The following is a 100561-nucleotide window of genomic DNA, read 5'->3' as shown; positions in this document are numbered from 1 at the left end:
TAAAACAGCTCGAAACTTCCTGGGAGCCATACATTTGGTTGCTGCGGCTATTTGGCTTAATTGATGACACGCCCTAATATGTCTTAAAAAGAAATTTAATGTTTTTCTTCCCGGCTTTGTGTTTTTCAATGGCAGTGAATTCAGCCATAGCGGCAACTGGCCCTACAGTTGAAGAAGTAGATGATTCTGACACTGGAACGTTTCATGGGACAAGCACTTCATCTCAACCAACATCACAAGAAACTCAAGCATTAGAAGATATGGGGCGTTCACCCGTACGTGAGAGTGATACAGTGGATGAGTTTCTAAGAGTTGTTGGATTATTGAACAGCGCCACCGGGTTTAATGTGATGGATCTGTTGTCTTTCGAAGGCGATATGTCTTTGAACATGATCAATATTACTGACAGTCTTGGAAAAGATAATTTGAATAGGGAAAGAGGAACTCTGGGGCACTTGCTTGTCGCAAGAAATGATGCCAATTCTGCCAGGCTTTTTAACCGTTTTATCGACTTAGCCTTGCAAAATTATTATTACATCTGGACGCAAGAACAAGCGGGTGGCATTGCAGATGCGACTTATCAAAATGCTGTACCTAAATCTTGTGTTGAATCATTTTGGCAAGAGTTTTTGCAAAAAAAGAATCCATATGGCAACACAATTTGCCATGTGGCGGCAGAAAACGGGAGTCGTTGGTTTTTTTGGGAGGCAAAAAAATGGGGTATGCCAGATTCTGCTTTAGTCATCAATGGCCCTTCCAATAATACCCTGCTTCACGCGGCTATAGCCTCGAACATGCATGCTGAACTGAAAGTTACCACGGTTCGTTATCTAGCACGTCTTTTAAAGAAGAATAATTATCTGAAGAGTGTTTTAGAGACGAAAACGTCATCAAACTTAACACCTAGTGATATAGCTGGTCAGCTAAGGCTGAGACATATTGCGGCATATCTCAATGATCTGAAAGCAAAGGAAGATAGCGCAGCTGCGGCATCGTCTTAGCTTGGCTCCCATTGCACCCCCGCGAAGGCGGGGGGCAGTTATATTGTTTTCTGGATTCCCGCCCTCAATGGAATGACACCCCAAAGCGCCAAAATGACAAGAATAAACCACAAAATCATTTGAATGGGGAATATACCTTTTTGAATGATTTCGCATAGTCTAAAAGTCCCCATGGACGGGAACTTTTAGACTATGATAACACATAAACAAGAAACATTTTATGCAGAACAAAAAATGAAATTTAAGAAATTATTGCTGTCAGCCCTGTCGTTGGTTTTGGTAACAGGGAGTTTATTTGCCTCAAGTACCACGGAACAACCTATCTACCTGCCTAATGAAAAAGCCCCTCAGCAATTGAGCCTGGCGCACTTCGAGGCACTTGAAAGAAATGTTATAGATTTTCCGAATTCTTTAAATCCAGCCCCTGTAAAATTTGATGAATTCCCCAATGTCGTCTTCATTTTTCGAGGGCTAAACTCTCAAGAAATAAATACTGGCCTTAAATACCAAAAACATAAAGATTCAATAACACATTTCGAGCTTGAAACTTTTAAGAACCAACCTGGTTTTCTTCTGCAAAAAGATAGTGCTGGAGCCGAACATTCTTTCAAATGCTATTTTAGGGCGATTTTAGAGGGAAATCCGACGCCAACATATGAGAATTATATCCTGCTTAAAGTTAAATGCCTCATAACCGACCTCGATTCTGTCTTGAAGGAGGTTAAAAGCTAGGTTTTTTAACCATAAAGTTTGTATTCCAAAGTCATTTGGTTATAATTTGCAATAAATTAATATTAATTATGAGTTGACAGAGGCTTGTGGCCATGATAAGGCACTAGTTGGTCTTTGTTATTATTAATCCCTAATTTTTCTGGCTAACGTGCTCTCTGTCCATAAACCTGTATTATTGAGTGAAATGCTCAAGGCCCTTAACCCTGAGTCAGGTGGCGTGTACGTTGACGCGACTTTTGGGGGTGGAGGGTATACGTGCGCCATTCTTGACGTGACATCGTGTACAGTGGTGGGCCTTGACCGTGATCCTGCTGCGCTTATTAGAGCACAGGCTTTTAAAACAAATTACCCAGACAATTTTCGTTTCGTTCAAGGTTGCTTCAGCGACATTGATACCCTATTGCTCCCCTATGCGCCGGTCGATGGCATTGTCTTTGACTTTGGCGTGTCCTCTTATCAACTAGACGAGGCGGATCGAGGATTTTCCTTTCGCTTTGATGGCCCTTTAGATATGCGCATGTCGCAAACGGGCATAACGGCCGCCGATGTCGTTAACACCTACAGCGCTGAAAATATTGCGCAAATTTTGTGGTCTTATGGGGAAGAACCTCGGTCCCGAAAAATCGCCCAAGCCATTGTCGAAGCGCGCCGCATTAAGCCCATCACCACAACCTTGCAGCTTGCCAATATTGTTCGCCAAATTGTCAAACGAACCGATAGCCTTGACCCTGCAACTTTAACTTTTCAGGGCTTGCGAATCTTTGTTAATAATGAGTTAATAGAGATAGATAAAGTTTTACGAAAATGTTTACCATTGTTGCGAGTCGGCGGGAAAATTGTAACGGTCACCTTCCAGGGGTTAGAGGATCGTGTGGTAAAAGACTGGTATCAAAGCCATCGTCAGCCCAATGCCACGCATCCATCATTAATGGTAGAATCTGTCTTTAAAAAACCCCTTTCCCCCAGTTTTGAGGAGGTTAAAAATAATCCACGCGCTCGGTCAGGAAAATTACGAGCTTTCCGTGTCTGTTCAACCCAAAGGACTGACATACCATGATACGACGCTCAACATTATTAGTCTTGTGCACATCTTTAATTATTTGCCTATCCCTTTTTCGTCTGAAATATGAAGTCGTGTCTTTGGAAAGCCACCATAATCAAATTAAAAAGTCAATTCTGGAAAACAATGAAACGCTGCATGTTTTGCGCGCAGAATGGGCCCATCTGAATGACCCCAAACGCCTGCAGGAGCTGTCAGCAAAGTATTTGGATATTCATGTCCTTCAAAGAACACAGTTGGTTTCGTTTAATGATGTTGCTTCATCACCTGGGACTTCCTATGACAGACAGGCTCTTGATCAACTGATTGCCGATGCTACGGCTGATCAGAAGCCAGACCAGGACTAATGCCATGAAACAACTCATGAAGCGTCCCCTGATACGATTAGCCAAACACCTAAGCAAATGGCAAGATGTCATTCACCAACATTCTGTCTTAGAGACGGCTCGCCAACGGTTAGCTTTGGCCATGGGTTTAGTGGTAATTGGTTTTGTAGTCATTGGAGGCCGCCTAGTCGACGTTATGGTGATACGGTCTGGGGCTAATCAACAGACCGATCTTGAAACAGCGTCTGATGGATTGTCTATTCCGCGTGCAGATATTCTTGATCGTAATGGCGAGGTTTTGGCAACGCATTTGGTGACAGCCTCGGTCTATGCAAATCCAAAAGTTATTTTGAATCCCCGTGAAGCGGCTTTGAAATTATCAAAGTTGTTGCCTCATGTAGGTTACACCGTCTTATTGCAACGCCTGACGTCTCAAAAAGGATTCATCTGGCTGGCTCGCCATGTTCCACCTAAGCTACAGCAGGAAATTAATCATCTTGGCGTGCCTGGTGTTTATTTGAAGAAAGATTACAAACGCGTTTATCCATATGGGCAACTGGTCAGTCATGTGTTGGGCTATTGCGGCATTGACAATAATGGATTGTCAGGCGTTGAGAAATTTTTTGATGTTAAATTGCAAAACGATAAGTCAGCTTTAAAACTGTCAGTTGATGTCCGCATTCAGCATATTGTTCATGACGAATTAACAAAGGCTATTTCTGAATTCAGGGCAGTGGGTGGAAACGCCATGGTTATGGATTTAAAAACGGGGGAAGTTGTGGCTATGGTGTCATTGCCTGATTTTGATCCGAATCTGCCCAACCAAAATGATCAAAAAGCAACTTTCAATCGAAACACCCTGGGTGTTTATGAACCCGGCTCAATCTTTAAAGTTTTGAATGTTGCTATTGCTTTGGAAAGTGGAACGGCATCGTTGAGAAGTGTTTACGATGCCACAAGTGGTGTAAAAATTGGCCGTTTTACGGTGACTGATTTCAGAGGGAAAAATCGCGAATTAAGCCTGGCAGAGGCGTTTATTTATTCGTCAAACATTGCTGCCATCAAAATGGCCCAACAATTTGGCACCCAAACTCAAAAAATGTACATGGATAAGTTTGGCATCTTTAAACCCACAACGGTTGAGGTTCCTGAGATTGGACAACCGCTTGTTCCCGTTGCGTGGTCGTCGGCAACCACCATGACAGTTTCTTATGGTTATGGTGTTTCAGTCACCCCCCTGCAGGCCTTAACCACGATCGCTGGCGTTATTAATAATGGTCACCGGCCCAAGCCTACGTTGATTTATAAGGACAAACTTTCAGAAATCCCGCCATCGTCTGATCCTATCGTTTCAGAAAAAACATCCCAGACCATTCGCACGTTTATGCGTATCAATGCCAAGGAAGGGCCCGGGAAAAGGGCTGACCAAGGCAAGTTTAAAGTTTTTGCCAAAACAGGAACAGCCTATCAAGCAAAGCATGGAAATTATGGCGCTGTTAAAACCCGCACGAACTCGTGCGTTGGTGGATTCCCGTATGATAACCCCCGTTATGTGTTTTTGGTTGTACTGGATGACCCTCAACCCACCAAAACAACCTATGGTTTTGCCGCCGCCGGTTGGAATGCAGCACCCACAGCGGGCAAAATGGTCGCAAGAATGGCGCCAATTTTGGGTGTTCAACCAGCTGAGGAGGACGAAGAAGAAACCACAGCGCCAGGCTGGACATCAGTCAAACATACAAATGGTGGAAACGATTGACAGCTGAAGAAATTGCCCAATTAGGAAATGGCGTCGCCTGCGATTCCCGCCAGGTTCAACCGGGCAATATATTCGTGGCCATCCCCTGTGCAAGCGTAGACGATCATATCCAGCAAGCCATTGACAAAGGCGCCAGCGCTGTTGTTGTAGCGAATGATAGGGGGCACAATTCCAATGTCATCAAAATCATCCCCACCCTCAACCCACGACTAATGTTGGCCAAGTTAGCCAAGGCGTTCTATCCCCTTCAACCCGAAAATACCGTTGCCGTGACGGGGACTAATGGAAAAAGTTCCGTGGTGCATTTAATACGTCAGCTGTGGGAGGGGTGCGGCCATAAGGCGGCCAGTTTAGGCACGCTTGGTCTGATTTCCAATCAGGCGATTGATTTACAGGTGCCCTCTTTAACGACCCTTGACTCCATTTCCCTTCATAAAACGCTTGATCGTTTGGGCGGCGTGCATGTTAGTCATTTGGCGTTCGAGGCATCTAGCCATGGTCTTGATCAATATCGCCTTCATGCGGTTGATTTAAAGGCAGCTGGTTTTACAAACCTGACTCAAGATCATCTTGATTACCATCACACGATGGAAAATTACTTTTTGGCCAAGGCCAAATTATTTACTGAAGTCTTGCCCCAAGGGGCGATAGCAGTGCTTAACAAAGATTGTGCATTTTTCGAGCAATTGCAAACGCTGTGTCACCAACGATCGCAAAAAATCATAACGTACAGTCTGACTCAGCCAGCCGATTTGGCAATACAGCGAATTACTCAACACCCGGGTTTTCTTGAATTTGATTTGAACCTTATGGGTCAGGTTTATCACAATCAACGTGTCAACTTAGTCGGTCGCTTCCAATTGGAAAACTTGCTGTGTGCGTTGGGATTGGCATTGTCAACCTGTGCCCCCGTTGATGATTTAATTAATGCTTTGCCTTCGTTACAAGCAGTCAAAGGTCGCATGCAATGGGTTGGCGACCATAACAATGGTTCTGTCTTCGTGGATTATGCCCACACCCCCGATGCCTTGAAAACAGTGTTACAAAACCTGCGTCCGCACGTTAAAGGGCGGCTGTGGGTTGTGTTTGGTTGCGGAGGAAACCGCGATGCCTTGAAACGACCACAAATGGGGGCAATCGCCTGTGAATATGCTGATCAGGTGATAGTCACCGATGATAATCCCCGTTATGAAGACCCGACGTTTATCCGCCAACAAATTTTAGCAGCCTGTCCTATTGCCACGGAAATTGCCGATCGACGCCAAGCTATTCGTTCAGCAATTGCGCAATTAAAGGAAGGTGATATAGTATTAATTGCGGGCAAGGGGCATGAAACCGGCCAAATCGTCGGTAATGTAACGTATCCGTTTGATGACCAAATTGAAGTAGAAACCTTTTTAAAGGAATGTGTGAATGTCTAAGTGGGGCGTTACAGATATAATGCAAGCTCTTGACCTTGTTAGCACAGGGCAGATTGAGTTTGAAGCAACAGGAATATCGATTGATAGCCGAACTTTAAAACCAGGTGAAATTTTTGTTGCTGTTCAAGGTGACAGTTTTGATGGACACGAGTTTTTGCAAGCCGCCCTTAACAAGGGAGCCGCCGCCTTTATCATCAGCCAATCACCCCCTGATTTTTTAAAAAACCATACCTATTTTGTGGTGCCCGATACATTGCAAGCTTTAAGGCAATTGGCCGCATATAGTCGTGCGCGATCAAAAGCCAAGGTTGTCGCCATTACGGGCAGCGCTGGCAAAACCACAACCAAGGAATGGTTGGCCCAAATCTTAGGATCATTTGGATCAACGGTTTATTCGCCGGCAAGCTATAATAATCACTTTGGCGTTCCGTTAAGCTTAGCTTCCTTAAACGAAGATACGGCCTTTGGTGTTTTTGAAATAGGCATGAATCATGAGGGTGAAATTAAGCCGCTTGCGTGCCTTGTACAACCAGATATTGCGATCATTACGACCATAGCCGAATCTCACATCGGGCATTTAAAGACCCTGGATAAAATTGCGGCCGAAAAGGCGACAATTTTTGCGGGATTAAAACAGGGTGGTACGGCCATTTTGAATTATGACGATGCGTATTTTGGTTTTTTGTCACAGGCAGCAACTAACCTTGGTGCTGGCAAAATTGTTAAAGTGGGTCAAAAACAAGGTTCTGACGTTCATCTGGTTCGCCATGAGTATGACTCTAAAACAGACACAACCCTTGTTGAAGCCCATGTTAATGGAAACCCTGTTCAATACAAATTATCTTTGGTTGGCGATCACTACGTTATGAACAGCCTTATGGTGTTGGCAACAGCCAATTGTTTGGGGCTTGATTTAAATAAAGTGGTGAAGGAAGTTGAGAGCTTGAAACCAATTGGGGGCAGGGGACAAAAGCATACGGTTTGCATAGCACCAGAGAAAACAATTACTCTGATTGACGATGCCTATAACGCTCAACCCAGTTCCATGCAAGCAGGGTTAACGGCTTTAACGCAGTTGCCGGGTGGCAGACGTATTGCGGTTTTAGGGGAAATGCGGGAATTAGGCGATGAAAGTGCAAACTTTCATAAAGATCTTTTACCTTTCTTGCAAAAAGCAAATATAGACCTGTTATTTGCGTGCGCGGGCGATATGAAACTGTTGTTGGATGCATTGCCGCCTGAACAGCAAGCCGGATTCAGTGAGCAAGCCGCAGACCTTTGGCAACCATTGTTAGATTCATTGCAAGATGGAGACGTTGTTTTTATCAAAGGATCTAAAAGCACCAAAGTATCGATCTTGGTTCATCGATTGTTGGCGCTTCATCAAGATATTTTGTCAGCGCGGCTTGAGGTTGCTTAAAGGATAAATCAATGCTGTATCACCTGCTTTATCCTCTGGCTGAACGTTTCACATTTTTGAATCTTTTTCGTTATATTACTTTTCGTACCGGCGGCGCGATTGTAACAGCCTTGATCATCAGTTTTGTCTGTGGAAAGCCGATTATTAATTGGTTAAAAAGCAAACAAAAAGAGGGGCAACCGATTCGCGAAAACGGTCCTGAGACCCATCTCATCACAAAAAAAGGCACACCAACCATGGGTGGATGTCTTATTTTGCTGGCCATTGCCCTCAGCACAGTTTTATGGGCCGACTGGTCCAATAGCTTTGTCTGGGTCGCCCTTATGGTGACTCTTGGATTTGGCGCCTTAGGCGCGTATGACGATTTTTTGAAATTGACTAAACGCAGTTCCAAAGGACTGGCAGGAAAGATGAAGTTGCTTGTGCAAATAACTTTGTCATTGATTACCGTTTATTATATTACAAAAGCCACAAACCAGAAATTGGTGCACTGCGTGACATTTCCTTTTGCAAAAGAGTATGTCTTAAACCTGGGGCTTTTGTATTACCCCTGGGCGATTTGTGTGATTGTAGGTTCATCAAATGCAGTCAACCTAACCGATGGCTTAGATGGGCTGGCGATTGTGCCTGTGATGATTGCGGCGGCTTGTTTTGGACTGATCAGCTATTTGGTGGGGAATGCCGTTTTCTCACATTATTTGCAATTGCATCACATTAATCATGCGGGCGAGTTGACTGTTTTCTTAGGCTCTATTATTGGTGCGGGGCTGGGGTTTTTATGGTTCAACGCACCCCCCGCCAAAGTTTTTATGGGGGATACAGGTTCATTAGCAGCCGGGGGGGCCTTAGGTGTGGTGGCTGTTATTACCAAGCACGAAATTGTTTTGGCCATTGTCGGCGGCCTGTTTGTATTAGAGGCGGTGTCGGTTATCTTGCAAGTGGGATATTTTAAATTGACCGGAAAACGCATTTTTTTGATGGCACCCATCCATCATCATTTTGAGAAAAAAGGGTGGGCAGAACCCACTATTGTGATTCGATTTTGGATCATTGCGACCATCTTGGCCCTAGCTGGCTTATCCACGTTAAAGCTACGCTAAACTGTTATTTTGAAAAATTATTTTTGAAACGACGTTCTATAGAGATATTATATTTCTCATTTTATTTCCTAAAATAGGTTAAAGATTTTTAATGAATATGCAAGAAAATAGTCGTATATTGTGGCCATCTAATTCCGTCCTGAAGGACTTTCAAAATGATATATTTGATCCTAATCGCTTTTGTTTTTTTTACGAACAACTCCCTGAAAGCAATGAATGGCCCACAAGCAACCGTGACCAGCGCGTGGGCCCGATTTGCATTCCAGGGTAGGAAAAATTATGCTTCAGTTATGCCTCATATCCCTCTATCACATGAAGAAGGGCGCTTGGGTGCCCCCAGAAGAACAAATAGTACGCCCGCGGACAGTGGTGTTAATAATGGCTTGATAGCTCAGCCGATGGCTATTATTTTAGCTCCTGATCCAGGTGGTGAGGAACTACAGCCGGTTACAACAAGCAGTACCCCATCCTCTACCGTTCATCTGGTTGGTGATGTCTCAATAATCACCGCGACGAGAGGTATACCACCTACACACAATAATCCTTCCTTATTCTTGGTAGCTATTACCAATATACCACCCGGCACTAGACCTCATAATATCGCAGGTCGGTCGAAAAGCCCAAGTCTCCCTGGCAGTCCGATAGTAAGATCCACCAGCCCGAACAGACTAGGACAGTCTGGTGCAGCATCCCCTTCATCTCCTTACTCCTGTGATCCAGCTGTTTATGTAAATGATTCGCGGCCATCAACTCCCTGCGGTCGGGGGACGCCTAATGGATCTTCACAACCACCAACTGGAACAATCTTAGAGTTTCCTCCCTTTGGAAGAACCATATCGTCTGGGGCAGATTCTCCAATGCTTATTGATGAAAAAGAAGAAAAAGAAGATCAAGGACTATAGATAATGACCTTTAATTAAGAAGAAACTTTCTTTAAGGTATGACTATTATGCAAGGTTGTAAAAATCCTTTTGCGATTGTCGTTTTTCTGACATTGCAGCTGATCTGTTTTATGCGGCCCTGTATTGCTGCCGATCAGGTGACTTCTTTAATGACAATCATTGATGCAGCGGAACCACTTCCCCAGCCTTGGGAACGCCTTTTAGAGAACCTAAAATCCCAATTTTCAGAAATACAGGAATGGCAGAATATCTTGGCACGAGCCAAACCTGAGAACCCAATTTCCATATATAATGTTGGATTATCCTATCAAGAATTATGCCAACAAAGAAACGTTGACCTAGACCCCTTAACCCTGAGTGATTTATATAAACACGCCATTATTTGCGGGGCACCCAGAGCCTGGTATTCCCTGGGACTGTATTACAAAGAACAGAAGCAACGTCAAAAAAGCGAAAATTGTTTTTTATTCTTCGCGAAACAAAAGCCCGATAGGTTTTTGGATCTAGAACGAAGATACGGAAAATGGGACAACACGCTCCCCGTTTTTTGGAAGTTATGGAGCGAAAATAATCCTTTTAGTGTAAGACTGTTTGAAGATTTATCCGCCGTTTCTCCTGAACGATTCCACAAAGAGGCTCATTACATAGCAAAATCATACCTCATCAAAAAAGGTGGTTTCCCTTATGATCAAAAGAAGGCAAAGTATTGGCTTAAAATTTCAGCCGCGGCTGGAAATTTAGAAGATGCTTATCTTTTGTGTAGTCTTGGTTATAAGACGCTAGGGAAAGAAAAACACGCCCTTCAAGGGCTTATTCACAAGGTCCGACCTTTAGTCGAAAATCCAGTCGTGCAATCTAAATACGGCGCCAAGGCAAAAATATTTTTAACTCGACTTTTGGTTGAGTATGCCAGTTCTCCAGAAGAAAGCAGGTACCTTCAAGAAGCATTCCCTTGTTTAATAACGGCCCTGGAAGATAACGATACCCCTCAGGTACCCTTGTTTGGAGGAACAAAAAATGGTGTCACAAGGAATTTTATTGAATTAGAAGACTATAGACAATCAGCGATAAACTCTGCACGCGACTCCAAAACAAAATACCTAAGTTTGCAAGAGGCTGGGTTCACTTACTTGGAAGCATATAACCCTCGACAACGAGGTATGCTTGAGAAAGCTCAGGAATATTTCCTTCAATCTTATGAAGTGATCCCTAGTCTTTCCGCGCAGTTTTATGCGACTTTTATTCAATATTGTTTGGGGTTTGATAGTCCTCGTAAGTCGCCTTCAAACTCTGAACTTCTAAAATATTACCAATCTTTATTGCGTGATGTTTTAGTAAAAGGGGATGCTACCCTTATTAGAAAGCTTATTGCAGACTTTTCTACCTCACAGTTTAAAGACCACGTTTCTTTACTGGCGTTTTTTTATCGATGCGGCTTGAACGCCATCAGTCCTTCCACAGAACATGAAATTTACTTTCTAAAAGTGGCCGCCGAAGTGGAGGATAAGATGGGAGAAAGGATGCTTGAAGGACGTTATCCTTTGGCATCGACTCTAAGCCCCCAGCAAAAAAAGAAACTAGTTCATTCCCGCACCCATACCAACGAAAAGCCCAAAATAGCGATCATTGGGGGCGGGATATCTGGAATATTAACGGCCATTCTTTTAGCAAAATTATCTGAAGAAGGGAAACTTGCAGTAGGCGAGATTTGTCTTATAGAAAAAAACAGCCTTCTCCTTCAAGGAGCAAGCGAATTGGCTTCACGATTACATTTGGGTAGCGAATATCCCAAAGATTCTACCACAGCCTCTCAATGTTTGTTTGGCGCGACACTGTTTAGACAGATGTTTCAAACTGACCGTGTTTTAACGCCCGTTGAGTTTAATGACTTCTTACTGGCCACAGAATCACTGAAAAGCGGTGAAACAGATTCAAGACTCAGCGAAGCTGAACTTCTTAATCATTATGAACAGTTAAACCAGATTTATGGGCGGTATGTGGAACAACTTAAAGCTAAAGATTCGTCCAAGGACGCAGAAAAACTTTTATTTGGGACATTGCCGCTCTTTCATAAGCTTGAAGGTGCAGAATGGGAAAAATTGGGCGTCAAGCATCATTTTGCTTCCGGCTTAAGAACCAAGGAAAGGGGACTGCAGGCTGTAGGGTTAGGGGCCATCCTTGAATATCTATTGGATCGTCACAAAATTAAGGTTCATTACGGCTGTGGTGTTGACGATGTACAGGTCTTACCGGAGGGGGGATTTGCCGTTAAAAGTCCCAATCATTCTCCCATTTATGCTCGGTACCTTATAAATGCCGCTTGGGAAAATAATTCCTATCTTGAATGGTTGATCAAAAGGCAAGTTTTCTCCGCTAGTGCTGAGGTTCAAGTAGATATCCCCCGACCCATAAAACATGTCTTTCTAAGAAGCCTTGCGCTGATTGATATCACAAGTGTTAACCTGCCCTCCAATACAAGCTTTTTTGGTTTGGTAGGTAAGGCAGGGGGGATGGTCTCTTGTTTTAATAAAAGCTTTGCTACTATTTTTATTCCCCAAGAGGGGTTTTCTTACCAAGGTCAGTATGACCTTTCACCGGCTGGAAATTATCCACATACTCTTCCGAACCAAGCCGTTAGTAAACGTGCCAGTTTAGAAAATGAAAGGGCACAAGTGGCGCTTTGTAATAAAATTCTGGAAGATGCCCAAGAAAAGTATCCGTTCTTAGAAGGTGCAAAACCGCTTGGGGTTGTTACCCATACAACGTTATCTGATAACAATGAAATCTCTGTACGCAAACACAGCAATGCCTATTGGGTTGAAGGAACGGATGCTCTTCAAGTATGCGCGCAAAAATTGACGTTTGCCCCTTTTGTGGTTTGTCAAGCTCTGGCTCGTTTAATCCACGACAAACAGAGAGAGTTTCAATCGAAGTTTGATGCCGCTGAAACAAAATATTTATCTCAATTCAAAGAAGGATCAACAGTTGCAAATCCAAATGGTCAACCTTGGGATGCTTGTTTGCCGGATAGTTTTACGTTGATTAAAGATGACAGTTTCATGCGTAATGATGAATTTTTGGATAAGATGCGTCTATACGCGTTTCATCGAGGTCTTCCTTTCACTATTTTCGATGAAAGCAAGGAAGCCAGAGCTGCCAAAAGAGATTTTTCTAAGCAATTTTGTCTTATTGTCCAAAATCCCAATCTAAGGAATCTTGATTTAAGTCATCATCCCATGACGTCTTCTTTTGTTGAGCTTCTTGGGGATTTCCTTAAGGATAATAAGACTTTAATAACGATAAAATTGGGGCGACTGCAGAAGATCAACGATGATGACGACGAAAAGGAAAGCGGAAAAATCCTGAAAGCACTGAGCAAGATTCCGACCTTGAAAGAAGTCACTTTAAAAGGTTGGAATTTAAGTTTTTCAAAAAGGTATAAACCCCTAAAGGCTTTAGTAACTGAAAGTAAACTTAAATCAATTTCTTTTGAAGACGGCGTAACTCTGACAGCACGTGCTATCGAACACCTTTTTAAAGAAGCCCCACAGCCTTCCTCTTTAACCCATTTTACGTTTAGAAACGGAACTTTGAATGCAGAAGCCTTAGATGCCTTGCTTAAGTCTACGGCAAAATTATCTAATTTAAGATACCTTAATCTGCCAGGGAACAATATGGGGCAACATCTAAAGCATGACGTAAAGCTATTAGCCAACCTGATTTCAAATCTTTTTCATCTTCAAAAAGTAGATCTGAGTGGAAATCAATTGTTCAGCATTTTTCAATCAGACTCACCCTCTTCTAATGATTTACCCCTATCTTTAGAGGCAAGTCCTTTGCTATCAAGTATCACAAGCCATCAAGCTCTTAAAGCAGCCGACTTAAATAACAATGGCCCAATCTCAGCGACCCTTCAAGATCGGATTGATTATTTTATGTGGAATAAATCGGAAGCTGCTGAAGAAGTCGCTTATTTAACGCCAGCATCCAGCAGCTGTTGAGCCATGGCCAAGGCTGGCCGGGGTTGGTGGCGGTGATAGCCATCAGGATTTTAAGAGCTTAGTGTCAGTGGTGTCCACTCTCATGCGCTGCTTAAGGGCCTCCAATAGGCCACGAGCAGCATGGTTGGTCATGTAGTAAGTGCTTTTGATTGCTTCTGACGCTGCTGCTATGGCTTCTGTGACTCCTTGGTTCTTGTTAACAAGGGCAAGGAATAAAGAAAAACCCATACGTTTATCCTTATTGTCAGTGCTTTTGATTGCTTCTGAGGCTGCTGCCAGGGCTTCTAGAAAGCCTTGGTTCTTGTTAACAAGGTCCAGGAATAATTTTAGAGCAGAAGTTTTAACGTATTCGTCAGTGCTTTTGATTGCTTCCAGTGCTGCATTTTTTAATCTCTCCGAATGGTTTTGAATCATCCATTCAAGTACTTTTGGTGCGTCATCAAATAACGCGATAGGGGGAATAATGTCTGGCAGACCTATACTATCATCCATATAATCCACATTTGCAATAGGTTTAAATAAATCAAAATTTCGATCTTGTGCCAGTATTTGCTTGATGCCATCTAAATTATCGGTTTTCAGAAATTGACCATACTTCGATACAGTCGTTTTTGTTTCATAGGTAATCCCTGATGATTGATGCATATGTCGATGGACTTTCTGTAGGGACGTTAAAGGTCGCGTCGTATCGCTTGAAGATGGGTTTTCTAAAGTATCTGGGGATAACTCATGTTTTGCCTGTAACCACTGGGTAAGATCTTCGCGAACCATTGCCCTTAGTTCTCTTAAATATCCCTCTTTCGGATTAACCCTAAAATAGCGTTTAATTTGCACCTTACCAGAATCGGCCATCATGTCCGGCTTTGAGAAAATACGTGCCTGTAACGTTTGAAAGCCTAAAGAAGAGGGGATGCTGATTAAGGCATTAGCGGCTTTGATTGGGTCCTGACGTAACGTTTCTAAAAAGGCCCTGGGGGCGAGCTTTTGTTTTTGTTCTAGAGGGGTTTCATAAAGACCCCTACCAAATAAGGCAGACAGATAAACCATGTTATTAACAACGTCGGGATTCACAAAAATTTGTAGTAATTGATTTGTATCGGTTTCACCAAAATAACGTTTAAACAACTCAAAATACTTATCCGTATTGGTAAGAGAAAACTGGGAAATCAAATGGCTTAAAAATTTTGTATAATCAGGTGGCGTGATGGTGTAATTTGAATGCAACATACCAAAAGTCGATTCATAATTACAATCCTTACTGCCAAAAAGGTAAATATTGACAGAAAGCCCGTTTTCTTGAAAATTACTTTCATAATTGTCTATTTCTCTAAAGTTCTCAGTGTTCTGCTTTTTCATCTGGTCTTCTATAAACGCATCAACATTCGCAAGATCTTTGAAAAAGGTGTCTAAAACACGCAGGGAATGCATATTGACGCGCGCATCATTGGAAGACCCCATCACCCTTAACGCATTCCTAAATTCAGTGGCAATATCATAAATAAACGCCATTTTCCCTGGCAGAGTGTGATAAAAGACGAACCAGTTCTTCATGTTCCGTTCTTCAGCCACGGCTTCTAAGAGCATACATTTGTAGCTTATTGTGCCCGGTGCACACGTGCCAGAGGCAGGGTTAAATTCTTCACAGTAGCCTTTTGATATAGTACTTACATCTTTTAAGAACAAGTAAATATTTTTCTGGTCATTGCCCTGTGTGTATTTTATTCCTGCTTGCTCTAAACTCCATTTTAAATGCGTATCAGTGGCTGTTTCAGTTCTGCTTAGATCTCCTGCTGAAGTCGATGATCCTGCACTGCCTTGGGCTTCCTCTTCCTTAAAGGTCATTGAAGATGCTGAACTGCTTGAAGCGCGCGCTGAAGTCGTCGAAGGTTCTATCGGCTTTAGGATTTCTCGTATCTTCTCTCCCTTTTGCTTTACCTGCGTCATTAAATCTAGATGTTTGGTCATAAGATTATACAGTTTTTCCCCTTCCTCTGCCCTTGGGTCAAAAAATGGCGGAGAAGGGTACCAGGACGGGCGCCGTGGGTCTTTTAGAACTGTGGACCCGATACTTCCTTGGGTATGGCTGGGCTTAACCTTGACATTGCTCGTCAAGGCTTCCAACCAGGCAACAACCGGTGCTTGACGCAACATATCCATTAATGGGTGATGAATGGAAATATCTCTTCTCTTATCATCCTTTAAAACATACTGATTTTCGTTGTCTGTTTGGTTTGGTGTACTCTGAAACGTTTTCACAAGCGCTAATAAATCGGCCACATCGACCCAGGCAAAATCGGTATATTCTTGGCTATGTTCATCTGTTTGCCCCCTAAGCGCTGTCTTGAATATGGACGGATCTATGTAATCCCGACCCTCCAGCAAATACATACGATGCAAGGCGTCTGGCAGATCCCCGCCTTTAATCAAATCATGGAAGGGCGCCTGCACAAGGTCATCTGTCAAAACGTGATAGAGTCCCATGGATTCTTCGCTAACCTCACGCACGGCGGCATTCAAAAGGGTCTTATCTTCGTCGTCTGCTTTTCCCCCGAAATTCCCCCACCAATCATGCCTAACGCGCTTTCCTAACAATACCTTCTTGCGACCATTATGTTCTGTGACAATCAAAATGCTTGCCGATGACTTATTGGGGATAACAACGGCAAAAGGATGAGCCTGCCTATATTGATTCACAGGAATAGCCTGATCATAATGATACGATTTCAAGGAATTCAAGCGAGTCACTAGGTTTGATATCAGTTTTGGGTAATCTTTAATACTGCCTAGAAGCTGATTGTACTTATCTGCCGTTTTTAAAATAACGTCTTTTAAGGCCACAAGCTTTTCAATTTGCCTTAAAATCTCAGGCTGAGTTAAGGTTCCGTAAAACTGTTGACCGTAGGTATTAATGTCAAGAGTGGGATCAAGAGGATAGCGCTGACCCCGTAAAGTATAAAGGTCACTAAGGGCTGAACTGAAATCATAACCTGTTAATGTCTTAAAAGCCCCCATAGCCCGATACCGAAGGGCGCCGCCATTATCCATGCGGTAAATTTTGCCCCCGCTAAGCCAAAGGTTCTTGCCCTCCACAACTAAATCCCAATTCGCCATAAAGGCATCCACAACAAAGCCTTTGGCAACATCTGCCTGGTTTCGAATGCCAAGTGCTTCTCCAGGCAAATATACCTGCTAACACGACTGATGCCGTCTTTTTTACTGCCTAAAATTTTAAACTCAGGCACATGAATACCAAAGCTTTCGTCAGCTTCTCCAATAGCTTGATAAATAGCATCAGCCAAGACTTCTTCTTTAAATTTATCAGTCGGCGATGTATCTTCTGCGCTTTCTGCTGCACCCGCCGAACCCCCTGCTGCTGCAGGCCCTGTGTCTTGTGCGATTTTCTTCAAAACAAACAGAGGCTGACCTGTTTTTTTGTCCTTTAGAAAAAAGGTCGACTGCGTACCGCCACTTGCAGTGCGTTCCTGGGTAAATTGATCAATTGTATCCGGAAGCTTAGAAGCCCCTGAAGCAGGGGGGTTGCTATTACTGCTGGGTTCATCATTCCCAGCACTGGCATACAAGTACGTACACGACATAATTAACAACAACAAAAAGCGCATAAAAATATATCTCTTTTAAGATTTACGTTTAAATATACAGCTAATTTATTAATATATAATTAACAGCATTAAGGGAATCCAACAGAGGCATCCAACAGCCGTTGAGCCATGGCCAATGCTTCTGGGGTGATAGAGCTTCCAGAAACCATGCGGGCAAGTTCTTCAATGCGTTCCTTGGGGGACAAGAAATCTACGGTCGTTTGGTTACCGTCTTCAGCCGTTTTTTTGTGCACACAATAGTGATTGCTTGCACAGGCTGCCACTTGCGGCAAGTGGGTAATCGCCAAAACTTGAACCTGGCTTGCTAATTTGGCTAAACGCTGACCAATGGCGGCAGCGACCGCTCCCCCCACGCCCGTGTCAACCTCATCAAAGACAATCGTTGCTAATCCGCCTTGTCCGGTCAACACAACCTTTAAGGCCAACATCAGGCGGGATAATTCTCCCCCTGAGGCTACCTTATTTAAACTGGCCGGCGCTTGACCGGGGTTAGTGGCAATCAAGAATTCAATTTTGTCCAGTCCAACAGAGGTGGGGGCGCATGGCTGAATCCCGACCTTAAAAACAGCGCTGGCCAGTTTTAAATCAGGCAACTCGGCCACCACGGCTTTTTCAAGCTGATGGGCAGCCTTTTGACGCGCAACAGTTAACACCTGGCAAGCGCTTTCATAAAGGTGCCAAGTTTGATCAACAGCCATCTGGTAAGTTTTTAAATGATCGGCAGCCTGTTCTTGTTGATCCAAAATTTCTTGGCTGGTTTGCCAAAAAGCATGCAGATCATTCACCGGGGTGGCATAACGGCGCGAAAAACCGCGTAGCAGATGCAGCCGCTCGTCCACCTGTTCCAACATCTGGACGCTGTCTTGATCTTGGCTGTGCAGGGTTTTCAAAAGGGCCTCTGCCTCTTGAATTTCAATAAGGGCCCGATTTAATGCCTGGGTGGTTTCTTTTAACTGAGCAGAATCAATGCTGTTAGCGCGTTCCAGGATTTTTTGAATATTTGTCAAAGATGTCACAAGATCAGCTTGATAAAAACCATCTAACGCCTGCTGCACAGCATTGCTGATTTTTCCATACTGGGCCAGGTTTTGGCGTTTATCCAACAGGCTGTCTTCTTCCTGTGGGATCAATTTTAAGGGGGATAAATCGGCCACCACCTGTGTGTGAAAGGCCTTTTGCTGCAGGCCCTGCTGATGGCCCGTCTGATAAGCCGCAAGGTTTTGTTGTGCCGTTTTCCAATCACCATAGGTGTTCTTAATGGTTTCTAAAAAACCCGCCACCAACGGATCTAGCGCTATACAAAAACGATCCAGCAGCTGTTGATGCAAACCCACATCAAACAAACGGTCAAATTGGTTGTGAATTTCCAACAACACATTGCCAATGTCCCGTAAGGTTCGAATGGCCACGGGTTGATCATTAACAAAGGCCTTACTTCGATCGGTACGATGCAAGATACGGCGCAAGATAAGGGCTGGGGTTTCGCTCTGGAGGCCAGATTCTGCTAACAGATTCCATACGGGGTGATCAGCGGATAAAGACTGTAAGTCAAACTCGGCTGTGACAACCGCCTGCTCAGCGCCGTGTCGAATCAGGCCAAGCTCGCCCCGCATGCCAAGCGCCAGCCCCAAGGAATCCAAAAGAATCGATTTGCCAGCGCCCGTTTCGCCCGTCAAAACACTGAACCCGCCTTGAAAGGACAATTCAAGGCGATCAATCAGCACCACGTCGCGAATGGATAGGCTAGTCAGCATGTATAACCCAATTCAGATGATTCTCCGGGATGATGGCGTCAAACCCCTTTCGGGGGCTCGCCATGACAAAGCATCAGTCATTGGATTCGTCGTGGGCACGATCCGCAGCCAATCGCTTGTCCATCTCATCCCTAGCCTTTTGTGCCAAGTCAGTCCGATTCAATCTATCAAACGCACTCGCCGCCTTATTTAAGGACATACTAGAAGATCCATCAAATTGCAAAAACCTTTCCCAAGCGTCTAATTCTAAATTAGGGTTCACTCCTAATTCTTCCAGAATATCCGCAACATATATTAATGCCCCAGAATCTACATCAGGATGTCTTATGATCTTTTGACAAACGTCTGATGTCCAGCTATTAGACTTCGATAAGTGTTTATCTCTATTCACACGCAAACACGCAACAAGGAGGTCAGGTTCAGGATTAGAACTGTCTACTATTACATCCATAAACTTCAAAACCTCATCCTCTGAATCGCCTTCAAGGGCGGATATGAGGTTCCAGTACTGTTCGGCATTTCCAATTTTTAAACGGGCACGAATCTGAAGAGAAATTTGTCGAGGGTTATAGGAGCTGGAACTTGAGTGGTGCCAACCGGAAGAGAGCCCATAATTGCGCATTGTCAAAAAATAATTAAACGTGTGTCTATTCTCAGCATCTCTAATTTTTGCGAGAACAGGCTCGATCTTGCCTTCAGCCTTCGCAATCTTTTCCAGTTCTTCAATAAGGGTCTTTTTCTGTGGGTCAGGCAGAACAGCCAAACGTTTTAAAATACCAGCTTTATCATAATAAGAAATTTGCTGAAGAGACATCATGTTATCTACCAAAGCTTCAACGCCTAAACTAGAAATGGTTACTGATGGACGCCCCGCAAGTGAAAAACATGCGCAGTCTGCAAAATCTACAGCTACCAGGTGACTTTTAAGGGTTTCCAGTCCTATTTTTAGATGAGCAGCAATTTCCATCAATGAGGAGGAGTTAGAAAGACCTGGGAGTGAGTACCTATAACTTATGTAAATATCACGCCATTGAGGGTTATCAATTTTCAATTGACGCGTTCTGTATATGGATTTTAAGATTTTCTCTCTTTCCGCAGGCGTAGCTTCCCTGTCAGAAAGGCCATACTTGCCACCAATAGTTTGGGAAATCTCCAGGGTAATCTTGGACAATTCATCCCCATCATCATATGGAGCAGCGGCAGCGGCAGCACTGGCTGAACATGGAGCAGCGGCAGCACTGGCTGAATGTGGGTCATATGCCGAGGCACCTGAAGATGCGAAGGCGCTGGCTGATGATTGATCCTTAAGCTTATCAGTTAACTCCTTTAATAGCTCAAACCTTTTTCTTTCAAGTCCTTCAAGGTGGTCCATACACGACATATTATCAGGTTTATCGTAGGGGCCTGCATAAACACCACCCACAGTCCCCACAAGAAGGACCATTATATAAAGAAGATATTTTTTCATGATCAAAAAAAGCCTTTTTATAAATTAAAAACTACCCCCAATATACAATGAAAAATCCTAATGTAAAGTTAATATACAGATTGTATTGAATTTTTTTTATAGAATACATGGATGGCCACGCTGCGCTCGCCATGACGGTTCAGAACATTATCCACGCCCACGTAGCCCCCTATTGTCACCCCCGCGCAGGCGGGGGTCCAGTTGTATTGTTTTCTGGATTCCCGCTTGCGCGGGAATGACATCCGATGTTTTAAAAGAACAAGAAAAGGGGAAGAAGCATGTGAATACTACTTCGCCGGACTTGGGGCCACCACAGGTGCTGTGTGCTGTTTCACCAAAGCGTAGCTGTCTTTATACCAATCACTGTTGGGGAAATTATGCCCCAAAACTGCGGCCACTGCCTGCGCCTCGGCCTTTAGACCCAAAGACAGGTAACATTCAACCAATCTGTGCAGAGCCTCAGGAACATGAGACGTCGTTTGGTAACGGGCAACCACTTCTTTGAACCGGTTAATCGCGGCCAGGTGGGCCCCTTGGCTTTGATAATAACGGCCAACGCTGATTTCTTTACCTGCCAGGTGATCATGAATCAGGTCGATTTTGAATTTCGCATCCTTGGCATAAACGCTGGCGGGAAAGCGGTTGATAACTTCTTGAAAAGCCTTCAGCGAATCCTCAGCCGGTTTTTGATCGCGTTCAATAATGGGAATCTGTTCATAGTGACAAAGACCCAACATGTAATAGGCATACGCAACCTCTGGATGCCCAGGGTGCAACTGGATAAACAAATTGAAGGCTTCGACCGATTCGTCGTACTTTTTAGCCTCGTAATAACAATAGGCCGACATCAGCTGTGCTTTTAACGCCCAATTCGAATAAGGGTGCTGGCGTTCAACTTCGGCAAAGGAACGCGCTGCCTTTGTATAGCTTTTTGCCTCGAAATGATCCATCGCGATGTTATAAAGGTCTTCGACTTTTCTGTCGGTGTACAGTTCTTCTTTATCTCCGCACCCGGTCAGGGCAAAAAGCAAGAGGAGGAAACAGGTTATATTTTTAAGACAGAACAATTGAGCCAACGCAAAAGACCCTGATTTTTATAGACTATGTTCCATTAGTAGCACAGGGGCGGCTTTTTGAACAAATAAATTGGCGCCTCTGATCGGCGACCTTGTTTTGAATAATCTTTTTAAATTTATTCGTAATGACTCCACATCCTTAAGACCCTAATGACCCTTTCTTCTTCATCAACCTGATAGACAAGGCGGTGCTGAATATTAATTCTGCGCGAATAGGTCCCTTTTAGCCGGCCCACTAATTTTTCATAAGGTGGGTTATTCTGATAGGGATTCTCTCTCATAATGTCTAAAAGGTTTTTTGCTTTTTCAGCTAACCCTGCCTGTTTTATTTTTTTGGCATCCTTGACAGCTTCCTTTGCGAAATACAATTGAAAGGTCATTACCAACCTAAATCAGATTCGGTAAGCATTTCTTCCAAAGGTTCATTTTGACCTTCAACAATCGATTCATACATTCCCGGAACCGAAAGTAAATAAAGGGTTTCTTGTATCGACTTCCAATCCTCTTCGCTGACAATAACGGCGTTGTTTCTTTTGCCTTTAATAATCGTCGGCGTATGATTTTGACAAACCTGGTCAACGATTTTGTAAAGATCGGCTCTGGCTTGGGTAATGGTTACTGGGGTAATTAAAGGTGTCATTTCTTAACCCTTTTGTTTTTTTAACAGTATCCCATTGTAGCGTACGCTTTAATGTACGTAAAGGTAAAATAACATTTATAAATTGAGACGCTATGATGTTTTCTCATAAGCTTTCAATCCTATAAAAATTCAGCTAAAGTCCCAACTTAGGTGACAGACACCAGGAGAATACGGGACTTTCATGAAAACATATCTTATTCTTGGCATGGGGAAATCGGGCCAGGCCGCTGCTGAATGGTTAAGCAGGCAGGATGCGAAGGTTCTAACCTTTGATGATCATGGGCCCTGTTCTTTGGACCCAAACAACATTCCCTGGGACCAGATCACTGCTGTTATTCAAAGCCCCGGCGTCCCTTTTTCTTATCCTTCTCCTCACCCCCTGACCGCGTTGGGGATGGCCAAGAACATCCCCATCCTGACAGATATTAATTTGTTGCAGCAAGCCAACCCTAAGGCTCAATTTGTTGGCATTACAGGGACTAATGGAAAATCAACAACAACAGCCTTAATTGGTCATGTTCTAAACCACAGTCAACGTGCGTGCGCCGTGGGCGGGAATATAGGGGTGCCTGCCTTATCGTTACCATCATTGGACGAAAACGGGACTTATGTATTGGAGTTATCATCGTTCCAGCTGGAGGTCTCGACTCCCTTAACCCTGGAAGTTGCTGCCTGGCTTAACATCACGCCCGATCATTTAGATCGCCATGGAACGATTGAGGCTTACGTTGCGGCAAAAGAGAAAATCTTTTTAAGTGCCCGCCATGCCGTTGTGAACATTGATGATACCTATTCTTTAGAGGTTTACAAACGCCTTAAAGAGAAAGGGATGGATGTCGTTGGCGTTTCTTGTGTTCAAAAATCAGATATACACGTTGATCAAGGCGTTCTTTACGACAATTATAAACCGGTCTTCGACCTTCGTCCCTTTGAAACCTTGCAGGGATTGCACAATTATCAAAATGCAGCCACGGCCTATGCCGTTTGTAAGCTTTTCAACATATCTGTCGATCAAATTGCAGAGGCTTTCAAAACATTTGCCGGCCTTGCCCACCGCCAAGAAATTGTTGGACATTTCAAAAATATAACCTTTGTGAATGATAGCAAAGCCACCAATGCCGATGCCGCAGTCCATGCCTTCAACCGGTATGCAGACCAGGCTGTTTATTGGATTGCGGGGGGCAAAGCGAAAAGCGGAGGCATCCATTCTTTGAAAGATTTCTTCCCCACGATTCGTCATGCTTTCCTGATTGGTGAGGCACAGTCGGATTTTGCGGCAACGTTATATGATCATACCCCCTGTACTTTATCAGGAAATCTTGATAAAGCCTTAACAGATGCTATTGATATAATCAGCAAAGAAGCACCTGATGAACCTGCCATCGTTCTTTTATCGCCCGCGTGCGCAAGCTTTGATCAGTTTCAAAGCTTTGAACACCGTGGTGATACATTCCGCCATTTGGTTGCTAAAATGTTAGAGTCCTATACATGAGCCCCACAACTTTTTCCAGACGTAACAACAGTGTTTTGGGCAGCTGGTGGTGGACGGTGGATCGTTGGACCCTGGGCGCTCTTTTGGTGATGATCGGTTTGGGCGTATTGCTTAGCTTTGCAGCAAGCCCCCCAGTGGCTGAACGCTTAAACCTGGGTACCTTTTTCTTCGTGAAGCGCCATATTATCATGGTTATTCCGGCCATTTTGGCGATGATTGGTATTTCTTTGCTCACGCCAAAACAAATCCGCCGTTTGGCAGTTTTTGTTTATTTGTTAGGGATCATGTTGTTAATTTTAACCCTTTTAAGCGGTGCCGAAATCAAAGGGGCCCGCCGGTGGTTAATGGTCGGTGGCATTTCCCTTCAAGCCTCTGAATTTATCAAACCCGCCTTCACTGTCCTTGTGGCTTGGATGTTGGCAGAAAAATACCGCGACCCTCAATTCCCAGGGGTTCTGATGTCTATACTGTTATTAGGACTAGTGATTTCACTTTTGCTTTTGCAACCAGACTTAGGAATGACCCTTATTATTTTGACCACGTGGATCAGCCAATTGTTTATTGCTGGCATCCCGTTGTTATGGATGGGGCTATTGGGGGGCGCTGGTGTTGTCGGGCTTGGGGGGGCTTATTTTTTCTTGCCCCACGTGACGCGCAGAATTGACCAATTCCTTGACCCTAATTCAGGCGACCCCCGGCATGACCTTTATCAAGTTCACAAATCCCTTGAGGCTTTTCAAAATGGGGGCTTTTTTGGTAAAGGGCCAGGGGAGGGGATCATCAAGAAAAACGTTCCCGATGCCCATGCTGACTTTGTCTTTGCCGTAGCTGGTGAAGAATTTGGCCTTATCTTGTGTTTAATACTGGTCTGCCTGTTTGCATTTATCGCTGTTCGATCTTTGTCACGGGTGATGCAAGACTCAAGCCTTTTCATTCTTATGGCGACAGCAGGGATTGCCATTCAATTTGGTCTTCAGGCATTTGTTAACATGGCTTCTGCCTTGCATTTAATTCCAACCAAAGGGATGACGATGCCTTTTATCAGTTATGGCGGTTCGTCTTTATTGGCACTGGGCATTAGTATGGGTATATTATTGGCTTTAACACGACGGCGTCATGGGTCGATGGAGATTTTATGAAGCGTTTTTCCTACAAACCCCTTTATGTATTGGTCAGCGGCGGCACAGGGGGGCATTTGTTTCCTGCCCTTAGTTTGTGTCGGAAATTAAAAAACCATGGCCGACAGGTTTATCTTATTACCGACGAGCGCAGCCAAAATTTCAATCATGCGAAAGATTTTGATAAAATTTACCCACGAACTATCCATCGTACTGCCCCCGTAATTGGCCGTTTGATGTTGTACTTATCAATTTTATTTCATTTTTTTTATTGTTATTTCTTATATCGTAAAATAAACCCGACAATTGTCGTTGGATTCGGTGGATATCCCTCGGTAGCCCCCCTTTTGGCCGCACAATTACGGGGAATCCCGACTGTTATTCACGAACAAAACGCCCTTTTGGGAAAAGCAAACCGTTTGGTGGCCAAACGGGCGTATCGGGTCGCCACATCGTTTGAAAATGTTGAATGGGCCCCTGTAAATACCACCCTAACAGGAAATCCCATACGTCCAGAAATCCTGGCCTTGAAAGATGAACCCTATCATGCCCCAGCATCGACTGATCGTTTTAACATTCTGGTTATTGGAGGAAGCCAAGGCGCCAAGATCTTTTCAGAAATTGTCCCCGACGCCCTGGTTAGTTTGCCCTTGGAGTTGCAAAAAAGATTAAAGGTTGTGCAACAGTGTCGTCCAGAGTTTTTGCCACAAACAAAAGTCATTTACCGTCAATCTTTTTTGGATGTGGAATTAACCACGTTTATTGAAGATATCGCCACTCAATACCGCCAAGCTCATTTAGTGATTTGCCGTGCAGGGGCATCGACAATTGCTGAACTGGCTGTGGTTCGAAGACCTGCAATTTTAGTGCCCTACGCTGCCTCGTTGGAGTCTGACCAATCTTATAACGCGGCGCCAATGGTAAAAGCCAATGCTGCCTGGGTTATTAAAGAAAGTGAGTTTACTCCCGAAGTGTTGAGCAGCCTTTTGGAAAAACTTATGTTGAATCCAGACATTCTCACAGCCGCCTCACAGGCGATGCAGGCCTTTAGCAAACCAGATGCCTCGGAAAAACTTGCAAATACTGTTGCAGATGTGATCGGGGATTTGTTAACCTGATATTAACTTTACATTATCTTGACGCCGTTTATGCATATACCTGCCTTTAAAGTACAACATCTTCATTTTATTGGAATCGGTGGCATTGGGATGAGCGGCATTGCCGAAGTCTTGCACAATTTGGGCTATCGGGTTAAGGGCAGTGACATTGCCGATAACTATAATATCCACCGTTTGCAGTCGATTGGGATTGACGTGGTTATTGGCCACCGGCCTCAAAATATCGAAGGGGCACAAGTTGTGGTTGTGTCCTCTGCGGTGCGGGCGGACAACCCCGAGGTTTTAGCGGCGCGTAAAATTGGCATTCCCGTTATTCAACGGGCTGAGATGCTGGCTGAGTTGATGCGTTTGAAAAAATCAATAGCCATTTCTGGTACCCACGGAAAAACAACAACTACATCCATGGCAGCTGCTTTGCTGGATGCTGCGGGCATCGACCCTACGGTCATTAATGGGGGGATTATTAATGCCTATAACACGAATGCGCGTCTGGGAACTGGGGAATGGGCTGTTGTTGAGGCGGATGAGTCTGATGGCAGTTTTACCAAATTGCCCGCTACAATTGGTGTTGTGACCAATATTGACCCAGAGCATATGGAGTTTTATGGAACGGTTGATGTTTTAAACCAAGCCTTTTTGAAATTCATATCAAACATTCCTTTTTATGGTCTGGCAATTTTATGTGCAGACCATCCTGCCGTTATGGCCTTATTACCCCGTATAAATGATCGTCGCTTTGTGACATATGGCTTTGCTGAAACCGCCATGGTGCGGGCTGTAAACTTGCGCCAAACCGCCAAGGGGACCACCTTTGATGTGGAAATGGCACGACCCTTGCCCCTGCAGGCTGCTTTACAAACAACAGATAAGACAGTAACGCCCCTGCCTCGCAAAATAAAAGACCTGTTTTTGCCCATGGTTGGCCGTCACAATGTTCAAAATATCTTGTCGGTTATTGCCATTGCTGATGAACTGGGCCTTGATGAGGGGGTTATTCGTCAGGCGTTTGACACCTTTAAAGGCGTTAAAAGACGATTCACCCACACAGGTACCGTTAATGGCGTGACCGTTATTGATGACTATGCCCATCACCCTGTTGAAATTAAAACAGTGATTGAGGCTGCCAAACAAGCTACGAAATCAGATCAGGGGCGAATTTGGGTGGTAATGCAACCGCATCGGTATAGCCGTTTGCATCATTTGTTTGAAGAGTTTAGCCAGTGTTTTGATGGGGCCCATCACGTTATGCTGGCCCCGGTTTATACCGCCAATGAGGACCCTATTCCAGGGGCAACCTCGGAACATTTGGCCGAAGCCCTCAAGAAGAATAATGTCTCTACCACGCTGTTTTATAATCCGGACGAATTAGCCCGTCTTTTGCAAATGGTGGTGGCGCCGGGGGATATGGTTTTGTGTTTGGGGGCGGGTAACATCACCCAATGGGCTGCGGCGTTACCGGCGCAGTTGGCTAATTTGAACGGCCCTGTTTTAAAGCAGGAACAAGTTGTTTGATAAAACTGTCTTCTTTACCCAGTCTTCCCGCTGTGCGGGGTCGATACGAATTTGACGTTCCGTTGTCGCAATCCACGTGGTTTCGGGTTGGTGGGCCAGCGGAGGTTATTTTTAAGCCAGCTGACCTTGAGGATTTGTGTCAGTTTTTAAGTCAAAAACCATCCAATCTGTCCTGTTATCCTTTGGGGGCAGGGTCTAATGTTCTGGTCGCAGATGCAGGTCTGCCAGGTTGCGTCATTCGATTGGGTCGGACCTTTGCGACCATTGAACAACAAGGGAATCTGGTTATCTTAGGGGCGGGCTGTCTGGATCGAACCGTGGCCTTGACCACCTGTCAATGGGCCCTGTCGGGGTTAGAGTTTTTGGTGGGGATTCCCGGCACAATCGGAGGGGCCATTGCCATGAACGCCGGTGCCTATGGTCACGAGGTCAAGGACCGCCTGCAATGGGTCGAATGGGTTACCCCTCAGGGTAAGGTGGAGCGCATCGCCGCCCACGCATTAAACATGACCTATCGCGAAGGTCATCTGCCAGAAGGTGTGATCGTCACAAAGGCCGCCTTTTTGTGTGATCCCAAGCCATCGCCTGATATTCAATTAACACTGGATGCCTTTTTGTCAGAACGTGAAAAAAGCCAACCCATTCGGGGTCGAACAGGTGGCAGCACCTTTAAAAATCCCCCTGATGGATTAAAAGCCTGGCAATTGATTGATCAAGCCGGTTGTCGAGGTCTTAAGATTGGGGACGCCCAAGTTTCAGAGAAACATTGTAATTTTCTGCTGAACTTGGATGCGGCCAGTGCGGCTGATTTAGAACAATTGGGGAACACCGTTCAAAAGCGTGTTTATGATCAAACCGGCATTATGTTGGAATGGGAAATCATCCGGCTGGGTTAACAAGAAATATCTTATTTGCCCTCCTCCGGGATGACTGCCTTTAAAACACTTACATAATCAAGATTGTGGGCATCCGCTAGAACGCGGGCGGTAAAGGATTCCCCATTAACGGGCGATTCACTCACGGATGAAATGCGCGCCACTGGTAAGCCGGGCGGATAAACCCCTCCAAACCCAGACGTCACTAATAGATCCCCCACTTTTGGTTGAGTGTTCGGTGTTGCCGAGGCGGCTGTATGCAAGACTTTCAGATCCGAATTGTTTTGCCCGCTTAAAATTACATGCTCGCCTGTTGTGGCTATGCGGGCGGGAATTTTGGAACGACTGTCTGTTATTAATAAAACGCGCGCTGTTGTCGTGCCAATTTGGTAAAGACGACCAACCACCCCCTCGGCCGCTATAACCACCTGATTCTTGACCAAGTGACTGCCCGAGTCCACTTCAATTGCCAACGTTGAGAAAGCATCTGTGGGCATACCGAGAACGCGTGTGGTTATAAACTCTTGTTTGTAGGCGGGTAAAGCATTCACCAATTTCCGCAAAGCCTCATTTTCCCTTTGATAGCTTAAAGCCTGATGCTGAAGCATTCGTAACTGTTGGTTTTCCAGGGTTAAAGTCTGAATCTGGTGCTGCAAACTTGTGTGCGTATGCCAATAATTTTTGATGGATGTAAAGGGAGCCTGCACGTAATACAAACTTGTGACCGTCAAGTCAGAAAGCCATCGTTGGCAATTTTGTAGGTAAGCATTTTGTCTGTTGAACAAAAGCACAACAAACACGACCAAAAGCACAAAGCCGATCATGAAACGATGCAAATTCTTGAAGGAATGCCTGAAAAACTTTCCCAAAAAGATAAAGAAAGCCTGACTTCGCCGAAGACCGCTTGCTTTTAAACCAAGAAAGGAGAGGAGCATTTTTTATGACAGTCTTAATACATACTGATTAACACGTTCTTCAAGGTTTTCATTTCTTCCAAAGTTTTTCCCGTTCCTAACACAACGCACGTTAACGGATTTTCAGCGATAAACACAGGAACACCGGTGGCATCGGCCAAAACGCGATCCAGATTTGTTAATTGCGAAGCACCCCCCGTCATGACGATGCCGCGGTCAACGATGTCGGCTGATAGTTCTGGCGCTGTATTCTCTAGGGCTGTTTTCACCCCTTCGGTTATGGCCGTTACCACTTCAGTTAAAGATTCTGCAACTTGACGCTGGTTAATTTCTATTTCTTTGGGCACCCCGTTGATAAGACTTCGGCCTTTAATCAACATCGTAATGCTCTCGCTTTCAGGTGTAACGATGGCAGAAGCAATTTCTTTTTTAATTCTTTCAGCTGTGGCTTCACCAATCAACAGACTGTGGGTGCGACGGATGTAGTTAATGATGGCATCATCCATTTTGTCCCCGCCAACCCGAACTGAACAGGCATACACAATGCCCCCTAATGACACGACAGCGACCTCGGTTGTGCCACCCCCAATATCAACCACCATCGATCCTGTGGGCTCTGTGACGGGCATACCGGCACCAATGGCAGCTGCCATGGGCTCCTCAATTAAAAACACACGACGACCGCCAGCGCTTTCGGCTGATTCCTGAATCGCGCGACGTTCAACAGCGGTCGAGCCTGAGGGGACGCAAACAATAATCTGGGGGGCTGCAAAACCGCGTCTGTTGTGAACTTTGCGAATGAAATGCTTGATCATCTCCTCTGCCACTTCAAAATCAGCGATAACACCATCACGTAAAGGGCGGATCGCCTGAATGTTCCCCGGTGTACGCCCCACCATCAGCTTGGCCTCTTCACCCACGGCCAAAACTTGGCGTTTGCCTTTGATGGTTGCAATCGCGACCACAGAAGGTTCATTTAGAACGATTCCTCTTCCCTTGACATAAACCAGAGTATTGGCGGTTCCCAAGTCGATGGCCATGTCGGCTGACATAAATCCCAAAAAACGTGATAGCATAAAGGCTCGCGATTCATAAAATATAGTGGGTTTGCTGGCCCAATCTACAAACCCCTGATAAAATGATCAAGCATGTAATAGGAAAATCATAATGACCACAGATGTAATTGACTTACGCGACTTCTATGCATCGTCTTTGGGGACTGTGGTGCAAAAAGATATTAAGAAGACAATCTCAACAATATGGCCAAATTATAAAAATCAAGTCGTTTTGGGATTTGGCTATGCCCCGCCTTTTTTAGAGGCTGAGAATAGCGACCTTAATGATGTCTACTTTTTTATGCCAGCGCAGCAAGGAGTTTTAAAATGGCCACCCTTTAGGCCAACCTTGTCTGCCTTGGTAGATGAAAACCTTCTTCCTCTAGCCGATCAAACCATCGACCGCATTCTATGTGTCCATGGCTTAGAAAATTGTCACAGTGTTGACGATTTTTTACAAGACGCCTGGCGCGTTTTAAAACCAGAGGGGCGAATCCTATTTGTGGCGCCGAACCGACGTGGTTTATGGGCTTGTGCCGATAACAATCCATTTGGATTTGGGCGCCCCTATACCATGACTCAGCTATCAAAACTTTTAAGGAATCACTTATTAACGCCCGTTACCTTCAGACGCAGCCTATATCGACCTCCATCTTGTTCTGGGTTTTTTTCCATGACCATCCCATTATGGGAATACGTTGGACGTCATTGTTTGCAAAAATTCAGTGGTCTTATTTACATCGAGGCCACAAAGCAGATTTATGCGCCCCGTGGTAAAATGGCTTTTGCCAAAAAACTAAAATTAGCCTTTCCATCTCCATTGGCAGGTCAGCATGCTCAGGTAACTTTAAAAGAGTATTGTCATAACTCGGATAATCCCCTCTAGAATTTTTTCTTCATCGAAGTAAGAAATAATAATTATCTTCCGCGCAATTTCATGGCATTACTATAAACATTATAGTAACTATATATTTTGCGTGTACCCCGATAGGGTGGGGTTTCTGAAGGCCTTTGAGGGATAGATGAAAATACATTTGCCAGATAACTCCATCATGCTAAGTGTACAGGACGCTGTCCAGGGGATCTGTCAGTATATGTTTGATCAGCTGAATTTTAATCATTTCTCTTATCGACGACACTATAACGACGGCGCCACAATCCACCTTGTCAATAGCGACGCGAATGATCACGGCAGAACTTATTTAAAGGCTTTATATGGTGAAGGGCTTTATGCGAGAGCCCCGGATGTTGAAGAGGCGGCAAAGACAAGAACAGACAGTCCACGTTTAATGGGTTTTTTAACGCCTCAATTTAGTGTGGCTGATGGCTTAGCTAACGAGCCAATTTACAGAAAACAAATAGAACTGGCCGACCTATGCAACATAGGTTATAGGGTTGGTTTTTACCAACGTTTTAACGACTATATTGAGATCAATTCATTTGGAAGTTCTTCGTATGAAATAGGTGTTTTTTTAAATTTTTGCATCCAGCACTTGGTTGTCTTTCAAAATTTCATTAAGTATTTCAGAACGGAAGCAGAAGGCCTTATCGAAATAATAAAAAAAGACCCCATTATTCTTGCCCCTGGGCTGACTTTGGAATCACAAAAGTCTACCCCTGCGGATTTTGTTGGATATGATTTCAAAAAAAAGAAAAAAATTACTCTGCGGCTTACCGGGCAAGAGGCAGCTACATTGCAGCAGCTATCAAAAGGGCAAACTTTCAAGGGCGCTGCTAAAAATTTGCTAATTTCTCCCCGTACCGTTGAAAATCATATCTACAGTGCAAAGATGAAATCAAAGTGTAACAGCACGAATGAATTGCTAGAGGTTTTCTCAACGTTAACGCCTAGATAATTTATAGCCAAATAAAATGAACAGAAAAAAAATCCATATACCTGCCGATTTCTTTGCTTTGTCTGTCCAGGACGCTGTCCAGGCTATTTGCCAGAATATGTTTGATGAATTGAATTTTGATTATTTCGGTTATCGGCGTCAATATTTTGATGGTACGACGATCCACCTTATGAACTCCGGTAAAGATGGTAATGGTGGATCCTTTCTAAAGGCTTTATATGGTGAGGGGGTTTATTTCTCAGTTGATGAGATTGAACAGGTGATAACCTCCTTTGACAGCTCTTCCCATTTATTTGGTTTCGTGACGCCGAAATTCAGCCTAACTGACGGCTTGACTAATCAACTAATTTATCAAAAACAAATAGAAATTGCCCATATCTTTAATATAGGGAAGAATAAAACTGCCTTTTTTCAGAACTCTCAGGACTTTACAGATATGATTATATTCGGAAGTTCTTTTCATGAGACAGGTACTTTTTGCAACTTTTGTATCCAGAACCTATCCGTCCTTCAAAATTTTGTTAAATATTTCAGAAGGCAAGCAAAAAGTCTTATTGAAGCTGCAAAGGAAGACCCTATTCTGCTTGCCCCCAGCCTAACCTATAAAATACCAAAAACGAACCTTTTGAATTTTACAGGCTACAATTTTAAGGAAAAGAGGAAAATCACCTTGCAGTTTACGGAACAAGAAGCCAATTCCTTAGAGCTGCTGGCTTCTGGGAAAACTGTTGGAGGGATAGCAAGTGATTTACGGATTTCTCTTCATGCCGTTAAAAACCATTTTCATGAAGCGACGAAAAGATCAGATTTTCAAACTATTTACGAGTTGTTGAAAATCTTCCCAACCTTAGCACGTAGGTAGGTATAGCTTCTCTGACATTAAGAAAAAAATTAATCATTTCTAACACAATTTCGTCACACAACTATAGACAATACCGACTATAGGGTTGTTACGAACCTTGATAGGGTAAAGCTCCTGAAGCCCTTTGAGGAATACGTGAAAATACTTCTGCCAGATAAATCCATTATGCTAAGCGCACAGAACGCTGTTCAGGCTATTTGTCAGTACATGTTTGATGAGCTGAATTTTGATTATTTTGACTACCATCATTATTATGATGACGGAAGGTCTCTTATTCTTATAAATGATCAGGGCGATGGCCTTAGAAAAAGCTTTCTTCAAAGGTATTTCGCGGAAGGAATTTATTTGCAACCCGACGATTTAGATGCCTTAAGAAAACTATATCATAGTCAAAAAAAGTTATTTGGTTTCAGGACAGCTGAGTATTCCCTGCTAGATCAATTGCCTACCACACTAAAGCATAGAAAGGCCTTAGAGCTTACCCAATCTTTCCAAATTGGAAATAGAATCTATTTTGTTGAACGCCATAGCGATCATGTCGAACTAGCCGGTTTTGGCAGCAATTTTCATAATAGTAATTTTTGCAACTTTTGTGTTCAGAACATGGTTATTTTGCAAAGCTTCATTAAATATTTTAGAGACGAAGGACACAATCTTATTGAAGCTGCGAAAAAGAATCCCGTTCTGATTGCGCCCCTTTCAACTTACCAATCCCCGAATCAACGCTTTGATCGAATGCAATATGTTGGTTATGATTTTAAAAACAACAAGAAAATCAACTTAAGCTTGACTGGCCAAGAAGCCGCGTCTTTAAAACAGTTGGGCACAGGAAAGACTTTTAAAGAAGCAGCCAAGAATTTGCTGATTTCTCCCCCTACAGTTGAAAACCATATTTACAGTGCAAAGATGAAATCAAAGTGTAAAAGTACGGATGAATTATTGGAACTTTTCTCAACCTTAACGCGTCGATAATTTATAGCTAAATCAGATGAACATAAAAAAGATCCATATAACCGACGATTTCTTTTCCTTCTCTGCCCAGGACGCTGTCCAGGCTATTTGCCAGAATATGTTTGACGGGTTGGACTTTGATCACTTTTCTTATCGTCGTCATTATGATGATGGAAGAACAGTTCACTTTATCAATAACCCTGCGAATGGCTGTGGGAAATCTTTTTTAAAGGCTTTGTATGGTGAAGGGGCTTACGCAACACTTGACCACATTCAAGAGTTGGCGAGATCATATCCAGGCAACACTCTCTACTTTTTTGGTTTCGTAACGCCCCTATTTAGCCATGGCGATTGCACTGAAAATTAGTTTAGTATTCTAAAAATTATTTCCTAATTTTTTATTCGGCTTTTCTGCTGTTCTATCCGTTGTTATTATTCTTTTTTCTCAATAAAGAAAAAGGAAACAGGGATGCAGTTATCAGATACTTTCCTCAAACATTTTGAACCTCTTGCCGATCCTCGTATTGATAACCACAACAAGCTTCACAAATTGCACGATATCTTGGTAATAACAATATTGGCCACAATTTGTGGCGCTGATAACTGGGTTGATATTAGTGAATTTGGCAAAGCCAAATACGATTGGTTATCAACATTTCTCGAGCTGCCTAATGGTGTGCCATCTCATGATACTTTTGGCCGTGTGTTTTCCATACTTGACCCAGAGCAATTTGAATCCTGCTTTTATGCATGGATCAAGTCACTCTCTATCGATGTTAATTCTGAGATTATTGCTATTGATGGAAAAACGCTACGGGGTTCTGGCAACAGAAGAAAAGAGAAAAAAGCCCTACACATTGTAAGTGCCTGGGCAAGCAATCAAAGTCTTCTTTTAGGGCAAGTTAAAACGGATGAAAAATCCAATGAAATTACAGCCATTCCAAAATTACTCAAGATGATTGATGTTACTGGTAGTACAGTCACCATTGACGCCATGGGTTGTCAGCAGTCAATTGCTGAAGAGATCTTAATTCAAGGTGCAGACTACGTATTAGCTCTAAAAGATAATCAACCGAAGCTTCATGAAATGGTCAAGGCAATTTTCCATATAGGAGAATCACGTCAGTACAAGAAGATGCTTAATCGACGGAAAGTAGAGAAGATCCATGATCATGGTCGCATAGAAACACGTCGCTATACATTAGTATCAGCACGCGATCCGGCAGTATTTCAACTTCGTTGGCCTGGGTTAAAGGGTGTTGGCATGCTTGAAACAACACGCACAACTAATAATCAGGTTGAGCGTAGTACCCGCTACTTTCTAACAAGTTTAGCCTATGAAAATATTGATCAGTTTATGGTTGCTGTCAGAAAACACTGGAACATAGAAATTAACCTGCACTGGTCTTTGGATGTAGGTTTTAGGGAAGACCATAACCAGGTGCATGTTGGCCACGCGGCCAAGAATTTGGCTGTCATGAGACGTATTGCTTTGAATCTACTCAAGCAAGAAAAAACGAATAAACGAGGGGTGAGCTGTCGACGGAAGGTAGCAGGCTGGGACAACAAATACTTATTGAAAATTCTAACCGCTGACCACAATTTAAAGCGCGTTTGAGCGGATTGACTGATATAAACGGTAAGTCTTTTAAAGGGGAGGATAGTGTCTAAAAATAAAAAAAACAGGAAGTAGATCTCTCAAAACCTACAAAATCAAATCAATCTACAAAAGTTTGGGAAATAGCAGAAACCGTAATTTTAAAAACTAGGCTGAGGAGATGTCAGTGCAATCGCCATGCCTATTTAGCGCAACTGATACTTTGATGAAACATCCAACTTACCGAAAGCAAATGGAAATTGCCCTGTCCTGTAATATGGAGAATAGAGTGGTTTTTTACCAACGTTTTAAGGACTATTGTGAAATCAGCATATTCGGAAGTTCCTTTCATGATACGGCTGCTTTTTGCAATTTTTGTATCCAGAACCTATCCGTCCTTCAAAATTTTGTTAAATATTTCAGGAGCCAGGCAAAAAGTCTTATTGAAGCTGCAAACGAAGACCCTATCCTACTTGACCCCTGCTCAAGCTATAAAATACTAGAAACCAACCTGTTGAATTTTGTTGGCTACAATTTTAAGGAAAAGAGGAAAATCACCCTGCAGTTAACGGAACAAGAAGCCAATTCCTTAGAGCTTTTGGCTTCTGGGAAAACTGTTGAAGAAGTGGCAAAGAATTTGCAGCTTTCTTCCTACATCGTGAAAAGTCATATTGGCGAGATGATAAAAAAATCAGAGTGTCAAAGTATTTACGGGCTGTTGAAAATCTTCCCAACCTTAGCGCCCAGGTAGGTGCAGTCTCTCTGATTAAGAAGAAAAATTAATTATTTACTACGCAATTGCGTCACGAATCTATTGGCTATCTTATGCCTATACCTGCTATAAAGTTATTAAGTAAGTTTACAAGTTTTTAAAATTTCATGTGAAAATATTCATACCAGATTACTCCATCATGCTAAGTGTACAGGACGCTGTTCAGGCCATTTGCCAATACATGTTTGATCAGCTGGATTTTAATCATTTTTCTTATCGTCGTTATTATGATGATGGCAAGACAATCAACCTTGTTAATAGCGACGCCGATGATAATGGCAGAACTTATATAAAGGCTTTGTATGGTGAAGATCTCTATGTAAGAACCGAGGACCTTAAGAGGATGACAACGAGAAAGGCCATTACGCCCCGTTTAATGGGTTTTTTGACACCTCAATTTGGTGTAGCTGATGGCTTGGCTAACGCACCGTTCTATAGAAAGCAAATGGAACTTGCCAGCCTATGTAACATAGGTAATAGGGTTGGTTTTTACCAACGATTTAAGAACTATATTGAGATCAGTGCATTTGGCAGTTCTTCGTATGAGATGGGTGTTTTTTTAAACTTTTGTATCCAGAACTTGTCTGTCTTTCAAAATTTCATTCAATATTTCAGAACAGCCGCTGAAGACCTTATTGAAATGGCAATAAAAGACCCCATCATGCTCTCTTCTCCATCGACTCTCAAATCACCACAATCTTCTGTTGTGAATTTTGTTGGACATGATTTCAAAAATAATCGAAAAATTACTCTGCGGCTTACCGGCCAAGAGGCAGCTATATTGCAGCAGTTATCAAAAGGGCAAACTTTCAAGGGTGCGGCTAAAAATATGCTAATTTCTCCCCGTACCGTTGAAAACCATATCTACAGCGCAAAGATGAAATCAAAGTGTAACAGCACGAATGAATTGGTGGAACTTTTCTCAAATTTAGCGTCTACGTAAGAACCTACCATTCTATGCCTTTGGCATGCCTTAAGATTTGATCGGCGTCGGCTGTGTACTGGCCATTGCTGTTGTGTAAAACAATACCTGGTTGCAATTTCATTAAGCCGCCGGTGTTTTTCGTGCCTCTAATCAAAATGCGTTTAGCTGGTTTATTTTGGCCGGGCCAAAGGGGGTACAGAGTTATATTGCCCAACTTACCAATCAGGAAACCAAGGGCTTGATCCAATCGATCAGCTCTATAAATAAATGTCACAGTTCCCTTAGGACGAACCATCAACAGGCAAAAACGGGCCCATTGGGCAAAATCAGCTTCCCCCTCAAGGTTGGAAAGGGCCTTGGATTCATAAGGGGAAATGTTGTTACTGTTAGAATTTAAATGGGGCGGATTTGTCATAACATGGGAAAAGGTGCCGGCAGCTAGGCGCGGCGGCGGTCTTAAAAGATCACCTTGTAAAACTTCAACCCGGTCTCTTAGCTGATTCAGCTGACTGTTTTCGGCTGCATAACGGACGGATTCCCGGTGAAGCTCTATACCGACAACCCTAACCTGGGGGCAGCGCATGGCAAGGCATAACGAGGCTGCCCCAACTCCAGAACCAATATCTAAAACTGTTTCGCCAGGTTGCGGTTGAATGGCAGCTGCCAAAAATATAGGGTCGATGGCCACACGGTAACCGGTTTTGGGTTGACGTAGAAGGATTCTTTCCCCTAACAGGCGATCTTCTGTGTAAGAGTCTGTCTCCATAAAATTCATACCTATTGTTTTTGTTGAAACTTATTTATACAAAGAAAAGATCGCTGTAGGATATACCCAATTCAAATCATTTTTCGGGATTAGGTTGGGAAACGTTTATGTATTTATATGGTTATCATGCGTGTCATGCGGCTCTTTTAAACCCCCATCGGGTTATTGAAAAGATTTATCTGACCGATCAAAAAACCACAGAACGTCTGCCACCGTTAAAAATGTCTAAAGTTGAGATGGTTGACCGTCGCCGCATGGACAATATGCTGCAGCCAGGGGCTGTGCATCAGGGGATTGCGTTAAAGGTGCAGCCATTGGAAACGCTTGACCTAAGCTTTTTGGAATCGGATACAACGCCCAATCAGCAGGTTATTGTCCTTGATCAAGTCAGCGATCCGCATAATGTGGGGGCAGTTTTACGGTCTGCTGCGGTTTTTGGAGCCAAGGCGGTTATTTTGACGGAGCGTCACGCCCCCAAGGAATCAGGGGCTTTGGCTAAGGCAGCCTGTGGGGCTTTGGAAAGGGTTCCTTTATGTTTGGTTAAAAACCTGGCCCAAGGCATCGAAGAATTGAAGCAAATGAATTTTTGGTGCGTGGGCTTTTCAGAAAAGGGGCAACAGACCCTGACCCAAATCGATCTGAAAGGGAAAATCGCCCTTATCTTGGGCAGCGAGGGGGATGGCATGCGCCAACGCACCCAAAGCCTTTGTGATTTCCAGGTTTGTCTGCCATCAGCCAGCGACTTCTCCACCCTGAATGTGTCAAATGCCGCCGCCATTGCCCTTTACGAGACGTTTAAAAGTCAGCAAGGCTGAGGTTAATATTCTAGCTCAGGGACGGTAAATACTTCTGCCCCAACTTTCACGGAATACCATTTTTTTAGGAAATCACTCAAAATAAGCAACTCTCTTTTGGCACTACATTCTGGTGAGCCTTGAAAAAGGGTTGGCAAGTATTCCAATCTCTCAGGGTTTATATATCGGTTATTTCTTACATATTTCAAAGAATGATTGATATAAAATTCCACATAATCATATTCCCTGGCCTTATAATCCAGACCTAGTATGTATTGGAAATTTTCTAGACAACGGCCGCTTTTTATAATTTCTCTAATACTCTTACGCATAATATCCCGCATATGAATCAAATAGCGTTGGTTTCTGGTGGGTACGTAGGCCAGCAAGGCTTGAAAAGAAGAGCAATAAGGATTTTTGTCTCGATTCTTGGCCATTCGGGTTAATAATTCAAGGTCACCTTTAGTGAAGACATGTTGCGCGTCCATTAAAAGATCAACGTAATAAAATCGCAACTCGTCAAGTCGATCGTATCTTACGGTTTCATCGATGGAACAACTTATGATATCTTCATAAAGATGAATTATTTCCCCGTGACCAAGGTTGCTACTAAAAATGAATTCTCTGGCCAACTCACAGGCATCTTTATTAATTTCAGCAGATTTAACGTTCATTATTGCGACTAGATATTTAAGAACCTCACTGAGATTCTGAACTTTTTCTAACTCGTAATTGGTTAATAGGTCAAGCTGCTGCTTGTAAATTCTTAACCTATTAAGCTGTTCGGGCATGTCAGTTTTATCTGATGCATACAATATTAACCCTTCAGAAAGCTTGAGCTTTCTTTCAGGTTTAGCAGGGCCAGTGTTTATTATTGTCTTGATAAGATCACAAGCTTGCCTGTTAATTTCAGCTGAACAGCTTTTCATAATGTCAATTAAGGTCAGAACGTCACCATCGTCAACATAAGGCCTTCCTCCTCCCCTATAATGATTAGTATATCTTTCCTGGCACAAAGAAAGATAAGCCAAGGCATACTTTGGATCCTTGGTGCTTAAAAATAACTCTCTGTAATATAGAGAGTAAGGACGTCCCTTGGTGGGGCTTTGTAAACATATCAAGTGATTTTGGGTATGTTGAGTTGGAATGTTTTGAAGATGGGCAGCCCGAAATGGTGAAAGAACTGTTGCTAATTCTACAGTTCCTACATCCGGATCACATACCAAAGTGGAGGCACAGGAAGTCTGTGAATGGGAAAAAATGGAAAGAACGATTACAAAAACGCTTAGATACGCCACAAATTACTCTTAAAATAATCAAACTATTATTACAATTTAAACATATTTAAATCGAGTTTGAAAGTAATTTGATTTTTTCTAATTTTTAATTATTTTGTAATTAATTTTAATGAAATACTTAAGTAATACAAAAGAGAGAGGAAATTATATAGTCCAAAATACACCCTCTAAACTTATCATCGGCTTAGCTTTCCTTTGTTAAATCTCCATTGACCGCCACTTGAATAGAACGAGCAACATCTTGGGCCAGGCTGATCATCAACCGTTCACGCGTCGCCATTTTGGCATTTAGGTTAGAAAATTCTTCTGATATGTCAGTTGTATAGGAACTGACGGAATCCAATCTATTTTGGTAAATAAGCTGGCGATTGGCATCGTAAATTTCCACCATTGCGACAATTCGCCCCTGCGATCTTAAAGGTGACGCATCTGATGCATAACCAATATCACCAAAACTTTCATTCAATGTTATAACGATTTTATAGATAGCCGGGTTGTTGATGTGGCTAATAAGAGGCTGCAATTCTTGTTTGAATTTATACGTCCCGTAGGCTTCGTCATTATTCCCCCTTACCTCTAATAAAAAAGGGGTCGAAGTGTTCGATGACGGCTGTTTATATAACGGCCGAAACCCACACCCCGTTAAGGTGAACAGAAGAATAAGAAAGAGGGCGCTAAACTTCATCAACCGAAGTCTAAACGTGCATAATTTCTTTTTGTTTGTGAACAACCATCTCGTCGATTTTTTTAACATGCTCGTCTGTCATTGTTTGCATTTCGTCTGACAAGCGATGAAGTTCGTCTTCCGAAATATCGCCATCTTTTTCAGCTTTTTTCAAAAATTCCATGCCTTCGCGGCGAACATTTCGAACACTGACCTTCGCATCTTCTGCATATTTAGCGGCTAATTTTGCCAACTCTTGGCGCCTTTGCTCAGTCATCGGCGGCAATGGTATGCGCAAAAGCTGCCCCTCTATCATGGGGTTCAGGCCCAAATCTGAATCACGAATCGACTTTTCCACGGCCTTGACCATGCCCTTGTCCCAAACCTGAACTGTTAAAAGCCTAGGCTCTGGGGCTCCTACCGTGGCAACCTGACTTAGAGGCATTATGGCGCCATAGGCATCAACCTTAATGGGGTCTAATAAACTCACGGTGGCACGCCCAGCACGAATGCCGCCATACTCACGGCTTAAAACCTCCACCGCTGCGTCCATGCGACGATTAAAATCAGTTAAACGAGTGTCAAAACGTGTTGAAGACATGGTCCTACCTTAGTCGTTAAAAATTTAAGAGATGATCGTAAATTGCGTCGCTTTATTCAAAACTTTACCAAACCCATTATTTTCATAAATCGAGAAGACCGCAATAGGAATTTTATTTTCTTTTGCCAAAGTGATGGCTGTCATATCCATAACCTTCAGCTTTCTTTCTATCACTTCTCGATATGTTAATCTGGGCAAAAATTCAGCGCTGGCGTGGTGGTTGGGGTCAGCGGTATAGATACCCGCAACCTTTGTCGCCTTTAGCAATAAATCACAGTTCAGTTCACATGCCCGTAACGCCGCAGCTGAATCGGTTGTGAAATAGGGATTTCCTGTTCCCGCAACACAAATAAGAACGTGTTTTTTATTAAGGGCCTCAACAGCTTTTCTGCGTGTGAATGTTTCACACACGTTGGGAATCGGCATCGCCGACATTAAACTGACGGGCATGCCATAATGCTCCAGGGCGCTTTTTAAAGCTAAGCCATTAATGGTGGTCGCCAACATACCCATATGGTCAGCACTGGTACGATCGGTTGAGGGGTAAGCATCAGCTTGTGCCCCCCGATAAATGTTCCCGCCACCCACAACAAGGGCGATCTCTAAGCCTGTTTGATGGACTGACAGAATATCTTGTGCCAGCTTTTCTAGCATCTTTGGGTCGATGCCAAATTTCTTGTGCCCTGAACCGGTGGATTCTAAGCTTGCTAAAGCCTCGCCTGAAAGCTTTAGAAGAACCCGCCGGTATTGTGGGGAAGAGGACACAATTTCAACTTTCCAGAAATTTAAAAACTTGAATTAAAGACCTGCTTGGGCTTGAACCTCAGCCGCAAAATCACTAACAACTTTTTCGATTCCTTCGCCCAAGCCAAACCTTGTAAAGGCTTTTAGCTCAATGGGATGGCCCAGTTCTTTTGCTGCTTGTTCAATAGCATCAGCAATTCTGGTTTTACCATCGACTACATAGGTTTGTTCCAAGAACACAACTTCCTCGTAGAATTTCTTCAGACGACCTTCAACCATTTTTTGAATGACATCTTCTGGTCTGCCAGAGGCGCGCGCTTGTTCAACCAAAATAGCACGTTCCCGTTCAACGGAAGTCGGATCCAGCTCATCGACGCTCAATGCCTGGGGCTGAGTGGCCGCCACATGCATGGCCAACTTTTTACCCAGTTCTTCCAGTTTCGCTGGATCAGCGGCGGATTCAAGGGCCACCAATACACCAATACGACCAAGCCCGGGAGCGATCCCGCTATGAATGTAAGTGGCAACAATACCTTGCTCAACCGACAAACGTGCCACACGGCGCAAGCTCATATTCTCGCCAATAACAGCAATCAAACGGGTGATTTCTTGTTCAACCGTTTCAGACTCGCCCTTAAATGCAGCTGAAGCCAGGCTTTCAACCGTATGGGGGGCCTTGGCAGCAATCTCTGCCGTTTGTGCAACCAGCGCTTGGAAATCGGCGTTTCTGGCTATGAAATCAGTCTCAGCATTGATTTCGACAACAGCGGCTGCTGTTCCAATACTGGCAACGCCCACTAAACCTTCAGCGGCCACACGACCAGCCTTCTTAGCTGCTGCGGCTAATCCCTTTTTACGTAACCAGTCAGTTGCGGCCTCTATGTCGCCATTTACTTCATGCAATGCTTTTTTGCAATCCATCATGCCAGCCCCTGTTTTTTCACGAAGGGTTTTTACTAATATTGCAGATATTTCAGTCATTTGAGTTCCTCAAAAAAATGTATTTACGTAAAGCTTGTCCAATTTATTTTCTCACAAACCCCACGGCGCCCCGTTGTCACCCCCGCAGAGGCGGGGGTCTAGTTTATTGTTATCTAGATTCCCGCTGTTGCTGGAATGACAGGGATGAACGCGAATCGATAACGTAGTCAAGCGTCTGATTAGACGACTTCACCAGCCTCAGCGACAAATTCATCATTAATCTCTGCCGATTCACCGATGTCAATTCCGGCCGAAATCATTTCTGCCTGCAATCCATCCAAAACCGATCCAGCAATCAAATCACAATAGGTTCCAATGGCGCGCAAAGCGTCGTCGTTACCAGGAATAGGATACGTTATGTCGTCAGGACTTGAATTGCTGTCCAAAACGGCGATCACAGGGATCTTTAATTTCTTTGCTTCTTGGATCGCAATGGCTTCTTTGTTGGTATCAATGACAAACAAAATATCTGGCAATCCACCCATTTCGCGAATACCACCAATGGCCAACTCAATCTTGCCGTGTTCACGTTGAATCTTCAAAATTTCTTTTTTGGTCAAATGGTCAGGCTTTGACAAGGCTTCTTCCATTTCGCTCAACCGTTTGATGGACTGATTGACGGTCTTCCAATTGGTTAATGTCCCACCCAACCAACGGTGATTAATATAATACTGGCCGCATCGCTTTGCTGATTCTTTAACTTTTTCAGCAGCTTGGGGCTTTGTCCCTACGAACAAAACACGACCACCTGAGGCCACTGTATCGCGTATAGCTTGCATAGCTTTGTATAACAGGGGAACAGTTTGTTCCAAATCGATAATATGGATTCCGCTTCTAACGCCGAACAAATAAGGACCCATTTTAGGGTTCCATCGACGTGTGGTGTGACCATAGTGAATACCAGCTTCTAACAGCTGACGCATAGTAAAGGTGGGCATAGACATAAAAAATTTCCTTTGTTATTTTCCGATTAAACCGCCCGAAAGATAAAAATCAATGCGCCTGGTCTGTTCTTTTGAAACTTAAAGGTGCAGCGACATCGGAAGGTAAGAAATGACTTTGAAAAAATCACCAAACCTTCTTTCGGTGCAAATAGTACGCCTTTATTTATAGCTGCGTTTTGAAATTTTTTCTAGAGGTTTGTTCTCATCAATGAATTCATCCTCAATGGGTGAGCACTTAATACCCAGCATTTCAGGGTAACGCTTCCTTAAAACTCGTAGACTTAAGTACCCAACGAAAATTACAGATAAGGCAGCAAAGGCAGGGGCATAAAGGCTGTGGGTTTTTTCTGTTAATTTGAGGCTCAAATAAGGAAAGCCACCGCCTAACAATGAAATACCCAAATTAAAACCCAATCCACAGGCTTGAATACGAATGGACGCCGGGAAAAGGCGGGGGACGAAACTGATGCCCACAACTGTGAATAATTGAATCCCAGAAATGAAAACCACTTGAATGATGGCGCTAATCCACAAAGGAGTGCCCTCTACATAGGCATAAAATAAAGGCCCCAGCAGCAAAACCATGCTGAGAAGGCTGCATTGCATTATTTTAAACGGTTGATGGTCTCTGGACGACAGATAGATACTCCAAAGCCAAATACTTAAAGCAAAACAAGATGTTGTTATAAAGTTTAAAAGGAATTGTGATGTTGCCAAATTGGAGCTGATAATCATTTTATAGGTGTTGACAAACGTATTGACCAAGTAAAACATAGCATTAACAAGGCCGACTAGAATAATACAGGAAAAAATTTCAGGTATGTAATTCCTTAAAGGGATGACTTCGGGCCTGATAACAGATACCCAGTCTTTTTTGTAAGATAAGGCTCGCTTTAAAAATGTACAAAAACCAATCATAGATACAAAGACGAAGGCATATCTCCAGGTAAAATTTTCCAGGTGAAACAAGGAGAGCAAGAAAGCCATAAATTGAGCAACAGAAACGCCAAGAACGCCGCTTGCCGTCATCAAGGCAACAGATCGATAGCTGCTTCTGACCGTAGCTGTTTGGGTAGCTGACACAACCACAGCGGAATACTCAGCGCCTGTGAACAACCCTTGTAGGAATCGACACAGGATAATCATTTCGATGACATAGTAATTGTTAGTGGGCAGAAAGGCCAAGATCATGCTTGCCACTGAAATGCCTAAGACTGAAAAGACCAAAAGACGCTGGCTTCCGTAAAGATCCCCAAACTTTCCAAGAAAATAGGCACCTACTGGGCGACCTAAAAAACCCGCAAACACCGCCAGATAGCAGAACTCAGCCCTGACTTGCGGATCATATAAACCCAGCAAATCTTTACTTATAAAAGGTAAAAGCGCTGTGAACAGACCGAATTCAAGAAAATCTATGAAATTTCCTATATAGGTGATGGCCAAGGTTTTAAGAAACTACGCTTTCTGCTGGTTTTATTTCTGTCTCATATTTTTCTTCCACCGTCAATCTAAAAAACCTTTGTCTTCTTCTAAAAGATCTGAGAATCTATCTTTAAGGACAATGAGGCATATCCAATCGCCATCGAAAAGGAAGGCGTCGGGCATGCAATCAAAAATAGAAAAGAAGGTGAGCCATGGCTGGACATTCGCAGTTTAAAAATATTATGCACCGCAAAGGGGCTCAGGACGCCAAAAGGGCGCGCACTTTCGCCAAGATAGCCCGTGAAATTATGGTGGCGGCTCGTTCAGGGATCCCTGAGCCAGGCTCTAATCCCAGACTTCGCGCCGCGCTAGCCTCTGCACGGGCGGCAAACATGCCAAAGGATAACGTTGATCGCGCCATGAAAAAAGCTTTGGGTGGTGATGATGGAGCTGTTTATGAAGAAGTTCGCTATGAAGGGTACGGCCCAGGGGGCGTGGCGGTTATTGTTGAAACACTGACAGATAATCGCAACCGAACTGCGTCGGAAGTCCGATCCTACTTTAACAAACACGGCGGGAATTTAGGCGAAAGTGGCAGCGTTAGCTTTTCCTTTGAACGCCTTGGCCTGTTAGAGTTTGATGCCGGTAAATTCAATTTCGACCAAGTTTTTGAAGCTGCCCTTGAGGCAGGTGCTGATAACGTCGAAGCTGTTGGCGAAACCTTGGAGGTGACATGTTCTCTGGACGCCTTTGCTTCTGTTCGAGACCACCTTATTGAACACCTGGGTGATCCGCTTCAAGCCAAAGTTTTTTGGCGCCCTGTGAACACCATAGAATGCAACGAAGATACCGCCAGAACATTGGTTAAATTGGTAGATGTTTTGGAAGACAACGACGATGTGCAACATGTGTATGCCAATTTCGAGGTGAGCGATGAAGTTGCCGCGAAACTCAGCACATAGAAAGCTAAAAAATGTCGCGTGCAGCCATAGCCATTCTATCGACTGAAAACCTGCTTCATAACTTATCGGTTATTCAGTCCCAGACACCGTCTTCAAAAATTATCGCTTTGGTAAAGGCGAACGCTTATGGGCATGGCCTTCGGTCGGTATCTGCCCGCCTGGACAAACGTGTCTATAGCTTAGGCGTCGCATCCAGTGACGAGGCGATCGCCCTTAGGCGCGCAGGAGTTAGCGGGCCCATTACCTTAATGGAAGGCATCTTCGAACAAGACGAACTTTTGATTGCATCTTGCGAAAAATTTCAGGTTGTTTTTCATGATTGGTGGCAGGTCAAGGCGCTTGAAAGTCTTTCCTTGCCGCTGCCTTTACAAGCATGGCTTAAGGTTGACACCGGCATGGGACGATTAGGATTCAATCTCTTTGATGCCCCTAAAGCTTATCAGGCCCTTTCAAACAATCCGCATATCGCGCAGCCGATCGGCATTATGTCTCACCTGGCGTGCGCTGATGACGTCAATCATCCCCTTAATCAACAACAAATTCAGCGGTTTGAGAACTTTACGCGTAACTTTCCGGGCTTAAAAAGCTTTTGCAATTCGGCCGGCATGATTAATTTTCCCGATCATCACTATGACGTTGTCCGACCTGGTATGGGCTTATATGGAGTTTCACCCATTAAGGGAAAGCTTGCCGCTGATTTTGATTTAAAACCCATCATGACCTTGCAAACGCGTTTAATAGCCATACGGACGCTTGCTAAGGGCTCATCCATTGGGTATGGCAGCCAGTTCGTTTGCCCCAAAGATATGCGCGTTGGGGTTATTGCGATTGGGTATGGCGACGGCTATCCCCGTACCACCCGGGAAGGGGCGCCCATCTTGGTGAACAACGTTCGCTGTCGAATTGTTGGTCGAGTATCGATGGATATGACCACAATCGACCTTGAAAATTGCCCTGACGCCAAAGCGGGCGACCCCGTTATTTTGTGGGGTAACAATCTGCCCATCGAACAAGTTGCAGAGTATACAAGCCACAGCCCCTATGACATGCTGTGCGCCATTCAAAACCGGGTTCGATTCCATTGGACGAAGAAATAACGCCCTTGTCATCGAACTTATAAAAATAAAATTTATCAAGAGGATCTTATGAAAAACCTAGCAGCAATTGTTCTAATGCTAACCAGCTTTTCCTGCAGCATGGTCATGGGAAGTCAAGCCGCTCCATTGAAACAGACTGATCAGGAGACTGTGACTGAATTAGTAGCAAAGTTTCCCAAATTAAAAGAGGCCATTCTTGAAGTTGCTGATATAAAGTTCGAGGAGTATCGCGACTTACATAACGATGATATGTTAGAGTATTGCTCTTTTTTTGATCTACTTGCAGGATACTTTAATGGTAAAGAAAAAACTGGAAACGTCGAAAAGATAAAAAAAACTCTTAATAGTTTGCAACAATGGCTTGAGAATGCGCCCACAAAGTCACTAAACCAATATGAACGTTTAAAATCTTTAAAGCGTATTGTTGATGTATGGGGGGAAACAGAAAATTGTGCACTTATTGACCTGCCTCTTTTGCAAGAAATTCAAGATCTCAGCGATTCAACGACAGCCCATCAAGCTCAGAAAACATACAAATTAAGCCCGGAAGAAACAAAATTAGAATACGGTGCCGCTTTAAATGTGTGCAGCCAATTTTTTAACTTGGATAAGATTGAAGAATTGACCATTGGCATCACCTATTTTGACCCCAAAAAGAATGATTTAGAGTGGCATGTTAGGACAGTTTGTGATCCAAAGCTGTTCACATCACTTCGTAAACTTACTTTCTACATCATCTATCACCGTCAAGAATTTTGGGGGGCGTACGACGATAGCGGTAAAGTAAAAACAAATATATTAACTCAATTCGCTTGTTTGAAAGGGATCATACCTACTTTGAAAGATATCTGTTTTGAAGGTTGTCTAGATCAAGACGACTAATGCTTTAGGTCGTTCAGGCTGTTGTTTTGAGTAATTTTTAAAACACTCACCTTTTACAAATGGCAATCATTAAGTGTATGGTGGGCCCATGGGTTTTCAAGACTGGGCTTTACGGTGAACTTATCAGCTTTTGTGAATAATGTGGATTTGGATGTCGATTGGTTGGGCGTGCGCGAAGTGCGCCACGAATCGACAGTTTTTGGTGCCCGTGATGGAAAAACTGACCGTTATACCCATTGCGTTGACCAAGGATGGATGGTGGAGGTTTTGGTGAATGGCCAATTTGCCGCCGTGGCCACCAACACAGCCCACCCTGATGCTTTGAAAGAAGCCGCCCTTAAGGCGAAAAGAATCGCTGAACAGGCAACTCGTCATAATCTTTATGCCTTCGATACCTCCGTTAGGCCGCCATCGCAGGGCACTTATATGTCTTCCCCTTCGTCCGTCCCCGGCCTAAAGGATCTCAGTGATCTGTTAATTCAAAGCAGCCATGATCTTAAAGTCGATGATTGTATTATCAGCACCATGGCTACTGGCGTTGTTGAACGGATACAAACTCAATTGGTCAGCACGTCAGGTGCGGTAATAGAGCAAAACATAAACCGTTTTGGCCTTTCACTTTCCGCCACAGCTCAGATTGACAATGAGATCCAAACCAGAACAAATGGGGGCATCTTCAGTCAGAATGCTGATGGTTTATTTGACGCTGACTATTTAAAAAATCAAGCGTGGCAAATTGGATCTGAAGCTGTTGAGTTGGTAAAGGGTGAAGAATGCCCAACCGGCACGTTTGATGTGATTTTGACACCTGACCAATTGTATCTGCAAATTCATGAATCGATCGGCCACCCCTTGGAACTTGACCGTATTTTAGGGGACGAGCGGAATTATGCTGGTTGGAGTTTTGTGAAACCTGAAGACTTTGGTCAGTTGCAATATGGATCACCGTTGTTGAATATTACCTTTGATCCAAGCCTAAATGGTGAATTGGCCAGTTATGCTTTTGATGATTTAGGCAACCCCGCCGAGCAACGTTACTTAATTAAAGATGGCCTATTGGTAGGGGGGCTTGGCAGTTTAGAAAGTCAGCAACGCTTAAATGTTCCTGGCGTTGCCAGCGCACGGGCAAGTTCCTGGAATCGATTACCTATTGATCGCATGGCCAATCTCAACATGGAGCCTGGGAACACATCAATAGAAGATATGATTGCCCAAATAGATGATGGTATTTTAATGATGACGAATAAATCGTGGTCAATTGATGACTATCGTCGAAAATTCCAGTTTGGTTGCGAATATGGGCGTCGCATTCAAAAAGGTCGCCTCACCCATGTGGTTAAAAACCCCAATTATCGAGGGATCACTCTGCCATTTTGGCACAAATTAAAGGCTGTTGGTGATCAGAATTCCTTCAAAGTTTGGGGCAGCCTTTTTTGCGGCAAAGGGGAACCCAATCAGCTGGTTGCTGTTGGACATGCCACGCCTGCGTGCTGGTTCGAAGGAATTGACGTGTTTGGTGGAGGATAACGACATGAACAAAACCTTATTTGAAACTCTCGCAAAATCTTTAATAAAATCCCTGCAAGCTGATGAACAGTTATCACTTAGCCTAGAGGCTGAGGACAGTTTTTATGTGCGTCTCAACCGTCATAAAGTGCGGCAAACCTTTAAACTGAGTCAAGGAAACATAACTTTAAGGTTTATGAAAAACCAACGCTATGTCCTTCACACCATCCCCTTTGGCAATGATGGTGACCTTAATCATCAAAAAGCTTTGGCTGAGATTGAAAGTTGCCGATGGGCTGCCGAACAGTTGCCCCCTGACCCCTTTTGTCCAACATTTGTAAAGGCCAATGAATCCAACAGCAGTGAAGAGCATCAGGCCAAGCTGCCGCTTGATGAGGATTGGTTTGATTTGATTTTCCCTTTGTTTCAAGGGAATCTGCAAGATTGCGCTGGCCTGTTAACATCTGGTCGCGTAATGCGAGGGGTTTACGATTCATTGGGTCAAAGCCATTGGTTCAGCCGCGATAATTTTACTCTGGATTTGTCTTTTTATACGCCCCAACAAAAAGCCGTTAAGTTTCTTTATAGCAATCATCAATGGTCAGCGAAAGACGTTGAAAAGAAGTTAGAAACCGTTAAACAACAATTGGCATTGCTTGACCAACCCGATCGTCAGATTAAACCGGGACGGTACCGAACCTATTTTGCACCGCAAGCCGTGGCCGAACTTGCCACGTTGTTGTCACCGGCGGCATCGCATTATTACCAGGGGTCATCACCCTTTCAAAAATTGGCAAATGGGCAAACCTTATCCCCCAAGGTCACATTGGTGGAGGATTTTTCATTAGGGCTATCGCCGCGATTTAATTCTTTGGGGGAAACGGCCCCCTTGAGGTTGGACCTGATTCAAGATGGGGTCTTAAAAAACTGGTTAACATCGACCCGAACGGCCCAAGAACACAACCTTCCCAGCAATTATTCTGAAGAGTATGAGGGGATGCGCTCCCCCCATTTAATGCCTGGTACTTTGCCAACGCAAGATATCCTGTCGGCCTTAGATACAGGGCTTTATGTCAGCAACCTTCATTATTTAAACTGGAGCGATTTGAACACTGGCCGTTTAACCGGCATGACCCGCTATGCTTGCTTTTGGGTAGAGAATGGAAAGATCACAGCCCCCATCCAAGATCTACGGTTTGATGAGTCTTTATATCATTTCTTAGGGAATGGCTTAGTTGACCTGACAGACTTTGTTGAAATAATGGCTGATACGTCCACTTATGATAAACGGTCGGTTGGGGGACTGTGTATGCCCGGATTATTGGTGGATGGGTTTAATTACACGTTGTAAGCTGTTTGACCTTAGCGTCGTCCCATGGCCCAAAAAAAATTGACCTATTTACGGTATGGGAGGACGGAGTTTTGAGGCCCCGCCTATTCGATTCTCAAACCATGGCCCTAGTGATGGCATTCATAGAAAAATCCAGCCACAGAGGATATCCTTCCCCTCCGTGTGGTTCGTAAGTTCCACACGTGATAATTTTCCCATTATTTACATGGGGGATCTCAATCCGACGATGAGACCCTCCCTTCTTACCAAATGGGAAAACGTCTCCACCCATTCTTCGAACAAGGGTTAGCATTTCTTCATATCTAACATTCTGTTTTGTGTGGTTGTCCTCAGCAACAGCCTTAAATAAATTGACCTCTTTTGTCAATTTCTCAAAATCTGCACCTGATTTTGGCTCCCTCTTTTTTCCATAGATATGTTGTTCTATAGCTTGGTCATATCTTCGCTTTTCTTTATCAGTCAATTCTCTTCCAAAGGAGGAGGCAGAAGAGCTTGGAGTTGATGAAGAGCTAGAAGACGAAGAAGAACCGGCAGGAAAAGAAGATTGCATATCTGTTTGCGTCAAAGAATGATCGCTTGTGCCTTCATAATTTGTACTAGCCGCTGAAGCGGCTTCTGCTCCAGATACCGCATGACCATCTTCTTCTTTTTTAATGACTTTCACCCTATGCTTTTCAAGCATGCCTATTAAATTTTCGGCAGTTGTAAGGCCTTTTTCAAACTCTTTGACATTTTTTATAAGTTTCTGACTTTCAGTCGTTTCTAATTCCCCACCTATTCCTTCTTTTGTTGAATAGATCTCTTTACGTGCAGCTGCCGCATTATTTAAATTTTCATTAATGCTTCTGAGGGTAGCATCTAGATCAAAGGAATTTCCTGAGGGGGTAACGCAGTGAATCGTCTTTCCTTGAAGTTTATCCCTTCTAGCTAAAAGTTCCAATAAATGTGCAGCTTTTATACTGTACCCCGAAATTTTCGTGCCGTCTGCTATAGCCGTTTGTACATAATATTTCGTATGTGCATCGATAGTCACCTTATCAACAAAAGGAGCTAATGCGTGTAAGATCCCATCTAAATATACAAACTCTCCTGCCCTTTGCCGCTTCTTTAAAGCACCTATTTTTTCACGGACAGATAACTTTTTAACGCTTTTACAAAAATCCATAAATTCTTTTTGACTAGGGCGTGTCATCAATTGAATAAGTCATAGATTTCTGTTTTAATTGAGAAAAATTTTACGAGGTTTTTTTCGGTGAGACGCTACGCATTACGGGATGATCAATGGGATCGCATTAAGGGTATGCTACCTGGAAGGGAAGGATATGTTGGTGCAACAGCAAAAGACAATCGCCTATTTATAGAAGCCGTTCTATATCGATATCGAGCTGGAATTCCGTGGCGTGATTTACCGGAACGTTTTGGGGATTTTAGAGTTATTCATCTACGCCATTCGAGGTGGAGCCAATCAGGTGTGTGGAAGAAAATTTTTGAGCTATTAAGCCAAGATGCTGACAATGAATACGCTATGATTGATTCAAGTATAGTGCGTGCTCATCAGCACAGTGCTGGTGCTAAAAAAAAGAATTCTCAGCTGACCAAGCGATTGGACGAAGCAAAGGAGGATTAAGCACCAAAATTCATGCCACCTGTGATGCGTTGGGAAATCCAACAGGGTTTTATTTAACAGCCGGACAAGATCACGATTTAGAAGGTGCCGATGCCTTAATAGATAACCTTACGCAAGCTGGTGCCGTCTTAGCTGACAAGGCTTATGACGCAGACGAACGTATGAGAAAAAAACTTGAAGAGAAAGGATGTGAGGCGGTCATTCCCCCAAAAAAGAATAGGATCAACCCTTGTTCGTATGATAAAGACCTCTACAAGGCCCGGCACCTCATCGAAAACTTCTTCGCCAAACTTAAACAATACAGAGCCATAGCCACTCGATATGATAAAACAGCTCGAAACTTCCTGGGAGCCATACATTTGGTTGCTGCGGCTATTTGGCTTAATTGATGACACGCCCTAGTTTTTTCCGTCAAATAATCTTTGTAAACGATCATATAAAATAGATCCAGAAATTCTTCGATCTTAAAAGACGTTGATGATTTGCCGCCTTCAACCACAGCCGTGTAAACATTAATTCGCCGCATATATTGACTATGAATTATGTCATAAATATCCAGGTCAGACCCGATATTTTGAATCGCAATATCCAAGGGGTTTTTCCCTTCAGGTAAACTTCCCAAGGCTTCACCGTAAGCTTTAAGCTTGGCTTCAGCGCTCAGATCTGTTCGTTTCATAAAAGCAAGAAGGATTCCATTATAACCCCTTCGATCAGCTATAATCTGTTCGATCTTTTCAACAGCCGTCTTCCATTCTTTAAGACTTTTGCCATTAGGAAGAGTAGTCATTGACGACGTAGCGGAACTACTAGCGCTAGTTGCCTCTAAATCACCGGCATCTTCACGCGCAGCAGAGGCATGACCTGCCCTTAAAAGAAGTTCCAACACTAAAAGAAATTTAATTGCTTTTTTCATTTTTCACCTAATTAATATTATTAATCTATTTATATAATGAATATAAATAACCTTTTCAATAAGTTTTTTCTCTGTAAAGTTCTTCAATATCATGACAGCTTTTGCGCAGGAAAAGCACGGGGGGGTTTTGTGTCGCAATTTAATTCATTGGGAGAAACGGCTGATATAAGGTTGAATCTGATTCGAGACGGAGCATTAAAAAGCTGATTAATATCGACCCGAACGGCCCAAAAACACAACCTGTCCAGCAATCATGCCGAATAGATGCGTATTCCGGCGAATTCGAACGGCAATTCTGGTTTTATCCGAATGGCCGTTCCGGTTTAATTCGAACGGTGAATCCGGTTTTATCCGAACGCGGATTCTGGTTTAATTCGAATACGAATCAAAGAGAAGCGAACTCTCCGATTTTATCTCATTTTTTCACCCCTTCATTGTTTGTGATTTCCGTTGTGTCATGCAAAGGACCCTCGATGTTTTTTTGTTTGGTGTTTTCCTGATCCTTTTCTTTACTCCTCACTTTTCTCATAGATTCCCCTTTAATTTCAAGCCTATAAGAATTATGAACCAACCTATCGAGGATAGCATCCGCTAACGTCTCATTTCCTATGGTTTCGTGCCAGAGTTTGACAGGAATCTGACTGGTGACAATCGTAGAGCGTTTATCATGTCGGTCATCCAAAACCTCCAATAAGTCACGGCGTTGCTCATCTGTCAGAATAGACAATCCAAAATCATCTAAAATTAAAACCTCCGTTTTAGCAAGTTCACTCATTCTTTTTCCATAACTCCCATCCCCCTTTCCAAGCTGCAATTCGCTAAGCAAGCGACTGAGGCGGCAGTAATGAACTTTATAACCTTGAAGGCAAGCCTTGTGGGCCAGAGCACAAGCCAAGAATGTTTTCCCCGTGCCACACGGCCCAACAATCAAAATATTATGATGAGAAGCAACCCATTGGCATTGAGAAAGTGTGGCCAACAAAGATTTGTCTAGGTTACGCTGACATGAATGGTCAATATCTTCAAGGCAGGCCGTCTGCTGTAGTTTGGCACTGCGCAAGCGTGCCTGTAATTGCCTGTTTTCCCGGGCGATGACTTCTGTATCAACCAACAAGCCAAGACGTTCTTCAAAGCTCAGCTGCGTTATGGTTGGTTGCTCCAGCTGTTCTTTAAAGGCTTTTGCCATAGAATGAAGACGAAGTTTTTGAAGGTTGTAAACAATTGGATTCAGTAACATGAAAGGGTCTCCTTTTTTAGATTATTTAAAGTATTTTTGGCCACGAATATATTCGTGAGAATCAGAGAGGCTATTGACTTCTGAGGACGAGGATAAAGACTGTTGATCCATCTTGTTCTTCAAAATAGATTCAACATTTTTGTAACTGTGGCCTCCTATCTCTAAAGCCCTTTTACAAGCCAGCTCTAAACGGTCTTCACCGTAACTCTTGCCGAGCCTTAAAATCCCAAGACACGTGCGAAACCCCTGTTGAGGATGGGCGCGTGAAGCCATGATGACTTCTATCAATTTTGCCGTTGCTTCCCCCGTTTTCTTGGCCCAAGAAACAATTCGTTCGGGTGTCCATTCCACCTGTGCTTGATGAGCTTTTGGCATGTGCAGAGTATTTGTCGTATATCCGTTGGCACCATAACTTCTGACATGGGTCGCGACACATTTATTCTGACAAAAAATTTCAACAATCGTCGGTCCATAGCGAACATAGAGAGATTCCTTTGCCAAGGCATAGGGAACACTGTAAAAATGCTTGTCTAACTCAATATGGTAGTTGAAGCCGGCTTTAACTTTTTTCCACTCGGCGTACTCATACCGAGTTGTTGGAAGGGATTTTAATGCCTGTTTCTCAAGGTCTTGAAAGTGGCTTAAACGGGATCCTGGCAGTTTTTGGAAAGGACGTCGGTTTAAGACATCCAAAAGTGGCTGAATAGCTTGGTTTAACTCGCTCAAGCTAAAAAAGGTACGGTTACGAAGCTTGGCCAGAATTTGTCTCTCGACTTGTTGGACTGCATTCTCAACTTTAGCTTTATCCTTCGGACTTCTTGACCTTGTTGGAATAATTGCGACGCCGTAATAAGAGGCCATATCTTGATAGGTTGGGTTGATATCAGGTTCGTAAAGATGCGCCTTATGGACCCCACTCTTTAAATTGTCTGGCACAACAATCTCTGGACAGCCACCATAATATTCAAACGCATTCACGTGAGACTTGATCCAGCCTGCAAGCGTTTGGGACCATGCGCCCTCCACGTAGGTAAAACTGGTCGCACCAAGCGCACCTACAAAAATCTGTGCTTCACCGACTTCCCCCGTCGACGTATCCGTTACAACGGACATCGTTTGACCGGCATAATCCACAAAAAGTCTCTCTCCTGCTTTGTGGGTCTGGTGCATCCAGACATCAAGTGTTGAATTACGCCATCCTCGGTAAACGTCGCAGAACTGGCTGTAGCTAATCCCTTGGGGGTACTTTTCTTTATACTCACTCCATAATAATTGTAACGTAACATGCTTGCACTTGAGTTCTTTATGAATATAAATGCAATCAATCTCTCCCCGTTGTTCTTTATTGATTTTTTGAGCAGGCGGATACAGCTTGATCTCCAACTCTTCGTCGCCTAGATTGTCGGGCACAGGCCAGCTTAAGTTAACTGCTTTTGCCCTCTTGACGCCTTCAACCGCCGTACTCGCGCTAATGCCAATGCTCTTGGCTATCTCCTGGTAACTACATCCACAGCTGTACCGTAAACGTAAGATTTCTCTGATCTTTCTCATTGATATGTGACTCCGTGACATGGGCTGTTCCTTTCATGTTTTGTTGAACAAAAAAAGGATACAGCGTTCATAAAACGCGTTTTATAACCAAAGGTCTCCTTGATACAGGAGGTCAAAGGCCATCGCTTCGTCTTGGAATCGTTATTCGATTTAAACCAGAATCACTGTTCGATTTGAACCGGAATTGCCGTTCGGATTAGACCAGAATCACCATTCGAATTGAGCCGGAATTGCCGTTCGGTTTAGACCGGAATCACTATTCGATTTTCGCCGGAATTGCCGTTCGGTTTAGACCGGAATCACTATTCGATTTTCGCCGGAATACGCAGATGAAGAAGACTTTTCCAAAATGGCCCTGCTGGTCAAGCACTGTAAGAAGTTTTTGACCCATTCTCATTTATTAACGGATTCTGTCTTGGCGTCTACCTGGGGTGAACTGGGCGAGATTTATATGTACCAAGCCAATTACGAGGAAGCAAAGAAAGCATTTGAAAAAAGCTTAGATCTTTATAAAAACGCCCCTTCGGAACAATCTTATTGGCTTGCCCGATCGTTAGAAGGCCTAGGCAATGTTTATAGCGAGTTGGGTACCAATGAAAAAGCGAAGCGCCCGCTTGAAGAAAGCTTAGAAATTTATAAGAAGAATTCTTATGAGAGCCACCCCTGGTTTGCCCGAGCCTCTGCATGGCTTGGATGCGTCTACAGAGAATTAAGCGACCATGAAAAGGCCAAGCAGCTTCTAGAAGAGAGCCTTGAGATTTACAAGAAGAACGGTTACGAAAACCACCCCTGGTACGCTCGAGCCATAGGAGATTTGGGGAGTGTTTATAGAGAGCTTGGAAATTATCAGAAAGCGAAACAGCTGCTAGAAGAGAGCCTTGAGATTTACAAGAAGAACGGTTACGAAAACCATCCTTGGTATGCGCGCGTTTCTGCGTGGCTTGGGTGTGTTTACAGGGACATGGGCGATTATGAAAAAGCAAAGCAATGCCTTGAAAAAAGTATGGAAATCTATCAAAAGGTTTCCCTTGAAGATCGCCCTTGGGCAGCGCGTACCTTGGCATGGTTAGGATGTGTTTATAGAGAATTAGGGGATTATGAAAAGGCGAAACAATCTTTAGAGAAAAGCCTTGAAATCTATAAGAAGAACGGTTACGAAAATCACCCTTGGCTAGCCCGTGCTTTAGGATGGCTTGAAGGTGTTTATAGAGAACAGGGCGATTATGAAAAAGCAAAGCATGCCATTGAAGAAAGCCTGGAAATTTACAGGAAGAATTCTTACGAAAATCACCCCTGGTTTGCTTGGACTGTGGGCAGGTTAGGTAATATTTATCGGGTCCTTGGATGTTATGAGGATGCAGAAAAATATCTTAAAGAAAGTGTTGAGATTTATCGGAAAAATTCCTTCGAGAACCATACCTGGTTTGCCTGGAGTTTAGAAAAACTTGGATGCGTCTACAGAGAGCAAGGCAACCACCAGGAAGCCAAAACCCTTATAGAGAAAAGTCTAGAAGTTTATAGAAAGAATTCTTACGAAAATCATCCTTGGTTTCTTGATAGTCAAGAGAACTTAGGGAATGTCTATAGAGATTTAGGCAATTATGAAAAAGCCAAAAGTTTGCTTGAGCAAAGTCAGGCGATGTATGAAAAAACCTATGGAAAAGGCCATCTGAATACCGCGCAAGTTATGATGGATTTGGGGCGGCTGCACATGTTAGAAGGCGGCCTGGAAACATCCAAAAGCTTCCTTCATTCAGCTTTAAAGATTTTTCAGGAAAACAAGCATCCCCAAAGCTTTGAATGTTTGGAAATGCTGGCCGATATAAATATGAAAGTTAATCCGCCATCTGACAGCTTGAGAAAAGAAGCAGTGACTTACTTAAACCAGGCTCTTGAAATTGCTAAAACTCATTTCCCAGAAACTTCCGCGCACGTCGCACATGTCCAGGCTAAATTGAACACGTATTCACCCTCGGCTGGAAATTGATTGGCAAAAGAGGTGCAGTCGATTCAAAGTCTCGTCTTTGCCCAAAATCGCGATTACCTCGAACAGACTGGGGGATATGGTGCGCCCTGTCAGGGCAACGCGTAAAGCCTGCGCCAGGTCGCCCAGTTTAATGCCCAATTCTTTAAATACCACGTGTGAAAAATTCATACATTAACGATTGTAAACCGAAATGTAGTAGCTATATTGTCAGTATTAGTTTTTTTTAAGGGATATAAAACAATGAAACAATTTTCCAGGTTGGCCTTAATTTTAAGCTTTATGAGTGTTGTGGTTCTTCCAAACGATTCAGCTGCAGCTGCTCAGATGGATCTTGACAAAGAACAAAGAAAGATTGGGAAGCTGATGACTACCTACTTTAGTACTGACACGTCAACTTCTCCCTTATCGGGCAGAGACTCTGGCAGTCAACTTGTCAAGTTAGTTGCAGGACACATGAAGGCAGGCAATGGGAAAATTCTGCACCGGCTGTTTTATAAGCCCGATGCCAATCAATGGTCAACTCTTTATCAAGAGGTTAAACCTAGCCAAGCATTCTCCGCCCTTAATTTGGTCAAATTTTTGGACAAAACAAAAACCGATCTTTTAAATGCGTATAGAGGCGTAAAAAGAATCGTTGATGGCGAAGCTTGTCTTCATGTTGCCACCCTGTTCGATAATGCGATGCAACAAATTTTTGAAGGATGTTGGGGTTTTTCTGATGCGCCAACACCGACTGACGATATTAAAGCTTTAAAGCAGATTTATGGTCGTCTTGTCAGCGGTTTATTGCCGACTATGGCTGGCGAACCTCAGAATCACTTAGGCCAATTAGAACAACAAAAAAATAAATCTGCGGATGCAAGAATACAAGGGCATTTCGCAGCTTTACAAGAATGTTTCATTGCCGTTCTGTTGTCAGCATCAAATGCTACATCAAATGCTAATGCTTCCCTTGCTGAAACCCTTTCACTGGTTCGTTATCAAGACCCGCTAGAAGGTATTCTTCATTGCTCAGAAAACGTCCGGATGGTTGCAGCCCATCTTTTAAACCCATCAAGCCGGTTGAGCTCCGCAGCGCGGAATTTGGAAAAAATTGAGAAAATAACCAAATATGGTTTTAGGATGCAGACGTTAACTGATGAGCAGATCACGAACCTTGAGCAGAAACTTCCAAAAGATGAAATTTACTCCTATTCTGAAAAGCTAGAAATTCTTTGTCATACCATTTCACTGCCAACTATAACGGAAAAGCTTTTCTTAGGGACATTAAGATCTTGTGAATTGATGATACTTAGGGCCACGAAAAAAAAACATATCAGTGCGATTATTAACTTTCTTTGGGATTGTGACTATGGGTTGAATCTTCCTGCGCATTACAGGTCCATAATAGCAAAGCTTAAAGAAAAGGCTGACGAAAAGTTACGCACTATCTCTTAGAAAAGGTGTTAGACGGGCTTAATCGCCCAGTCATTCAAATAACAGATGGGGGCGGCACAACCGCCCTTTTTTTGAAAGGGTTCCCTTAAGAACCCTCTTTCAAGCGTTCAAGAATTTCCCTTTTCCCTTCGAACATCAGATTGATTAGCAAAAAAGGCGCAGACGATTTAAAGTCTCGTCTTTGCCCAAAATCGAGATCACCTCGAACAGACTGGGGGATATGGTGCGCCCCGTCAGGGCAACGCGCAAAGCCTGCGCCAGGTCGCCCAGTTTAATGCCCAAATCCACTGCCGCCGCGCGAATGGTTTGCTCGATCGCCTCAGGGGTAAAATCCTCTAGGGTTTCGACTTTTTCCACAAGGGACTGAATATATCGGGCGTTTTCAGCCGTTTGAAAGGTCCCAGCCTTTTCATCAGACGGCTGCACCTTGAAATAAAACAGGCAACTGTCGGCCAATTCCAAAAGAGTTTTGGCGCGTTCCTTTAACCCCGGCATGCCACCAAGAAGGCGTTCTTCCGATAAGGCGTCTACCACATAGCCCTTTGCCTCCAACAAAGGTTTCAGCAAATCAACCAAGCGCTGATTATCGCTGGCCTTTAAGTAATGGGCGTTCAGATGGGTTAATTTGACCATGTCAAAGCGCGCGGGCGAGCGACCAATAGCGGATAGACTGAACCATCCTATCGCCTGTTCTGTGCTGATAATTTCTTCATCGCCATGACCCCACCCCAAACGCAGCAAATAGTTGCGCATGGCCTCGGGCAGGAAACCCATATCGCGATAATGTTCAGCCCCAAGCGCCCCATGGCGTTTCGACAACTTGGCTCCATCAGGCCCATGAATCAATGGAATATGGGCAAATTCCGGCACGGCCCAACCGCATGCCTGGTACAAATGCCATTGACGAAACGCGTTGGTTAAATGATCGTCACCCCGAATAATGTGGGTAATGCCCATGTCGTGATCATCAACCACCACCGACAGCATATATGTGGGCGTGCCATCCGCGCGTAACAAAACCATGTCATCCAGCTGACTGTTGTCCAACTTCACCGTCCCCTGAACGTGGTCGTGAATAACGGTTTCCCCTGTTAAGGGCGCCTTGAAACGAATAACAGGCGCAACACCAGCTGGTGCCTGGCTTGGGTCACGATCACGCCATCGTCCGTCATAGCGGGGCGGCAGACTTTTGGCCCTGGCTTCTTCGCGCATCAAGTCCAGCTCTTCCGGGCTGCAATAACAGTGATAGGCTTTACCCTCGGCCAACAATTGTCGGGCAACCTCAGCATGGCGGGGCGCCCTTTCAAACTGAAAAACCGGGTCTTCATCGCCGTTTAAACCTAACCAAGACAGGCTGTCAAAAATGGCCTCAACCGCCTCGGGTGTTGATCGGGAACGGTCCGTATCCTCGATACGTATTAAAAACTTTCCCTGATGATGGCGCGCAAACAACCAATTAAATAAAGCCGTGCGCACACCGCCAATATGCAGATAACCTGTGGGGGAAGGCGCAAAACGAACAACAACAGTCATGATGATTTCGACGTTAAATGATTAAGATCTTGATGATACCGGTTTACAAACGCCCTGTGTGAAAAATTTCTACATTAACCATTGTAAAATGGAATATGGGCACTATATTGTCAGTATTACTTTTTTCAAAGGGATGAAAAACAATGAAACGATTTTCTAAATTAGCCTTGTTTTTAGGTTTTATCAGTGTGGTCGGTCTTCACAATCATTCGGTGTGGGCCTCTTCGTCGTCCTCCTCCTCGTCGTCGTCTTCTTCTTGGAAAGCAGATGCGCAGATCGATTTTGAAGCAGGACCGGAACAGATCGGTCAGTTGATGAGGGCTTACTTTAAAGATGACCGCGTACCTTCGCCCTTACCGGGCACAGACGCTGGCAGCCAGCTTGTCAATACAGTTGCAGGATACATGAGGGCAGGCGATGGAGAAACTTTGCAGCGTCTGTTTTATAAGCCTGATGCCAACGCTTGGTCGGCACTTTATAAAGAAGTTACGCGTGGACAAGAATTTTCCGCCCTTAATTTAGTCACATTTTTGGACCAAACAAAAACCAATCTATTTAGAGCGTATAGAGGCGTAAATAGGATCGTTGATGGCGAACCCTACCTTTATGTTGCCACCCTGTTCGATAACGCAATGCAACAAATTTTCACCGGATTCTGGGGCTTTTCTGATGCACAAACACCTGACAATGTTATCAACCAATTGAAAGGAGTTTATGGTCGCGTTGTTTGCAATTTACTACCAGGGATGGATGGAAAAGGATTTGAGGAACACATTAAACAGTTATCAGAACATGAAAAGGAATCTACAGATGTAAGGATACAAAGACATTTCACAGCCTTACTGGAGTGTTCCATGGCTACTCTTTATGGCGGGATGTCGTCACAAAAAGGCGAAGAGCTGGGTAATGTTTCCTCCTTTATACAAAAGACAAACGAAAATCTTGGAATCTCCTTTTCTGAAACTTCCTTTAATGAAACCCTTAAACTGGTTCCCTATCAAAACCCGTTGGAAGGTATTAAATATTCCGAAAAAAACGTCAGCGCAGTTATGGGCCACCTTTTGAAGCCATCAGATGATTTGCAATTGGTAAAAGAGAATTTGGAGAAAATTGCAAAAACACGCACATATGGCTCCAAATATGGTTTTGGGATGCAGACGTTGACTGCCGAACAAATCGCAAACATTGAAACTGAACTTGCACAAGATTACGGATGTCCACAGCATCAAAAGTTAGAGGTTCTTCGTCATGCCTTTTCATTGCAAGGTATGACGGCCAAGAACATGCATAATGTTGCTTTGGCGCTTATTCCTGATTTAGATCCGATTGGCCTCAAATGGTATACTGGTAGAGCTTCGTCAGAATTCCTTGATTATGGCACTGATGTGGAGGCGTATATTGAAGAGTTTTTGAAAAATTTTGATGTTCCAATGGACCAGAAAAAGCTTTGTTTTAGACCTGACGAACAAAAGCTTCTTCTGAAAATTTACGGCCGCTGTCTACAACAAAACTCCTGGACACAGGTTCAGCAGTGGAAACAATTATTAACGCAACAATCAATTTTTGAGCCTGCTGAGTTTTTTCCGATGATATTGGAATCTTGTGAATCAGCTATAGGTAAGGCTCGGTCAAAAAGTGATGTGAGCCAAATTATTGATTTCCTTAAGAATGATGGCAATCAACTAAAACTTAACGATGCTTGTCAGGCAGGATTCGCAAAACTTAAAGAAATGGCTGAGGAAAAGTTAAAAGAGCTGCCAGATGAATTCGGATCTGGCTACCCTAGCAACAACTTGGGCTTGGGTGACTATGATGCTAGCAACTTCTCTTCTTCCTCGAACGCTAACCACGACTCCTCTACAGGCGGATACGATCCATTCTCTTAATTTCTCGTCTAACGAAAACAATAACATAGGGGCGGCGCGACCGCCCCTTCTTTTTTGAAAAGGGCTCCCTCAAGCCCCCTCTTTCACCCGTTCAAAAATTTCACTTTTCCCTTCGAACATCAAGTTAATGGCCGACAAAAGGGCCTTTTGACCCTGCACCCCAAACTCAATATAACCCTGGTCATATTCAGAATAAATGGGCGTCAGGTCGTTCCCTTTGAATTCAAATTCATCCCCATTCCAATGGGTTAAAGAGACACGGCGATCTTTATAAACCAACGTTAATCCCTGTTTGTCTTGCTGAATCTCAAACGATCCATACAAGGGGTTTTTATACTGCCCCACATAAACTTTTAAATCATGGTGAGGGCGGGGGTTTTGCAAACGATAATCATTTTTATACTGTTTGTTTTTTGTGCGAATCTCTTGCATCTTTTGCAGATTTTCTTTGCTCCAGTCTTTTTCACCAAGGTTTAAATAAAGATCCAAAAACTTATTCCGCAATGCCTCTGGCAACATGCTAACCCGCATGGAACCAAAGTTTGAGATGATCACAATGCCCAATTTTTGGTTCGGAACCAGTGTCATCAGGCTTCTGACGCCGCCAAAGCCGCCCATGTGACTAAGAAACGGAACCTTCTCAGTCCCTTCCCCGCCATAGTTGCCCAAAAACCAACCCATGCCGTAATGAATCTGGCTCATCCTTACAGCTGGAAACTGCATGTCGTCGGGGCGCAAGTTTGTGGCCTGAACATGGGATGTGCGCATTTGGGTGATTTGGGCTTTTGATACCAGGGCTTTGCCGTTGATCTGGCCATCATTTAATTGGAAAATCATCCACAAACCCAAATCATGGGCACAGGTGTTAACGCCTGTGCTGCCCATAAACGTGTACATTTGGGGCGAGGTGGCTGTGGCAGTTGTCTTGGTGCCAATCACGTGATGGGGCAAGGCGACATTAAGTTTCGGTTTCTTTTGAAACCACCCTTTGATGGCACCCCACAGCCCTTTTTTGGGTTGTTCGATGGGACCGACGTTGGAATAGGTTAAGGCAAGTGGATTGAATAAACGGGCCTGAAAGAGGCTGGCGATGGATTGACCCGTGACCTTCTCAACAAGGTCGCTGGCGATGCCGAACAAATGGTTTTGATAAGCGTAATCGTGACGGAACCCTTTTTCAAAAGGCAATTGGGCAAGGAAATCACGAATTTCTGTGGCATTATAGCCTAAATTCCAAACGCTATCTGCTGAAAAACCCTTCAGGCCGCTGCGATGGGACAAAAGATCACGAACCGTGAATTGATTGGTAATGTCGGGATCGCTTAAGCGAAAGTCGGGCAGATACTTTTTGACGGGTGCATCCCAGTCCAAAACCCCTTCATCCACCAGCTGAGCAATAAGGGTTACCAAAAAGTTTTTACTGAGCGATGCGATAGGCATAACAGTATAGGCATCAACGGGTTCTGGTTGGTCAACCTCTCTAACCCCAAAGCCTTTTTCATAGATAATCTGCCCGTCTTTGACGATGGCAATAGAAACTCCCGGAGCCTGCCACTCAGATAATGACTTTTGAACATAGGCCTCAAAAGTTGGCAAAATATTCGTTAGTTGATCACTGAAACAAGATTGAACACTAAAAAACAGACTTAAAAGAACGAAAATAAAACGCATAATACCCGGGAATTAATAAAACTTTAACCTTATTAAAGTATATATAAAAGTAAGCGAAAGACAATATCGTTATCTCGTCGCCTTTCGAAATTGGGCGGATGATAAGATAGAAACGACTGTTTTCTGACAAGGAGAATCGACCATGAATTCGTTAAAAGGTACTATTTTAGGGTGCATAACCTTTCTTATCACCGTTGGCATTGTCATAATGTATTTTAGCCAACAGGATCGTTATGCGCTGTTTTCACAAGACAAGGGTGTTTTTGTGTTTGATCGCAAAACGGCGGTTTTGAATTATTGCGATTCTCAGGCTTGTCAAATGATTCGCCCCAATATTCCAGGTCAAGAGAGTGAGTATGTGATGGCCGGGCTTTCAGGCATGCCAGCCCAAAACGCTGTTGTGAATGGGTCTTTTCCTATTTCAGGACCTGTTATGTTTCCGCAGCAACCCGGTATGATGCGGTCATGTCCAACCAATCAGCCAATGATGAATCAGCCCATTCCCGGACAACAGCAGCCGATGGCGCCTGGTCAGCCAATGGGGCAACCTATGACAATGATGCAGCCTATGCAAGCACCAGCCGCTCCAACAACTCAGGCTACCACCCCGGCTGGTAATGCTGCCGTCCCTGCCCCTTCTAAACCTGATAAAAAACAGAAGGCATCCAAGAAAAAAGCCGCCACGAAGGCAGATGACTCAGAAAAAGACGATTCAGCTGATGATAGCTCTTCCGATGGAGATAATTCGGACGATTCCTCAAGCAGCGACGATAGCAACACAGATGATTCCTCAAGCGGTGAGGATTCTAACTCCGATGATTCCAGTGACAGCAGCAGTGACGATTCATCATCCGATAGTGATTCTTCTTCTGAAGACGACTCTTCCGATAACGGTTAAAAGTTACAGTTATCGGATGTCTACCCTAGCCAGCGTCTTGCGTCATCCGTTTCATTAAGTCTTGATCAATCGAAACCTTAAAATGAGTACGGAAGTTTTGCATCAAAAGGGCCATAATATCCTTTTCAACCATATCTTTTAAAAGGCCGCCAAACTTCTTACGTTTTTCTTGGTCAACTTTAAAGGGTTCAACGCGCTGCAACATCACAACTGCAAGCCCCCTGTTATCTGCCAGGAATCCATAAGTCGCTTGATTCACAGGCAACTGCAAAGCTTTTGCCAATAAATCAGGGCTTAGATTCTTTTGAAGATCATTCAGTTTATCTTTTTTTTCTGAAGAAAAGTCAGCGCGACTTAAGGTTTGGTTGGTTATGATTGAGAGGCCATGTTGGCTGGCTAGACGTGCTAAATCAGACAAACTTTTGACTTGTTGAGTCATCGACTGCGCCAATTTGGCCGCTGCCTCGTTTTTTTTCTCAAGCAGCAAATCTTTTTCAACATAATGCTTGACGGCCTCGAACTCTGGGGCATAGGGGGCGTCAATTTTATTAACCTGCACCACAAAGAAATAATCTTGGTTGGCCTCTACCACAGGGCTTTGAGCCCCTTCCGCAAGGCTAAAGGTCTGCTCAACAATTTGTTTGATAACTGGCACAGGCAAACTCGCCAAAACAGGCTTACCGTCTTTGCTTAATCCCTTTTGGTTAAACGTCGGAACGGCCTCTATGGGCAGTTGGTTGGCCTTGGCCACATCCTCTAATTTCTCACCGCCGGCCAGACTGTCTTCTATTTTATTTCTAAGGTCGGTTAGGGAATCCCCAAACTTTTGAAGACGCAGATTTTCTTGAATCTGGGCTTTAACCTCGCTTAAAGGTTGCAGGGTTTCGGGTATAATTTTTGTGACCAGGTAAATTGTGTAACCAAAGCCTGTGTCAACCATTTCTGACGCCTTGTTTGGCTCTAGACTATAGACAACATCTGCTGCGATTTCAGGAAGATTTGCCTTTTCAACAACGCCTAAATCCTCAACCCTTCCGCCCTTAACTGCCTTAGCCACCAATTCCAATGGCTGCCCTTTACTAATGAGCTTGGCAGCTTCTACGACCTGGTCTTGGGTCACATAGGTAAGGCTTTTAACGGATCGTTGTTCTGGCTTTGTAAACTGAGCCGCCTGTGCTTCGTACTCTTGCTTTATCTCGTCTTCACTGACGGGAATTTGAGCCAGCAAGCTTTTGGTTTTGACTAATACAAGCGTTACAGAACGAAACTCAGGAACCGCATACTGATCTTGGTGTTGGGTAAAGTGAAGCTTGAAGTCTTCCATTGTAGGATTGTTTGTCAACTTCATCTTTTCAAACGGAACCATGACAAATGTGAAAACTTTATTCTCGCTTAAAGATTTGAACAATAGGTCTTGATAAAAAGTCGGCAACATCATGCCAACGGTTAAAGGGGCAACCAGCTGTTGGCTTAAAAGAGATTGTTTAATATCTTTCAGGAAAGCCTGTTCACTAAGGCCGTTATTACGCAAAAGCTCGTCAAAAAGCTGCCGATTGAAGGTGCCATTTTGCTGAAAAGTGGGGATAGAATGAATCTGATTCCGGACCAAACTGTCCGAGACCGTTAATTTTGATCTTTCCAATTCTTGCTCTAAAACGCTTTGGTTGATCAGCTGATCCAAAACCTGTTGATAAACTCCCAACTGTTGCAGCTGAGCAGGCGCGACGCGTTCTTTAATGATTTGTTGAATTCTGCTGATTTCTTGTTGCAACGCTGTTGCATACCGATCATAGGAAATTGATTGGTTTCCAACCTTGGCTATGGGTCGATTTTGGCCATAGCCTCTGATGATATCGCCAATTCCCCATATGACGAAGCTGGCGATAATTGCGCCAAATAAAACTTTGATAAACCATTTGCCGGACTGTTCACGAAAAGATTGCAGCATATTCTTTAAAATTTTTTATAAACGATAATTTCACTTTAAACAAAATACCTTGCGCCCACAACTGCTGAAGTTACGTTGGACAAATTCAAACCTTTTTCTGATGCGCGTTGGCCGTTGGACGCATCTTTTATGAAAAGCTTTTATGGTCGCCACAGGCCCTGATGCTCTCGGGCTAACTTAGATATTACGACACTTGTAGAACCCAAAAACCACGCCCTTGAAACCTGGTCGAGTTATCTGCATACCACGACATAATTAGAACAAGAAGGCTTGTAATTGCTGGGCATAATCTCGCACTTTTTTTGATTACTCAGCACAGCTTGCTTAACTGCCTTTTGCGCACCCTCAATTCCCTGACCTTTTTTACCAATTCCCTAAATAATAGAATTGCAAAACATTTCACCCAATCATTAGCACTAGCCATACCTGCTTTTGTTGCAACTATAGCTTCTTTAAAACCCTGATTTTTTGCAACAAGTCCTACCAATAATTTGAAAGCGCTCTCGATAACAGTATCGTCTTGATTATTTATTTTTATTGCTTCATCTATTAATTCAACTGCTTTTATGACATACCTTTTTCAGCGAGCGCTTCCAATAATTTGTTAGCGTTGTCCATAAGAGGATAGTCTTGATTATTTATTACTTCCTTTGCTTCTTTTGCTGCTGGAATAAATTGATCTTTTGTGATGCTTTTGCCGCTTCTAACAAGCCCCTCCAATAAGTGGCATGCTTTATTTTTAACGTCATAGTTATAACCCTGCTTGATTCCTGTAGCTAATATTTGTACTGCTATATTAAATTGATTATTTCGAATAAACACATCAGTCAAATTGAAAGCAAAATTTGAAGCATTGATCTGTGACATTTCCATTGCCACAGTCGCTGCTTGTGTTGCTGCATCAAATAGGCCATTGCTAATAAGCGCCTCAAATAAGCTGTAAGCAGCATCTCTTTCGGCATCATAACTCTCTATTCCTTTTATCGCTGTTTTTTTGACTCTTTCAAACAGATCTTTATCGTTATTTTGTGGGTCAATTTGATGGTTTTCAATAAGCGCCTTAAATAAGGTCAAAGCTTTTGCACGGATTATACTATCTTTACTAACTATTATTTCCATTACTACTTTTTTTGCTTCTGTAGATCGTTTTTTTGCAATAAGCATATCAAATAATTTTAAAGCGTTTTCCCGGTTCAATGCCTCGGTTATACTTGCGGCTGCTAATGCTTCGGCTTGCTTATCAAGCCGATCACTAATTTCAACTAAAAGACGACACCAAATTAGATAAGCTTCCTTTTCTTCAGCGTTACCCTTCATAGCGTTTTCTATATGAGATTGCACCTGATTAGCGTACTTGCCTAAAATCATTGCACTAATTTTTCGAGCTTGACTGAGCAATTTCACTGGATAAATTTGTGATTTATCCATACTATTTTGATATGCAGTATTGGCAATTGGTTTAAATAAATCAAAATTTGGATCTTGTGCCAGTATTTGTTTAATGCCATCTAAATCATCGGCTTTCAAAAATTGACCATACATCGATGCAGCCGTTCTTGTTTCATATACTTTCCCTGTTCCTTTGAACATAAAATTTACGTACGCTTTTTGTATAGGAGGGATTTGCGACGATGATGAATGTGCTAAGGATGGAGCTGATGATGAGCTTTCTAAGGTAGAAGACGGCAATTTGTTATGCTCACTTAACCATTGCATAATATCATCCTTAATCATTGCGCGTAGTGCTTTTAAATAACCTTCTTTTGGAGGAACCTTAAAATAACGTACAATTTTGACCTTATCAGGATTTTTCATAATTTCTGGCTTTAGGAAAATTCGGGCTTGCAATGTATCGAGAGTAATTGTTGATGGCAAACGCTGTGCCGCATTAATATTATTCCGCAATTCTGTTAAGAAAGTTCTAGGACTTAATTTTTCTTTTTGTTCCGCAAAGCTTGGATAAAGCCCCTTGCCCATAGTAGCCGCTAAATAGACTACATCATCCACAATTTCTGGATTGATAAAAATTTGTAAGAGTTGACCTTGCGTATTGTTTCCAAAATATGTTTCAAACAAATCAAAATACTTTTTTGTATCCATAATGCCAAATTGGATAAGAACATGGAGTAAAAGTTCTTGATATTTTGGAGGACTGAGTGATGTATTTTCATGCACTAAATTGAAAGTTGATGAGCTCCCTTCATTAGGGTTACCAAAAAGATAAATATTGGTTGAAAGTCCACTTTCTGCATAGTTAGCATCATAGTTATTTAGTGATTGGAAATCTTTTTGTTGTTTTTGCAATTGATCTGCTATAAATGCCTCAACGTTTGGCACCCCCTTGAAAAAGGTATTAAATGCACGTAGATAAGAGATACTAGAATTTGTGTCACTACTAGTATCATCAACTTTTAAAATCTTCCTAAGTTCTGTAATCATATCGTAAATAAATGCCATTTTGTCTTCCATAGTATGGTAAAAGACGAACCAGTTCTTCATTTTCCTTTCTTGTGCCATAGCCTCTAAAAGCATGCATTTGTAACTTGTTGTACCCGGTGCACATGTGCCTGAGGCAGCGTTAAATTCTTCACAGTAGCCTTTTGATAAAGGGCTTACATCTTTTAAGAATAAATAAATATTTTGCTGGTCATTTCCTGGGGTATAAATTTGTTTCGCCTTCTCTAAACTCCATCTTAGATGCATATCGGTGGCTGTTTCAGTTCTGCTTAGACCCACTGCCGAGGTTGACGATCCTGCCTCAGCGCCTTGGGCTTCCTCTTCCTTCGAAGATGCTGAACTGCTTGAAGCGTTTGCTGAAGTCGTCGACAATCCTGTCCGCTTTAGGGTTTTTTGTATCTTCTCTCCCTTTTGCTTCACCTGCGTCATTAAAGCTAGATGTTTATTCATAAGATAATACAGTCTTTCCTCTTCCTCTGCCCTTGGGTCAAAAAATGGTGGATAAGGATACGAATAGGGGTGCCTTGGGTCTTTTTCCTTCGAAGATGCTGAACTGCTTGAAGCGTTTGCTGAAGTCGACGATCCTGCTGCACTGCCTTGGGCTTTCTCTATAACTTTGGACCCAATACTCCCTTGGGTATGGGTGGGGCCAACCTTACCGTTCCCTGCCAAAGCCTCCAACCAGGCAACAACCGGTACTTGGCGCAACATATCCATTAACGGATGATGAATGGCAATCTTCTTACCCTTTTCATCCGTTAAAAAATACTGATTTTTGTTGCCTACTTGGTTTGGTGTACTCTGAACACTTTTCACAAGCGCTAGTAACTCGGCCACATCAACCCAGGTAAAATCATCGTATTCTCGGCTCTGTCTAGCTGTTTGCTTATCAAGCGTTTTTTTGAATATCGCCGGATCTATGTAATCCCGACCCTCCAGCAAATACATACGATGCAAGGCGTCGGGCTGATCCCCGCCTTTAATCAAATCATGGAAGGGGGCCTTCACAAGGTCATCCGTCAAAACGTGATAGAGTCCCATGGATTCTTCCCTGACCTCACGCACAGCAGCCTTTAAAAGGGTCTTATCTTTGTCTTCCGCTTCCCCCCCCAAATTCCCCCACCATGCATGATTAGCGTCTTTGCCTAACAATACTTTATTCTTCTCGCCATCCTTTACAACAATCAAAATACTTGCCGATGACTTCTTATTGGGGATAACAACTGCAAAAGGATGCGCTTGTTCATATTGAGCTACTGGTTGCACCTGATCGTAATAATATTTCTTTAAAGATTCTAAACGAGTTATCAAATCCGATTTTAAATTGACGTAGTCTTTAATATTCAGCCATGCATTATATTGATCTGCAGTTGCAAGAATTTTATCTTGTAAGGCTACAAGCTTTATAATTTGTTTTAAAATTTGTGTTTCAGTTAATTGGCCATAAAACTTTTGCCCATATATGCTTACTTCCAAGCTTGACTTATATGGAGATTGTTTCCCTCTTAAAGTATATAAATCGTTTACCGCTGTACTAAAATCATAACCTGATCTCGCTTTTAGCTCACCCAGTGCTCGGTAGCGTAAGGCCCCCCCATTATCCATACGATAAATTTTGCTATTACTGACCCAAAAATTCTTACCACTAACTACCAAATCCCAATTTGCCATAAAAACATCAACGATAAATCCTTTAGCAACATCTGCGATTTGATCATCTGAGATTTGATTAAATCCTAACTCAACGCCTGGTAAAAATTCAGTGATGCGACTAAGACTGCCCTGATCACGGCGAATTTGAAATTTTGGTGCCTGAACACCAAAACTCGGCTCTTTTTCCCCAATCGCTTGATAAATCGCATCTGCGAGCACTTCTTCTTTAAACTGATCAACCCTATCTTTTGCTACTACTTTTAAAACAAACTTTGGCTTATCCCCTTCTTTTAGGATAAAGGTAGACCGTGTACCACCGGCTTCGGTATGCTGCTTTGTAAACCGCTCAAGATTTTCTGGGAAACCATAAACGTTGGGCGGAAAAACGCCATTACCAAAATAAAAAAGATAGCACGGAGTACCTGTCTTACATACATTATCATTGATATATTTTAGATGATCATTGTGATAATCAATATAGATGAGAGTGGTAACACCATTTAATATGGGCGTTTGGTTTGAATCCTTTAGCCATTCTCCCTTCTCTTTACCATCGGTCATATAAAGCGATATGTTTTTCATATTCTGAATGCCAACTTTACTTAACTCTTTAACAGTTGTGCCGCGTTCATTTTCATTTCTTGAAGTTAAAAACGCCACCTGATAACCAGACGATAACCACCTGTAAATATATTGAATGGCTTTTTCGTCAACAAGAGAGGCACTTGTTTGTTGCTGACTAAATTTTTTTTCAGTAGCACTGCCAGCCGCAGCGCCAACAGCTTCTCCTACTAACAATACTGGCTTTGTTGCATTGCTTTCTTTGTCTCCGTCTAAGAATATATCATCAATATCAATCAAAATTTGAATTCTTGAGCCTTGTTTTGCTGGATCAGCCTGAGCTTGTGGCAACTTCATTAATTGCGACTGTATCTCTTGAAAGCTGGAAACTTTAATTGGTGCACTAGCTTGTGCACCAGAAAACAATACATTAAATAAAAAAATTATAAATAAAAAACCAAGCATATACAAAACCCCTAACCCTTGATAATAAGAGTATGATTTATTATGGTTAATTTTTTGCTAAGGGTTGTATAAAAAAGACACACGGCCTACTAAGCACTAACCGCCGAAAATTCCTTGTGCCGCAGACCTAAAATAGAAAGGTAGGTAAAATGACATGATGTTTTAGACTGGTTATACCCCATTCATATAATTTTACGGGCATTTTACGGCAGAGATTTTTTCCAGAAACAAGGTTCTAATCAGCTATTAATTCACCGTCCCTTTGGTCATGTTTCAGCGGCGTAAGTGGGGTGACACGGATCAACGTGATTTGATTGCGTTGGCGTCGCAAAATCTGAAACTTAAAATTATGGAATATGAAAATTTGATCGACTTCTGGAATTAAGCGCACGTGGTGCAGCAAAAGGCCGGCGACGGTGGCAGCGGGCTCATCAGGCAGATCCCATTCCAACTGGCGATTCAGGTCACGAATGGTCACAGTGCCATCAATAATATATGACCCATCGGGCTGAGGACGAACGCCACGAACCTTAATATCATGTTCGTCATCAATTTCGCCCACAATTTCTTCCAGTATGTCTTCTAGAGTGACTATACCTAATAAGACCCCGAACTCATCCACTACCAGAGCAAAATGTTCGCGTCGCGCCCGAAAAGCCTGTAACTGGCCCAGTAAGTCATTGCTTTCTGGTACGAACCACGGTTTGGTGGTGATGGATTGAATATCTAAATCATCCATATTTCCAGAATGTTGGCGCACAGCCCGCAAAACAGCCTTGGTGTTGAGCATACCAATAATATTATCAGGATCCCCCTTATAAACGGGCAAACGGGTAAAGGGACAGGACAAGACTTGATCCAAAATCATACTGGTGGGATTGTCAGCATTCAGCATGGTGACATTCTTACGATGAATCATAATTTCACCAATATGCACGGATCCCAAATCCAAAATGCTTTTCAGCATCGCTCTTTCCTGCGGAACATCTTGCCCAGGGCCTTGGTGCATGTCAATAATGCCGCGCAGCTCTTCCAACGATGCGTAAAGAGATGTTTGGCCACTAGTTTTAATCCCGACAAGGCTTAAGGTTTCGCGCGCTACGTAAGTAATAACATTATTCAAAGGGCGAAAAAGCCTGAAAATAAAATTCAAGAGGTTAGAGACTCGAAGCATGAAGCGTTCCGGACCATTCAATGCAACCATTTTAGGCATGACTTCAGCATAAATCAGGATAAGAGCGCCCATAATAAAGGGTGCAAGAAGCTTGCCAACCCACCCCCCCGCATTATCAAACAGTTCGGCGGCAATAAAGGCGACGAGGGTGTTCAACATGGTGTTACAGGTCAAAAGAACGCTGATGACCGCGCCCATTTTTTCTTGAAGCCGTCGGATAATATTGGCTCTTTCATCGCCCTCTTTGGCCAGTTGATGCAGCTTAGCGCGGGAGGCGGACGTCACCGCGGTCTCGGAAGCCGAGAAAAAGGCCGAAGCCATTAACAAAAGGACAATGGTCAGAATTAAGAGAGTCGTCATATAATTATTTTAAAAAGGGTTCTTCATCAGATCTCGAGGGTTCAGCATCGCGATAGTGTATTTTTGGTCCGCTGCCGTTTTCGTTTTCAGAAGAAGAAGGCAATGGTTGCGTAAGCTCAGACTTTATTCTCTTCCTTTTACGAGGCACAGGCCTCGCTAAACGAGGCTCTTTGCCTGGGGTCACCGGTCTAAAGTTTGTGGGGTCTTGCTCTTTACTTTCGATATATATTTTTTGCAGTTCTTGCATATAATCTTGGAAAGATTCAATCTGCAAAGATACATTTTGTTCAAATTTTTGCCATGGCGTGGTCAATGCCTTATCAGTCTGCAGCTGTTTATTATAGTCCTTCATGGCGTTATCAATGTTCTTTAATTCTTCCTTCGCTTTTTCTAAGGCCTCGCGAAATCTTTTTTGCAATGCGTCATTATTATTTTTTATTGGTGCATTTTCTCTTTTCTCTAAAAGAGAATGAAGCACCTCTATCTCCTTTTTCAAAACCTCTAAAGCTTGCTCTTTTTCACAGACAGAAGCCTCAGGAGTTTTGTTTCCATCAGCTTGAGCTCCTGTTAACAGGGCTAAGAATAAAAAAAAGATGACGGACATTGACTTGCTCACTCACAAACTAAATTTGGTGATTTATATCACGTTTTGATGGCATTAGCTAATAATCTTAGTAACACATGTCCTTCTTGATTTCCCTTGCCGATATCGGACAGAATCTCAACCAACGTTTTATTCTCCCAGGACACAATCAGTTCAAGCAGATAGGGGGCTGGACTGTGGCCGTCCAGGGATTTTAAAAATCCGCCTATATCTTTTAAAGCTTGATAGGCGTCATGACGTTCAGAAATGGTGACCACGTCCGGATTCTGTGAGGGAATGGGATCTGTCGGAGGTACAAGTGTATTTTCGAATAAAGGTAGGTTGGGCGCGTCTTCTTTAAGCGCCTGTTGTAATTTTTGTTCAAAACTTGTTTTTAGAATCCGAACAATCTCTTCCGAGATATTTCTTAATTTATTAAAGCTGGGTGCTTGGTTATTTACGAGGGCTTTCAACTGATGGCAAAGGGTATCTAAACCATGTAGCAATTGGGAAAATTGGTCTAATAAGGTTTGTAAGTGATCAGCTGCCGTCAATTCTAAAGCTTTTCGAAACCGATTTAACGTAACGTTTCCCTGATTTTCCGCCTGGGTAATCAGGTTTTTACCGTCGGGGGTTCTTTTAGCAATCACTTCTAAATTAGTAGCTGACAACCAATCAGCCAACGAAAGGGACGATAACGCAGGATCAGCCTCGCAATAGGTTAACGGTGAAAATAATAGCCGATTGGCAAAATGTTCATCCATCCATTCAAACAGACTCAGGCGTTGTTCAACAGATTCAGAATCGTCGTCTTCCAACACCGGATACAGGGCGGGCCAATAAGTTGTGCACAGATTGGTAATAAGGGTAATGCCTTGGATGGCCCCCTTTAACTGATCAAGCACAATCCAGGCTTCGGTCAGCCAGGCGGCAATTTGCAAGTCTTTTGATCGTGTTGACAGGGTCTCAACGCACAGTTTCTCGACCAAAGGCCAATCGGCCCGTTTAAATTCTGTTTGCCAAATGCCCTGGGAGAGGCTGCTGTCTTCCTCTCGTCTGGCTTCACGAATTTGATCGTACACAAGATCATATCTTAAATAAACGCCCGCTTCACCCCCTTCTTGTAAGGGAGAAATAAGAGTTGGAAAATCGACCTTTGATCGCACAGTTGCTGACATAAAGCGTTTCTTACTATGAATGCTATCTTTTTATGACACACCACAATTTGCAAATCGGCAAGAGGGAAAGATACGATCACCACAAGAACTATAGTGATCCTAGAAAATTGGACACAAAATAGGTGTTAAGTGAGATACAACTTCTTCGATTGGTGCAACGAAATTTTCTGACAATTTTACGTATGTTTTAAGTTCTAATTTAAGCTTGAAAAGGTGGCTGTTTTTAAGAACATCAAAGGCAATATGAAGAAATTTCACGAGGAATAGACGCGGTTAAAGGCAGGGGCGCGAAACAGCTACTAACTGCTTCGCACCTCCTTAGTGATTCTAGGATTTCTTTTCATCTAGAGCAGTTTGGTTATGTTCCGCTTTCGGGTTTTTCGTTAATCCTAAATCCTGTCTGGCCTTATCAAGATTCACGATAGTCCCTTCTGATTCTGAACCGCGGGCTTCTCCGTGGGAAACCAGATGCTTGATTTCTTCTCCCACAGCCTGGGCAAAACTAACTATGGACCCAAGGGAACGGATTTGAGCATCAGCAAGATTCTGACCAGAATCTGTAGCAACCAGAACCTCAACAGAATGGGCATTCCATGGTCCAGCCATTTGTCCTTTACACCGCGTTGGATCAACCCACCAGGCAATTGTTCCATCCAGTGTCACTATGGCATGGGAAGAAAACCCGGTTTGAATCCAACTGCCCAGAATGCGTGGCAGGTCAGAGGTTCCGTCTGCTTCTTCCTTGAGTCGGGACATAACAACGGTATCGAAGGGAGTCCCAGCAGCTCTAAGGGGAGCATAATTCGTTTCAGTTTTGCCCGTAGCTTTTGGGTAGTTAGTCACAACAAAGACACGTTCAGCGCTCTTATAATGTTTGACCAATTTGCCCTGGAAAGAATCTTCCGAGGGTGACACCAGCGCACTTAACGGTTGAACCGTGAACCCCGCGGCCGTGAAATCCTTTAGATCTGCGCTAGAACTAGAGCTACTTGCTGAAATTTCACAAGAAAAGATGTTTAGGATTGTTAAGCAATAAACTAACCTGATTGATAATTTTTTCATTTTATCCTCCTACTTTTACTGATAACTAACTGTCCCTCACTTTATACTCCATTTTAGCAAAAATATAAACAGCTTTACTCTTTATCGGGCAAAAAACCTTCGTGTTGCAAAGACCACAGATGGGCAAAGTGGCCGCCTTTTTTCAAAAGCTCCTTTTGTGAACCTTCTTCAATAATTTGGCCTTTATCAAAAACCAAAATACGATCCATATGTTTTAAGGTTGAAAGGCGATGAGCCACAATAAGGGTTGTTTTGTTCGCCATCAATTCAAGCAAACTGACCTGAATGTCTTTCTCGGTTTCGGAATCTAAGGCAGAAGTCGCCTCATCTAAAAGTAAGATCGGCGTGTTCTTTAAAAACGCCCGGGCAATGGCCAAACGTTGCCGTTGTCCGCCTGAAAGTTTCAATCCCCGCTCACCAACCACAGTGTCATAACCGTTTTCCAGTTTCTGAATGAAGCCATGACAATGGGCTTTTCGGGCAGCTGCCTCAATTTCTTCATCGGTGGCGTTTAAATTCCCATAGGTCAGGTTTTCTTTAACTGACCGATGGAACAGGTTGGTGTCCTGGGGGATCAGGGTGACGTGTTCCCGCAATGACGCCTGGGTGACATTGGCTATATTCTGCCCATCAATCAAAATCTCCCCGCTGCCAATGTCAAAGGCACGCAAAATCAGATTCACAAAGGTGGTTTTGCCGGACCCTGAAAACCCCACCAGGCCAACTTTTTCAAGGGCTTTGATACGAACCGACAGCCCCGAAAACAAAGGCATATTTTTACGATACCCAAAGACAACATTTTTAAACTCTATTTCTCCGTATGGGACAGAAATTTCAAGAGCCGTCGGTTTGTCCTGCACGGAATGTTCATGCCGCAATAAAGACAAAGAACCGCGAAGGATACCGATATCTTGAAATATATCGACCAACGTCATGCTCATATGCCATATCAGTCCCAATAGATTAAAGCTTGTCATAGCGACAAGAGGAAAATCTCCGACGCTAAGCCAGCCATCTTTCCAACCTTTTAATAACAAAGAAATTGTAGTCAGCATGAAACATAGGGCAGCAAATCCTCTGAAAAAATCAACCTTTTGAATGGCCCAGGTGGCGCTTTTAGATTTTTTTATTTCCGTTGCCTGGAACGTTTTTATCCGTTGCGTTTCAAAACCAACCCGAGAGAAAAACTTCATACTGCTTGCATTATTAATGATATCAACTGTTTCGCCATTTAATGTGGCTATGGATTCATAGTGGTCAGAGGATTTACTTTGCACTTCCTCTAGATAGTAAAAGGTGATCCCCATGTGGGTGGCACACCAAAGGGTTATTAAAGCCGTAAATACAAAACTGGCCTGCGCAACCACTACAATGGAACTGACAAAAACGAAGAAGATGGCGATAACATACCAAATAAAATGATCGATAATCTGATGGCTGCTTTTGGGGATATCGGCAATTTTTGCCCCAATGCTGCCCGCTAGGTTCGATGAAAAGTAATCGACTGACTGGTCTTTTACCCAGTCAAACGTGTCTTCGCGCATTTTGGCTCTAAATGCAGGGTATAAGTAATAAGATATAACTCCTGAAAGACGCATGGCAATTTCCATGGTTAGCCAGCAGACTGTTATCCCAACAATCGGGAATTTAAAGTTTTCCCATAAAGAGCCAGCGGGATCCACATGGGTAACGCCTTCTACGAACAATTTCAAAAAATAAGGGAATAAAGATTCGTTTAAGGCCCAGATCAACATAAAGGCCACCAGACAAATGAATTGCCCCCTGAAAAGCTTTACGTAACGCCACAAAAAGGCAGACGGAGTATGAGGCAAATGCATAAAATAACCGATTCAGTATAAAGACTGGCAGAACGTGAGGAGACGTGTAACTGCCTTAATTATTAATTACTAATATACACTTGCACTCTTTTTTTTAGAAATGTATTTTGGTTCTTTCGGCTATATTGTTATTCGAATCTAAGCACTAATGACACAGGTTCAATTAGGGTCGCTTGGGACGGTATAAATCAGGATACCGATTTCCTTTTCGGGGATGGGGTAACAAGAGGCAAAGACATAAATAGTCTTATCATTTGTAGTCTTGTCATTCTGAATTGTAGAAAAAAAAGCTTTTAAGGTCTCATAAGGAATGTCTGACAACTTATCAACAGTTCCTTTTGGTTCTTTATCGTCGCCAATAACCCACCAATCAATCTTGCTAACTTTTAACGTTTTTTCATCCACATCAAGGCCTTTTTGAAAGTTAAATAACTCGCCTTTGACCAAATCTTTTCCCTTGAAAAAGTTTTCTGCAGAAGGTTCGTTATTAGGGTTGATTAAAATGGTTCTAATAGGTTTTCCCTGCACGTAACCATCTGGTGACGAGTCTGATGCATAGGCTAGACTTGCTAAGAAAGGAATTAGAACACACAAAGAAGAAAATTTCATTTTTTAAAAACTCTAATAATTAACAGTATTTATAATTTTACCTAAAATTAGTTGCCGCATTCAAGTCTGAAGTGCAACACCTGGTAAATTTTTTTGGAACGCCTCGAGTGGTGTAAGACAGCCCAAGGATTTTCTTGGTGTTGCACTTCATTTTAGAACAGGGCGTTAACAAAACGTAAATTCATAGAAGATCGTTTTAATTGTGAATAAAATTTACACCTAAGAAAAAACAAATTTTCGACAAATTTTATTTGATCAACGCACTCAAACCTAGCAAACTAAACGATACTTTTTTAAAAACTTAAGGTTTTAGAATGATTGTAACAAGGAAACACTTTGGTTTCTCTCGGATAGCTACTATGCCGGGCTTTACGCTTATTGAATTAGCCGTTGTCTTGATGGTCATCGGCATCATTGCTGGCGCGGTTTTCAAAGGCCAAGATTTACTGGAATCGGCAAAAATTCGGTCTGTCATGAATGATATTAATCGGTTTCGCTTGGCTATACACATGTATCAAGAAACCTATGGCGCTCTACCCGGTGATGATCCTCATGCCGTTACGCATTTTGGCTCGGGCGTTGCGAATGGTAATGGAAATGGCATTATTGAGGGGGATGAAGTAAATGCGTTTTGGCAGCATTTAAACAAGGCTGGACAATTGGGCAGCCCCACTGCCCCAACTTCAAAATTTGGCGGAAAGTACAGCGTTGTTTTTCAACCAAATGATGCCTGTCGGGGGCACTGGATAAGACTTGGCAAAGAAAATGGTGATCAAGCAAATGGGGGGTTGTTAACGCCAAAACAGGCCCAGCAACTTAAAAGTAAAGCCGAAGAAGGGGGTAATCTGAACCCTACCCAAGGAAACATAAGGGTTATGGAAGGACAGGGCGTTCCACTGGGCCAATGCGTCCAAGGAGACCATCTGAACCTGCAAGTTGATTCGCCAACCTGTGTGATTTTGTCTGTGTTTTAGCACGGACAACTTTCAAATCGTAAGCCTTTAGTGCGTTGTTTCCAAACAGATCTTGCCATCATTGGAGAGGCTACAACTTCTCGTCGTAGGCTTCTTCCAAAACTTTAGCGCGGTGGTTCCATGTCAGGGCAAAAAAGAACGCGCTTAAAAGGGCCGATACGGTCACCAACAAAAACGCATCGTCCCAACCTGAATAGTCAACAATAAATCCGATGCCAACGCCTGTAATGGCTGTGCCCAGGTATCCAAAAGTTCCCGTTAAACCAGAGGCAGCTCCTGCCGCCTTTTTTGATGCGAAGTCGGTAGCTGCGACACCCACCAAAATCTGCGGACCTGAAACCAAAAAGCCAATCGCCATCATGCCAATAAAGTGCAGCCACGCTGATTCAACGGGTGATTTCCACAACAATACAACGCATAGACAGGAAAGAACCATGAAAATGGACCCTACTTGGCCCCGGTGGCCTTCAAAAACTTTGTCTGACAGATAACCCGCCACAAGGCCCCCAAACATCCCTGTCAGGTCAAAGGCGGCCGCCTGCCATCCCGCCATATACAAAGAGCTGCCTTTGAATTCCCGCAAGAATGTGGGCGCCCAATAAAACACGGCCATACGCACAATGTATAAAAAGAAATTGGCAAAGCAAACGTACCAGACAAGCTTATTCTTCATAACCTTATCAAACATAATTTGGCGCATAGACAGGCGTTCATCTTCTTCATCCTCAACACCATTGGAAAGACCGTGATGGGATTCAATGGACGGCAATCCTAATGATTCAGGTGTGTCGCGCAGACGATTGAACAAAAATGCTGCCAAAAAAATACAAAAAATACTGGGTACATAAAAAACATACCGCCAGCCAAAATGTTCAATTAAGAACGGGGCGGAAATAAGCACAATTCCCCCCCCAATTTGTTGAGAGGTATTCCATAATGCCCATTTGGTGGCAATTTCCTTGGGGCTGAACCAATGGGTTAACAACCGGGCGCACGGTGGCCATCCCATTGACTGGAAGATGGAATTAAGGGTCCACAGAACCATGAAAAGAGTCAGACTAGAGCTCATGCCCATGAAGAAGTTCATAACCGCAGACATCAACAAACCAAAGGTCATGAAATAACGCGCATTACTGCGGTCACTTAACAAACCGCTAAGGCCTTTCCCCAAACCATAAACAATAGCAGCTAGGGTGATAATGAGCCCAATCTGGGTTTTACTGTATCCCAATTCACTTTGCATAGAGGGGATAGCCATGGTGAAATTTTGCCGTAGCAAATAAAACCCTGCGTACCCTATCATCATCGAATACATGATTCGTATCCGCCAGTATTTGTAGGCGGGACGATTATCAGCGGAGTCTAAGGGAGGTATAGAGGTAATAATATAAGAAGGCACCATAAACGCTTACCTAGTCAGTTTAAAATTGAGCGAGAACAATTTTGACTTTCTTGTAGAAACTTGTCTAGCATTCTTATGTTTTTGCATTTCTACTCTCCGATACAAAATAGTCTATAATAAACATGATAATTACGTACACCCAATGCCAACTATATGTATTGAATTTGGCCGTATTTGTCCAGTTTTAATTCTCCAGCGATCGACGCAAGATGTCTATGTCGCTGGCAAACTCCCCGTCTTTGGCAGAAATTTCTTGAATTTTTTTCACCGCATGCAAAACAGTTGTATGATCGCGGCCACTAAATTTTCGTCCAATTTCCGGTAAAGATTTTGATGTTAATATTTTAGATAAATACATGGCGACTTGACGAGGGCGCACTATATTTTGTAATCGGCGGCTTGATAGCAAATCCGACATTTTGACGTTATAAAACTCACAAACATGTTTTTGGATATCTTCAACAGATAGGCGCCGGTCATTAGACCGTAACAAATCTCGTAAGACATCTTGAGTAGTATCAAGGGTGATGTTGCGCCCTACCAAAGTTACATGCGCCACGATTCGGTTTAAGGCCCCCTCTAATTCGCGAATGTTGGAACTAATTTTAAAAGCCAAAAATTCCATGACTTCCTTAGGCACGTCTACCTTCATGCTCTCTGCTTTTGCTTGCAGAACGCCCAGCCGAAGTTCATAGGTGGTGGGATGGATGTCAGCGACCAATCCCCAAGCCAGCCGTGATTTTAAACGCTCCTCCATTTTTTCAAGATCAGAGGGGGATTTGTCTGCCGACATGATCACCTGGCGGTTATTGTCAACCAAGGCATTAAACGTATGGAAGAATTCCTCCTGTGTGGTTTCCTTGCCACCGATAAACTGCACATCATCAATCATCAAGACATCGACTGTTCGAAATTGTTCTTTAAAAGAAACGGTGTCTTTATAACGAAGCGCCCGAATAAACTGATACATAAATTTTTCGGCCGACAGATAAATGACCTTGCGTTGGGGGTGAACTTTTTTAATATGCCATGCGATGGCGTGCATAAGGTGGGTTTTACCTAGACCAACTCCCCCATAAAGGAACAAGGGGTTGAATAAGGGAGCATCTGACTCGGCAACACGAAGGGCTGCAGCATAGGCAAACTCATTGGGCTTACCAACCACAAAATTTTCAAATGTAAACCGGCTGTCAAGAGCGGCGCCTACGTCTTCGCGCTGTTCATCCAGTGTTTCTTCTGGGCTTGAAAACCTGTCTTGCGGGGAAATCTTTAAGCCTTCAGAGGCGACGGATTGGACCTTGATGGCAAGCTTTTTGACCTCAGGCAAGGCCGCTTTCCAGTGATACAATAATTTTTCACCATAGTTCGCCAAAACCCAATCTTTAACAAAACGTGTAGGTACTGTTAAATACAGGCATCCATCTTCTAAATTTTCAACATTTAAAGGCTGAAGCCAACTTTTAAAAACTGTTTCTCCAAGCTCATGAATTAATTTTTCTGAAACCTCTTTCCACAGGATTTTCAGTAATTCTGTTGAATCTGGCAAGGTCGATAAAACTGTCATGCAAAAAGCCTAAATGAACGCGGTTTAAGAATTTGAGTTGGAAGTAACCGGAATCACTTTGAAATCCAGCTTATCCAATTGAATAATGATTTCGTGTTCTTCACCAACGGTAGCACGATGATTGCCGGGACTGCTATATCGGGCAAAAACCACAGCCCCCTCGCCCGATACACGGGTGGCTACGATGGGAGCCTCGAGCCTTTGGCCGCGAATGATATCCCATTCAAAAATATCATATTGGCCAGCATAGTCGCTTTTAAGTTGAGGAAGCTTACGAAAATACGTTTCAGCATCCATTTTCATGAGTTCTTTCAAAAGTTCGGGGTTATAAGCAATAATAATATGGATGGTTACAGGTGATGTGTCATTCACATTATCAGCAGCTTTGAACTTAACTTTTTCAAGCCAGACTTTTGCAGTACTAAAGCTACTTAGGGATTTAAACGCAGAAAATATAGCATCCGTGCCGCAACCCACAAGCACAAAGGCCACCCAAAGAAGGGCTAGGACCGGACCTAGGCGGGATTTTGATTGGGACATTAAAAAACCTAATTGAGTATAAGCTATTTTGTATTCGCATAAACGCATCATAACGTCTAGAGGGTATTTTATGTCTATCTCTCAACGCATTTCAATATTTAAAAATCGTTTTTAATTTTAATTTTAATAATTTAATAATTCTCCTTTTATTAACAAAACATTAACTTCGAAAGACTATTATCATAATCCAATAGGTATTATATTTAAGAAAGGTCCTAAAGATGGACTTAATTAATAAACAATCGCACAAGGCTGACTTAAATTACTTGCGCCAATCTATGAGCATGCCCTTATTGGAACGCGAGCATGAAGAAAAACTAACGAAGGCTTGGCATGACACCCGCAACCAACAAGCGCTGCATACTCTGATAAGATCTTATATCAGGCTTGTTATTAGCATTGCGCTTCGATATCGCCACTATGGACTACCTTTGGCGGATATCATCCAAGAAGGTAACCTTGGGTTATTGCACGCGGCTGAACGATTTGACCCCAAAAGAGAGGTTAGATTCTCGGCCTATGCGAAGTGGTGGATTCGCGCGCATATTCAAGATTTTGTTCTAAGAAATTGGTCGATCGTTCGCACAGGTTCAACCACGTCTCAAAAAGTGTTGTTTTTTAATTTAAACCGCTTGAGGAATAAGTTGACGAAAATTAGCACGGATTTGATGAACCCAGAAGAACAACGCTATATTTCCGATACGCTGAATGTGTCTGTGCAGGATGTAAGGAATATGGAAAGCCGACTTTTGTACCCTGATCTGTCATTAAGCGCCTCAATAAGCGAAGGGGGTGAAAATAAGTGGGAAGATTTGCTGAGGGACGAACGCCCCAGTCCCGAAGAAGCCAGTGTCAAGCAGCACGATAATCATGTATGTCAAAAATGGATTGCTAAGGCAATGGATTGTCTAAATCCCATTGAACGGCTTATTATAATGAAAAGGTGGTTAAGCGATTCACCAATGACCTTAGAGGTGCTGGGTATAGAATTAAAATTAACAAAAGAAAGGGTTAGACAAATAGAGGCACGTTCTATTCGAAAGTTACGCCATTTTTTAATGAATAATGTGCACGGTGTCCGTGAAATTCTTGATTAACAATGTAATGACTATATGTTCCTAGACCGCCGGGGGGATTCTTTCTCGATCTTAATCCATCCACCCTGGGTTCTTTTCAAATAACACCCGCCAGCAGTGGCGCCTTTGAAGGTTGGGGCTATAAGCTTTTGATACAATCGTTGCACAACGGAATGACTCAAGGGGTAAGGAGCCTTCCCAATATTCAAGATCACTCTTTTCAAAACACGGCACGCAATCTCAACAGGCAATGTTTTGAAACAATCCAGCTTTAAACCCTGATCATCCTTAAAACAAACCTTAAGAGCCTGGTCGGTTTGCTGTTCACAAAAATCCTCAGCAGCCTGTAATTGAATAAGTGTTTTCTGAACTTTGTCAGGTGTTAAGCCTGCATCACTAAGTATGGTCAACAATTGACGCCAGCGAACACGTTCGAAGCGCGTATTTTTATTGCTGGGGTCGTCTAAAAAAGGTTGCTTAAAGGTCTGTAACGTTAACGTTAAGCGGTCAGGGGGAATGGTCAGCAGAGGGCGCACAAGTTGCCCAAAACTGGTTTTCACCATGGCGCGTATTCCACACAAACCCGTCAAACCTGATCCTTTGCTAAGGCGCATCATGATCGTTTCCCATTGATCATGCAGATGATGGGCCGTCATCAGCGTTTCAACCTTATGGGCAAGACACCAATCAGATAAAAGCTGATACCGGGCATCACGCGCCTTGTTTTGGATATCATGCGTCAAGGGCGGATGATGCCAGGTTAGGACATGGTGTTCAAGGCCATGACTATCCATCCACTGGTGGACCTGGCCCGCCTCAGCTGTCGATTCAGGCCGCAATTGATGATCAACTGTCAATGTAACCAAGTTCATGGGATTCGGGGTTTCGTCAGCCAATTTTTTCATCAACAAAGCCAAGGCCAGGCTGTCACCCCCCCCTGATACGGCAATAGCAACCTTGCCCTGTAAATAAAAAGGGTCTAGCAGTGCCGCGAATTCAAGTTTCGAAAGGATTGTCAATAACGTGAAGATGCCGTCGGAGTCAAACTTTATAAGTCTTAGCATGGAGGAAATCAAAGCGTCATCCGAAAAGCCGAACAGAAAATCCCAAGAGCGGACGAGCAAAATCTCTTGACGGATTTGTAATACTTGATGTTTGATCTGAACAATATACTTTTAGAACATTATTTTTTGTGATCGACGTTTCCTCAACTGCAATTCCCGTCCACGTAGCCCTTATTATGGACGGTAATGGCCGCTGGGCCAAAGCTAGGGGCAAGCCAACGATCGCAGGTCATCGGGCAGGCGCGGAGACAGCCAGGCGCATTACCGAACGGGCCGCACAATTGGGTGTTAAATATTTGACCCTGTATACTTTTTCGTCGGAAAACTGGCTGCGTCAGAAAAGTTGGGTTGATGATTTAATGGGATTGATCCGGTGGTATCTAAAAAATGAACTGAAGTCCTTACTGAAAAATGGTGTTCGTCTGCGTGTGATCGGCCAGCGGGATCTTTTGCCCCCGGATATTCAAACCCTGATTGAGCAGGCTGAAAAACAAACAGAGGATAATTCCACCATTACCGTTATTCTAGCCTTAAGCTATGGTTCCCGCCAAGAATTGACCCAGGCTGCGAAAAGCATCGCCCATAAGATCGCCGAGGGCACTCTTCATGCCGATGATGTAACGCCAGAGATTGTGGAGCAACACCTTTATACAGCAGGCATTCCAGACCCAGATTTATTGATTCGAACCAGCGGAGAACTGCGATTGAGTAATTATTTGTTATGGCAAATGGCGTATACCGAATTCGTTTTTTCCCAAACCTTGTGGCCTGACTTTACAACGGATGAGTTTGACCAGGCGCTTGAAACATATCATCGTAGGCAACGTCGTTATGGCTTATGAGATTGTATTATTTACGCAGGGTTCTATAGGAGGGCCCCCAAGGGCGCATTTTGTCCAACGCTCGGATAAATTCGACCAAGGAGTAATTTCGGTGGCGCCGGGCGTTAAAGGTAGTGCAGTATAAATCTCTTATCTGATGAAAAAACTTAAGAATCAGGGGAGAACGTCTGGAAGGGAAAAGTCCCAAAAATGCTTAAGGTCTTACTTCCGTAGTGTCGTTAACATAATTTAAATATAATTTGTAAGTTCCTCATCTGTTTTAAATGCTATGTCTACGACGCCTTGAGACTCGAACTGGGCTATAAATTCTTTATACCACTTAGCTCGATCCTGGCCTCCTGCCATCGTTCGGAGTAACTGTTGACCATAAAGCGCTATATCTTCTACGATTCGTTCATGCCGGTAATATGCCAAGCGTTTCATGTTAACTTCGGCCTTTCCATAGCCCTTATAAAACAACTCTTGCTCGTGCGGTTTATTCCAAATATTCGCAACACCTCCGCCGATAAACATCAAATCACGTTCTTTAGGGGCTATGATAGGGTCGTCCCAATCCACTATATAAATGGTGTCATTTTCATCCATTAATACATTACCACCATGAAGATCAGAATGGCACAGCACGAATTGAGATGACTGGTCTTGGACCTCTTGGGCCAACTGTTCAGCGCGATCTACCAGCCGATGAATAGCGGCTGTATGCTTCTTAATAAATCTCAGTAAGTTAATAGAAGTCATGTCACCGCTCGGTTTGTCTCCAATAAGGGGATAGAGAGACCGAACGGCATGTCGCCATTTGGGTGAATAAGATTCCCGCCGGATCTTGGCTTCGATTGAAAGCGGCACATTAATTTCGTGAATTTGCCTCATCACCTTGCCGAGCATAAACCACTGATCGTCCGTTAGGTTACGGCTAAATCCGTCTCGACCATTGATAAAGGGGGATACAGTCAGTGTAAAGTCGTCAATACGCTGAGTTGCTTTACCATGAATTGTTTTAACGATGGGAATAATTTGTTGAATTCCAGCATTACGTAACAATTCTATCGTGATAGCGCTGATATCATGGTGGTGACCGCGTTTGATCTTTATGAAATACGAGGACCGGTTATGCGTTTGAGCTTTATATACTGACGCATGCATATCCGCACCCAGGGGAAGGACTGTAAGCATCGCAACTTCAATGCCGTAATTGATTTTCACGCAATCAATAATACGTTTCTTTGAAAAAGGTGGTTTTTCAATCATATTGAAAGTATACAAGAAATCTAGGGATAATCCGTCAATATTTTCGCCTCTGACCCTTCCTGTTGACCCAGATTGGTTCTTGTTTTATAGATTTACTAAGGATGAGCTTCATCTCATCAGAACAGGTACTTATTAATGATTTATTTCCAAGGTTCTAAAAAAACTGACCTAATGACAATGCCGTTTTACAATGAGCTTTTCCTGCGGGTTCTAACCGCTCTGATCGGCGTCCCGCTGGTTGTTGCGATTATCTGGCTGGGGTCGCCGTACTTGGATGGGTTAGCGTATCTGTTGTTGGCAGGTATGGCGACGGAATGGTTAGCGTTGAACAAGAAAACAGCCCTTATTTCCGTGAAAGGCTTTGGCATATTTTTAAGCGGTGGCCTTTACATCACCACCGCGATGGTCTGTTTGCTGACTTGGTGTTCAGAACCCTGGTTGATTTTGTGGTTATTATGTATTGTCTGGGCCACCGACATTGGGGCCTATTTTGTGGGGTCATATCTGGGCGGCCCCAAACTGGCCCCCAGCATAAGCCCTGGTAAGACGTGGTCTGGTTTTTTTGGCGGTTTGGTATGTGGCGTAGCAGCGGGCTGGGTCCTGTATAGTTTTGCCGCAATTGCTTTGCCTATATCGCTGCTGGGAACTCTTCTGATCATAACCGTAGCTTCCCAAGTGGGTGATTTGATTGAATCACGGGTTAAACGACATTTTAAGGTTAAGGACAGTGGTACGATTATTCCTGGCCACGGTGGGTTGTTAGACCGGTTAGATAGCTTATTATTTGTGGCTATCTGTTACAAGCTTCTCTTCGTACTCTCGAAATTTTAGGCAACCCAGGGCGTAACAAAAAAGCATGTAAACGGTCGACCCAACGGCAAGCAACAAAACGACGGCACTGATACGATGCAGGAACTCGATATCTTCAAGCCAAGAGTGGCACGCCGAATAAACGACAACTAAAGAGCCTAACATGATGGTCGATGCTATGGCCGTTTTAACCAAGTAATGACCCAGGGGTTTATCAAACGCAATCAATTTTCGGCGATACAATAGGTACCCCAATAACCCCGCGTTTGCCCAAGCGGCGATCGATGTGGCCAGGGCTATCCCTAAATGCTTGTATTTGAAAATCAGCAATAAATTTAAAATGATGTTAATGACCATGCTGGCAAGGGCCGTCAGAATAGGCGTCACGGTATCTTGGCGGGCGAAAAAACTGCTGCTAAATATTTTGATTAAGATATAGGCAGGCAGACCCGTTGAGAACCCAAATACGGTGGAGGCGACAGCCTGAGTCGAGATGACATCGAATTTGCCCCTTTCAAACAAAACCTTTACAAAAGGATCTGCCAGGTACATCAACCCCACCATGGCTGGCAACGTTATTAACATGGCAAATTCAATGGCACGATTTTGGGTATAAAGGGCTGATTCGACCTTTTTTTCCTGCCACAGGCGCGACAAGACGGGTAACAAAACAGTTCCCATGGCTGTGCCGGTAATACTGAGGGGCAATTGATACAGCCTGTCAGCATAATAAAGGAAAGAGTTCGTCCCAATAGGCAGCAAAGATGCCATCATCACATCAATCATCAAATTAATTTGTAAAGCCCCAGATCCTATGGCTGCCGGAATCATTCGTTTTCCGAATGATTTTACGCCTGGGCTGGAACTTCCATGAAAGCGAAACTTAGGCCTGATACCACACAGCCAACAAGGAACAGCCACCCATAATAACTGGGTGAGGCCAGAGCCCATAATCGCCACAGCGACATCGGTTCCTTGGGCGATCTGCAGTGGGTCAAAAACCATTAATACCGCAATAATGCTTAAATTTCCAACCAATGGAGAGGAGGCGGCAAGGGCAAATTTATCGATAGAGTTCAACACGCCGCTAAATAAAGCTGTTAGAGAAATCAGCAAAATAAACGGAAACGTTATGCGTGAGAAAAAAATCGCCAGGTGGTACAGCTCAGGCTTAGCCCCCACCAAAAAAACCTTGATAACCAGGGGCATGAAAATTTCAAAAACAATCACGACGCCAATCAAAATGGTTGTCATTAGGGTTAAGATATGCTGCATGAAGTCTTGGGCCTTTTGGGGCGATTCTACATTTAGGCTTGCGAACAGGGGCACAAAGGATGCGTTAAAGGCTCCCTCAGCAAATATACGTCTTAAAAAGCTTGGAATTTTAATGGCAATGACTAAGGCGTCCATCACAAGGCCGGTGCCAATGTACTTGGCCATCAACACGTCGCGCACAAAGCCCGTCAGGCGGCTCAGGATGGTAAAAAATGCTACCGAAAGGGCAGACTTAACAAGACGCATAAAAGAAGGCTAATCAGTTGATTCCCAATCAGCCTATTAGGCAATTTATTACGTAAATTGCAAGATTATTTTTTATGACCGCTTATGGTAGTTGCACGTATATAAAGGGTTCATTAATTTTAGGCTGACCACGCTCATCGCTTAGAATATGGCCCGCATTGTAAGTGTATGCAACGGTTGAAGCCCTTGTATTTGGAACACTAAGGATGCCTCCACTGGTCTTTCCTGAAGGGATAATCCAATTGTTACCTGGATGAAGTTTATAATCCAGATGCCACCCATCACTATATGTAAAACGCAAGTCGACAACACTCCTGCTATGATTGGCTACATATATGCAGGGATTACGAGGCAGATAAGGATGCGCGTCATGGGCCAGATTGTACCATGAACTTACGTCTAGTATGCTGTCAGCCTTAGCCATCGAACCAAGATTCAACAATAATACAGCAGCTATGATCATATTTTTTTTCGTCATCATGGTTGTTATCCTAAAATTATATAAAGATGAACAGCCCAGAACCAACTGTTTTGGCCCTGTCCTAAGCTAGATAATAGGTGATCCTTGTTAAAAAACCGTTAACGAAAAAAAATAAAGTCGAGATTTAAAACAATACTGTTTAGTATAATCCCAACAGCAACTTACTAATCATTTTATATATGCAAAAAAAACATGTGGCCGTTTTGATGGGCGGATGGTCTTCGGAACGGGAAGTCTCGCTCAGTTCAGGTGTCAAGGTCGTTAAAGCTCTTAAGGAATTAGGATATTGGGTAACCCCTATTGACGTTACGCGATCTTTGCCAGACCTGGTTCAACTCCTTACCGATGTTAAACCTAATATCGTTTTCAATGCCTTGCATGGTGTAGGGGGCGAAGATGGTGTGATCCAAGGGGTTTTGGAGATGATGCAAATTCCCTACACCCACAGTGGTGTGACCGCATCAGCCATAGCCATGAACAAAGTTTTATCGCGCCAGATTTTCATACAGCACGAAATTCCCGTCCCGGCTGACAAAGTCATTAGTTTTGATGATCTGAAGGCAGCACATCCCATGGATTTCCCCTATGTGATTAAGCCAATTGGGGAAGGATCCAGCCGGGGGGTTAGCATCATTTACACCGAAACTGACTATCAAAATGCCCTGAATAACTGGACTTTTGGTGACCAGGTTTTGGTGGAGAAATATATTCCCGGGCGTGAAATTCAAGTTTCCATCATTAATGGAAAAGCCGTGGGCGCTATCGAGCTTAGGGTTAAAGATGGTTATTACGACTATGATGCGAAATACACACCGGGACGCGCTCAACACTTGATGCCGGCCCCCTTGGATGCGGGCGCCCTTGGAACCGTTTCAAGGCTATCGGAAAAGGCTTACCATGCCTTGGGCTGCCGTAGCGTTTGTCGTGCTGACTTTCGATATGATGACACAGCCCCGGACCCCACGTTTTATTTGTTAGAAATGAATACTCAGCCAGGTATGACGCCGACCTCTTTGGTGCCAGAAACCGTTGGATATTACGGTATGTCGTTTAATCAGTTGGTTCAGCTTTTGATCGACACGGCCTGTTGTGATGGGGATATAGTTTCTGCATGATCCGTCGCAATAAAAAGAAAACAGCAGGTTTGGCTCCGGTCAGTATGGCTCAACCTTCGCGAAAGGGTCGCCAGCGCCAACGGCAACAATGGCGCCGTTGGTTTATTAATGCCTCAACGATCACGGCCCTAATCGCGTTGCCACTTGGTCTGTGGTTGGGGTATCCCCAGCTTCTTTTGTCATTTGGGGAGTCTTGCTTTATTTCGGGCCTTGGAAAGTGCGGCTTTCAGATTCAAGAGATTTTCATTGAAGGCAGGGAGTTCATTAAACCAGAGGTTGTAGGTCAGGCCGTCAATGCAAAGCGGGGTGAGCCTATTTTTGGCCATTCTTTGGACGATCTTAAATCAAGGCTAGAGAAAATAGACTGGATCAAAAGCGTCCATATTGAACGGCAACTGCCTGATCAACTGTATATAAAAATCTCGGAACGGTACCCCATTGCCATTTGGCAACATCAAAAAACCCTTTATTTGGTTGACCGTGAAGGGGTGGTTATTCAAAACGCCAAGCTTTATCAATTTCAACAATTACCGTTGGTGATTGGGCCTGATGCGCCCCTGCATACGCCCAAAATTCTGACGCTGCTTGAGAAATTTCCAAAGATTCTGGAAAGGGTCAAGGTGCTGACACGGGTCCGTCAACGCCGTTGGGATATAACCTTTAAAGATTCCATTCTGGTCAAATTGTCAGAGCAAAAACCCGAGGAGTCTTTAGCCCGTCTTTCTTTGCTGATTGAACAAGGCAAAATTCACAAAGGCGATGTTTCGATGGTTGATCTTCGAAATCGCGAACAAATTGTGCTGCGCCTTTCCCCCGAGGCCGCCATCAGAATTAAGCTGAAGGGTAAGGAAACGTAAAGGGGGAAAAGAGTCATTTTCCCCTCTCCCACTCCCCCGTTATAAAATAACATTAAATTAATATTTGTTGAAAAATTAGCAAGATTTTGTCACATTTATTGGATGTTCAAGTAAAGACGACAAGCAACTACAACAACCCATTTTAAAAGGACCCGCCATGGTGAAACTCCTCCGCATTGACAGCAGTGCAAGAACTACAAACTCTCATTCAAGGCATCTGGCCGATATTTTCCAAAAAGATTGGCTGAGTACCCATCCAAATGGCACAGTAGTTGTTCGCAATATCATTGAACAGCCCATACCGCATATCTTGAACACCACGATCACTGGTTTTTATACGCCGGCCGATCAGTTAACCCCCGATTTAAAAGAGGCGGTAAAACTATCGGACGAGTTGATTGCCGAACTTAAATCAGCGGATGAAATCCTTATCAGCGCACCGATTTACAATTTTTCAATCCCTTCGGCGTTGAAGGCATGGATCGATCATATTGTTCGTATGGGAGAGACTTTTTCATACGACGGTAAATCTTTCAAGGGTTTGCTAACCGGCAAAAAAGTTTATTTCTGCCTTGCTTATGGCGGAGAAGGATACACAGGACCAATAGCAGCAATGGATTTTCTGAAACCATATTTACAAACGCTTTTTGGATTTTTGGGCTTTGAATCGATGGAATTTTTTGTGGTGGAAGGCACCAGCACCAGTCCAGAAGCTTTGTCTGAAAAAATTAAACAAACTCAAGAAATCATGCATAAAGCCATGGGAATTTAAGCCCACTGCCGTTTCGCATAAGTCAGACGATAGTAATAATACGTCTGAGAAAAGTATCATAGGGGGGAGATTCGTTTCCCCCTACCCCGCTATCCTCTCCACCATGGCGCCGCAGCCATTCAGTTTCTGTTCCAGTTGTTCATAGCCCCGATCCAGGTGGTAAACGCGGCTGATCATCGTCTCGCCATGGGCGACCAAGCCTGCCAAAACCAAAGAAACAGAGGCGCGCAGATCAGTCGCCATGACTTCCGCACCGCTTAGGTTTTTCACACCCCGAACCAGGGCCGATGAATGATGAACCGTAATATTGGCCCCCATACGGCACAGCTCTGGCACATGCATAAATCGATTTTCAAAAATGGTTTCCGTCACCATCGATGCCCCCTGGCAAATGCTCATCACCGCCATCATCTGCGCCTGCAGGTCGGTTGCAAACCCTGGGTAAGGTTCGGTCATCACGTCCACCCCTTGAATGGGAATAGTTGAGGCACGGACCCTGAATCCCGTGTCCGTTGGTTGAATGTCTACGCCGGCCTGCTTTAAGGTCGCAACCAAACTTGTCACCAAATCAACTGATGTGTGCGTCAGCTCAAGATCGCCACCCGTGATGGCCGCAGCCATGGCATAGGTGCCGGTTTCAATACGGTCGGCAATAACGCGATGGTGGGCCCCTCTCAACCGGTCAACACCCTGAATCGTAATCGTGTCAGTCCCAGCGCCTGTGATGTGGGCCCCCATGGCTGTTAAACAGTGTGCCAGGTCAACAATTTCAGGCTCCCGAGCCGCATTAATCAGGCGCGTTTGGCCTTTGGCTAGGGTGGCGGCCATCATCAAATTCTCGGTCGCTGTTACGCTGACCACCGGCATCGTCACGTCGGCGCCGGTTAACCCGTTGCTGGCATGGGCCTGAATATACCCCTCGCTCAGCTCTATGGTGGCGCCTAATTGACGCAGTCCATTAATATGGATATCAACTGGGCGTGTTCCAATGGCACAGCCACCCGGCAAAGAAACTTTGGCTTGACCCGTGCGCGCCAAAAGTGGGCCCAAAACCAAAATCGATGCGCGCATTTTCCGAACAATATCGTAAGGGGCTGTCGTGTTGGTGATGTCCTGGGCATGCAGTTCAACCACGTCTTCTTGGGTGTTAATCTGAACGCCGTGTTGCACCAGCAAATCACCCATAAATTGAATATCGCTTAGGCGAAAGGGCACGTTGCTTAGGACCAATGGCTGATCGGTTAATAAGGCAGCAGTCATTAAAGGCAAGGCTGAGTTCTTGGCCCCACTGATACGAACGCACCCCTTTAAAGGGTTGCCCCCGACAATACGAATTTTAGTTAATGTCATAATTGATCACTTTATAATTTGGGAAGGGTAACGCCGGTCTGGCCCATATACTTGCCCATGCGGTCACGGTAAGAAACTTCACAGGTCTGATCTGATTGGAAAAACAAGAACTGACAGACACCCTCGTTCGCATAAATTTTGGCGGGCAAGGGCGTGGTGTTTGAAAACTCCAGAGTCACATGCCCTTCCCATTCAGGCTCAAGCGGGGTTACGTTCACGATAATGCCACACCGGGCATATGTTGATTTACCCAAACACACCACCAGAACATCCCGGGGTATGCGGAAATATTCAACCGTGCGACCCAAGGCAAAACTGTTGGGGGGAATAATACAGACATCGGTGTTGCGGTGCACCAAGCTGGTGTCAGAGAAATTCTTGGGGTCAACCAAAGCATTATCGACATTGGTGAAAATTTTAAACTCAGGGGCAACGCGGGCATCATAGCCATAAGAGGATAAGCCGTAAGAGATAACCCCCTCACGCTTTTGCGATTCCACAAAGGGTTCAATCATTTTGTGGTTGATGGCCTGCTCGCGAATCCAACGGTCAGCTTTTATAGACATGAGGATAGCTTTTTTGTGTGTTTAAGTGTCAATTGTCCCAACCTTAAAGCATTAGGCAAGTGTTTTAAATCAGAAAAAATTTAAGGTGGTACCTGTGGCAAGGGCATTTTTCATTGCTATATAACGTGTTGCACTTGGCTAGAAATAGGAGTCGTTTATTATTAAGGAATCGAACAAATTCCCTTGAATATTACCATAATCGGCATTATAACATCGTCATGTGAAATATAACTTTGAGGGGCAAAGCAATGTCCAGAAAAACATCTTTAACTGCCGGTTTTTTATTTTTTATATCGGTTATGTCTATTAGTGCCTATGGTTCAGCTCTATTACCTGGGCAACTCACCCCCTATGAACTGCTGATGAGGAAAAAGGAAAATGATTCATCCGCATTAGAAACATCCGGCCAAAGAGAGGCTGCCGTGAAAGCCGCAGAAGCTTTGAACGAGGAATCGAAAGCAAAGATAGCGGCGAGACCCACCCTTCCAGGAAGAAAACGTACTGCCAGTCGCCCCTTTTTTTCTTCAACCACCCCTCAGACATCACAAGCGGCGGACCAACAAGTTGCGGCAGCAGCGGCAGCAACAAAGTCTGATAAAGATGAGGTTTTGACGGATGCTTCAGCGACGCAGGGACAAACACCGTTAACACCAGTTGGCCAACTTCCTCAGTCGGCAGCAGCAGCCGCTTCAGCCCCTTCAGAAGCCGTTTCCCAAACCCCCCACGACGATCAGCTCACGCAGGGTACTGGCAAGACACGGGCCCAAAAAGATGAGGATGAGCGTGAGAGGTTAGCAGCTGAAGCCATAGCCAAAGCAGATCTCAACAAAAAACCAAAACTTTCCGCTAGTGAGCAAGCCGCAAAAGAGAAGAAAGAAAAAGAAGAACAAAAGCTTTTGCTTGAAGAGTTAGCAAAAAAAACAAGGAAGATTAGCGGGACAGCGGCAGCGGCTTCTCAAACTACCGATACCCCTGCTCCAACCCCTACTACCCCTACCCCTACCCCTAACCGTACTCCAACCCCTACTAATACTGCTACCTCTACTGCTGCTCCGATCCCTATAACGCCGGCAGCGGCAGCTTCTAATAAAGGTCTGGCTTCTACTAGAGCTTCTTCAGAGACGCAGGAAAAACCTGCTACAACGGCCAACCCAACAGCAGTTGGTCAACAACCTTCACAACAAGGCGCAGCAGCTTCTCAAACTACCAATACCACTGCTCCCAACCACTACTACCCCTATGACGCCGGCACCTGCAGCTTCTAGTAATTCTCAGGTTTCGACACCAGGAGCTCCAGGGAGGCAGGGACAACCTTCCCCAAAGGATAAGCCACTTATGAGGGCGGTTAAATCAAATAATATAGAAAAAGCGCTGGAATTAATAAATGACGGGGATGATATAACTGTAAGAGATTCTTATGGTCGTTCTTTAATGCATTATGCGCAGGATGCTGGATTAATCGAGAAATTAAAGGAAAAAATGACTATAAATGATCCGGATCTTGCCGGGTGCACACCTTTAATGATAGCGGTCCAATCTAATAATGCGGCGCAGGCTAAGTTACTGGTAGAAAAGGGCGCTGATGTCAAGGCGACAAATTCCATGAGTCAAACAGCGTTATTTTTTGCAAAAAACAAAGGTTCTATTGAATTTTTGAAAGCGAAAGGCCTATCGGTTGAAGATAAAGACGTTTTTGATAAAACGCCTTTGATGTATGCAAAAAACGATCCGAATTTTCCTCAAGATGCTAGGGAAGCATTGGAAATTTCTTCTAATACATCTCAGGTTTCGACTGCAGTAGCTTTAGGGGGGCAAGGACAAGTTGCTACAGCGACCAACAAACCAGCAGAGGTTAATCAAGAAATACAAAAAGCCGCACCAGGTGCAGCGGGAGCAGCTTCCTCAGCACCGTCAGCGATACCAACCGTAACTGAGGATGAAGCTCAAAAAGAAAAATCAAGAAGAGAATTCCTATCAACTATAAAATCAGCTGCAAGAGCGCCCAAGCCAACAGCACTTTCTAACTTCAGCAGCACAGCTCCAACTTTAACACCACAAATGAAGGAGTTAGTTAACTTAGACAAATCCAGCATGAGTGCATTTTCCGAGATTACGGAAGAGGATCCTTTCTGGAATGGCGGGAGCTTAGAAAACGATAGTAAAAAATCGGAAATATTGGAAACATGGGGAAAAATCGCAAACATAAGATCAAACTATATGAAGAAAAAACTAGGTTTTAGCGACGATACTAAAGTCCATAACCTTGCTTTGAGGAGTTTGGGTGCACTTCCCTTACCGCGACCTTATTCGCTTAAGTCTGAAGATCTTATGGATAGAATACAGCATTGCAGAACAAAAATCTTATCAACCGGAGGGGCGTTTGGTATCGACTTTGAAAGAAAGGCCCAAGGACTAGAGCTTCGAATTATGGTAAACAGTCTGAAAGATGCAGGGCGTTACCAAGCGATGCGCTACAAGCCAGATCAGCCAAAAGAAAACGCACCATTCAATCTTTTACGTATGTTGGCGAACGACTTAATAGACGAAACAAGCCCAGCTCAGCTTCTTGAGCATCAGATTGTCTGCTTTATTGTCGCAGCTAAAGAGGCTATGGATTGCTCAGAGCCTGCACAGGTGGCCTTTAGAAAAAATTTATCAGAAGGTCGTTATGAAAAAAAGCATGACTATGAAGAATTTGCCTATTGCCAGATTGCAGAAGCTGTCCAGAACAAGGTAGGAACAGAACGAGGCGGTCGAATCGATGAAGATTTTGTTTCTGCTACTTTTGGCCGTATTAACAAAGATATAGCTGACTTTACGGATGAACGGGTGTCGGCACATTAATCAGGCTGTGTTGCATAAATGGCGACTCATCGCTGGTTTTGAATTTTCAAGAATTTGGGTTTAGCGGTTTGTACTCATCGGACAAAACTGGCCCACAATAAATAGGGGGGGGTAAGAGCTCCCCCTAACCTTTCCATACCCCCACAAAACAAAACCTAACTATCTTCCGCAAGAATCGTCAGATTGACATCAAAACCTTTTTTGTTTGAATATCTTAATTATTTATGTGTAAAATAATCAGTACATTCTTTTTTCAAGAGATCAAATAAAATAGAAAATATTTTATTTGATTAATTTGAATATATTCTTAAGGTTTTAAAAGAGGGTTCCTGAAAATGCTAAAGTTTAAGATAAAAAAGTTACACCTTCCGCTTCTTGTATCTGCTTTCGTTATTGCGTTTAATACAGGCGTTTACGCATCGGCGGCAGCGTCCAGTAGCTTAGAGGGACAAGTGGATGTGCAAGAAGGTTCAATAAATGCATTGATTAAGCTGACTGAATTTTCGAAGGATTCTAGTGAATTAACCTCTGTTCAGTTATATGGGTTGCTAAAGGATGCTAGAAAAATAGAAGGGTGGAATTACTACAAGGCTGATTGCCTGAATAGAGTCATGTTCAAGGCTGTTGGTATGTCATACAATACTTCTACAAATGAAGCCGCATTTAAGGGACAACCTAGGCCTGATCTCATTCGAACCATTATAAAAAGCGGAGAATACGACCCTTTCTCAGAATATGCTGTTGGCGACGATCGAACAAGAATACAGGAACCCAAAACATTATATCGCATCATTGCCGCTGCATACATTATGGCGCCTGATCTTTCCAAGCCTCAATTTGATGGTTTATGCGAGATTATGGCAGTAATGCTTAGTGCCATTGAAGATAAGGTAGTATTTGATCATATTTTAGATAAAAGCATAATTTTAAAGGAAATTAAAGATAATGCCCCCACGATTTTGATGGGGAAGTATAATTTTGTGAAACCTGGCAAGGTTGATGAATTAACGCGCCTAAGACAAATCATTTTAGACAAATATGAAGAATTAGAAGCGAAAGATAGGCGCGCATCAGCCAGCATGAAAGCGGACGCAGTTGCGTATCATCAGGCGGCAGCCTCTAATCATGACAGCATAAACCAATACCTTTCCGTTGGAAGAGGCACCTGGCAAAAAGAGGGTGAATAAGTTTATTGCTACTCAGAAAACACCATGCAATATAAGTCATTGACTTACGTAGGTCATTGACCTATACATACATATATGGGTACAGAAACTAATAAATGGCTGACAATTGTTGAAACAGCTAGCTTTATGAAGCACGCTGAAGGAGTTTTGAAATCAGAAGAACTTGATGACTTAAAGCAAATTCTGGCCAGCACCCCTGACATCGGAGACGTTATCCCCCATTCCGGCGGCATAAGGAAGGTTAGAGTTTCTGCTCAACAAAAAGGTAAATCTGGAGGAGCACGTGTGATTTATTATTACCACAACAATAAATCCCCTCTCTTCTTTTTAGATGTGTAGTATGCAAAGTCTGAAAAAATAGATTTAAGCAAATCAGAATTA

83 protein-coding genes and 2 pseudogenes are annotated in these 100561 nt (G+C 43.5%); 45 read left to right on the top strand and 40 right to left on the bottom strand.

Annotation, left to right across the window (positions count from 1 at the left end):
* Positions 1-128 precede the first annotated feature (128 nt).
* The 10 genes from EQU50_RS05935 (at position 129) to EQU50_RS05890 (ending at position 13722) form a co-directional block, all read left to right on the top strand.
* The gene (locus EQU50_RS05935) at positions 129-1001 is read left to right on the top strand and encodes a hypothetical protein (RefSeq protein ID WP_130154217.1); all 873 of its coding nucleotides are present in this window, start codon (positions 129-131) and stop codon (positions 999-1001) included.
* A 234-nt stretch (positions 1002-1235) separates the two neighbouring features.
* Positions 1236-1733 carry a hypothetical protein gene (locus tag EQU50_RS05930; protein WP_130154216.1) on the top strand — a complete coding sequence of 166 codons (498 nt, stop codon included), beginning with the start codon at positions 1236-1238 and terminating at the stop codon, positions 1731-1733.
* 148 nt (positions 1734-1881) lie between these two features.
* A complete protein-coding gene (gene rsmH / locus EQU50_RS05925; RefSeq protein WP_277986312.1) occupies positions 1882-2790 on the top strand; it encodes a 16S rRNA (cytosine(1402)-N(4))-methyltransferase RsmH in 909 nt (302 codons plus the stop codon).
* Positions 2787-3140 (top strand): cell division protein FtsL, encoded by a 354-nt coding sequence (ftsL, locus tag EQU50_RS05920; RefSeq protein WP_130154214.1) that lies wholly within the window; start codon positions 2787-2789, stop codon positions 3138-3140. The genes rsmH and ftsL overlap by 4 nt, the downstream gene beginning before the upstream one ends.
* Positions 3141-3144: 4 nt before the next feature.
* On the top strand, positions 3145-4878 hold the full coding sequence (locus EQU50_RS05915) for a peptidoglycan D,D-transpeptidase FtsI family protein (protein ID WP_165380361.1): 1734 nt from the start codon (positions 3145-3147) through the stop codon (positions 4876-4878).
* Positions 4875-6299 (top strand): UDP-N-acetylmuramoyl-L-alanyl-D-glutamate--2,6-diaminopimelate ligase, encoded by a 1425-nt coding sequence (locus EQU50_RS05910; protein WP_165380360.1) that lies wholly within the window; start codon positions 4875-4877, stop codon positions 6297-6299. The genes EQU50_RS05915 and EQU50_RS05910 overlap by 4 nt, the downstream gene beginning before the upstream one ends.
* A complete protein-coding gene (locus tag EQU50_RS05905) occupies positions 6292-7719 on the top strand; it encodes a UDP-N-acetylmuramoyl-tripeptide--D-alanyl-D-alanine ligase (protein WP_130154211.1) in 1428 nt (475 codons plus the stop codon). The genes EQU50_RS05910 and EQU50_RS05905 overlap by 8 nt, the downstream gene beginning before the upstream one ends.
* An 11-nt stretch (positions 7720-7730) precedes the next feature.
* Positions 7731-8819, top strand: coding sequence for a phospho-N-acetylmuramoyl-pentapeptide-transferase (gene mraY, locus EQU50_RS05900; protein WP_130154210.1), 1089 nt, complete (start codon positions 7731-7733; stop codon positions 8817-8819).
* A gap of 290 nt (positions 8820-9109) precedes the next feature.
* On the top strand, positions 9110-9721 hold the full coding sequence (locus EQU50_RS05895) for a hypothetical protein (RefSeq protein ID WP_130154209.1): 612 nt from the start codon (positions 9110-9112) through the stop codon (positions 9719-9721).
* A 47-nt stretch (positions 9722-9768) separates the two neighbouring features.
* Entirely contained in the window at positions 9769-13722 is a 3954-nt protein-coding gene (locus EQU50_RS05890; RefSeq protein WP_165380359.1) for a leucine-rich repeat domain-containing protein, read from the top strand.
* 42 nt (positions 13723-13764) lie between these two features.
* On the opposite strand, the gene EQU50_RS05885 is transcribed toward EQU50_RS05890, so the two are convergent.
* From EQU50_RS05885 to EQU50_RS05855, 7 genes are all read right to left on the bottom strand, one after another.
* Positions 13765-16902, bottom strand: coding sequence for an NUDIX hydrolase (locus EQU50_RS05885; RefSeq protein WP_130154207.1), 3138 nt, complete (start codon positions 16900-16902; stop codon positions 13765-13767).
* A complete protein-coding gene (locus EQU50_RS05880) occupies positions 16815-17342 on the bottom strand; it encodes a hypothetical protein (protein WP_130154206.1) in 528 nt (175 codons plus the stop codon). The genes EQU50_RS05885 and EQU50_RS05880 overlap by 88 nt, the downstream gene beginning before the upstream one ends.
* A 68-nt stretch (positions 17343-17410) precedes the next feature.
* Positions 17411-19096, bottom strand: a complete 1686-nt coding sequence (gene recN / locus EQU50_RS05875; RefSeq protein ID WP_130154205.1) for a DNA repair protein RecN — start codon at positions 19094-19096, stop codon at positions 17411-17413.
* 73 nt (positions 19097-19169) lie between these two features.
* Positions 19170-20564 (bottom strand): hypothetical protein, encoded by a 1395-nt coding sequence (locus tag EQU50_RS05870; protein ID WP_130154204.1) that lies wholly within the window; start codon positions 20562-20564, stop codon positions 19170-19172.
* Between the two features lie 287 nt (positions 20565-20851).
* Positions 20852-21631 carry an outer membrane protein assembly factor BamD gene (locus EQU50_RS05865; RefSeq protein WP_130154222.1) on the bottom strand — a complete coding sequence of 260 codons (780 nt, stop codon included), beginning with the start codon at positions 21629-21631 and terminating at the stop codon, positions 20852-20854.
* 125 nt (positions 21632-21756) lie between these two features.
* On the bottom strand, positions 21757-22020 hold the full coding sequence (locus EQU50_RS05860) for a Txe/YoeB family addiction module toxin (protein WP_130154203.1): 264 nt from the start codon (positions 22018-22020) through the stop codon (positions 21757-21759).
* Positions 22020-22268 carry a type II toxin-antitoxin system Phd/YefM family antitoxin gene (locus tag EQU50_RS05855; RefSeq protein WP_130154221.1) on the bottom strand — a complete coding sequence of 83 codons (249 nt, stop codon included), beginning with the start codon at positions 22266-22268 and terminating at the stop codon, positions 22020-22022. Before EQU50_RS05855 ends, EQU50_RS05860 begins: the two co-directional genes overlap by 1 nt.
* A 193-nt stretch (positions 22269-22461) precedes the next feature.
* On the opposite strand from EQU50_RS05855, the gene murD reads away from it, so the two are divergent.
* The 5 genes from murD to murB are packed head-to-tail and all read left to right on the top strand — an operon-like array spanning position 22462 to position 28416.
* The gene (murD, locus tag EQU50_RS05850) at positions 22462-23772 is read left to right on the top strand and encodes a UDP-N-acetylmuramoyl-L-alanine--D-glutamate ligase (RefSeq protein WP_130154202.1); all 1311 of its coding nucleotides are present in this window, start codon (positions 22462-22464) and stop codon (positions 23770-23772) included.
* Entirely contained in the window at positions 23769-24911 is a 1143-nt protein-coding gene (gene ftsW / locus EQU50_RS05845; protein ID WP_130154201.1) for a putative lipid II flippase FtsW, read from the top strand. The genes murD and ftsW overlap by 4 nt, the downstream gene beginning before the upstream one ends.
* Positions 24908-26008 (top strand): undecaprenyldiphospho-muramoylpentapeptide beta-N-acetylglucosaminyltransferase, encoded by a 1101-nt coding sequence (gene murG, locus EQU50_RS05840; RefSeq protein WP_130154200.1) that lies wholly within the window; start codon positions 24908-24910, stop codon positions 26006-26008. The genes ftsW and murG overlap by 4 nt, the downstream gene beginning before the upstream one ends.
* A 30-nt stretch (positions 26009-26038) precedes the next feature.
* Positions 26039-27520, top strand: a complete 1482-nt coding sequence (murC, locus tag EQU50_RS05835) for a UDP-N-acetylmuramate--L-alanine ligase (protein ID WP_130154199.1) — start codon at positions 26039-26041, stop codon at positions 27518-27520.
* Complete coding sequence (gene murB, locus EQU50_RS05830) at positions 27517-28416, top strand: UDP-N-acetylmuramate dehydrogenase (protein ID WP_130154198.1); 900 nt, start codon at positions 27517-27519, stop codon at positions 28414-28416. Before murC ends, murB begins: the two co-directional genes overlap by 4 nt.
* An 11-nt stretch (positions 28417-28427) precedes the next feature.
* On the opposite strand, the gene mreC is transcribed toward murB, so the two are convergent.
* Positions 28428-29330, bottom strand: a complete 903-nt coding sequence (gene mreC / locus EQU50_RS05825) for a rod shape-determining protein MreC (protein WP_130154197.1) — start codon at positions 29328-29330, stop codon at positions 28428-28430.
* 14 nt (positions 29331-29344) lie between these two features.
* Positions 29345-30385 (bottom strand): rod shape-determining protein, encoded by a 1041-nt coding sequence (locus tag EQU50_RS05820; RefSeq protein WP_130154196.1) that lies wholly within the window; start codon positions 30383-30385, stop codon positions 29345-29347.
* 91 nt (positions 30386-30476) lie between these two features.
* Between EQU50_RS05820 and EQU50_RS05815 the strand changes: the two genes are divergently transcribed.
* The 8 genes from EQU50_RS05815 (at position 30477) to EQU50_RS05780 (ending at position 37345) form a co-directional block, all read left to right on the top strand.
* A complete protein-coding gene (locus EQU50_RS05815; protein ID WP_130154195.1) occupies positions 30477-31250 on the top strand; it encodes a class I SAM-dependent methyltransferase in 774 nt (257 codons plus the stop codon).
* Between the two features lie 136 nt (positions 31251-31386).
* A complete protein-coding gene (locus EQU50_RS05810) occupies positions 31387-32220 on the top strand; it encodes a helix-turn-helix transcriptional regulator (protein ID WP_130154194.1) in 834 nt (277 codons plus the stop codon).
* Positions 32221-32236: 16 nt separating this feature from the next.
* The gene (locus EQU50_RS05805) at positions 32237-33082 is read left to right on the top strand and encodes a helix-turn-helix domain-containing protein (protein ID WP_130154193.1); all 846 of its coding nucleotides are present in this window, start codon (positions 32237-32239) and stop codon (positions 33080-33082) included.
* A 135-nt stretch (positions 33083-33217) separates the two neighbouring features.
* Positions 33218-34054: a helix-turn-helix transcriptional regulator gene (locus EQU50_RS05800; RefSeq protein WP_130154192.1), complete on the top strand. Its 837-nt coding sequence runs from the start codon at positions 33218-33220 to the stop codon at positions 34052-34054.
* A gap of 16 nt (positions 34055-34070) precedes the next feature.
* A complete protein-coding gene (locus EQU50_RS05795) occupies positions 34071-34400 on the top strand; it encodes a hypothetical protein (protein ID WP_130154191.1) in 330 nt (109 codons plus the stop codon).
* 102 nt (positions 34401-34502) lie between these two features.
* Positions 34503-35651, top strand: coding sequence for an ISAs1 family transposase (locus EQU50_RS05790; protein ID WP_130153184.1), 1149 nt, complete (start codon positions 34503-34505; stop codon positions 35649-35651).
* 166 nt (positions 35652-35817) lie between these two features.
* On the top strand, positions 35818-36381 hold the full coding sequence (locus EQU50_RS05785; RefSeq protein ID WP_165380357.1) for a LuxR C-terminal-related transcriptional regulator: 564 nt from the start codon (positions 35818-35820) through the stop codon (positions 36379-36381).
* Positions 36382-36541: 160 nt separating this feature from the next.
* Entirely contained in the window at positions 36542-37345 is an 804-nt protein-coding gene (locus EQU50_RS05780) for a helix-turn-helix transcriptional regulator (RefSeq protein ID WP_130154189.1), read from the top strand.
* A 4-nt stretch (positions 37346-37349) separates the two neighbouring features.
* On the opposite strand, the gene EQU50_RS05775 is transcribed toward EQU50_RS05780, so the two are convergent.
* Positions 37350-38093: a tRNA1(Val) (adenine(37)-N6)-methyltransferase gene (locus tag EQU50_RS05775; RefSeq protein WP_165380356.1), complete on the bottom strand. Its 744-nt coding sequence runs from the start codon at positions 38091-38093 to the stop codon at positions 37350-37352.
* 107 nt (positions 38094-38200) lie between these two features.
* On the opposite strand from EQU50_RS05775, the gene rlmB reads away from it, so the two are divergent.
* Positions 38201-38908 carry a 23S rRNA (guanosine(2251)-2'-O)-methyltransferase RlmB gene (rlmB, locus tag EQU50_RS05770; RefSeq protein WP_130154187.1) on the top strand — a complete coding sequence of 236 codons (708 nt, stop codon included), beginning with the start codon at positions 38201-38203 and terminating at the stop codon, positions 38906-38908.
* A gap of 2 nt (positions 38909-38910) precedes the next feature.
* Here rlmB and EQU50_RS05765 read toward each other — a convergent pair whose 3' ends face one another.
* The 7 genes from EQU50_RS05765 to EQU50_RS05735 all read right to left on the bottom strand — a co-directional run bounded on the left by EQU50_RS05765 (position 38911) and on the right by EQU50_RS05735 (position 45562).
* Positions 38911-39918 (bottom strand): hypothetical protein, encoded by a 1008-nt coding sequence (locus tag EQU50_RS05765; protein WP_130154186.1) that lies wholly within the window; start codon positions 39916-39918, stop codon positions 38911-38913.
* A gap of 451 nt (positions 39919-40369) precedes the next feature.
* The gene (locus EQU50_RS05760; RefSeq protein ID WP_130154185.1) at positions 40370-40870 is read right to left on the bottom strand and encodes a hypothetical protein; all 501 of its coding nucleotides are present in this window, start codon (positions 40868-40870) and stop codon (positions 40370-40372) included.
* A 10-nt stretch (positions 40871-40880) separates the two neighbouring features.
* A complete protein-coding gene (gene frr / locus EQU50_RS05755) occupies positions 40881-41450 on the bottom strand; it encodes a ribosome recycling factor (RefSeq protein ID WP_130154184.1) in 570 nt (189 codons plus the stop codon).
* A gap of 24 nt (positions 41451-41474) precedes the next feature.
* Entirely contained in the window at positions 41475-42215 is a 741-nt protein-coding gene (pyrH, locus tag EQU50_RS05750; protein WP_130154183.1) for a UMP kinase, read from the bottom strand.
* Between the two features lie 33 nt (positions 42216-42248).
* Positions 42249-43175, bottom strand: coding sequence for a translation elongation factor Ts (gene tsf, locus EQU50_RS05745; RefSeq protein ID WP_130154182.1), 927 nt, complete (start codon positions 43173-43175; stop codon positions 42249-42251).
* Between the two features lie 179 nt (positions 43176-43354).
* Positions 43355-44119: a 30S ribosomal protein S2 gene (gene rpsB, locus EQU50_RS05740; RefSeq protein WP_130154181.1), complete on the bottom strand. Its 765-nt coding sequence runs from the start codon at positions 44117-44119 to the stop codon at positions 43355-43357.
* Between the two features lie 159 nt (positions 44120-44278).
* Positions 44279-45562 (bottom strand): MFS transporter, encoded by a 1284-nt coding sequence (locus EQU50_RS05735; protein WP_130154180.1) that lies wholly within the window; start codon positions 45560-45562, stop codon positions 44279-44281.
* Between the two features lie 191 nt (positions 45563-45753).
* Here EQU50_RS05735 and EQU50_RS05730 point away from each other — a divergent pair, with 191 nt between their 5' ends.
* The 5 genes from EQU50_RS05730 (at position 45754) to EQU50_RS08605 (ending at position 51339) form a co-directional block, all read left to right on the top strand.
* On the top strand, positions 45754-46503 hold the full coding sequence (locus tag EQU50_RS05730) for a YebC/PmpR family DNA-binding transcriptional regulator (RefSeq protein WP_130154179.1): 750 nt from the start codon (positions 45754-45756) through the stop codon (positions 46501-46503).
* A gap of 11 nt (positions 46504-46514) precedes the next feature.
* Positions 46515-47600, top strand: coding sequence for an alanine racemase (alr, locus tag EQU50_RS05725; protein ID WP_130154178.1), 1086 nt, complete (start codon positions 46515-46517; stop codon positions 47598-47600).
* A 48-nt stretch (positions 47601-47648) separates the two neighbouring features.
* Positions 47649-48482, top strand: coding sequence for a hypothetical protein (locus EQU50_RS05720; protein WP_130154177.1), 834 nt, complete (start codon positions 47649-47651; stop codon positions 48480-48482).
* Positions 48483-48596: 114 nt separating this feature from the next.
* Positions 48597-50009 carry a TldD/PmbA family protein gene (locus tag EQU50_RS08540; protein WP_130154176.1) on the top strand — a complete coding sequence of 471 codons (1413 nt, stop codon included), beginning with the start codon at positions 48597-48599 and terminating at the stop codon, positions 50007-50009.
* On the top strand, positions 49936-51339 hold the full coding sequence (locus EQU50_RS08605) for a TldD/PmbA family protein (protein WP_478210057.1): 1404 nt from the start codon (positions 49936-49938) through the stop codon (positions 51337-51339). Before EQU50_RS08540 ends, EQU50_RS08605 begins: the two co-directional genes overlap by 74 nt.
* A 94-nt stretch (positions 51340-51433) precedes the next feature.
* Here EQU50_RS08605 and EQU50_RS05705 read toward each other — a convergent pair whose 3' ends face one another.
* Positions 51434-52504 (bottom strand): hypothetical protein, encoded by a 1071-nt coding sequence (locus EQU50_RS05705; protein ID WP_130154174.1) that lies wholly within the window; start codon positions 52502-52504, stop codon positions 51434-51436.
* 87 nt (positions 52505-52591) lie between these two features.
* Between EQU50_RS05705 and EQU50_RS05700 the strand changes: the two genes are divergently transcribed.
* Positions 52592-53355, top strand: a protein-coding gene (locus EQU50_RS05700) for an IS5 family transposase (RefSeq protein ID WP_130153196.1) whose coding sequence is annotated in 2 segments (ribosomal slippage) — positions 52592-52924 and positions 52927-53355 — 762 coding nt in all. Because the reading frame shifts where the segments join, the coding sequence is not laid out codon by codon here.
* A 939-nt stretch (positions 53356-54294) separates the two neighbouring features.
* Here the strand turns inward: EQU50_RS05700 and istB are convergent.
* A complete protein-coding gene (gene istB / locus EQU50_RS05695) occupies positions 54295-55116 on the bottom strand; it encodes an IS21-like element helper ATPase IstB (RefSeq protein ID WP_130153461.1) in 822 nt (273 codons plus the stop codon).
* A 21-nt stretch (positions 55117-55137) separates the two neighbouring features.
* Positions 55138-56667 (bottom strand): IS21 family transposase, encoded by a 1530-nt coding sequence (istA, locus tag EQU50_RS05690; RefSeq protein WP_420886601.1) that lies wholly within the window; start codon positions 56665-56667, stop codon positions 55138-55140.
* A gap of 349 nt (positions 56668-57016) precedes the next feature.
* Here istA and EQU50_RS05685 point away from each other — a divergent pair, with 349 nt between their 5' ends.
* A complete protein-coding gene (locus EQU50_RS05685) occupies positions 57017-58654 on the top strand; it encodes a tetratricopeptide repeat protein (RefSeq protein ID WP_130154172.1) in 1638 nt (545 codons plus the stop codon).
* Here the strand turns inward: EQU50_RS05685 and EQU50_RS05680 are convergent.
* Positions 58634-58798 (bottom strand): annotated as a pseudogene (locus EQU50_RS05680) (hypothetical protein); the annotation flags it as partial. The gene EQU50_RS05685 and the pseudogene EQU50_RS05680 sit on opposite strands and share 21 nt — an antisense overlap.
* 96 nt (positions 58799-58894) lie before the next feature.
* Here EQU50_RS05680 and EQU50_RS05675 point away from each other — a divergent pair.
* The gene (locus EQU50_RS05675; protein ID WP_130154170.1) at positions 58895-60091 is read left to right on the top strand and encodes a hypothetical protein; all 1197 of its coding nucleotides are present in this window, start codon (positions 58895-58897) and stop codon (positions 60089-60091) included.
* A 144-nt stretch (positions 60092-60235) separates the two neighbouring features.
* Here the strand turns inward: EQU50_RS05675 and gltX are convergent, their stop codons facing one another.
* Complete coding sequence (gltX, locus tag EQU50_RS05670) at positions 60236-61624, bottom strand: glutamate--tRNA ligase (RefSeq protein ID WP_130154169.1); 1389 nt, start codon at positions 61622-61624, stop codon at positions 60236-60238.
* 143 nt (positions 61625-61767) lie between these two features.
* Here gltX and EQU50_RS05665 point away from each other — a divergent pair, with 143 nt between their 5' ends.
* Positions 61768-63510 (top strand): hypothetical protein, encoded by a 1743-nt coding sequence (locus EQU50_RS05665; protein ID WP_130154168.1) that lies wholly within the window; start codon positions 61768-61770, stop codon positions 63508-63510.
* 69 nt (positions 63511-63579) lie between these two features.
* Here EQU50_RS05665 and EQU50_RS05660 read toward each other — a convergent pair whose 3' ends face one another.
* Entirely contained in the window at positions 63580-65181 is a 1602-nt protein-coding gene (locus EQU50_RS05660) for a serine hydrolase (protein WP_130154167.1), read from the bottom strand.
* A gap of 142 nt (positions 65182-65323) precedes the next feature.
* Between EQU50_RS05660 and EQU50_RS05655 the strand changes: the two genes are divergently transcribed.
* A complete protein-coding gene (locus tag EQU50_RS05655) occupies positions 65324-66079 on the top strand; it encodes a hypothetical protein (RefSeq protein ID WP_130154166.1) in 756 nt (251 codons plus the stop codon).
* Between the two features lie 25 nt (positions 66080-66104).
* On the opposite strand, the gene EQU50_RS05650 is transcribed toward EQU50_RS05655, so the two are convergent.
* The 8 genes from EQU50_RS05650 to EQU50_RS05615 form a co-directional block, all read right to left on the bottom strand.
* On the bottom strand, positions 66105-68027 hold the full coding sequence (locus tag EQU50_RS05650; RefSeq protein WP_130154165.1) for a peptidylprolyl isomerase: 1923 nt from the start codon (positions 68025-68027) through the stop codon (positions 66105-66107).
* Between the two features lie 564 nt (positions 68028-68591).
* Positions 68592-73163, bottom strand: a complete 4572-nt coding sequence (locus tag EQU50_RS05645; RefSeq protein WP_130154164.1) for an NUDIX domain-containing protein — start codon at positions 73161-73163, stop codon at positions 68592-68594.
* A 235-nt stretch (positions 73164-73398) separates the two neighbouring features.
* Entirely contained in the window at positions 73399-74697 is a 1299-nt protein-coding gene (locus EQU50_RS05640) for an HlyC/CorC family transporter (protein ID WP_130154163.1), read from the bottom strand.
* A 4-nt stretch (positions 74698-74701) separates the two neighbouring features.
* Positions 74702-75301, bottom strand: coding sequence for a hypothetical protein (locus EQU50_RS05635; RefSeq protein ID WP_130154162.1), 600 nt, complete (start codon positions 75299-75301; stop codon positions 74702-74704).
* A 38-nt stretch (positions 75302-75339) separates the two neighbouring features.
* On the bottom strand, positions 75340-76458 hold the full coding sequence (gene tssA / locus EQU50_RS05630) for a type VI secretion system protein TssA (RefSeq protein WP_130154161.1): 1119 nt from the start codon (positions 76456-76458) through the stop codon (positions 75340-75342).
* A gap of 327 nt (positions 76459-76785) precedes the next feature.
* Complete coding sequence (locus EQU50_RS05625) at positions 76786-77520, bottom strand: hypothetical protein (protein ID WP_130154160.1); 735 nt, start codon at positions 77518-77520, stop codon at positions 76786-76788.
* Positions 77521-77594: 74 nt separating this feature from the next.
* Entirely contained in the window at positions 77595-79358 is a 1764-nt protein-coding gene (locus tag EQU50_RS05620) for an ABC transporter ATP-binding protein (RefSeq protein WP_130154159.1), read from the bottom strand.
* A gap of 159 nt (positions 79359-79517) precedes the next feature.
* On the bottom strand, positions 79518-79967 hold the full coding sequence (locus EQU50_RS05615) for a hypothetical protein (protein WP_130154158.1): 450 nt from the start codon (positions 79965-79967) through the stop codon (positions 79518-79520).
* Between the two features lie 314 nt (positions 79968-80281).
* Between EQU50_RS05615 and EQU50_RS05610 the strand changes: the two genes are divergently transcribed.
* Positions 80282-80941, top strand: coding sequence for a type II secretion system protein (locus tag EQU50_RS05610; protein WP_130154157.1), 660 nt, complete (start codon positions 80282-80284; stop codon positions 80939-80941).
* A 70-nt stretch (positions 80942-81011) separates the two neighbouring features.
* Here the strand turns inward: EQU50_RS05610 and EQU50_RS05605 are convergent, their stop codons facing one another.
* The 3 genes from EQU50_RS05605 to EQU50_RS05595 form a co-directional block, all read right to left on the bottom strand.
* Positions 81012-82343 (bottom strand): MFS transporter, encoded by a 1332-nt coding sequence (locus EQU50_RS05605; RefSeq protein WP_130154156.1) that lies wholly within the window; start codon positions 82341-82343, stop codon positions 81012-81014.
* 184 nt (positions 82344-82527) lie between these two features.
* Complete coding sequence (dnaA, locus tag EQU50_RS05600) at positions 82528-83907, bottom strand: chromosomal replication initiator protein DnaA (protein ID WP_130154155.1); 1380 nt, start codon at positions 83905-83907, stop codon at positions 82528-82530.
* A gap of 24 nt (positions 83908-83931) precedes the next feature.
* Positions 83932-84447 (bottom strand): hypothetical protein, encoded by a 516-nt coding sequence (locus EQU50_RS05595; protein WP_130154154.1) that lies wholly within the window; start codon positions 84445-84447, stop codon positions 83932-83934.
* 221 nt (positions 84448-84668) lie between these two features.
* On the opposite strand from EQU50_RS05595, the gene EQU50_RS05590 reads away from it, so the two are divergent.
* The gene (locus tag EQU50_RS05590) at positions 84669-85544 is read left to right on the top strand and encodes an RNA polymerase factor sigma-32 (protein WP_130154153.1); all 876 of its coding nucleotides are present in this window, start codon (positions 84669-84671) and stop codon (positions 85542-85544) included.
* Positions 85545-85555: 11 nt separating this feature from the next.
* Here the strand turns inward: EQU50_RS05590 and tilS are convergent, their stop codons facing one another.
* Positions 85556-86587, bottom strand: a complete 1032-nt coding sequence (gene tilS / locus EQU50_RS05585) for a tRNA lysidine(34) synthetase TilS (protein ID WP_130154152.1) — start codon at positions 86585-86587, stop codon at positions 85556-85558.
* Between the two features lie 128 nt (positions 86588-86715).
* Here tilS and EQU50_RS05580 point away from each other — a divergent pair, with 128 nt between their 5' ends.
* On the top strand, positions 86716-87429 hold the full coding sequence (locus tag EQU50_RS05580) for an isoprenyl transferase (protein ID WP_277986311.1): 714 nt from the start codon (positions 86716-86718) through the stop codon (positions 87427-87429).
* A gap of 228 nt (positions 87430-87657) precedes the next feature.
* On the opposite strand, the gene EQU50_RS05575 is transcribed toward EQU50_RS05580, so the two are convergent.
* On the bottom strand, positions 87658-88677 hold the full coding sequence (locus tag EQU50_RS05575) for an aminoglycoside phosphotransferase family protein (RefSeq protein ID WP_130154150.1): 1020 nt from the start codon (positions 88675-88677) through the stop codon (positions 87658-87660).
* Between the two features lie 426 nt (positions 88678-89103).
* Here EQU50_RS05575 and EQU50_RS08660 point away from each other — a divergent pair.
* Positions 89104-89508: pseudogene (locus EQU50_RS08660) on the top strand (phosphatidate cytidylyltransferase); the annotation flags it as partial.
* Here the strand turns inward: EQU50_RS08660 and murJ are convergent.
* A complete protein-coding gene (murJ, locus tag EQU50_RS05565; protein ID WP_130154148.1) occupies positions 89458-91008 on the bottom strand; it encodes a murein biosynthesis integral membrane protein MurJ in 1551 nt (516 codons plus the stop codon). The pseudogene EQU50_RS08660 and the gene murJ overlap by 51 nt on opposite strands.
* A gap of 82 nt (positions 91009-91090) precedes the next feature.
* Positions 91091-91489 (bottom strand): hypothetical protein, encoded by a 399-nt coding sequence (locus tag EQU50_RS05560; protein ID WP_130154147.1) that lies wholly within the window; start codon positions 91487-91489, stop codon positions 91091-91093.
* Between the two features lie 179 nt (positions 91490-91668).
* On the opposite strand from EQU50_RS05560, the gene EQU50_RS05555 reads away from it, so the two are divergent.
* The 3 genes from EQU50_RS05555 to EQU50_RS05545 all read left to right on the top strand — a co-directional run bounded on the left by EQU50_RS05555 (position 91669) and on the right by EQU50_RS05545 (position 94233).
* Entirely contained in the window at positions 91669-92604 is a 936-nt protein-coding gene (locus EQU50_RS05555; protein ID WP_130154146.1) for a D-alanine--D-alanine ligase, read from the top strand.
* Positions 92605-92648: 44 nt separating this feature from the next.
* Positions 92649-93461: a cell division protein FtsQ/DivIB gene (locus tag EQU50_RS05550; protein WP_165380354.1), complete on the top strand. Its 813-nt coding sequence runs from the start codon at positions 92649-92651 to the stop codon at positions 93459-93461.
* Positions 93462-93618: 157 nt separating this feature from the next.
* Positions 93619-94233: an FMN-dependent NADH-azoreductase gene (locus EQU50_RS05545; RefSeq protein WP_130154144.1), complete on the top strand. Its 615-nt coding sequence runs from the start codon at positions 93619-93621 to the stop codon at positions 94231-94233.
* 81 nt (positions 94234-94314) lie between these two features.
* Here EQU50_RS05545 and murA read toward each other — a convergent pair whose 3' ends face one another.
* Together murA and dcd are read right to left on the bottom strand one after the other, a co-directional pair.
* Positions 94315-95583, bottom strand: coding sequence for a UDP-N-acetylglucosamine 1-carboxyvinyltransferase (gene murA, locus EQU50_RS05540; protein WP_130154143.1), 1269 nt, complete (start codon positions 95581-95583; stop codon positions 94315-94317).
* An 11-nt stretch (positions 95584-95594) separates the two neighbouring features.
* Positions 95595-96149, bottom strand: coding sequence for a dCTP deaminase (dcd, locus tag EQU50_RS05535; protein ID WP_130154142.1), 555 nt, complete (start codon positions 96147-96149; stop codon positions 95595-95597).
* Between the two features lie 248 nt (positions 96150-96397).
* On the opposite strand from dcd, the gene EQU50_RS08370 reads away from it, so the two are divergent.
* From EQU50_RS08370 to EQU50_RS05515, 4 genes are all read left to right on the top strand, one after another.
* Positions 96398-97414 carry a hypothetical protein gene (locus EQU50_RS08370; RefSeq protein WP_165380353.1) on the top strand — a complete coding sequence of 339 codons (1017 nt, stop codon included), beginning with the start codon at positions 96398-96400 and terminating at the stop codon, positions 97412-97414.
* A gap of 70 nt (positions 97415-97484) precedes the next feature.
* A complete protein-coding gene (locus tag EQU50_RS05525; RefSeq protein ID WP_165380352.1) occupies positions 97485-98993 on the top strand; it encodes an ankyrin repeat domain-containing protein in 1509 nt (502 codons plus the stop codon).
* A gap of 335 nt (positions 98994-99328) precedes the next feature.
* Positions 99329-100180, top strand: a complete 852-nt coding sequence (locus tag EQU50_RS05520; protein ID WP_130154139.1) for a hypothetical protein — start codon at positions 99329-99331, stop codon at positions 100178-100180.
* Positions 100181-100255: 75 nt separating this feature from the next.
* Positions 100256-100519 carry a hypothetical protein gene (locus EQU50_RS05515; RefSeq protein ID WP_130154138.1) on the top strand — a complete coding sequence of 88 codons (264 nt, stop codon included), beginning with the start codon at positions 100256-100258 and terminating at the stop codon, positions 100517-100519.
* Positions 100520-100561 lie beyond the last annotated feature (42 nt).

The sequence above is a fragment of the Candidatus Finniella inopinata genome (assembly GCF_004210305.1).
Classification (GTDB): domain Bacteria; phylum Pseudomonadota; class Alphaproteobacteria; order Paracaedibacterales; family CAIULA01; genus Finniella; species Finniella inopinata_A.
The sequence above is the reverse complement of the archived record's forward strand: the minus strand, read 5'-3'. Positions and strand labels throughout refer to the sequence as shown.

Excerpts from the sequence above, each read along its gene's own strand:
- EQU50_RS05890 (WP_165380359.1), top strand. The coding sequence starts at position 9,769 with ATGCAAGGTTGTAAAAATCCTTTTGCGATTGTCGTTTTTCTGACATTG.
- gltX (WP_130154169.1), bottom strand. The coding sequence starts at position 61,624 with ATGACTGTTGTTGTTCGTTTTGCGCCTTCCCCCACAGGTTATCTGCAT.
- EQU50_RS05815 (WP_130154195.1), top strand. The coding sequence starts at position 30,477 with ATGACCACAGATGTAATTGACTTACGCGACTTCTATGCATCGTCTTTG.
- EQU50_RS05810 (WP_130154194.1), top strand. The coding sequence starts at position 31,387 with ATGAAAATACATTTGCCAGATAACTCCATCATGCTAAGTGTACAGGAC.
- EQU50_RS05650 (WP_130154165.1), bottom strand. The coding sequence starts at position 68,027 with ATGCTGCAATCTTTTCGTGAACAGTCCGGCAAATGGTTTATCAAAGTT.
- EQU50_RS05930 (WP_130154216.1), top strand. The coding sequence starts at position 1,236 with ATGAAATTTAAGAAATTATTGCTGTCAGCCCTGTCGTTGGTTTTGGTA.
- murD (WP_130154202.1), top strand. The coding sequence starts at position 22,462 with ATGAAAACATATCTTATTCTTGGCATGGGGAAATCGGGCCAGGCCGCT.
- EQU50_RS05860 (WP_130154203.1), bottom strand. The coding sequence starts at position 22,020 with ATGACCTTTCAATTGTATTTCGCAAAGGAAGCTGTCAAGGATGCCAAA.
- EQU50_RS05730 (WP_130154179.1), top strand. The coding sequence starts at position 45,754 with ATGGCTGGACATTCGCAGTTTAAAAATATTATGCACCGCAAAGGGGCT.
- EQU50_RS05880 (WP_130154206.1), bottom strand. The coding sequence starts at position 17,342 with ATGCGCTTTTTGTTGTTGTTAATTATGTCGTGTACGTACTTGTATGCC.
- EQU50_RS05590 (WP_130154153.1), top strand. The coding sequence starts at position 84,669 with ATGGACTTAATTAATAAACAATCGCACAAGGCTGACTTAAATTACTTG.
- EQU50_RS05665 (WP_130154168.1), top strand. The coding sequence starts at position 61,768 with ATGAAACGATTTTCTAAATTAGCCTTGTTTTTAGGTTTTATCAGTGTG.
- EQU50_RS05625 (WP_130154160.1), bottom strand. The coding sequence starts at position 77,520 with ATGAAAAAATTATCAATCAGGTTAGTTTATTGCTTAACAATCCTAAAC.
- mraY (WP_130154210.1), top strand. The coding sequence starts at position 7,731 with ATGCTGTATCACCTGCTTTATCCTCTGGCTGAACGTTTCACATTTTTG.
- istA (WP_420886601.1), bottom strand. The coding sequence starts at position 56,667 with ATGAGAAAGATCAGAGAAATCTTACGTTTACGGTACAGCTGTGGATGT.
- EQU50_RS05805 (WP_130154193.1), top strand. The coding sequence starts at position 32,237 with ATGAACAGAAAAAAAATCCATATACCTGCCGATTTCTTTGCTTTGTCT.
- EQU50_RS05820 (WP_130154196.1), bottom strand. The coding sequence starts at position 30,385 with ATGCTATCACGTTTTTTGGGATTTATGTCAGCCGACATGGCCATCGAC.
- EQU50_RS05560 (WP_130154147.1), bottom strand. The coding sequence starts at position 91,489 with ATGATGACGAAAAAAAATATGATCATAGCTGCTGTATTATTGTTGAAT.
- dcd (WP_130154142.1), bottom strand. The coding sequence starts at position 96,149 with ATGTCTATAAAAGCTGACCGTTGGATTCGCGAGCAGGCCATCAACCAC.
- EQU50_RS05905 (WP_130154211.1), top strand. The coding sequence starts at position 6,292 with ATGTCTAAGTGGGGCGTTACAGATATAATGCAAGCTCTTGACCTTGTT.
- EQU50_RS05575 (WP_130154150.1), bottom strand. The coding sequence starts at position 88,677 with ATGATTGAAAAACCACCTTTTTCAAAGAAACGTATTATTGATTGCGTG.
- EQU50_RS05790 (WP_130153184.1), top strand. The coding sequence starts at position 34,503 with ATGCAGTTATCAGATACTTTCCTCAAACATTTTGAACCTCTTGCCGAT.
- ftsL (WP_130154214.1), top strand. The coding sequence starts at position 2,787 with ATGATACGACGCTCAACATTATTAGTCTTGTGCACATCTTTAATTATT.
- EQU50_RS05515 (WP_130154138.1), top strand. The coding sequence starts at position 100,256 with ATGGGTACAGAAACTAATAAATGGCTGACAATTGTTGAAACAGCTAGC.
- rlmB (WP_130154187.1), top strand. The coding sequence starts at position 38,201 with ATGTATTTATATGGTTATCATGCGTGTCATGCGGCTCTTTTAAACCCC.
- EQU50_RS05620 (WP_130154159.1), bottom strand. The coding sequence starts at position 79,358 with ATGCATTTGCCTCATACTCCGTCTGCCTTTTTGTGGCGTTACGTAAAG.
- ftsW (WP_130154201.1), top strand. The coding sequence starts at position 23,769 with ATGAGCCCCACAACTTTTTCCAGACGTAACAACAGTGTTTTGGGCAGC.
- tssA (WP_130154161.1), bottom strand. The coding sequence starts at position 76,458 with ATGTCAGCAACTGTGCGATCAAAGGTCGATTTTCCAACTCTTATTTCT.
- EQU50_RS05935 (WP_130154217.1), top strand. The coding sequence starts at position 129 with ATGGCAGTGAATTCAGCCATAGCGGCAACTGGCCCTACAGTTGAAGAA.
- murG (WP_130154200.1), top strand. The coding sequence starts at position 24,908 with ATGAAGCGTTTTTCCTACAAACCCCTTTATGTATTGGTCAGCGGCGGC.
- dnaA (WP_130154155.1), bottom strand. The coding sequence starts at position 83,907 with ATGACAGTTTTATCGACCTTGCCAGATTCAACAGAATTACTGAAAATC.
- EQU50_RS05525 (WP_165380352.1), top strand. The coding sequence starts at position 97,485 with ATGAGGGCGGTTAAATCAAATAATATAGAAAAAGCGCTGGAATTAATA.
- EQU50_RS05895 (WP_130154209.1), top strand. The coding sequence starts at position 9,110 with ATGCCTCATATCCCTCTATCACATGAAGAAGGGCGCTTGGGTGCCCCC.
- EQU50_RS08370 (WP_165380353.1), top strand. The coding sequence starts at position 96,398 with ATGTCCAGAAAAACATCTTTAACTGCCGGTTTTTTATTTTTTATATCG.
- murJ (WP_130154148.1), bottom strand. The coding sequence starts at position 91,008 with ATGCGTCTTGTTAAGTCTGCCCTTTCGGTAGCATTTTTTACCATCCTG.
- EQU50_RS05605 (WP_130154156.1), bottom strand. The coding sequence starts at position 82,343 with ATGGTGCCTTCTTATATTATTACCTCTATACCTCCCTTAGACTCCGCT.
- EQU50_RS05615 (WP_130154158.1), bottom strand. The coding sequence starts at position 79,967 with ATGAAATTTTCTTCTTTGTGTGTTCTAATTCCTTTCTTAGCAAGTCTA.
- EQU50_RS05870 (WP_130154204.1), bottom strand. The coding sequence starts at position 20,564 with ATGAAAAAATATCTTCTTTATATAATGGTCCTTCTTGTGGGGACTGTG.
- murA (WP_130154143.1), bottom strand. The coding sequence starts at position 95,583 with ATGACATTAACTAAAATTCGTATTGTCGGGGGCAACCCTTTAAAGGGG.
- EQU50_RS05610 (WP_130154157.1), top strand. The coding sequence starts at position 80,282 with ATGATTGTAACAAGGAAACACTTTGGTTTCTCTCGGATAGCTACTATG.
- alr (WP_130154178.1), top strand. The coding sequence starts at position 46,515 with ATGTCGCGTGCAGCCATAGCCATTCTATCGACTGAAAACCTGCTTCAT.
- EQU50_RS05645 (WP_130154164.1), bottom strand. The coding sequence starts at position 73,163 with ATGCTTGGTTTTTTATTTATAATTTTTTTATTTAATGTATTGTTTTCT.
- EQU50_RS05705 (WP_130154174.1), bottom strand. The coding sequence starts at position 52,504 with ATGGATTTTTGTAAAAGCGTTAAAAAGTTATCTGTCCGTGAAAAAATA.
- EQU50_RS05635 (WP_130154162.1), bottom strand. The coding sequence starts at position 75,301 with ATGTCCGTCATCTTTTTTTTATTCTTAGCCCTGTTAACAGGAGCTCAA.
- EQU50_RS05550 (WP_165380354.1), top strand. The coding sequence starts at position 92,649 with ATGGCTCAACCTTCGCGAAAGGGTCGCCAGCGCCAACGGCAACAATGG.
- EQU50_RS05545 (WP_130154144.1), top strand. The coding sequence starts at position 93,619 with ATGGTGAAACTCCTCCGCATTGACAGCAGTGCAAGAACTACAAACTCT.
- EQU50_RS05520 (WP_130154139.1), top strand. The coding sequence starts at position 99,329 with ATGCTAAAGTTTAAGATAAAAAAGTTACACCTTCCGCTTCTTGTATCT.
- EQU50_RS05720 (WP_130154177.1), top strand. The coding sequence starts at position 47,649 with ATGAAAAACCTAGCAGCAATTGTTCTAATGCTAACCAGCTTTTCCTGC.
- EQU50_RS05685 (WP_130154172.1), top strand. The coding sequence starts at position 57,017 with ATGGCCCTGCTGGTCAAGCACTGTAAGAAGTTTTTGACCCATTCTCAT.
- EQU50_RS05915 (WP_165380361.1), top strand. The coding sequence starts at position 3,145 with ATGAAACAACTCATGAAGCGTCCCCTGATACGATTAGCCAAACACCTA.
- EQU50_RS05655 (WP_130154166.1), top strand. The coding sequence starts at position 65,324 with ATGAATTCGTTAAAAGGTACTATTTTAGGGTGCATAACCTTTCTTATC.
- EQU50_RS05595 (WP_130154154.1), bottom strand. The coding sequence starts at position 84,447 with ATGTCCCAATCAAAATCCCGCCTAGGTCCGGTCCTAGCCCTTCTTTGG.
- istB (WP_130153461.1), bottom strand. The coding sequence starts at position 55,116 with ATGTTACTGAATCCAATTGTTTACAACCTTCAAAAACTTCGTCTTCAT.
- EQU50_RS05775 (WP_165380356.1), bottom strand. The coding sequence starts at position 38,093 with ATGGAGACAGACTCTTACACAGAAGATCGCCTGTTAGGGGAAAGAATC.
- tsf (WP_130154182.1), bottom strand. The coding sequence starts at position 43,175 with ATGACTGAAATATCTGCAATATTAGTAAAAACCCTTCGTGAAAAAACA.
- murC (WP_130154199.1), top strand. The coding sequence starts at position 26,039 with ATGCATATACCTGCCTTTAAAGTACAACATCTTCATTTTATTGGAATC.
- EQU50_RS05640 (WP_130154163.1), bottom strand. The coding sequence starts at position 74,697 with ATGACGACTCTCTTAATTCTGACCATTGTCCTTTTGTTAATGGCTTCG.
- EQU50_RS05795 (WP_130154191.1), top strand. The coding sequence starts at position 34,071 with ATGAACATAAAAAAGATCCATATAACCGACGATTTCTTTTCCTTCTCT.
- mreC (WP_130154197.1), bottom strand. The coding sequence starts at position 29,330 with ATGCTCCTCTCCTTTCTTGGTTTAAAAGCAAGCGGTCTTCGGCGAAGT.
- EQU50_RS05675 (WP_130154170.1), top strand. The coding sequence starts at position 58,895 with ATGAAACAATTTTCCAGGTTGGCCTTAATTTTAAGCTTTATGAGTGTT.
- EQU50_RS05555 (WP_130154146.1), top strand. The coding sequence starts at position 91,669 with ATGCAAAAAAAACATGTGGCCGTTTTGATGGGCGGATGGTCTTCGGAA.
- frr (WP_130154184.1), bottom strand. The coding sequence starts at position 41,450 with ATGTCTTCAACACGTTTTGACACTCGTTTAACTGATTTTAATCGTCGC.
- rpsB (WP_130154181.1), bottom strand. The coding sequence starts at position 44,119 with ATGTCTATGCCCACCTTTACTATGCGTCAGCTGTTAGAAGCTGGTATT.
- tilS (WP_130154152.1), bottom strand. The coding sequence starts at position 86,587 with ATGCTAAGACTTATAAAGTTTGACTCCGACGGCATCTTCACGTTATTG.
- EQU50_RS05760 (WP_130154185.1), bottom strand. The coding sequence starts at position 40,870 with ATGAAGTTTAGCGCCCTCTTTCTTATTCTTCTGTTCACCTTAACGGGG.
- EQU50_RS05780 (WP_130154189.1), top strand. The coding sequence starts at position 36,542 with ATGCTAAGTGTACAGGACGCTGTTCAGGCCATTTGCCAATACATGTTT.
- EQU50_RS05660 (WP_130154167.1), bottom strand. The coding sequence starts at position 65,181 with ATGCGTTTTATTTTCGTTCTTTTAAGTCTGTTTTTTAGTGTTCAATCT.
- recN (WP_130154205.1), bottom strand. The coding sequence starts at position 19,096 with ATGCTGACTAGCCTATCCATTCGCGACGTGGTGCTGATTGATCGCCTT.